The sequence below is a fragment of the Oceanisphaera marina genome (genome assembly GCF_014643915.1).
In the GTDB taxonomy this organism is placed as follows: Bacteria; Pseudomonadota; Gammaproteobacteria; order Enterobacterales; family Aeromonadaceae; genus Oceanimonas; species Oceanimonas marina.
The window spans coordinates 1-108,679 of the sequence record NZ_BMKE01000012.1; the positions used below are offsets into that span (position 1 = coordinate 1).

Below are 108,679 nucleotides of genomic sequence, written 5' to 3' on the forward strand. Positions count from 1 at the left end.
CCAAGCAAAAAAATACCCTCATACCATGTGGTGATGAGGGTATTCTGACGCCGTATAAGGATCGGTCAACCGATCGCCAAAATTCTTAACTGATCGGTGTTAGCCCATTGGCGGCCTTTTTTTATTACCAGATTGCATCACCAGACGTCATCGTCAGCGCTATACCGTTTCGTCTTTCAGCTCAATCACCATGTTGTCCCACCCCGCCTTCACGCCGTTCGGCAATGCATGCTGCTGCAACCAGACATGAAAATCGTGACCGATATGAGTCAGGATCATCTGCTTCGGTCGCAGGCTGTCACGCAGTTCCAGCACCTGCTCCAATGCATTGTGGTTACGGCCCTCGCTACGGGGAGGAAAGCTGCAGTCGATCACCACCGCATCCAGTGTTGGCTGAGCATGCAACCAACGACTGCTGTCCGCCGGCAACCCCAGTGTATCGGTCAGATAGGCCAACCGACGCTCGCCAAGACGAAACAGATACCCCAGGGTCGGGCGGGAATGCACCAGATCGAGCGGAGTGATACTCAACTCACCGAGCTGCCACTCCTGCCCATGCTGCAGCGGCGGTTGAAAATCCAGACAGCCGGGGTGCTTGAGTAGGTCGGCACAACCGGCTGAATCGTTCGGGCACCACACCGATATCGGTGCGCTGCGCCCCCAGCGCAGATGAAACAGCCCCTGCACATGATCCACATGAAAATGGGTCAGCAGAATGCCCTCCAGGCTGCCCGGCGCAAAGCGCCGGTGCAGATCCATCAGGCCGCCATCGATCAGCAGTCGCTTTCCCTGCCACTCCAGCAGGGCCGAACACGGCGCTCGGCCCAGTGCCGGCTCTCGCTCGATCTGCACACAACTGGCGCAGTCGCAGCCATACAGCGGCATGCCCCCAGCCGCCCCCGTGCCCAGCAGGGTCAGGCGCATCATGCCGGCAACGCCTGTTGATAGCGCCGAAACTGCCGCAGGGTGTCGCTCAGAGCGCCGCTGTTATCCAGCCGCCAGGCACCGGCCGGCAGGGCGAGAGTCAGGGCCGAGGCCCGTTCCAGCCGCCGAGTGATGTCCGCTTCGCTTTCCCGTCCCCGGGCCCGCAGTCGCCGGCCCAGGGTTTCGCTGTCCACGCAGATCATCACCGGCACCAACCGCTCGGCAAAGCGGGCTTGAGCCTGCGGTAGATATTCGCGCGAGCCGTTGACCATCACGTCCAGACCCGCGGCCAGCCAGCTTTCAATCTCTCGTCCCACTGCATAATGATGGCCGTTGGCAGCCCAGCTGAGAGCAAACAGTCCCAGAGCCTGACGCGTACTGAATTCCGGCTCGGACAACTCGATATGGTTTTCTCCCCCTGCCGAGGCGGCGCGGGTAATGTAACGGTGCGCCACCAGCAGGCGTGCGCCAAAGTGTTCACGCACCGCCTGCATAAAGCTGTCTTTGCCGGCGCCCGAGGGCCCCATCACATAAAACAGGCGTCCTGTTCCGCTGTTCATCCTTGCGCTCCTGTCAGTACGCCAGCTCACCCCGGCACCAGACCCGGGCAGGATACACCTGCCCCTGGTGGCGCTGTACCAGCACCAGATCGGCCCGCCGCCCTTCCGCCAGCACGCCCCTGTCGGTCAGACCCAGCGACCGGGCCGGGTTGGCGGTGGCCAGCCGGGTGGCAGCTGCCAGCCCCAGCGCGTTGCGTTCGTCATCGGCCAGCAGAAACACCGCCTCAAGCAGACTGCCCGGATAATAGTCGGACGACAGCACATCCAGCACGCCCAGCGCCGCCAGTTCGTGTGCAGCCACATTACCGGAATGGGAGCCTCCGCGCACCACGTTGGGCGCGCCCATCATCACCATAAGGCCATGCTGATGCGAGGCGGTGGCCGCCTCGACCGTGGTCGGAAATTCGGCAATCACCATGCCCAGCTGATGCGACTCCAGCACATGGGCCGAGGTGGCATCGTCATGACTGGCGAGGGAAATATTCCGCTCCCGGCACTGGCGGGCAATTTCCGCCCGGTTGGGAGCCGACCAGCGGGCCGACAACGCCAGCTGGCTTCGCTCGAATTCCTGCATCTGCTGATCGTTGAGCCGGTATTTACCCTGATAGTATTCCCTGTACTTCACCATGTTGACAAACTGGCGCTGGCCGGGGGAATGATCCATCAGCGACACCAGTCGAACCTCCGGCAGCTCCAGATAATGCTCGAACAGCGGCACCGTGGTTTCATGGGGCAGCTCGCAGCGCAGGTGCAGCAAATGCTGGGCCCGGTTCAGGCCCTGCCGTTCGCTGTTGATCACCGTATGAATCATCTTGTCGAGATTGTCCTGGCGGGTGCCGCCGTCCCGTTCGTCGCCGATGGCCACCGCATCCAGTACCGTGGTGATGCCCGACGCCACAACCTGGGCATCGTGGGCGCGCATGGCGCCAAAGGGCGGCCAGCTGACCTTGGGCCGCGGCGTAAAATGCTTGTCCAGGTTGTCGGTATGCAGCTCCACCAGACCGGGCAGCAGCCAGCCGCCGTTGCCGTCGATGGCACCCGGCTGCCGGCTCGGGCTGTCGGCCAGCGCGCGAATTTCGCCATCGATAACCTCGACCGAGCCTGGCACCACGTCGTTTTCCAGAACCAGGTTCACATTGGTAATAATCATGCGGAATGCTCCTCTTGCGGTGTGGCTGTCTGCTGTTTGGTCTGCTTACGGTCGCTGTCGGGCTGAATCTCGTAGAGCTGGTCGGCTACCTGTTCGCGTACGTCTTCATCATGAAAGATGCCGACAATGGCGGCGCCCCGGGCCTTGGCTTCCCGGATCAGTTCCACCACCACCGCTCGGTTGGTCGCATCGAGCGAGGCGGTCGGCTCGTCGAGCAGCAGAATCGGGTAGTCGGCAATAAAGCCCCGGGCAATGTTCACCCGCTGCTGCTCGCCGCCGGAAAAGGTTGCCGGCGCCAGCGCCCACAAATGCTCCGGCACGTTGAGCCGGGTCAGCAGCCGCTCGGCCCGGGCCTTAGCCTCGGCCCGGTTGCCGCCCTGCTCGATCATCGGCTGCATCACCACCTCCAGCGCGCTGATACGGGGGATCACTCGTAGAAACTGGCTGACCCAGCCAATGGTGTGGCGACGCACATTGACCAGGGTGCGCGGCGGCGCCTGGGTCATGTCCAGCAGCTGCCCCTGATGCTGCACCTCGATGCGGCCACTGTCGGTCAGGTAGTTACCGTACAGGGTGCGCAGCAAGGTAGACTTACCGGTGCCGGAGCGGCCATGCAGTACCACACACTCCCCCTGCCCGACCGAAAAGGAAGCCCCGGCCAATACCGGCAGCCGGATGCCATTCTGGTTGTGCAAGACAAAGGTCTTGCGAACATTCGAAACGTTTAATGCGAAGGTCATGACCGCTCCTAGCTTTGCAGTACAGAAGACACGAGTAACTGGGTATAAGGATGCTGCGGATCGTCCAGCACCTGATCGGTAAGCCCGGTTTCCACCACCCGGCTTTGTTTCATCACCATCAGCCGGTGCGCCAGCAGCCGGGCCACCGCCAGATCGTGGGTGACGATCACCACCGCCAGCCCCAGCTCGGACACCAGGCGGCGCAGCAAATCCAGCAGTCGTGCCTGTACCGACACATCCAGCCCGCCGGTGGGTTCGTCCATGAAAATCAGCTTGGGATGGGTCACCAGGTTGCGGGCAATCTGCAGCCGCTGCTGCATACCGCCGGAAAAGGTCACCGGCATATCGTCGATGCGGTCGACCGGAATTTCCACGTCCTGCAGCCACTGCAGCGCCTGTTCGCGAATGCTGCCGTAGTGGCGCTGGCCCACCGCCATCAGCCGTTCGCCGATGTTGCCACCGGCCGACACCCGTGGCCGCAGGCCGTCGAGCGGATGCTGATGCACCACACCCCAATCGGTGCGCAGCAATTGCCGGCGCTGGCTTTCGGCCATTCGATACAGGCTGACTACCTGCTGCAATTGACTGTCGGCACTGCCACGCAGATAGAGTACTTCGCCCTCATCCGGGGCCAGCCGGCCGGAAATGGCCTGCAGCAGGGTACTTTTTCCGGAACCGGACTCGCCAACGATACCCAGTACTTCGCCCGGATAAAGCTCGAACGACACCTCGCTGAAGCCCTTGCCCGGGGCGTAAAGTTTGCTGAGGTTCTGCACCGACAGCAGCGGCTGCTCTTTCACCTTAATGGTTGTTTCCGGCCGGGCTATGGTGTCGGCCAGTGTTGAAGTTGACACCTGCTGATTCATGACTGTTTCTCCTGCTGCTGGCGGCAATAATCGGTATCGGAGCAGATAAAAACCCGGCTGCCCTGATCGTCGGTCACCACTTCATCGAGGAAGCTGTCGGTGGAGCCGCAGATATCACAGGGCTCGTCCCACTGCTGGATCTCGAAAGGATGGTCTTCGAAGTCGAGGCTCTTTACCCGGGTATAGGGCGGAATGGCATAGATGCGTTTTTCACGACCGGCGCCAAACAGCTGCAGCGCCGGCATCATGTCCATTTTGGGGTTGTCGAACTTGGGAATCGGCGAGGGATCCATGATGTAGCGGCCATTGACCTGTACCGGATAGGCATAGGCGGTGGCGATATGGCCGTAGCGGGCAATGTCTTCGTACAGCTTGACATGCATGATGCCGTACTCTTCCAGCGCGTGCATTTTGCGGGTTTCGGTTTCGCGCGGCTCGATAAAGCGCAGCGGCTCCGGAATCGGCACCTGATAGACCAGAATCTGATCCGGCCCGAGATCGGTTTCCGGAATGCGATGGCGGGTCTGAATCAGAGTAGCCTCGGTGGTCACCTCGGTGGTGTTCACCTGGGCCACCTGCTGGAAGAAGGAACGGATGGACACCGCATTGGTGGTGTCGTCGGCGCCCTGGTCAATCACCTTGAGGATGTCGTCTCGGCCAATCACCGCCGCCGTCAGCTGTACGCCGCCGGTGCCCCAGCCGTAGGGCATGGGCATTTCCCGGCCGCCGAAGGGCACCTGATAGCCGGGGATGGCCACCGCTTTCAGCAGCGCCCGACGGATCATGCGCTTGGTCTGTTCGTCCAGATAGGCGTAATTGTAGCCGTGATGCTGTACATCTGTGGTGCTCTGGTGAGTCATCATGCCTGCTCTCCTGCCTGGCCGGCTGCCGGGCCATGCGTTTGTTTGTGTTCCCGCCGCATCTTGCGCAGCAGCTCCAGTTCGGCCTGAAAGTCCACGTAGTGCGGCAATTTCAGGTGTGACACAAAGCCCGAGGCTTCGACGTTGTCCGCATGGGCCAGCACAAATTCCTCGTCCTGGGCCGGTCCGGCCACCTGCTCACCGTATTCCGGCGCCTGCAGCGCCCGATCGACCAGTGCCATCGACATCGCCTTGCGCTCGCCAAAGCCGAAGGTCAGACCGTAACCGCGGGTAAAGGCCGGTTTTTGCTGCTTGTCGCCGACAAAACCGTTGATCATCTGGCACTCGGTCAGCTCGATGTCACCGATATCGATGGCAAAGCCCAACTCTTCCGGCACCAGCTCCAGGGTCACTTCACCACAGCGAATTTCGCCGGCAAAGGGGTGGTTGCGACCATAGCCACGCTGGGTGGAATAACCCAGCGCCAGCAAAAAGCCTTCGTCACCGCGCACCAGTTGCTGCAAACGGGCAGAGCGGTCGCAGGGGTAAGTAGCCGGTGCCATGGTGATATCAGCAGGGACCTCGCCGTTGTCGGTTTCCGTCACCATCAGTTCGAGCTGCTCAAGAATGCCGGCCACCTGGGGGCAGGCTTGTGGCTCGGTGGCCACCGGCTCCGGCCCCGGGTGCTCGCCCTCGGCCAGCAGGGTAAAATCCAGCAACCGGTGGGTATAGTCATAGGTCGGCCCCAGCAACTGACCACCGGGCAGGTCCTTGTAGGTCGCCGAAATCCGGCGCGCGATACGCATGGCAGCAGTATCGACCGGCTCGGTCGTCGCCAGTCGTGGCAGCGTGGTGCGATAGGCGCGCAGCAGAAAAATCGCCTCCACCAAATCACCTCCCGCCTGCTTGACCGCCAGCGCCGCCAGTTCCTTGTCGTAAACACCGCCTTCGGTCATCACTCTGTCTACCGCGCCGGCCAGCTGCTCTTCTACCTGGGCCACGCTGATTTCGGGTCTTTCGGTATTGCCCCGTCGTTTCTTAGCCTGCAGCTGGTGTGCCGCAGCAATGGCTTTTTCGCCCCCTTTCACTGCTACATACATGCTTATCCCTCCACTCGGGTGGTACGCGGAATGGCAACCAGTTCCCGGTCGCACACCAGCATCAGGTCGATACCCAGCGGGAAGGCTGCGTCCCGCTCGCTCAAAAAGTGCACCAGCGCCTCGGGTACCTGCCCCAGAAAAATACGGCGAGTATCCGGAATGCCCGGCCCCGACAGGGTGACTTCGACGCCCCGGTCCAGAGAATCGGTTTCGATCAGCAGAGTAGCCCCCTGATCCGGATATTCCTCGCTGCCCACCGGCAAACGGCTTAACAGCGCGCCGCAGTCGGCCAGGTCGGCACCGGCCAGCACCGCCATGTCGGCTTCGGCGGCATCGCTACTCAGCGGAGCCGCCACATGAAATTTAAGGTTGTCGAGCACGGCGTTATCCTTCTGCAACGCCGGGGATAACCAGAGCCGGGTGCCGCTGTCGGCCAGGGTCAGCAGCGTCTGCACGCAACCGGCGCTCAGGCTGCCGAAACGGCCGGCGCGGTCCAGCTCGACCCGCATGCCCGGCTCCGACATCGCTTTTAGCAGCCGGCGAAAGCAGGCCTGACTGTCGTGAATGGCATCCGAAAATGCCGTGGTGATCATGGTCATTCGTCTTCTCCCCGCACCATGGTAAAAAAGTCCACCTTGCTGGCCGCCACTTGCTGGCGGGCCGCGGTTTCCTGCTCTGCCTTCTGCGCCGCCAGCGGAGCAATCAGCCCCTTGTTAAGCACTTCATGCCCGCTGCGGGTTTGCATCAGCGCATCAATCAATGCCGCCAGCTCCGCATGGGGTTTGTTGCGACCGCGCAAGTAGCTGTAGCCCAGCTCACCGCTATTCAACTTGACCACCGCCCGGGTAATGGTGACATCGCCAAGGTTGAACAGTCGGCCGGTGGCGCCCATGCGGGCCCGAACCTGAGCCAGGCCAATTTCGGGGGCTCTAATCAACTGATACTCAGGCGCCAGCTGCAGGGCTTGCCAGCCACTTTGCAGCGCCGAAAACGATGTTCGGGACAATACCGACATCCATTGTTTGCGTTGTGGTGTATTCATTTAGTGCTCCACGACATATTCAATTAAATCGGCACGAGCCGAACTCACGGAAAACTCCGCTATCTGTTCCGTTCCTTTAAGCAGGTTCTGGGTTTTAATCCGCATCACCGGAATGGACTTGTTGATCTGCAATAAACGACTTTCTTCACCGGAGGGAATTCTGGCCCCCAGACGGGTCGACTTTCTTTTCAGCTCGATATCCAGCGTTCGTTTTAAAAACTCGTGCAGGGAACCGTACTGGAATTGTTTTAATACCGGCCACCATTCCGGGTTGCTCAAATAGTGATGAATCACCGAGCGGGGAATGTTTTCCGTTTTCCTGAGCGTCTGTATGTAAATAATCTTCTGCTGCTGACCCAGCTGTAACTCGTGCGCCAGCCGGGTGGTAACCGGTATCAGACGGGCGCCGATCACCTGGCAACTGGGCAGAGAGCCCTGCTCCAGAAAGTTGCCGGTGAAGTGGGCTCCATCGTGCAGTTTGTAGAGGTGTGGCTGGCGCAGAACCATGTTGCCCTTGCCCTGATGACGCTGAATCAGACCATTGGCTACCAGCTCGTCGATGGCTCGCCGTACCGTATGGCGATTGACCCCAAAGCGTTCCGCCAGCTGCATTTCGGGCGGAAGATAATCACCCGCCTTGAAATACTGCTGAATATCCGCTTCCAGTTGCCGGTAAATAGCCTGGTAGACGCGCATTCGTTCCCCCCTTTCTCTCTGGCCGGTTTATTCGCCGCGCTTGTCTAGACAAGTCGGGTCAAATAAATCAGATATAGCGTTTGCGAATGGTCTGCGAGGCCACATCGAGCAGGCTCACGGTCACGATCACCACCAGCATGATGGCCGCCGTCTGTTCGAACTGAAAACTGCGAATCGCTTCCCACAGCAAGACCCCGACCCCGCCGGCCCCCACCATGCCCACCACGGTGGCCGAGCGTACGTTGGACTCGAAACGGTAGAGCGAATAGGAGATCCACAGCGGAATCACCTGAGGCAGCACGCCGTAGAGAATTTCTTCCAGCTTGGTGGCGCCGGTGGCCCGCACCCCCTCGATGGGGCCCGGTTCAATGGCTTCCACCGCCTCGGAAAACAGCTTGGCCAGCACACCTGTGGTATGTACAAACAGCGCCAGTACCCCGGCAAAAGGCCCCAGCCCCACCGCCACCACAAACAACATGGCGAATACCATTTCATTGATGGCTCGAGTCGCATCCATCAGTCGGCGCATCGGCTGGCACACCCACTGGGGAAACAGGTTGTCGGCACACAGCAAACCGAAGGGAACCGCCAGCACTATCGCCAGCAGCGTGCCCCACAGTGCCACCTGCAGGGTGACCAGGGTTTCTTTCAGGTACAACTGCCAGTGGGTAAAGTCCGGCGGGAAAAAATCGGCGGCCAGCTCGGCCATGTTGCCGGCATCCTGTACCAGCACCGCCGGATTCATTTCGGCACCCTGCCAGGCCCAGGCCAGTACCAGTGCCAGCAGCACCCACTTGACCATTTGACCCAGGCGAGACCCCGATTCGAGCCGGGTAACGACATCAGTATTCATTTTTCAGTCTCCGCTGCCCCCGGAGCCGGCCAGGCCGGCTCCGGGTCGCTGTTAGTTGGTCATGGCTGCCAGGGCAGACATCTGACGGTTCAGCGCCGCCAGTTCCATTTTTATCTGGACGATGTCGGCCACATCGGCGTCGTTGTTTTCCAGTTCCTTCAGATCCTTGAACAACTGCAGCTGACGGATGGGCAGTAATTGCATGTCACTGGAAGGAGTGAACGAGTCCCACTGCAGCGCCGCCAGAATCTCTTTCTGTTGCGGGTCATCGGTCTGGCCGTATTGCATGAAGAAGTCGTACACCAGCTGCTTGGTCGCTTCCGGCAGGTTTTTACGCCAGACAATGGGGTCGGCCGGGATCAGCGGTGACTTCCACAACACCTTGATGTTTTTCACCTTCTCGGGGCTGTGCTGGGCGAAACGCTCCAGGCTTTCGGTGTTGTTGGTGGCCACGTCCACCTGCTTGTTGAGCACCGCAAACACATTTACCTCGTGGCTGGCATTGACGGTTCGCTTGAAGTCCTGAGCCGAGGCGTCGTTCTGGGCAAACACGTAATAGGACGGCACCAGAAAACCGGAGGTAGAATTGGGATCGCCGTTACCGAAGAGCAGCTCACGGCGTTGAGCCAGCACGTCTTCCAGGCTGTTGAGCGGGCTGTCCTTGTGGGTGATCAGCAGGCTCCAGTAACCGGGCTGGCCATCGGCACCCACCGTCTGGGCAAAGATTTCGCCACCGGCCCGGTCAACCGCTTCCATCGCCGATTTGTTACCCAGCCAGGCAATGTCGACCTTGTTGAAGCGCATGCCCTGAATGATGCCGGCGTAATCAGGCGCGAAGAAGGCTTCTACCTCCACGCCCAGCTGCTGCTCCATGTCGGCGAGGAAGGGTTCCCAGTGCTGCTTGAGATTCTGCTGGGATTCGGTGGAAATGATGCCGAAGTTGATGGTCGACAGCGGCGCATCTTCGGCCAGTACCGGGGTGGCGATCATGGCGGCCAGTAACGAGGCGCCACCGGCGAACTTTCTCAATGTACGTATCATGACAGTTGTCCTTGAATGGAACGGGATGCAAAAGCTGGGTTGTGTCGTAACGGTCGGATTGCCGGGATCGGCATGGTGTCGGTAGTGCTTGAAGCCTTGGTGTACAACGCAGTTAGCGCTTGTTCGCCAATATCGGCCGCTGCGCCCTGATAGAAGACTTCGCCTTCGCGCAGGGCAACCAGTTGCTGGCAGTATTTCAGCGCGTAATCCACCTGATGCAGAGTCACGACAACGGGGATACCTTCCCGCTCGTTGATGTCCTTGAGCAGTTCCATCACGGTGCGCGCCGACTCGGGGTCGAGCGAGGCAATGGGTTCGTCGGCAAAGATAATGCTCGCTTTCTGCATCAGCGAACGGGCAATGGCTACCCGCTGCTGCTGACCGCCGGACAGGGTAGATACACGCTGGTGGGCAAACGCCGCCATACCCACCCGTTCCAATGCGGCCATTGCCTGTTGACGCTGCTCCCGGGTAAAACAGCCGGTCAGGGTACGCCACCTCGCGGTGGAGCTCAGGGCTCCAATCAACACATTGGTCAGCACGCTCAGGCGGTTCACCAGATTGAACTGTTGAAAGATGTAACCCGCCCGAGCCCGACAGCGACGCACCTGTGGCGCCGCCTTGCCCCGGGATTGCACCAGCTCCCCCATCACCCGGACCTCGGCTCCTTCCCGATGATCGGAAAACACCAGCCCACTCAGATGACGCAACAGGGTGGACTTGCCCGAGCCGGATGGCCCCAGCAGCGCAGTGATCCCCGAGTGGGCGATCTCCAGATTGATCTCTTTCAGCGCTTTTTTATTGTCAAAGGTCTTGCTCAGACCTTTGACCTCAATGATCTTGTTCATTGCTAGCAGCCTCACGATAGGTTCGCGAGCCATACTGGTGGTCGAAGATGACGGTTTTATTGAGGAATTAAGTCAGCCAAATGTACGCCAGCAACTGTTGCAGTGAGCGATATCACTTCAAAATATTGATTTTAAAGGTTTTATTATGAAATGCGGCATTATGAGGTGCACTTGTATAGACAAGACTTTCAGAAAAGCTTCATCTTTCGGGCCGTACGGGAACACACCGCCGTCGGTTGCAGGAGAATGAGGCAGGCAGCAGTGCAAGCAGAAGGGAAAGGCCCGGAGCTGACGCCATGGTATAAAGAGGAGTGTTAGCGCTATGCCGAAAATAACCAGGCCGCCAATTGGCGGCCTGGTGTTATGTGGCTTTATATTATTTGGCCGTGTGAGGTGATCAGCCCTGCAGCACCTTGTCCAACGCCTGCTCGAGTCTGGCCAGGGTGCCGGCCACATCCTGCAGTTTCTCCAGGCCAAACAGGCCGATACGGAAGGTCTGAAAATCCTCGGGCTCATCACACATCAGGGGGACACCAGACGCAATTTGCAGCCCTTCGGCGGCAAACTTGCTGCCACTCTTGATGTCGGCATCCCTGGTGTAACACACTATGACACTGGGAGCGGCAAAACCGTCGGCAGCCACACTCTTGATGCCCCGCGCCGCCAGCAGGGCGCGCACCCGCTCGCCCAGCTGCTGCTGGCGAAGCTTCATTTCGGCAAAGCCAAGACCACCGGTTTCATTGATGGTGTCGCGAAACTGGGCCAGCGCATCGGTGGGCAAGGTGGTGTAATAGGCGTGCCCACCCTGCTCGTAGGTTTCCATAATTTTCAGCCACTGCTTCAAGTCACAGGCGAAGCTGGTGCTTTGCGTCTGGTCAATGCGCGCACGAGCTTGCTCGCTCATCATGACCAAACCGCAGCAAGGCGAGCTGCTCCAGCCTTTTTGCGGGGCACTGAGTAGAATATCGACGCCGCACGCCTTCATGTCGACCCAGGTGGCACCAGAGGCAATACAGTCGAGCACAAACAGACCGCCCACTTCATGTACTGCTGCGGCCACGGCTTTAAGGTAATCGTCGGGCAGTATCATGCCGGCCGCGGTTTCAACGTGCGCGGCGATCACCAGCCCGGGCTTATTGGCCTTGATGGTGGCGACCACTTCCTCGATAGGCGCAGGCGCCAGGGCAGCCTGTGGCCCATCTTCAATGGCGCGGGCTTTCAATACCGTTTCCGATGCGGGTATGTGTCCGGCAGCAAAGATCTGACTCCAGCGATAGCTGAACCAGCCATTACGAATGATGAGGCAGTCTTGATCGGTAGCAAACTGACGCGCCACGGCTTCCATGCCAAAGGTGCCACTACCGGGCACCACCACTACCGAGTGAGCTTGATAAAGATCTTTAAGACTGGCGGAAATATCGCGCATCACCTGCTGAAAGCGTTGCGACATATGGTTGAGAGCACGATCGGTATATACCACTGAATATTCCAGCAGGCCTTCGGGATCGACATGGGGTAGTAGTCCGGACATAAGTACCTCTTGATCTAATAACTAATATAACAATCACCTGGCTGATTATCGTGATTGGTTCCGCTAAACAGACCTTCTGTACCAAGGCCGAAATCAATCCCTGCCATTTCGCTATCCCAGGCTTCCATACGGGTTCGATAGCACAGCTACTTTACCGTCATACGAGATGGGAGGGGCGGCTTAGTGATGAGTCTGAACGACAACTGATCATTCTAGTATGAATCAGAACAATCAGCTAAACGTGAGTCCGTTAATAATGCCCAACATGCGGGTAAATAACAAAGATCTAATACACAAATCTTGTTCGTCTGCCTCTGCCAGCAGGCCCCCTGTCGGTGTTACCATAACCGCACTATTTTTCACTGAGGTAAATATCGATGCAGGAACAATTCAGTTTGGAAGGACATCCCTTTATTCCTCTGCATAATCTGTTGAAAGTACTGGGCTGGTGCGAATCGGGTGCCATGGCCAAGATGGTGATCGACGATGGTCTGGTCACTGTGGATGGTGTCGTGGAAGTACGTAAGCGCTGCAAAATCACGCTGGGCCAGCAGGTCGCCTTCAACGGCCAGCAGGTCGACGTAACGGAATAGGGCACTAGAATACACAACGGCGCCTCAGGCGCCGCTCTTTACTCCCTGCATCCAAATTCGTTACAAAACCTGCGCCGCTATCCAACCAAACAGGAGCAGCGGTATGTTGTAGTGCATGAAGGTGGGAATCACCGAATCTCGGATATGGTCATGCTGCCCATCTACGTTCAGCCCTGCGGTAGGTCCCAGAGTCGAGTCCGATGCGGGTGAACCCGCATCGCCCAGGGCGCCGGCAGTGCCCACCAGAGCGATAGTCGCCATGGGGGAAAATCCAAAATGCATCGCCATGGGTACGAAGATGGCCGCAATAATCGGCACGGTAGAAAACGACGAGCCGATCCCCATGGTAATAAAGAGTCCCACCAGCAGCATTACCAGCGCAGCCATGGCTGGGCTGTCACCGATCAGCGAACCCGCTCCCGCCACCAGTTCAGGAATAGCACCGGTTGCCTTCATTACACCGGCAAAACCGGCGGCGGCAATCATGACAAAGCCGATAAAGGCCATCAGTCGCATACCCTGGGTGAACACATCGTCCTGATCTTTCCACTTGAACAAGCAGTTCATTGATAACACGGTAAAGCCCAGCAGGCCCCCCAGCACCATGGAACCGGTCCATACCTGAACCAGCAAGGCACCACCCACGGCCACGCCAAGCATAGACAGCTGCAAAGCGGACAAGCGACGAGGCTCTTCTCTCTCCGTTTGACCCGCATTGTTACCGTTTACCGGCTGATGATATTCAACATGCTGATAGTCACGGGGCTTGCGGTAGCTGAAAAAAACGGCAACCAGCAGCCCGACTACCATACCCAAAGCCGGGATCAGCATGGCTTTGGGTGCCATGTCGTTGGTGACCGCAATCCCTAAGCTGGCACCCGCTTCGTTGACGTTCTGGGTAAGGATGTCATTGAGAAAGATGGCACCAAAGCCGACCGGTGCAATCATGTAGGGAATGACGATACTGAAAGTCAACACGCAGGCAATGATGCGTCGGTCCAGCTTCATCATGTTCATCAGGCCAAGCAAAGGCGGAATCAGCATAGGGATAAAGGCGATATGAATGGGCACTATGGTGTCGGCAGAAAAACCGATCACTACAAGAGCCGCATAAATTCCCCATTTGACATACCTCAGCCGGGTCGCATCCTGGCTGGCTCCGATCAGCCGCAGGGTTTTAGCGGCAATAACATCGGCAATACCGGTGCGCGACAGCGCCACCGCAAAGGCGCCCAGCGTCGCCGATGCCAGCGCGACCACGGCACCACTGCCCAGACCGCCATTAAAGGCCGAGGTGATATCTGCTATTGGCATTCCCGCATAAAGGCCGCCGATCACCGCCGACACCACCAGCGCAATCACCACCGGCACCCGAACCAGGCTAAGGCCAATCATTATCAATACCGCAAGTACAATCGTATTCATAGACAACTCCATGTCGTTGCAGGCACAGCAGCCCACAAGCCCCGAGATGGGGGAAAATCCAACCCTTGCGCCACCAGTACAGCGCACCTCAGGGCACGTCTAAACCAGATAGCACTAATCAAAAACAGAAGAGCCAAGCAACGGAACTCGTATTCCTGTGCCAGCCTGTTTGGCGTAAACAAGAACGATGAACGCCAAGCCAGCCGCTCATCGAATCAAGCTGTCAGTCGACCATAAAAAGTCAGGCGTGCGGTTTCCGACAACGCCACGTTGGCCTGATTGTTATAGGCCAGCACCACCAGCATGCGGGTAATATCCCCCTCGGTAGGGCTCACTCGATGAATGGCGTTGCGACCACGAAACAACACCAGAGCGCCCGGCTCCATGCTCAGCTGCTTGACTTCAACCTCGCCATTGAGCACCCGCTCCACGCCCTCGTAGTTCATCTCGCCCCGATCCGCGTCACGCATGTTTTCCACATACTCGAACACACCGCCCCCGGCCGGTTTCTGAATCAACAGTGTGGTAGCGAAGGAAGAGTTGTCGAAGTGCCAGCCCAGTTCCTGCCCTTCACTGGCATAGTGCAGGTTGATCGAAGACAGCGGATCGGCGTATTCATAGAGCTGTTCTTCATCCAGCACATCGCTCATGAATTCGCGAAAGCGCTGGGCGTTATAGAGGGTACGCAGGGGAGACTCTTCGGCTATGATGTCATCGGTAATACAGCCCTTGGAAGAAGTGACCTTGCGGTTACGCGCGTGCTCCTCCCCGAAGGCCGGATCCGATTCGGCCAGATAGACGTTGTGCTGCTTGGCGGTGTAATAGGCCAGGTGCTGCTTTTCAAGCCCCTCCTGCTTCACCTGCTCTACTGCTTCGGATTTCATGAAACCCGGCAACACCAGGGCACCGGTACGCTCCAGGGTATGACGACACTCGGCACGGAAGTCCGGGTCATCGATGGGATAAACAGATAAGTCGAGAATAGTGCTCAATGTGCTCATAACGCCTTGCTCCGCTCAATCGGTAAAAGATGCTGATTACCATATAAAAGCCCGACTGCCGGCAATAGCGATATTAAGTTAACGATATGTTAACTAATTTTAACCATATTGATACCCTCCCATACTTGACCCCATCACTGCTGCCCCGCATGATCAGGCCACCCGCCTGATGACGCAGGTTCAAGACGATAAAGAGAGACCGCTATGGAGCAGGCCAGTCACCACCGTTTACCCAAATTAAGTAACATATTGGCATTTGAGACCGCCGCTAAAACCGGCAGTCTGGCCAGTGCCGCCGACACTTTGTGCATTACTCCGGCTGCGGTCAGCCAGCAAATTCGGCAGCTGGAAGAGCATCTGGGAGTTAAACTGTTCGTGCGCTCCAAAAGCGGCGTCGAGCTGACCGAGCCGGGTATCAGCTATCTCGCCTTTACTCAGGAAGCGTTCGAAACCTTGCGTGTGGCACAGCAAAACATGGCCCAGTATCAAGGGGACCATACCCTGACCATTACCGCCCTGCCCGCCCTGGCCTCTCGCTGGCTAATGCCGCGTTTATATCAATGGATGGACCGGCACCCGGAAATTGATCTGCGCATTCAAGCCACCCACAGCCTGACCGACTTCAATACCACCCCCACCGACTTTTATCTGTCATTCGGGGACGAGCATTATCCTCAACAAGACAAAATAGAGCTGTTCCGCGACTCGGTAATCCCAGTGTGCAACCCCAACCTGCTCAAAACCTCACTGCCGCTGACCACCCCGGAACAACTGTTCGACTACCCCATGATTCATGTGGATTGGGGCCGAGACGGTCGTTTTCTGCCAGACTGGAGCGAATGGCTGCTGGCAGCCAATATCACTACTCGGCCACCCAATCGAGGCCCCTCGTTCAACCTGTCGGCGATGGCGATAGATGCCGCCGTTGCCAGTAGAGGCATACTGCTGGGCCAGCAATCGCTTATTCGAGAAGAACTTCAGCAAGGTAAACTGGTGCCGCTGTCGTCGTTGGCGCTACCACTCAACAAGTCCTATTTTCTGATTTATCCCAAACGCATTCTGAACAAACCGCGGGCCCAGGAGCTGCTGGACTGGTTAAAACAACAGGCCGATAGCGACCGGAAATAAATGTCGGAAAACAAAAAAAGGCCACACATTTGATGAGCCTTTTTTGTAACCCCCTCGGCACGAAAAATTTGAACCTATGCCTATTTCGGTCCCAGCAGACGTTGGCTCCAGTCGGTCACCTGTCCGGCAAACAGGTAATCATCCGCTTTTTGCCGCCAGCTGGGTGATAAACCGGCTAATGCGGCCAGCTCCTGCAAACCACCCCGATCAAAAGCCTGGTTGAATACAATATCTCCGGCCCGCTTAACGGACATCTGTGGATGCGGCCGCGCTTGCAAGATCAAGCGGGCCTCAGGGCCCACCTCTCCTGTTTCCAGCACCCGCAGCAACCAGCCCGTACGACCATTGCCCTGTACCAGTACCGAGAAAAAATCATAGCCAAAACGGGCGTTAAGCTTATAACAAGGCGAGCGGGGCTGGCTGATTTGAATCAAGGCGTCATCCAGCCGGTAAATATCACCGATGCAGGCATCCTGCTCTGCAAGGCCGACACCGGAAATGTTTTCGCCAAAAGCACCCGCCCCCAGTAGTGGCAAGGTGCTATGCAGCCCCATGCCCTGAAACCAGCTATGCCAGAAGTCATAATGCTCGCGGGGATAATAATGCAAGGCACGCTCTGCTCCGCCATGAAACTGCCTAGACACCTGAGCATCGCCACTGAGCCCGGTAAAGCCACAAAATTGTCGCCCGGAAATCAGTCGTTTATCGATGGCACTGCAGATTTGCTCATTCAACATGGCGGCTTTACCCGCCAGTATGCTCACTTGCATGGTGACCTCATAATGACAACTGGTATTGATTATTTATCACAGTAAGCCCAGCTCGCTCACACTACAATCAGGTTTAAGCGACGTGCCTTGAAAAAACAGCGTCAACTGTTCACTATTCTTAAAGACCTGCACGGATATCGTAGCGTGAAAAGATACGCAAGCCGGCATCTAATCCCAAAATAATGAAGGAGCCGTTATGAAAACAGCCATTATCACCGCCAGCGCCCTGTTGCTGGCCGCCTGCAGCAGTGGCCCCAAGGTCAGCGAGTCTGACTTGCAGCATCATCACTGGAACCTCGTCGCCATCAATGGCACCACCATCAATACCAACATCAAGTCGGACCTGGAAATTGCCGAGCATTTTTCGATTAATGGCATGGCTGGTTGCAACCGCTTCTTCGGCAGTGCCAGCCTGGAGCAAAATCGTCTCAAGGCCGACCCGCTGGCCAGCACCAAAATGGCGTGTTCTCCCGAAGAGCAAGCCGTGGAAACCGCCGTGCTGCACACCCTGGGTAACGGCGCTACCGTCAACAATCATGGCCAGAAAATGGAATTGGTAGGCGACCAATATACGCTGACCTATGCCCTGGCCGACTGGATGTGACCATGAGTGAACACATGTTGATTTGTCCGGCCTGCTTGACTAAAAATCGCGTCCCTGGTGCCCGACTGCAACAGGCGCCGCACTGCGGTAAATGCAAGGCAGAGTTGCTCACCTTTGAACCGTTAACCATGGACGGCCCCAAACTGGATCGACTACTGGCCAACGAAACACTGCCGTTAGTGGTCGATTTTTGGGCCCCCTGGTGTGGTCCTTGTCTGCAGATGGCACCGGTTTTTAATACCGCCGCCGGTGAAATGAAAGGCAAACTGAGGCTGGCCAAACTGGATACCGAGGCGCATCAAGCGGCGGCCGCCCGATTTGCCATTCGCTCCATCCCTACGCTCATCGCCTTTCATCAGGGTAAGGAAGTCGCACGCCAGTCGGGCGCGCTGTCGGCGGGACAACTACGCCAGTGGTTACAGACGATTCAGCGATAATTCAGCTCAATTGAAGCTGTTTATATTCGAAGGCCATGGCTGGCTCTCGACAGAGACATAAATTGCGTAGCCGATCATGGATTATCGGGTCGGCAAACTGCTATAACTGGGTTTTTATTCCTGTGGAAGGCATCATGGATCAACTCGAACAACAGCGCTTAACTCGCATCCTTAATCAAACGCGAAGCATTGCTCTTATTGGTGCCTCTAATCGCCCGGAACGGGCCAGCTATCAGGTGATGCAGTATTTGCTGGAACACGGTTATCGGGTGTTTCCGGTCAACCCGCAGCTGGCGGGTGCCGTGATTCTTGGCCAGACTTGCGTGGGGGAACTGGACGAGCTGGAGCAGCCCATAGAGCTGATTAACGTATTTCGTCGCGGCGAGTTTGCCGCCCGCATAGCGCAAGAGGCCATAGAGCAAAATGCCCAGTGTTTATGGCTGCAAGAAGGCGTGACCAGTCATGCGGCAGCCGAGTCTGCCGGTGAAGAGGAGCTGGAGTATGTTGAAGACTTGTGCATCAAGAAGGTACATCAGTCGCTGATAAAGGACGTGACTCAGTAACAGGAGATGAGAGGGGAATGCCCTCTCATCCCGCCCCTTTCATATTAATGGTTGTGCTGGTTATCTTGGTGCTGAGTCTGATGGTGCGCATCCGGTTCGGCATCAACGGCCACTTCAACCTCTACCGCACCGGCCTGTTTAAAGTGCAGAGTGACCGGAAAACGCTCACCTTCTACCGGCACCTGCTTTAGACCCATCAGCATCAAGTGGTGACCGCCTGGCGCCAGCGTCTGCTCGCCATGCGCGGGGATGACCAATTCTTCAAGTTGACGCATTTTCATCATGTCGCCGTCTTTAACATGGGTATGAATTTCCACTTTTTCGGCCACCGGGCTTTCGGCACTTAACAACACATCATCGGAATCACCCTTGTTGGTGACCTTCAGGTAGGCTACCCCCGTGGTGGCCACCGGCGGCAACGGACGGCTCCAGGGATGAGCAATATCCAGCTCTCCCGCATGATAATCATGGGCAGAAGCCGCAGTCGAGCCCAACAACAGGGCCGAGGCCAGTAACATTTTCAGTGGTGCCATGTTTCATTCCTTATCGGTGATTACTTATTTACACACAATGACCACAAGCTAAAAAGCGGTAAATCATTGAAATTACACACACTCCCCATCACGGCTCAAAACGATTTTCTACGCAGTGGTCAGCAGATCGAGAAAGTCATCTATCGGCATGGGCTTGTGGTATTTAAATCCCTGCAGATAATTACAGCCTTGTTGTTGCAACCAGGCTTCCTGGTCGCCGTTTTCCACTCCTTCGGCCACCACAGACACTCCCAGCCCCTTTGCCATGCCCAATATCGACAGGGTGAGAGCACAGTCATCGGCGTCTTTGGGCAAGTCCTGGATGAAAGAACGATCGATTTTAAGCTTGGTAAAAGGCAGATTTTTAAGGCGCAATAGTGACGAATAGCCGGTGCCGAAATCGTCAATGGACAGCTTGAGCCCCATGCGAACCAGTTGCTTCAAGGTGTGTTGCAGTACGTCCGAGTCGTCTTTAATGGCATCCTCAATCATTTCCAGTTCCAATTGAGATCCGTGCACCTGATATTGTTCGAGCAGGCTCCATATCTTGTCGGTCAGCGAGGGATCCATAATGGCATCAGCCGACAGATTGACGGCCACTGGCGGCATGGACAATCCCCGAGCCCGAGCCAGCTTGATATCCCGGCAGGCCCGCTCCAGCACCCACAGGTCGAGCTCGGCAATCAACCCCGCCTCGTAGGCCAGGGGCAGGAATTCGGCAGGAGATAAAAACCCCTGACTATGATGTTGCCAGCGTACCAGGGCTTCGCAACTGACCAGGGTGCGAGCATCGCCAGACATTATGGGTTGATACACCAGACTCAAACCATCATTGGCAATGGCCTCGATTAATTGATTTTCCATCAAAAAGCGCGCTTTGGCCGAGGCGGACACGCCCTGATTGAAATACTGAGCCTGTCGACGCCCACAGCCCTTGGCATGATACATGGCCGACTCGCTGCAACGCATCAAGGTCGCAACATCATCGGCATCATAAGGAAAAATCGAAATACCCACGCTGGTGCTGACGGTCAGCCTTTGCTGCCCGATTTGAATCGGTTGATTTACCGTATTCATGATGGTTTCCACTGCATCGCTCAGGGTGTTACTTCCCTCAGAAAAACGATACAGCATGGCAAATTCGTCTCCCCCCACCCGGGCAACCATATCTTTGCCGGGCAACAGCACACCTCGTAGACGCGTCGCCACTTCACTGACCACGGCATCACCAATCTGGCCACCCATACCGTTATTAATGGCATTAAGGCGGTCAATATCAAACCACAGCAGGGCAAAATGCCCAGGGGGTTGTTGACTCATCAATTGTTGAATTCGATGCTGTAGCGAACGCTGATTCAGCAGTCCGGTAAAATCATCATGATGGGTGATGTAGTCCAGCTCTTTACGGCTGTTCAACCAGGCTTCGTGGGTATTGATCATACTGATGGTATCGGCAAAGGCCGTGGCACAGGTAATATCCGCCAGAGTCCAATGCCGCTGCTCAAGGCTTTCCAGACACAAGACCCCACATAGCCGATTACCATCATAAATGGGCGCATCCAGCATGGCGACAACGGCTTGCGTTTGCGATAACTCGCATTGAGCAAAAGAACGGGTGCGAGGATCATTTTCCATATCATGGGTGGCAATGATTTCGGCCGCTTCCAGAGCCGAAAAGTAGGCCGAGTGCTCTACCCGGCCCAGTGTGTAGGGCTTGTAAACATGACCTGTTCGAGGGCTGTAACATTGATCTCGGTTCAGGCTGCTACTACAAAGACTCAAGCTCCAGACACTAATATCGTCGGTCTGCAGCAGCTCGCAACACAGCGCGATTAACGCCTCCAGCTTTTGACGCTTACTCAGCCCGATAAAACCCGCACTGTGCAGCAGCTGCATCAGTGTCTTGTGGTAGCCGAAAAACATCTGAATTTGTTCCACAGATCATCCATTAGCTGTTGGGGGCAGAATAATAATGGCAAACTCATTTGGCGCTGTCTATCGCTAGGATACTGTCAACGTTGAAATTGCGACGCGTCACAAAATTTAGCTGGCCTGATTATTGTCGCTCTCACGGCATGGTCGGCCGGCAGCAAGTCACTCTCTGCCGGCAGCGCAGGCTGTTGAGCGGTCGCTTATTCTTCGCGGATAATAGTCACATCGCTAAAGCCCAGTTTGCGAAAGTATTCTTCACGAAAATCCTTCATGGTCTTGCGATCGTTGCGGCTTACATTCGCCACCTGGCTTTCCATACGGTGAAATTCGGTCAAATCCACCCCTTCTGCCCTTGCCACCGCGTCATAAACACTGTGATGCTTGTCATTGGCATAACCAATTTCTTTGGGTTGTTTGCGGTACTGATAACGAATACGAAAAGCCATGATGATATTCCTGCATAAAACACCATTGTCGCCGCAATGACTACATCGACTCAAGCTTTCCCTGCAAAGACACATTCCCATCCGCCGCTCGACAGCGCATAATCGACTCATGAAACGAACGGATTCTTTTCAGACTTCTTCTGCAATTCGCCAGAGAAGCTCTCTCATACTGTTATTGTTAGTCGGCATGCTCATGCTCTCTGTCATGCTGTATCGCTCTGCACGAATGCAATCCATGACGCATATCCGCGAACAGGCCGATGCCAATCTCAGCCGCTATATCGTCAGCCTGCAATATCAACTCGACCGCCATCGGGATCTGCCTCGTCTGCTGGCCAATCAACATCAGCTGATTAACCTGCTCGAAAACCCCGAGGACACACAGAAAGTAGATACCGCCAACCGCTACCTGGCTTGGCTCAACACAACCATGGGGGCGACCGACAGTTATGTGATCGGGACCAACGGCATTACCCTGGCCGCCAGCAACTGGGATCAGCCCCGACCCTTTATTGGCAACGATTACAGTTTTCGCCCCTATTTTCAGCAAGCGATGGAGGGAGGTGCCGGTCGCTATTTCGCGCTGGGTAACACTTCCCGGGTGCGAGGTTATTTCTTTTCCTACCCGGTGTTACAGGCAGAGCAAATCATTGGGGTCGCCGTGGTCAAGGTGGATCTGGAAGATATAGAAGCAGACTGGAGCGATCCCTTGCTGGATATTCTGGTCATGGATGAAGACGGTGTTATCTTTATTTCCACTCGGGCCTCTTGGCGTTTTCGCACTCTCGGTTATCAATCTGAAGTTGACGGTCATGCCCTGCGGCAATCCTACGGCAATCATGACTCACCATCGACAAAGAGCCAGCTAGTAAGCAGACCTGCAACCAGCTTACTCACCAAGGAAGATATTGCCCGTATCAGCGCCAGCCGCCGCTACGGAGCAGCCCCACTGCTGCCGCTCAACATTATTCGCCAGGAAGTCTCCGAACAGGGCGATCTACTGTTAACGCTGGTTGATACTCCATCAGCCACATCCGCAGAACGAGCCGGTCACTATCTGCTACAAAGCCGTTTATTACCCGAAGTCGGCATGCGAGTTGCGGTCCTTGCCAACCTGAAACCGCTGCAGACCGGTATATTCAAGACCTTGAGCCTGGGGCTGACCTTCTACCTTGTTCTCGCGGCCTTGATCCTGTTTTTCAGCGCCCGCAATCGGATGAAGCTGCGCCACCAGAACGAATTGCAACAAGCCCACGGGGCCCTGGAACTGCGTGTAAAACAACGTACCCAGGAGCTGACCGATGCCAACCAGCGCCTGCAACAGGAAATAGAGCAACATCATCAGACCCAGAACCAGCTGATTCAAACTGCAAAGCTGGCCGTTCTCGGTCAGCTGTCTGCCGGCATCAATCATGAACTCAGCCAGCCGCTTACCGCCATCCGTCATTTTGCCGACAACGGCCGCAAGCTGCTTGTTCGCGGCAAGATCGAGACGGTGGGCACCAACCTGGAAGAAATAGCTGGGCTGGCCGATCGCATGGCTGCCATACTGCAGCCGCTCAGAGAGTTCGCCCGCCAGCATCAAGACGCCGGCCGGGGCGTCAATCTTCAGCACCTGCGCCAGGGATTCATGGTAATCATGGGTAGTCAGCTGGAACAGCAGCAAGCGCGCATTCTCTGGCCAGACGGGCTGGAAAAAATCTGGGTAGCAGGCGATATAGGCCGTCTTGAACAAGTACTGGTCAATCTTATCAACAACGCCCTGCAAGCCATGGCTGGCCGCTCTCTTCCCTGCATCAACATCACAGTGAAGAAGAAAAAAGACCGAGTACAGCTAAGCGTACGCGATCATGGCCCAGGATTAAGTGCCGATGCCCTTACTCAAATATTCGAGCCCTTCTATACCACCAAGTCGACCGGTATGGGTCTGGGGTTGTCCATTTCTCACCGCATCGTTCTGAGCCTGAATGGCCGACTCGAAGCCACCAATCACCCGGAAGGCGGCGCCCTGTTCACCCTGACGCTACCGTCGCTTTCACCCCAGGAGCACCATGAGCCATAACGTTAATGTCATACTGGTCGATGACGACCCCCATGTACGTCTGTCGGCCGGGCAGACTCTTGAGCTGGAAGACTATCGGGTGCTCACCCTCGCCGAGGGCCGCCAGGCTCTGGCACAGCTCACTCCCGACTTCCCCGGCGTGGTGGTGACCGATATCAACATGCCGGGCATGACTGGGCTGGAGCTACTGCAACAGATCAAACAACTGGATTCGGACATTCCGGTGATCCTGATCACCGGCTTCGGGGATATCTCGATGGCAGTCGGCGCCATTCGCAACGGCGCCTACGACTTTATCGAAAAACCCTTTTCCGCCGACCTGCTGCTCGACGTGGTACACAGGGCGCTAGAAAAACGCACCCTGACACTGGAAAACCGCAAGCTGCGCCAGGAGCTGCAGGCGCAGAGCGCCCCCGGGCCGCGCATCATCGGCACCTCTTCCGCCATACTGCAACTGCGCCAGCTGGTACTGACCGTGGCCGACACCCCGGCCGACGTGCTGCTGATGGGAGAAACCGGTACCGGCAAGGATTTGCTGGCCCGCTATATCCACGAGCACAGCCCTCGCCGGGAGCGCAACTTTGTGGCCATCAACTGTGGCGGCGTCCCAGAGACTCTGATCGAATCGGAGCTGTTCGGCCATGAAAAGGGCGCCTTTACCGATGCCAGAGAGCGACGCATCGGCAAGTTGGAGCACGCCAATGGCGGTACCCTGTTTCTGGATGAAATTGAAAGCATGCCGATGAGCCTGCAAATCAAGCTGCTGCGGGTACTGGAAGAAAGGGCCATAGAGCGATTGGGATCCAACACCCTGATCCCGCTCGATCTCAGGATCATCGCCGCCACCAAAGCCGATCTTCGTGCGCTGGCCGAGACCGGCGAGTTTCGCGAGGATCTCTATTACCGGCTCAACGTGGTGCGAATCGACATTCCTCCCCTGCGGGCCCGTCCCCAGGACATTCCGATGCTGTTCCAGCATTTCGCCCTGCTCGCCTCCTCTCTGTACGAGCGTGAAATTCCGCCGCTGTCGCCCGAGCGCGTCCACCGCCTGATGAGTCACGACTGGCCCGGCAACGTGCGTGAGCTGCGCAACCTGGCGGAGCGATATGTGTTGCTCGGTGAAGCCTGCACCTTCGACTTCGACGACCAGCCCATCACCGAGCAGGAGCCCATGGCGCCGGGTCTGGCGGCGCGGGTAGAGCATTTCGAAAAGACCCTGATTCAGGCCGAACTCGCCCGCCACGGCGGATCCATCAAGCACACGCTAGAAAGTCTCAAGCTGCCGCGCAAGACCTTGTACGACAAAATGAAAAAATACGATCTGGACAAGAAGGATTACAAGGACGGCACCGACTGAGCTGCCATTTGCCCCCGATGGGTAGATTTCCATCCATCGGCGGCGACGAGTTCGAGACCAACTTACCTGTCTCATCAGGGCCTCGGCCCTCATTACCACCCCTGAAAGCTCCAATGGGTGGAAATCCACCAAAGCCCTGCATGGAACCGGCGGATTCCTACCCATTTCTACCCAATACCAAACGACTGAATCACCTCGCCCAGCTTGCCAACCCTTTAACCACGCGCCTTTGCGCTGCTCTCGCCAAACCTGGCCTCGCTTTTGCAACAATAAATCAACAAACCGCCCATCGGTCTACCAGCCCGTAGTCGAAGGCAAGGAACGCCACCCGGCCACCGGTGCCGGAGCAAAAGCAGAGGTCAAGATGTCAAACACCGAACAATCGCTCGACGGCCTCAGCCCCGAAGAGCAGAAAAAGCTCAAGGAGCTGATGGAAAAAGATGCCAAGAGCGAGCGCAAGCTCACCGGGCCCTGGGCCTGGCTGGCCGCCGCTCTGGCCGCCATCATGGTCGCCATCTACTTTTACGGTGCCGGCGTCGCCGCCCTCAGCACCCAGTACCACCTTGGTATTTATGTGCTGATCACCTTCGTACTGGTCTTTCTGTTGTACCCGGCGGGCAGCCGCACCGCCTATGGCGGCATGTCGTTGATCAGCGCCACCCTGCTGTCGTTGTTGGTCAGCTGCTTTCTGGTGTACGACTCGCCTACCGTCTTCTACCAGCAATTGACCCTGTTCCAGGAAACCTGGAGCTACGACGGCCTCGGCATGGCGCTGGAGCAGGATCTGGACAAGCTGCACTACAGTCTGTGGCTGATTTTACCCTTCGCCGCCATCCTGCTGCCGCTGGATCAATGGCTGAACCGGCGTAGCCACAACAGCCCCACCGCCAGCGATGTGATCCTGGCACTGATGACGGCCGGCACCGTGCTGTACTGGATCAGCCAGTTCGAACAGCTCAATTACCGGGCCGGGGCAGAAAACGAGGTCGACATGCTGATCAGCATCGTCGGTCTGCTACTGTCACTGGAAATCTGCCGCCGAGTGCTGGGATGGTCCATCACCCTAATTGGGGTGGCCATGATCGCCTTCGCCCTGTTCGGCCCCTATCTTCCCGACCTGCTCGCGCACCGGGGCTTTCGGTTCGAACGCTTGGCCACCGCCCTGTTCCTGACCACCAACGGGGTGTTCGGGGTCATGGCCAGCGTGCTGGCGACCTATGTCATCCTGTTCATCTTCTTCGGGGCCTTTCTGCAGAAGTCCGGCGCCGGCAAGTTTTTTATCGATCTGCCGCTGGCCCTCGCCGGTCGCTCCACCGGCGGCCCGGCCAAGGTGGCCGTTATTTCGTCAGCGCTGTTCGGATCTGTGTCCGGCTCGGCCATTGCCAATACTGTTTCTTCCGGCGCCTTTACCATTCCCATGATGAAACGGGCCGGCTTCAAGCCCCATGTGGCCGGAGCCATAGAGCCCGCGGCCTCCATCGGCGGCATGTTTCTTCCCCCCATCATGGGTGCGGGCGGCTTTCTGATGGCAGAACTGACCGGCACGCCTTACTCCACCATCATGATGCTGTCCATCGGGCCGGCGCTGCTCTACTTCCTGGCGGTGTACTGCATGGTGCATTTCGAGGCCAAGAAACATGGTCTGGTGGGTGTACAGGGCGAAGAGATTCCGCACTGGAAAACCGTGTTCAAGAGCGGCTGGTATTACGCGTTGCCGCTGGTCATCATTACCGTGTTGTTGCTTACCGGCCGCTCTGCCGGCAACTCGGCGTTCTGGGCCACCCTCTCCTGTATCGCGGTAAGCTGGGTCGATAGAGAAACCCGCATGGGACCGCGGGAAATCTGGGATGCCATTCAGGTGGGGGCGCGCAACACCCTGATCGTGGGCGCCACCATAGGTGTGATCGGCATCATCGTCGGCACCATTTCACTGACCGGCATGGGCCTCAAATTCTCCGATCTGATCATCTCCATGGCCGGTAACAGCCTGTTGCTGGCACTGGTGCTGGTGGCCATTGCCTCGCTGGTGCTGGGCATGGGCGTGCCGGTGACTGCCGCCTACCTGATCGTCGCCGTGTTGGCGGTACCGGCGCTGGGCGAATTCGGGGTATCGGCCATTGCCGCCCACATGATCGTCTACTGGCTGTCCCAGGACTCCAACATCACGCCGCCGGTCTGCGTGGCCGCCTATGCGGGCGCCGCCATCGCCGGTTCGGATCCCTGGAAAACCGGCTGGACCTCATTCAAGTTCGCCAAGATGCTGTACGTGATGCCACTGCTGTTTGCCTATGTACCCGCCATGTTGCTCGACGGTAGCGTTCTGGAAATTATTTCTGCCTTCATGTCGGCCACCCTCGGCACCATCGCCTTTGGCGCCTTCTCCATGGGCTATCTGCGCCGCAAGACCCGGCTGTTTGAATGGCTGCTGCTGGGCGCCGGTACTCTGTTGCTGTACTGGCCGACCCTGGTTTCCGATGCTGCAGGTCTAGTTCTGGTCGCCCTGGTGTGGTGGCTGCAGCGGGAAAACAACGCCACGCCGATGGCCGACATTCACCATTCCAATGCCAATTAAGGACACCGCCATGGCTCAGATCAAGCTGATTGTATACGCAACCGACTTTTCCACCGGCGCCGCCAGGGCGGCGGAGCTGGCTGCTCATCTGGCCCAGGTTAACGGGGCTCGCCTGCACCTGTTGCACGTAGTGACCGAGCTGGGCGACCGGCATCGGCGCAGCATTCCTGCTGGAGTAATGGATTCCTTCGTCAAGGAAGTCAACACCCAGGCGATGACCGACATGCACGGCTTCAAACAACGGCTATTCGGCCAGTTTCAGGGCGAACTGACCACGGAAGTGGTGATTGGCACCGGCGCCGAAACCCTGCTGTCCCGGGCCGGCAGCCTGGGGGCCGACCTCATCATCATGGGCAGCCATGGCCGTCACGGCCTGGAAAAACTACTGCTGGGCTCCACCACCGAGCGCGTTATTCGTCAATCACCGATTCCGGTATTAACGGTACCCGAGCACGGCTGAAGTGCCGTCTCACCTTTCTCGAGGGAAGACAGCGAGAAATACAACCATAAAGAGGAAACAGCAATGATACTGAAAAAACTGTGCAAGCCTGCCAAGGCGCTGACGTCCATCACCCTCGTCGCCGTGGCCACTGCCGGCATGAGCATGGCTCACGCCCAGACCGAGCGACTGGCGTTTTCCGGTGGTCCGGACGGCGGAACCTTCCAGTATTTCTCCAATGGTATCGCTACCCGGCTGTCGCGGACCATGGATGGTGTGGAAGTGTCCAACATGGCTTCCGCCGGTTCGGTCGAGAACCTGCGTCGGGTCAACTCCCGCGACGCCGACTTCGGTATCGTCTACTCCGGCGACATGTATCTGGGCCTGAATGGCAAACTGACCAACGACACCCGCAAGTATCGTAATGTGCAGGCCGTGTCCTACCTGTACGGCGCCCCAGCTCACCTGATTGTGCTGGACGGCTCTGATATTACCGAAGTGGCTCAGCTCGATGGCAAGAATGTCGCCGTGGGTCCCGCCGGATCCGGTGCCGCCGCCTCCGCTCAACGCTTCTTTGAAGGCGTGGGGCTGTGGGACAAGATCACCCCCCAATACATCGGCTATAACCAGGGCGCCTCGGCGCTGGGCGATCGTCAGATTGATGCGCTCTGGGTCTTTGCCGGCTTCCCCAATGCTTCGGTAATCCAGGCCGCCTCCAGTAACAAGATCCGTCTGCTGCAGGTCAACGAGGCCGCCGAAAAAGGCACTCTATTCAATGATCACCCCTACTACGCCCCGGTTACCATACCGGCCAACACTTATGCGAATGTGGATTACGATGTAGTGACCATTCAGGACTCGGCTCTGTGGATTGCCGGCCGCCATTTATCCGAAGAGAAAGTGCGCGACAGCCTGAAAGAGATTTATTCACCAGAAGGCCTGACGTTCATGTCTTCCGTCTCCCAGGCGGCCAAGTCAATGACCATCGACAGCGGCATCATGGGTATCGTGACGCCGATGCATGACGGTGCCAAAGCATTCTGGACCGAACAGGGCAAGACGCTCACCGAAGTTCAGCAATAAGCCGTATACCACCTCGATATTTCGGCCCCGCCTTGTGCGGGGCTTTTTATCTCCATAACCGCACAGCTGGCCGCAAGCACCGAGCGCAGAAATACGTTAAGATATTGTCATCATTAATGTTTGTGGTGTAATTCCAACCCGTGATCAGTGTTGAGCGTAAAGACGGTTTTTCTCTCAAGATATCTCGCATTCTGCGGGAGGCCACCGAGCACCGATTGGATATTTATTTCTTCATACCCGGCGAGCTGGGACTCAACACCAAGGTGGTGCCGGAAGAAGAGTTCTATCACAGTGCCATTCATGTACAACGGACCTATTTCAGTGACCGCCCCTATCTCCCTCTAATCCACAGTCGTCTGGCCAAGCGGGGCGAACTTTCATCGGAACAATATCGCCTTAGCCTCAGCTTGTATGCTTACCAGTATGCCATTGGACTGGAGCAGTCTTGCCAAGAACTGCGCAACGAAAAAGACGGCGTGACTCAAGAAGCCATTGAAGAACTGATCGCCCTGGCGCAGGATATTTTACGCCGCTTGCGCCGCCATGTTCCCGATGATCAGACCCTGCATAAATATTACGTCAACATCGATAATTACCTTTCCTGGTTTACCGAGCAACGGCTGCTGTCGTTGGTGGCGCATTTACCACGCACCAAAGAATATAAAACCGCCAAGGTTTTGTTGCTGGATGTGTGTGATCTGGAACATAAGCATCGCGTTGCACAACAGTACAACTCCAGCCATACCACCGAAGCCTTGTCGAGAATCTCCAACAAAATGCGGCTGTTACGCCGTTTGATTGAATATCCGGTGACATTGAAAGAAAAAACCCGAGAGCTGGGAGGAGGCGAAGAAAAGCTGCTGAAAGCCGGCGTCACCGCCGTGGTAATGACCACGATGTCGCTGGCGGTCTTTGAGGTACGCGAGACACTGGGCAGCATTTCGCTGCTGGTTATCTTGTTGCTGGCACTCTTGTATGCGTTGCGTGAAATATTCAAAGACGACCTGCGCAACACCTTGTGGCGCTGGTTGCGTAAAGGTCGCCCCAAGTGGCGGCGGCAGTATTTTGATGTGCATAGCAATCAATTGGTGGGGCGCCAGCTTGAGTGGTTCGATTATCGTCGCCCGGCCAGATTAAAAGAAGACATTCTGAGCGCGCGCCATGCCAACGTAACCCAGAAAGAAGAAGTGGTGATGCATTACGGCAGTCACTCCCGTATGCTGCCGACCCGTTTTTTAAGCGGCTACGAACAAACACGCGAAACACTGCAGCTGGACTTGAGTTTGCTGTCCAAGCTAATGGAAAAAGGCACCCACCACGTCTATCAGCTAAAAGAAGGACAGGTTGCACGCCACCCGGTAGAAAAACGCTATCTCATCAACCTGGTCACCCGTGAAGTTCAGGGGCAGAATCCGCCGATTATCCAGCGCTGGAAGGTGGTGATGAGCCGTTCGAAGATTGTAGAGATAGAAGAAATCCCGCAAACAGGGCCTGCTACTTCAGACTCGCCCGCATAAAGTTTTACTTTTTTGTAACAATTCATCCAGTGCTTCCGACTAACCAGCAAGATGACGGCAATGTTGCCGCATTTTGTGGTCATTCCATTTCTGTTAGAAGGAAGCTCAACATGAACAAAGCAACCACAGCAACCGCCATTGCCTTTGCCCTGACCACCGCCCTCACCGCGGTGAGTATGCCGGTCGTCGCGACAGATGGTGCCAGCAGCGAAAAATGCTACGGCGTGGCGCTAAAAGGCAAGAATGATTGTGCCGCAGGCCCCGGTACGAGTTGCGCCGGTACCGCCAAAGTCGATTATCAGGGTAACGCCTGGAAACTGGTGCCTGCAGGCACCTGCCTGGAAACGGTCTCACCGACGTCACCAACCGGCCATGGTCAGCTGGAAGCCTTTAAAGAAGTGAAGGCATAATCTGGTGAATGAATGGGAGGCTTGAATGGCAACTTCATTACACAGCACCCCGGCAACTCACTCTCGCCCGGCCGGTTTACCGGCCGGTGTGGGTCTGGGTATAAAGCCTCAGCACTTTGAAGCTTTGCTGACCCAACAACCCGGGCTGGGCTTTGTTGAGGTGCATGCCGAAAATTACATGGTGGATGGCGGTCCTCTACTTCATTACCTGGAGCGTGTCCGCACCTTGTACCCGCTGTCTATTCATGGCGTTGGACTGTCTATCGGTGGCGCCGAGCCAATAGATGACAACCATTTGAATCGCTTGCGAACACTGGTGGATCGCTACCAGCCCAACGCCGTTTCCGAACATCTGGCATGGTCGGCCGTCGATGGCAGCTTTGCCAGCGATTTACTACCGCTGCCCTATACCCCAACAACACTGCAACGTGTTTGCGAGCATCTCGATCAGGTACAAACCACACTGGGGCGCACCATATTGCTGGAAAATCCCGCTACCTACCTGAGTTTTGCCGAGTCTTGTCTCGCTGAGGCCGACTTTATTCATCAAGTGGTGCAACGCAGTGGCTGCGGTCTATTACTGGATATCAACAATGTGTATGTGTCATCGGTCAATCATGACTACTCGGCCATCGACTACATAGAAGCACTACCGCTGGACACCGTTGGCGAATTACACCTGGCCGGTTTTGAGGAGCAGCAGGACAATCAGGGGGCCCGGTTGCTGATAGACAGTCATGGCGCGCCAATCGCCAAGCCTGTCTGGTCGCTCTATCAATACGCCCTGTCTCGCCTTGGCCCACAACCCACCTTGATTGAGCGGGACAATCATATTCCCCCCCTGGCGACCCTGTTGGCAGAAGTACATCAGGCGCAACACTGGTTGCAGCAAGCCACCACAAGGAGCCGCTCATGACGACTGATCGTCTTTTCATGAAGGCGCTGCTGGACCCCGAACAAGCATTGCCCACCAGCCTTAACCCCAATCCGGGCAATCAAGCGCGCTTTGCCGTCTATCGTAATAATGTACGGGCCTCCTTGAGCCAGGCCCTGGCAGATACCTTTCCCGTTTGCCAGCAGTTGGTAGGAGACGACTTCTTTCGTGCCATGAGCGGCTTGTATATCGAACATTCTCCGCCAAGCTCTCCTTTACTCGCCAAATATGGCGAACATTTTCCCGACTTTATCGCCTCCTTTGCGCCGGCCGCTGTCTTGCCTTATCTGGCGGATCTTGCCCGTATGGAGCTGGATTGGTTAAACGTGCTGCATGCCGCCGAGCCCATTCAGCTAGATGTTGACGCCCTCGGCTCGATATTGACCGACCCCCACCGCGTGGCGCGATTACGTCTGGTATTGCAGCCTTGCGCTCGACTGATTCGCTCACCTTATGCCGTGGTTTCTCTGTGGCAGACACACCAGGGGCAGCTTGATATCGCCACTGTCGACCCTTTACGGCCAGAGCAGGCTCTGTTGGTGCGCCCGGAACATCAGGTGCTGCTGCTCACGCTTAACGAAGCCAGCGCCCATTTCATTGCCCGGTTATCGCTGCAACCCCTGACTCAGGCACTGGAACACACCTTATTGCAATATCCCGACTTTACCCCCGAGTCCACATTGACACTCTTGCTGCAACAGAGAGCCATTGGCACTTTTTACCTTACCGGAGATGAGTCATGATGCCGATTCGCCTGATCAACCAGCTTAATTCATGGTTTAGCCGTATACCCTATTCACCCATCGCATTACTGGGGCGCTTTGCCATTGCCGCTACCTTCTGGAAGTCTGGCCAAACCAAGATCGATGGCCTGGCCATCGATCTCATTAACGGGGAATGGACACTCGGCTGGCCGACCCTGAGACCACTGGCCATCATACTGTTCAAGGAAGAATACCAACTGCCATGGCTGGCTCCCGAGTGGGCGGCTCTTTTGGCTGCGGTGGCCGAACACCTGTTTCCCCTGCTGCTACTGTTGGGGCTGGCCACGCGTTTATCGGCTTTTTCCTTATTGATCATGACTATGGTGATTCAGCTATGGGTCTACCCTCACGCCTACCCGTTGCATGGCGTCTGGGCCGCGGTGTTACTGTTATTAATGCAGCGCGGTGCGGGGATTATCTCTGTTGATCATTGGCTTGCCCATCGACGACCTCCTTCCCGCTAAGTCATGTTTCTCCAACGTGCGGAGTGCTGGCGCCCCGAATTCATCGGGGATAGCAACCGATTCATGATGAGAGATGGCCGGAGTTTTTGAAGCAGAAAACTTCACGCCAAACAAAAAAGCTGGCATTCTGTGCGCCGTTTTGCCATATCAGCCGGATTAGGCATGGCAAACTCGAGGTATGATACCTCACCACAGGGCATCTGCTGATGCCATCGTTTTTGCTCTTTTGTATCGGATAAGGAGATTCCACTCGATGACCACCGATAAGAAAAAAATGTCGTTGACCGCCAGAGTGCTGCTCGGTATGTGTCTTGGCATTTTAGCGGGATTTATTTTCCGCACCCTCTTGGGTGACGTAGCGCTAGTGCAGGAATATGTGGTCGACGGCCTGTTGCAGGTCGGCGGCCAGATCTTCATTGCCAGCCTGAAAATGTTGGTTGTACCACTGATCTTCGTGTCTTTGGTGTGTGGCACCAGCTCGTTGAAAGATCTCGCGACTCTGGGTCGCCTGGGTGGCAAGACCCTGGCTTTTTACATGGTCACCACCGCCATCGCCATCAGCCTGGCGCTGCTGATGGGTAACCTGTTCAAGCCTGGCGAAGGCGTCGACCTGACCAGTGCTGCCACCTTTGCCGCCAAAGAAGCACCTACCCTGGGTGAAGTCATAGTGGGCATGTTTCCCACCAACCCCATCAATTCGATGGCTGAAGGCAACACGCTGCAAATTATCGTGTTTGCCGTGCTGTTCGGTATCGCCATCAGCCTGGCGGGTAAACCGGGAGAACGCATTGCCGCCTTGTTCAGCGACTTCAACGAAGTGATCATGAAGCTGGTGTCACTGCTGATGAACATAGCGCCTTACGGCGTCTTCTGTCTGATGGCTCAGCTGTTCAGTGATTTGGGGCTCGATGCCATCGTCAACCTGATGGAATACTTTCTGGTACTGGCTGGTACCCTGCTGCTGCACGGCCTGGTGACCTACTCCATCATGTTCCGTGCCTTTACCGGCCTGAACCCGCTTATCTTCCTGAAAAAAATGGAAGATGCCATCATGTTTGCCTTTTCTACCGCTTCGTCCAACGCCACCATACCGGTGACCATGGAAACCGCCACCCGGCGCATGGGGGTAGACAACAAGGTAGCGGCCTTTACCGTGCCATTGGGCGCCACCATCAATATGGATGGCACCGCTATCATGCAGGGCGTAGCCACCGCCTTTATTGCGCAGGCCTTTAATATCGACCTGAGCTTTAACGATTACATGATGGTGATCATGACGGCCACCCTGGCTTCGGTAGGCACCGCGGGAGTGCCGGGCGTGGGGCTGGTTATGCTGGCCATGGTGCTTAATCAGGTGGGTCTGCCGGTAGAAGGTATCGCACTGATTATCGGTGTCGATCGTCTGCTCGACATGATACGCACGGCGGTCAATATCACCGGCGACTCCGTGGTCACCTGCATTGTGGGTAAAAGCGAAGGTGCCATGGATGTAGATCGATTCAACAATCCGCAGGCAGGCAAGAAAGAAGAGGAAATTCACTTTTCGTCCTCTTCATCCCGTCACCATTCATAATAACGTCGACACCCGAGCCAGGCTCGGGTGTCTTCTTTTATTATCTGTTATCTCAATCGGCATATTACTTCTAAGCTCTTTATTGACGATTGACAGTCATCTGATAACGGCGAGTCACTATTTCTGGCTCATTTAATGATTCAAGACGAATACCGCGCCATTGATGAGAATCAGCCTGCAAAGTTAAACATTCAATGATTGCTCTATTATAACCAAGGCGGCATGATGACTTGATAGTCATAGCGTGAGAGCAGAAATGGACTCAGCCTCTGTATTTGCCGACATACGGCGCGTCTTTACCTTATTTCGATTAACAGGCTATCGCTTGTGGTCAATACTGTTGTTGCTGTTACTTGGCAGTCTCCCGTTAAACGCCTACCCCCTTCAAGTTCCGCTAAGCGTAACCGAGCAGGTCTATGTCAGCGCACATCCTGTGGTACCTGTTTGTGTCGATCCCGACTGGCTACCCTTTGAGGCGATAGATAAACATCAAAAACATGTGGGTATTATTGCCGACCTGCTTGCCCTGGTGGGCAACAAAACCGGCTTGCAGATACAATTGCACCCCACCCACAGCTGGGATGAAAGTCTGATTGCCTCGCAGAGCGGACAGTGCCTGGTGTTAAGTGCTCTCAACCAGACACCGGAACGCGATGAATGGCTTATTTTTACCGACCCCTTGCTGGAAGATCCCAACGTATTGATTACCCGGGAAGATCATCCGTTTATTTCCGATCTCGCCAGCCTGACCAATAAAACCATAGCACTGCAGCGCGGTACAGCCATGGCAGAGCTGTTTGCCCGGGACTTTACCAACCTGACAATGATTGATACCGATACCGAGCCCGAGGCCATGCAGATGGTGTCGGATGGCAAGGCGGATATGACGCTGCGTTCTCTGGTTGTGGCGGCCCACACCATCAAGAGCGCCGGCTGGTACAACCTCAAAGTGTCGGGTCAGATCCCGGGATATGACAACCAGTTGCGTATCGGCGTAGTCAAGTCGGAACAAACGCTGCGCAATATACTTAATCGCGGCATCGCGGCTATCAGTGAGCAAGAACGACAACAGGTGATGGACCGCCACCTAAGCCTGAAAGTTGTATCGGAAACCATCACCGATTACACCTTTGCCTACGGACTCGGTATTTTACTGCTGGCCGTGATTGGCACCAGCCTGTTCTGGATGCGTCGCCTGAAGGCGGTAAACAAACAACTTAATATCACGGCGCAAACCGATGCACTCACCCAGTTAACCAATCGCCACGGCTTGAATCTAACGCTGGAGACGGATCTCGAACGCGCCCAGCGATATCAGCATCCACTGTCTGTCATCATGATGGATATTGATCATTTCAAGCAAATTAACGACCAGTATGGCCACCTGGCGGGAGACAAGGTACTGGTGGAATGCAGCCGGCTGTTAAAAGACAATCTGCGTAAATCCGATATTATTTGCCGCTGGGGCGGTGAAGAATTTCTGGTACTTTGCTTTGAAACCACGCAAGAGCAGGCCGCCTTGCTGGCTCAGTTATTACTGGAAAAGATACGTCACCACCCTTTTCCCGACATAGGGACCATTACCGTTAGCGCCGGCGTCGCTCAGGCGCTTGCGACCGATAACGCCGAAACCCTGACCCAGCGTGCTGACACCATGTTATACGAAGCCAAACACAATGGCAGAGACCGCGTCTGCGTGGCCAATATCATCCCGGATAAACCCGCCACCATGGAAGCCGCACCCAGTTAGGACCAAGATTATTCGCCTGAAAGCACAGAATTGACTTAAGTCGCTTAAGTCTTGGGGGGCATCTGTCATACAATGATGCCCGAGTATTTACTGCAGCGGCCCCAGTCAGCGTCACAGGCAAGCAAAGCTGGGTGTCATATCAAGCCGTTGCGTCCCAAATTATCAATCAGGGAAAGAACGAAATAATGACCACCAAAGAACCCACCATAGTTTATACCCTCACCGACGAAGCGCCCGCCCTGGCCACGTATTCCTTATTACCCATAGTGCGTACTTTTGTGAGCACAGCCGGCATCAAGGTGACGCTGAGCGATATTTCTCTTGCCGGTCGTATTCTGGCTGCATTTCCCGAGTGCCTGAGTGAAGAACAACGTGTCGCAGACGGCCTGAGCGAACTGGGCGAACTGACTCAGGACCCAAGTGCCAACATCATAAAGCTACCCAATATCAGTGCTTCCGTACCCCAGCTAAGAGCCTGCATTGCCGAGCTGCAAGCGCAGGGCTTTGCCATTCCCGACTTGCCGGAAGAAGCCACGACCGATGAAGAAAAATCGGCGGCCGAGCGCTACTCACGCATTCTGGGCAGTGCCGTTAACCCGGTATTGCGCCAGGGCAACTCCGATCGTCGCGCCCCGGCAGCCGTCAAGGCTTTCGTGCGCAAGTACCCGCATTCCATGGGTGAATGGAGCAAGGCTTCCCGCTCTCACGCCGATTACATGAATGGCGGCGACTTTTTCTCCAGCGAGCAGTCGGTCACCATGAGCACAGACCAGACCGTTCGTATTGAATTCGTCAACCAGGCCGGTCAGGTCGAGCTGAAAAAAGAACTGCCGCTGCAAGCTGGTGAAGTGCTGGACGGCATGTTCATGAGCGCAAACGCGCTGTCTGATTTTTTTGAGCAGACGCTGCAAGACTGTAAAGAAAGCGGCGTGATGTGGTCTTTGCACGTTAAAGCCACCATGATGAAGGTATCTCACCCCATAGTGTTTGGGCACGCGGTGAAAGTCTTCTATCGTGGCGTATTCGAGAAATATGGCGATCTGTTCGACGAACTGGGCGTTAACCCCAATAACGGCATGAACAGTGTGTTGGAGAAAATAAAAACGCTGCCGCAGTCGACCCAGGACGAAATTGAGCAGGCAATCCACGACTGCTACGAGAGCCGCCCGGAAATGGCCATGGTAGACTCGGTTAAAGGCATTACCAACCTGCACGTACCCAGCGACGTGATTGTTGATGCTTCCATGCCCGCCATGATCCGCAGCTCGGGCAAAATGTGGGCCCGTGACGGCAAGCTGAAAGACACCAAGGCCGTGATGCCTGAAAGTACTTATGCGCGCATCTATCAGGAAGTGATTAACTTCTGCAAGACTAACGGTGCCTTCGATCCGCGCACCATGGGAACCGTGCCCAACGTGGGCCTGATGGCGATGAAAGCCGAAGAGTACGGCTCTCATGACAAGACCTTTGAACTGTCGGAAGATGGTACCATGCGCGTAGTCGACGAAAACGGCACCGTGCTGATGCAGCATCCCGTCGAGAAAGGCGATATCTGGCGCGCCTGTCAAACCAAGGACGCCGCGGTACGCGACTGGGTCAAGCTGGCCGTTACCCGTGCCCGTCAGTCCAATACCCCGGCGGTATTCTGGCTGGATGCCGAACGCGCCCACGACAATGAGCTGCGTAAAAAAGTCACCGCCTATCTGCAAGAACATGATCTGAGCGGTCTGGATATTCAGATCATGTCTTACAACGAAGCCATTCGTTTCTCGATGGAACGCATTATCCGCGGACTGGATACCATTTCCGTCACCGGTAACGTGCTGCGCGACTACCTCACCGACTTGTTCCCCATCCTGGAGCTGGGTACCTCGGCCAAAATGCTGTCCATCGTGCCCATGCTGGCCGGTGGCGGCATGTACGAAACCGGTGCCGGTGGCTCTGCGCCCAAGCACGTACAGCAGTTGCTGGAAGAAAACCACTTGCGCTGGGATTCGTTGGGCGAGTTCCTGGCACTGGCGGTGTCGCTGGAAGAGCTGGGTATCAAAGAAGGGAATAGCAAGGCCAAGATACTGGCCAGCTGTCTGGACAAGGCCACCGAGCTGTTGCTGGATAATGGCAAGTCGCCTTCGCGCAAAGCCGGCGAGCTGGACAACCGCGGCAGCCATTTCTACCTGAGCCTGTACTGGGCCCAGCAACTGGCAGCCCAAAGCGAAGACGCCGAACTGGCCGCTCACTTTGCGCCACTGGCCGACACTCTGGCTAACAACGAAGACAAAATCCTGGCTGAACTTGAGTCCGTTCAAGGTCAGCATGCGGGTCTGGAAGGCTATTATCATATTGATACTGCCGCTCTGGATAAAGTTATGCGCCCCAGCGCGACACTGAACCAGGCCTTATCAACCAAGTAACCCTTCTTCGGTTTGCTCAAGATAGATACCAACCCAGCTTCGGCTGGGTTTTTATTGCCGTTAACCCAACATCGCCAGGTACTGGCGCAGCACCACCGCATTATTGTGTTGTTCGTCCTTGGCGGCGTACACCAGGGTTACTTTACCTTGTTCCGCTGTTTGCGCCAGATCGCGCAAGGCCAATCGGTGTTGTTTCAACTCACTTAAGTAACGACGGCGAAACTCACCCCACGCCAGTTGCTGTTCATGAAAAGCCGTACGCAAATCATCACTGGGGGCCACGTCTTTCAGCCAGTCATCAAGCCGGGCCTCCTCTTTGCTGACTCCCCTTGGCCATAATCGGTCAACCAGCACCCGATAGCCATCTTGCCGACTGACCGGCTCATAAGCTCGCTTCAGGGTTACTGACATATTGCTGCCTCCTTGTTCTCTGCACTCTCAATCTCAATTCTCAATATAGTCAACTTGTCTGCGCCCATAACGGGCGTTCGCAACCCCCTACACCATAGCAGGCATGCTAAGCTGCCTTCGATATGCATTCGTTTCACTCGAGAAACATCCGGCATTCAGTATTGCACCCATAACCACGCCCGCACCACATTGACAGGTGCGACCAGGGATAGGTTGAGGCTTATTAACGATTAAAAATAATGAGAGGATAGCCGTTTTATGTCGCGTTCATTTATCTATTCTTTGGCCGCACTGGCGCCCATGCTGGCCGCTCCGGCCATGGCGCAGTCTCCCTGGAGTGGCACCCTGGGAGCCGCCGTGATGGTCACGCCCGATTATCTGGGCAGTGATGATTACACAAGCCGAGTATTACCCGATCTCAATGTTAAATATGGCGAGCTGTTTTATCTGAATTTACGTGACGGCCTTGGCTGGAATTTATACCAGCAGCAAGACTGGAGTCTTTCTCCTTTTATCGGCTACCACCTGGGTCGCGATAACACAGGCGACTTGAGTGGCTTCGAAAAAATAGATGCCGGCCTGACCGGCGGCGTACGCCTGAGTTATCAACCAGGTGCCTGGAATTACAGCCTCAAAGCCGAAACTCCACTCGGCGGTGATGTAGAGGGCTATAAGGTCACCCTGCGAGCGGGATGGCGCAGCGAAATTGCACCAAACTGGTATGCCGGATTTGGCCCCAGCCTGATTTATAGCAGTAAGGAATGGACCCAGGATATGTTCGATGTTTCGGCACGCGATGCAGCCCGCAGTGGTTTATCTCGTTACCGGGCCGATCAGGGCTACTGGCGGTTGGGATTAACGGGCAGCATGACTTATCGCTTTGCTTCCGACTGGTCGGTGACCGGCCTGGCCGGTATCACGCAATTAAGTGGTGACGCCAAGGACAGCCCCATCGTCAGCCAGGTGGGTGATGCCACCCAGACCCTGACCGGTGTCGTACTGAGCTATCACTTTTAAGTCGTATTTTCGGATATTGTTCTGAACTGGCAAGCGACAGCCAGTCTCTTCGGGGGCAAGCCATTTGCCTCCGTCAATCCTGACGCCATTTACTCCAGTCAACAATCACACTCCAACGACCAGCACCAATAATCATTAGTGATGCAACGAGATCACTCTAATACTCGTCTTTCCCTCTCCGGTTTTGTTATTACTCTCGTCACCCGCAACACATATACATCACCACCAACCCGTTAAAAAACAAACAAAGCGAATAAAATACCACCAGTGGCGTATATTTCAAGAGCGATACATATCAATAAAACAGACTTAATGGCGCCAAATCCTTGCGTCACACTATTTCTTTTGCCAGTCTGTTACTAATTATGGAACGTTTGAACTCGAAACAATGGAGAGTGTTTAATGGACAAGCAATACAGATTAAAACGTACCTTGAAACAGCTGACAGGATTGTCGGCGCTGGCGTTGTTTACCTGCACCGCTGCCCAGGCCGCCAACTGGCGCTATGCTCATGAAGAATACGCAGGTGATGTACAAGATGTATATGCCTACAAATTCAAGGAATACATAGAAGAACACTCGGATCATACCCTGCAGGTCTATCGCTTTGGCGAATTGGGGGAATCCGATGACATCATGGAGCAAACCCAGGCCGGCATTCTCAACTTCGTTAACCAGTCTCCCGGCTTTACCGGTTCTCTTATTCCCGAAGCGCAAATCTTTTTCATTCCCTACCTGATGCCAACCGACATGAAGTCGGTCGTGAAATTCTTTCGGGAAAGCAAGGCCATCAATGAAGACTTTCCCAAGCTCTACGCAGAAAAAGGCCTGGAACTGCTGACCATGTATCCAGAAGGAGAAATGGTCATCACGCTGGATGAAAAGGCCACGACTCCACAAGAGCTCGACAACAAAAAAATCCGCGTCATGACCAATCCGCTGTTGTCGGAAACCTATTCCGCCTTTGGCGCGACTCCGACCCCTCTCCCCTGGGGCGAAGTGTATGGCGCACTGCAGACCAACATGATTCAGGGTCACGAAAATCCTATTTTCTGGATAGAATCCGGCAAATTATATGAAGTATCTCCCAACCTGATTTTTACCGGACACGGCTGGTTTACCACCGCAATGATGGCCAATCAGGACTTCTACAACGGTCTGTCCGATGATGATCAGCAACTGGTACACAAGGCAGCCGATTATGCTTTTGAGGAAATTCTGCAGCATATCGACGGACTGGCTGATCGCTCGCTGGCGAAAATTACCGACAGCAGCGACAAAGTCACCGTAACGCGCCTGAACGATGAGCAGATTAACGCCTTTAAAGAGCGAGCGCCTCAGGTAGAAAGCAAGTTCATTGAAATGACAGGTGACAGTGGCAAGGCGCTACTGAAGCAGTTCAAGCAAGATCTTAAAGACCTGTAATACTTGTTTTACCCTTGCCCCACCCAACAGGTGGGGCTTTATTTTAACTCCAGCCCTGTTGCTGTAATGGCTTTGGGGTTCGGAACTCGCGACAGGCCTCAGGTTATTGGTCGGCGAGCGTAGCCTTGGAGCATAACCATGTCTGAGCCTGCCCCTGAAACAGAAGACGATACCCCTGCTTACACCTCTGGCCTGCCCGGCTTTCTTGGCGTTATCGATGAATGGATTGCCCGTGGTGAAGCCGCAATGCTGGCCGTCGGCGTCTTGCTGATGGCCATTAATACCTGTGCCAATGTGATTGCGCGCTTTGTTTTTGGCGAGGGCTTCTTTTTCTCCGGCGAAATCAACCGGATTTTAATTATCTTTATCACCTTTGCCGGCCTGGGCTATGCCGCCCGTCATGGTCGCCATATACGTATGTCGGCGCTTTATGATGCTCTCCCTGCCAAAGCCAGAAAGGTGTTGATGATATTCATCGCTCTGTTCACTGCCAGCATGATGTTTTTTCTCAGCTATTACGCCTACGGCTACATAGAAACCCTGTACAGCCGTGGCCGTATTTTACCGGCGCTGGGGTTTGAAATCTGGTGGATTTACATCTGGGCACCCATTGGCTTTGCCATTACCGGTATCCAGTATTTGCTCACGGCCATAAAGAACATCACCAGCCCGGATGTATACCTGTCTACCGGCGTGGCCGATGGCTATGCAGATACCGAAACCGAAGTATAACTATTGATGCTCACCGTCAGTCTGATGTTAATAACGATAAAAAAGGCATAAACCATGGCAACTCTGTTAATGGCCATCATGATTGGGCTGCTGCTGCTGGGCTTTCCCATGATGATACCGCTGATCACCGCCTCTGTGGTTGGCTTTGTAATGATGTTTGATGGCTTTGGCCAGATGGGTACTTTCATTCAGCAAATGATGGCCGGCATTCGCCCCGCCTCGCTGATTGCCGTACCCATGTTTATTCTGGCCGCCGACATCATGACCCGCGGCCAATCAGCCGATCGCCTCATTAACATGGTGATGGCCTTTATCGGTCACATCAAAGGGGGGCTCGCCATCAGCACCGCAACCTCCTGCACCTTGTTTGGTGCTGTGTCCGGCTCGACTCAAGCCACAGTGGTGGCGATAGGCTCACCACTGCGTCCCAAAATGCTGAAGGCCGGTTACTCCGACTCCTTTACTCTGGCGCTGATCATTAACGCCAGTGACATTGCATTCCTGATCCCGCCCAGTATCGGTATGATCATCTATGGCGTCATTTCCAAAACCTCGATTGCCGAATTGTTTATTGCCGGCATAGGCCCAGGCTTGCTGATTCTGGTGATGTTTTCGTTCTACTGTTTATATTACGCCCATAAAAACCAGGTCCCTACCGAGCCAAAAGCCAGCTGGTCTGAGCGTTTCAGTGCAGCACGAATGGCGCTGTGGCCGTTATTCTTCCCGGTGATTATTGTCGGCGGTATTTATGGCGGTATTTTCAGCCCCACCGAAGCCGCCGCCGTCTGTGTGCTGTACGCCTTTTTGCTCGAATTTCTCGTGTTTCGCTCGCTCAAAATGCTCGATCTGTACCGCATTGCCAAATCTACCGGCCTGATCACCGCCGTGGTCTTTATTCTGGTGGCGGCCGGTAACGGTTTCTCCTGGATACTGTCGTTTGCCCAAGTGCCGCAAACCATTCTGGAAGCCGTAGGTGTGAACGATGCCGGTCCGGTCGGAGTCCTGGTCGCTATTTGCGTGGCCTTCTTTATCGCCTGTATGTTTGTCGATCCCATAGTGGTTATTCTGGTGTTAACCCCCATTTTTGCTCCGGCCATTCAGGCAACCGGCCTGGATCCGGTACTGGTGGGGGTATTAATCACTTTGCAGGTCGCCATCGGCTCGGCCACCCCGCCCTTTGGCTGCGATATATTCACCGCCATCGCCATCTTCAAACGGCCTTACATGGAGGTGATTCGCGGCACACCGCCTTTTATTTTCATGCTGGTGGTAGCGGCTGGGCTCATTATTGCTTTTCCGCAAATCGCACTCTTCTTGCGTGACGTGGCTTTTCCCGATTAACGGGAAACATAACGATAAACCCGCCGCCCCTGGAGGGGCGGGTATCACTTAGTGAATAAAGGGGAAAAGTGTGTTTAATAAGATAGTCGTGGCCGTCGATGGTTCACCTCTCTCACTCAAGGCAGTGGATAAAGCCGTTCAGCTGCAGGTATTGCTGCCGAGTGTAGAGATTTATCTGATTTGTGTTTACAAGCACCACAGCCTGTTTGAAGCCAGTTTATCTATCGGTCGGCCGGTAGAGATGGATATTCCCGATAAGGTGCTGTCTGACTATGCCAAAGGAGTCGTCACTTACGCCAAAGAGCATGCCTGGCAACAGGGAGCAACCCAGGTGCGTGGCTTTGTGAAAAGTGGCCGCCCTTCAAAAGTCATAGTGCGCTTTGCTCGCGAAAAAGAAGCCGACCTGATAGTGGTGGGCACCCGCGGCACTCACAGTGATAAGGACGGCATGTTTTTGGGCAGGGTTTCTCATCGTGTTACCAGTACCGCCAGATGCCCGGTGCTCGTGGTATAAAACACAGCGATCACAGCTGTAGTCAGGCCTGGAATGGACACTGAACCTAATCTGAGCAGACTGCTGGCGCTATGCCTGCTTCAAACCCAATCGCTTCGCCAGTTTATGCAGGTTACTGGCGTCTATCTCCAGCACGCGAGCGGCCTTGGCCCAATTGCCTTTGCTATGAGCCAAGGCCTGTTCCACCGCATGACGCTGAGCTTGATAGGTAACCAGCTGCAAGCTGGCCGGTACAGTGGATGGGGTGTTAGCCGTTACGAGCCCCCCTTTGGTTGTGTTTAATGCCGTATTCGAATCATTTCCCACCTCGCCGCAGACATTGACCAAACCTGCCGCCAAATCCAGCAGCTCAGGCTCCAGGGTAATAATGTCTTCACGAGCCGCCCCCTGACTGATCGCCTTAATTGCCGCACGGCTGATGACATGCTCCAGTTCTCGCACATTACCCGGCCATGAGTAACGACATAATGCCAGCTCGGACGCGGGAGATAATCGCAAGCTGCGCACCCCTAATCGAGTACGATTAAGCTCCAGAAAATGCCCAGCCAATACCAACACGTCACGACCTCGCTCACGCAATGGGGGGATCGGCACCGGATAAACCGACAGCCTATGATACAGATCCGCTCTGAAGTGACCGTCGCGTACGCTATCGTGCAGCTGGCGGTTTGTTGCGGCAATGATACGAACATCCACCTTGCGCGGCGCATCTTCCCCTAATCGCTGAATTTCACCATTTTGCAATGTCCGCAATAACTTGGCCTGAATACCCAGAGGTAATTCGCCTACTTCATCCAGAAACAGAGTGCCGCCATCTGCGGCCTCAAACCGACCTGCTCTGGCATGAAGAGCTCCCGAAAATGCCCCTTTGACATGCCCGAACAATTCACTCTCGGCCAGAGACTCGGGCAGGGCGGCACAGTTCACCTGTACCAGAGGCTGACGTCGGCGGCGCGACTGCTGATGCAAACGATGGGCAAACAAATCTTTGCCCACGCCGGTTTCTCCGGTAAGCAACACCGGTAATTCCGAGTCGGCCACCACATCCAGCTCTTGCAACAAGGCGTTGAGTCGAGCGCTTTGACCCAAAATATTCCCCTGGCGCTGTTCGCGCCCCTGAGTCGGTGCGTCTTGTCTCACTAATCGCAAACTGCGCACCTCCTGCTCCAGCCGTGTCATCCTTATGGCTGCCGCAATAGTCAGCGTCAATCGTTGCAAATGCGCCCTGGTTTCTTCATTGAAAGTATCGGCTTGCGGTGCGTCCAGGGTTAACAGCCCCCACAAATCACCCTCGACGTACAGACTAACTCCCATGCAATCATGCACGTGCAGTGGTTGGCCCACCTTATGCTCCAGGAGGCCATCGTAAGGATCGGGCAAGATAGAATCAGGCTCAAACGACACAACGTCCTGCTTGGCAAGAATAGCCGCCAACCGAGGGTGCCTGGCCACAATAAAACGTCGGCCCAACGCTTCCTGCACCAAGCCGTCTACCGCTACCGGATTTAACGCATCCCCTTCCAGCCGCAACAGACACACGGCGCCGGCACCAAAGTATTCACGCACAGCGCGCACCAGATTCTGCAAACGTACCGCACTGGGTAACTCGGCCGTCAAGTCGGCCTGTAATGTTTCGTATAACATAGGGTTTTATACACCTTGATAGGGTTTAAATTACCTTAATGCTGCCGGGTTATATTTACCATGTTTTTATTAAACACCTAATAATCAAACACTTAAAAAATGGCACAGGATTTGCTTTGTATGACATATACCCGTCATTGGGCTATTGCCAAAAGGAAGGCAGCAATGCAACACACCCGTTCAAACGAAAATACAGCGGTATGGGCCGCAGACAGGCAAGAGTGCAGCGCTTTAGAGACGCTTCGCGCGCTCATCCCACTCATAGGTGCAAACAGCAATCTCTTGTTTGAAAAAGACTTTCTTGCTGCTGTTAATTCACACCAGGAGGTGCGCCATGGCTAACTACCGTCGCCTGTGGACGATATTGCTCGTCGTTCTCGGCATTACCTTTTCCGTACTCGGCTATTTTGGCAGTGAAGTTTATCGTTCCGCGCCCCCTATTCCTGCCCGGGTGGTTACCGAGAGTGGTACCTTGCTCACCACCAAAGAGGGCATACTCGACGGTCAGACCGCCTGGCAATCGGTGGGAGGCATGCAATTAGGTTCAGTTTGGGGCCATGGCGCCTATCAAGCACCCGACTGGACCGCCGACTGGTTACATCGCGAGTTGATGGCCTGGCTGGAACTGGCCAGTATCGATGAATTCAATCAGCATTACGCCGACGTGAACGGTGAGCAGCAAGCCGTGCTGCAACACCGCCTGAAAACGGAGTATCGCAGCAACGGCTATAACAGCACCGACGATGTGCTGGTGGTGTCGGAGCGCCGCGCGGCGGCCATGGCCAACACTGCCGAGTACTACCATAGCCTGTTTGGTGACGACCCCAAGTATCAGAGCTCCCGCCAAAGCTTCGCCATGAAGGAGAACACCTTGCCGAGCGCCGAGCGGCGTACCGACATGACCCACTTCTTCTTCTGGACGGCCTGGGCCGCGGGTACCGAACGTACTCCGGGGGAAGCCACCTATACCAACAACTGGCCGCCCGAGCCGCTGATTGACAACAGACCCACCGCAGAAAACGTGGTCTGGTCTTTAGTCAGCGTGGTGTTGCTGGTTGCCGGTATCGGCGGCCTGGTGTGGGCCTGGGCCTTCTTGCGTAAAGAAGAAAAAGAGCCACAAGCACCCATCACAGATCCCTTGACCAGCTTCAAACTGACGCCGTCGCAGAAGTCATTAGGCAAGTATCTGTTTCTGGTGGTGGCGCTGTTCACCTTCCAGATCATGATGGGCGGTGCCACTGCACACTATACGGTGGAAGGTCAGCATTTTTACGGCTTCGAGCTGTCCAAATGGTTCCCCTACAGCTTGCTGCGCACCTGGCATTTGCAAAGCGCCTTGTTCTGGATAGCCACCGGCTTTTTAGCCGCCGGCCTGTTTCTTGCTCCCATCATCAATGGCGGTAAGGATCCCAAATATCAGAAGCTGGGTGTGGATATCCTGTTCTGGGCACTGATCGCCGTGGTGGTCGGCAGCTTTGCCGGTAACTACCTGGCCATCGCGCAAATCATGCCGCCTCAGCTTAACTTCTGGCTCGGTCACCAGGGTTATGAATACGTCGACCTGGGCAGAGCGTGGCAAATCGGCAAGTTTATCGGCCTGGTGCTGTGGCTGGTACTGATGTTGCGCGGTATCCTTCCTGCCTTACGTCAACCCGGAGACAAGCACTTGCTGGCGCTGTTAACCGCCTCCTGTGTGGCCATTGGTCTGTTCTACGGTGCCGGTTTCTTCTACGGCGAACGCACCCATCTCTCTGTAATGGAATACTGGCGCTGGTGGATAGTCCACTTGTGGGTGGAAGGCTTCTTTGAAGTGTTTGCGGCAACCGCCCTGGCTTTCATCTTCTGCAGCATGGGGCTGGTGTCCAAACGCATGGCCACCACCGCCAGCCTGGCGTCGGCTTCTCTGTTCATGCTGGGCGGTATACCCGGTACTTTCCATCACATGTACTTCTCGGGTACCACCACGCCTGTCATGGCCGTGGGGGCGACCTTTAGTGCACTGGAAGTGGTGCCACTGGTGGTGCTCGGCTATGAAGCCTGGGAAAACTGGCGCCTGAAAAACAGCGCACCCTGGATGGAAAAGGTGAAGTGGCCGCTGATGTTCTTTGTGGCGGTGGCTTTCTGGAACATGCTGGGTGCCGGCGTGCTGGGCTTTATGATCAACCCTCCGATTGCGCTCTATTACATCCAGGGACTGAACACCACGGCAACCCATGCTCACGCCGCTCTGTTTGGGGTATATGGCTTCCTGGCGCTGGGCTTCACGTTGATGGTATTGCGCTATATTCGCCCCAATCTGGTGTTTAACGAAACCCTGATGAAAACCGGTTTCTGGTGGTTGAACGCCGGCCTGGTGCTCATGTTGTTCACCAGTTTACTGCCTATCGGCATCATTCAATTTGTGGCCAGTGCCAGCGAGGGTCTGTGGTATGCCCGCAGCGAAAGCTTTATGCAACAAGGCTTGCTGCAAACCCTGCGCTGGATTCGCACCTTTGGTGATGTGGTATTTATCATAGGCGCATTGGCCATCACCTGGCAGGTTGTGATTGGTCTGTGGCCCCTTAGAAAACAACGAGATAGCAGCATGGCTGAGCTGGCAGCCAAATAAACACTAATACCGCGTATCGGTATTGCAGTAAAAAAGACCGCCTCGGCGGTCTTTTTATATGCTGGATACAGGCGATTCCAGCGGTTGTGCCATACCCAGTTGAGCTGGGCTGGGTGGCTCGTGATAAGAAACACCCCGCTTGCCGGAGCGTTTAACCTGATACATGGCCGCATCGGCTTGTGCCATCACGTCACCAAAGCAGTCCTGCGCTTGTACCCCTTCCACTCCCATGCTCATGCCGACATACGCATCACCATTATCCAGCTCGAAGGGCTGATCCAGGCAATGAATACACGCCGCGGTCAGCGGCCGGGTTCTGGCATCATGCAAAGGCCAGGGTAACAGCAAGACAAACTCATCGCCCCCCAAACGCGCCATAACCACTTCGGGCGGACATTGCTGCTGCAGACGCTCGGTAAACTGTATCAGCAAGCGATCTCCAGCTCGGTGTCCCAGGGTATCGTTCACCTGTTTGAAATCATCCAGATCGATAAAGCACAGGGTAAATTCGCCCGCTTGTTGCAGCTGCGAAAAGCGTTCGATCAAGCCCGTTCGATTAAGCAGCCCAGTCAGCGGATCCTTGTGGGCCAGCTGGGACAGTGCCTGCTCGTATTCTTTTTCTTGCGTGATATCAATGTGAGTACCCATCACTCGCAATGGCACACCCTGCTCGTCCCATTCAACCACCCGGCCTCGGTCTTGCACCCAGGTCACCTTGCCGGTTTTACTCAGCATGCGGTGTTGCACCTCATAAAAATGATTACGGCCTTGTAGATGATCATAAAAATTATTCAGTACTTCTTCTCGATCTTCCGGGTGCAGGTGGGCCTTCCAAACTTCAAAGTTGGCTTCCAGCTCTTTGGGTTGAAAGCCGAGCATGGAGCCCCAGCGCCGATTGAAAATAATCAGCTTGCCGGTGATGATATCGAGCTGCCAGACACACAGGCCGGTGCCATCCATGGCCGCGTCCAGTTTTTCTCTGGCGTCGGCAGCAATGCGTTTCAGGCGTTCGTTTTCGGCCTGTAGCCTCAGTAATTCTCGGGAAGGAGTCATATCCATATCAAGACTCTTGTCAGTCATCATTAATGCACTTCCGCCCCCCTGATCTGGATTGACGGCACGTTAGCCAAGCACTGGCTTGATGTGACGGCAATAATATCACGGTTCATTCCTTCACGAGATCAGCTTGTTCACTTTTTAGCCTGTTACATCGACATCACATGAGAGATCGAAAAACGCGACGGCCATTGAGACACTTCCGCCTTCCATGGCGGTCGGATTTATGCGAAACCCTATCGAGAATGTACCTGCAGCGGCTCGGGGAACCTCCCCTGGTTCGACCTTTATAGAGCAACAAAATAGACCGCTTGTTTAATCAGTTTGGAATTATTTAAAAACAAAGGCTTTTTTCATGAAAGTCTTGGATTAAAAGCACGGTCAGAATGGCGTAGGTGTGCCTCGAGGCAACTTGCTACCAGGCAGTTCGAAGAGAGTTTATTTATGTAAACGGGCGCAAAGATCGTCAGGTCGGGCGCCATAAGTGACGAAGAACAATAGCGGAGCCAGATAATGTTAACCGTGTTTTATGATAGTCGCTGTGGCCTGTGCAATCGGGAAATCGCCTTTTATCGTCACTATAGTCGGCCAGATTTGGTCCTGTGGCTGGATATCTGGCAACATGAAACACAACTGGCGGCACTCGGCTTAACGCCAGCACAATGTCTACAGCAACTGCATCTGCTGGATGAACATCATCAGCTGCATACCGGGGTGGATGCATTTATATTGATGTGGCAAACCGTTCCTCGTTTAAGCATCCTGGCCAAGCTTGCTACTCTGGCTCCCGTTCGTGGCCTGCTGCGTATGGGATATGCCCTTTTTCTGATCTGGTACAAACGCCAACCCCATGTACAACAATGCATACTCGCAGATAAGAAGGAATAACATGAAACCCAGCATTGCCATCATAGGTGCCGGTTTAGCCGGCTTGACTCTGGCCCGTGACCTGAGCCCACACGCAGATGTTACTTTGTTTGAAAAAGCGCGAGGTCTGGGGGGGCGCATGTCGACTCGCCGTAACGATACCCACCAATGGGATCACGGCGCTCAATTCTTTACCGCCCGCAGCTCGGCTTTCAAAACACTGCTGACTCCGTTTATTGCCGACGGTACTGTCGTGGAATGGCAGCCGAATATTACCACGTTGAGTCCCGACAAAGCGCCGTTCAAGCGGCCCTGGTTTGAACCTCATTATGTGGCAGCACCGGCCATGAACCGGCTGCTTAAAGCCATGGCAACAGACCTGGAGGTACGTCTCAGCACTCGAGTGGAAAAAGTAGAGCAACAGCAGGATAAATGGCGACTGCTGGATGAAAATGCTGCGTTGCTGGGGGAGTTCGATTGGGTGATAAGCTCGGCGCCCCTGCCACAAACCCGGGCACTACTGCCCGCTCGTTTATTAGGCGATACCCTGGCGCGCTATAGCATGCTGCCTTGTTATTCCCTGTTACTGGCGATAGATGACGCCGACTTACCGTGTTGGGACGCGGCCCAGGTCAACAATGCCCCCATTCGCTGGATTGCCTGTAATCACAGACTACCAGGCCGCAACCGCGAGGCGGGTGCCATTGTGGTTCACAGCACCTCTGATTGGGCCACTGCCCACCTGGAAGACGATCAGGAAGCGGTCAAGCAACAGCTAATCGAATCGTTTTGCGCCCTGAGTGGAGTCAATGCGAAGGCAATCACTCAGGCTCAACTGCATCGCTGGCGCTATGCCTTGAGTAGCGACGTCGCCGAACCCGATGCCGAATTTGTGTTAAATGCATCGGCTCGGCTGGCCGCCTGCGGCGACTGGTGTTTGGGTGGCCGCGTAGAAGCCGCCTTTACCAGTGCCCACCAGCTGGCAGCCGTATTGCTCAAGCAGCTTTAATCGGCCATTTTTCATAACGAATCATTATCTCTTCATGATTAAAAGCGATAGCCGTCTTTATAAAACAAGCCATCGCTTTTCATCGTCAACTGACTGCCTGGTTTCTTATTAACAACAAAAATACCATTATATTAAATTATGTTTATAATGATGAATAATTAGACAAGATGAATGGCGTTTACTCGGGAGGCGCGATAATGAATATTCAATCTGCCTTTTCTGCCGGTTTGCAGGGATATCAACGTTCGGCCGATAGCGTCACCGAAGCATCACTGAATATCAGCCGGCAAAATATCAATACGCTTGCCAATCAATCCAGCACAGGGGCCGAGGTCAATCCGGATCAGTTTGTGGATGCCAGCAAAAAATCCGCAACCAACAGCCTGATTCAGCTGCAACAGGCTGAATTGCACGCGCAGGCCAACGTGCACAGTATTAAAACGGCCGAAGGTATGCTCGGCACCTTGATCGATATTCGGGTGTAATATGCAGATCTCTCGTCCTACTCAGGATATCTCTTCCTTTGCCCAGCCAGCGGCTGCCAGCCTGATCCAGCAAGAGAACGAACGGCGCCCGCGTATTGAGCCGGTCGCACCCACGGATCAATCCGCCACCGGGCAAACGGCAACAGACAGTTTTACGTCATCACAACAGCCCGAGACTCCCGGGCTTTATAATCGCCAGGGTAAAACGGGTGCTGGACCAACCGCCGAGACCGATAAGCCAACAGAAACTGCGGTTGTCGCCGCTCAGAACGAAGACAAGACGACAGAGTCGGCCACTGAGGAAACCGACGAGGCCGGCTCGAGCAGCCGGCAGAAAAATGTAGCAGGTAAAGAACTGACTCTTGAGCAGCAAGACGAACTATTGCAACTGCAACAACGAGATCAGGAAGTGCGGGTACACGAACAGCAACATGCCAGTGTGGGTGGTCGACACACAGGTACACCCAGCTACGAGTATGAAACCGGCCCCGATGGCAAACAGTATGTGGTTGAAGGAGAAGTGTCGGTCGATCTCTCTCCTGTTGCCGGTGACCCCATGGCCACCATAGAGAAAATGCAGCAGGTAAAAGCCGCGGCGCTGGCCCCTGCCGAGCCGTCGCAGGCGGACAAAAATGCCGCTGCCCGTGCCGAGCAGTTGATTATGGAAGCCCGCGCAGAGCTGCAACAAAACGCCAAGCCTGCGAAAGATGATAACGCGATGGCAGACAAGACGACGACGGTTAAGTCACAAACGGATATTGCTACCGAGCCCCCTACGACTAAAGATGCCTATGGCCAGATGGAGCTGAGAAATCAGGTGATTGCCGGTGTATACGGCAAGGCGGCACAAACGCATTCGCAAAACCTGCTTAACCTCGCTTAACAGCATTCACCTTTAACCTTCACTCACCTGGCAGGTCTGCAGCCCCTGCCTTTAATAACGCAACATGATTATTCTTCCAGCTTAAACAGCGAGCGCATGTGACACCTCTTAAATACCTTGCCGGGTACCCGGCTTCCATTCAGACACAAGCCTCTGAACTCATCAGTAGTGGCAAGCTTGGGGGGTATCTTGAACGCAAATACCCCCAGACCCATCAAATACAAAGTGATAAAGCGCTTTATAGCTATGCGAATGAGCTCAAAAGTCAGTACCTGCGAAAAAGCGCTCCGCTGAGCCAGGTACGTTACGACAGTAAACTCAAGGTGCTCAAGCATGCACTGGGCGTACATACTTTTCAGTCTCGGGTACAGGGTAGTAAATTAAAGGCCCACAACAGCATCACAGTCGCGACCCTGTTCAAGGCCGCCCCGCCAGAATTTTTGCGCATGATAGTGGTACATGAACTGGCCCATTTTCGAGAGAAGGAACATAACAAAGCCTTCTATCAACTATGCTGCCATATGGAACCTGAGTATCATCAGTTTGAACTGGATACCCGCCTGTGGTTACAGTGGCGAGAACTATGATGTATTTAGCCTGAAATGTGATGTTTTTGTTACTAGAATGTATGTGTAGATCAAATCTACTAAGGTTATGTGGTATGTACGTATATCACCCTAGTCATCACACTTCTAGAATACGTTCGGAAGCATAACGTCAGGATAATAACCATGAAAAAACTCGTATTCCTAGCCAGTGCCCTGGCTATACATGCATTGCCGGCAGTCGCCGAGATGCCCCCGCAGGCAGCGGCCTGTGTCAGCTGTCATCAGCCAACAGGCCTGGGAATGGCAAATTTGGCCCCCTCTATTGCAGGCATGCCCGCCTCTTATCTGGCCGCTCAGCTGGAGCACTTTAAATCCGGTACACGCAACAATGCCATCATGAAACCCATGGCCATGATGCTGGACGACGCCGGCATCAAGGCGACCAGTGAGTGGTTTGCCAGCCTGCCGGTCGCACTCCCTGCCAACCCAGCTTTCCGTGGTGAAAAACAACCACAAGACCTGACAGAGCTTGGAGAAAAACTGGCTTACCTAGGCGATTGGGAGCGTGATCTGCCTAGCTGTGTGGCCTGTCATGGTCCGGAGGGCGTAGGTGTAGGCGAAACATTTCCTCACCTTGCTGGTCAGCATGCTGACTATATCGAAAGTCAGTTGAAGGCATGGCAAGACGGGGCACGCAGCGGCGACAGCAATGGCTTGATGGGTCATGTGGCCAAGAAACTGACCGCAGAAGAAATGACCGCCGTTGCCAACTATTTTGCCAACGTGGAGACCAAATAATGTTCAGACTCTCTTCTTCAACTCTGCTGCTTGGTTTGTCACTAGCCACCGTAAGTACTGCCTATGCTGCCGATGTGGGCAAGCTGGCGATACAGGACGAGCTGCCGGTAGGCCAGGCCGCCGGCGAATATCCGCGCCCCCCCAGCTGGGATCAACTACCCGAAGGTGAGCTGGGTGAGAAAGTACTGCGTGGCTATGAACATTTCGTCAACACCCAGTCACTGGCCCCCGAGTTTGTGGGTAACGGCCTGAACTGCGTCAACTGCCATATGGATTCGGGTAAAAAAGAAAATGCCGCTCCATTATGGGCCGCTTACATGAGTTATCCGGCGTTTCGTAAGAAAAACAACAAGATCAACGATTACCAGGAGCGTATTCAGGGCTGCTTCCTGTATTCCATGAACGGCACTCCGCCGCCAACGGATGATCCGGTATTGGTTGAGCTGTCTGCCTACGCCTACTGGCTGGCTCAAGGCACTCTCACCGGTGAAAGTTTCGATCCCGCCGATATGGCCGTCCCCAGTGACGCCGAACTACTCAAGGGCGGCAAGCGGGATGATTTTCCCTTTATGCAATCCTACCTGGATGCTGGCGGCAGCAAAGAACCAGCACTGCCTGGTCGTGGTTATCCCGTCATAGATGAACCCGAACAGGCTCCGGATATTGCCCGTGGCAAAACCGTATACGAGCAGGAATGTTCGGTATGCCATGGCGCCAACGGGGAAGGGCAGATGGTTAACGAACGTTATGTATTCCCGCCATTATGGGGTCCGGAAACCTATAACTGGGGGGCTGGTATGCAGCGTGTTAATACTGCCGCTTACTTCATCAAGCGCAACATGCCTCTGGGCCAGCCAGGCAAGCTGACCGATCAGCAAGCCTGGGATGTAGCCATGTACCTGGATACTCGAGAGAGACCACAGGATCCACGTCATCATGATGATATTGCCAAAACCCGCGAACAATTCCACGGTGGCAAGAGCTATTACGGTACTGAAGTAGAAGGCAAGATATTAGGTAGCGAAAGCTATCCCAATCATCCGAACAAGCCTCAGTAAACAAAACAGAAATCATAAATGACAAGGGCCGGTTATCCGGCCCTTTTTCGGTGTGCCCGCAAACCTTGTTGCGCAATCATGTCAAAACATGATCGGCATACCAAAGTTCAGCTGAACATCCGGCGCATCTTCAGTCAGACCCGCCTGCAAGCTCATGTTTACGGAAGTTCTATCACTCAGTACCAGCGAGAAGCCGGTAGTCAGGCTGTCCAGTTGCAACACTTCCCCGGATTGTCTGCCATTTATCGACGATTCAAATACAGTTCTGTGGTTGATCCCGAGACTGAAAGACAATCGGTCGTTAACAGCAAAGCCCATTCCCATCCCGAGGAAGAAGCTGTCGCCCAGATCTATTTTGTCATTAGCCAGCCTGTCATTATCCAGATCTATACCCGCATCGGCTTCCATATTCCAGGTATAACCACCGGTGGCAAATAAAACCGCAGGATCAAGTGGATAGATCATGGTCAGGTTGGGCTCAAGTGACCAGGATCCAGACCCCGTCGGTGGATCCTTGAATATGTTGTTTCTATCAAGCTCCTGATCGAAGGGCGACTTACCCGTATCAGACTTAACCCTGAGCCCGCCAATCCAGTAAGGAGCGGATTCCAGGTTAAATTGATAACGTATTGCGGCTTCAATATCTCCAAGCCCGCCGCCACTAGAAGTAAATTTGGTCGGGTTTTGAACCCCAGTATCCTGATTTCGCTTGGTAATACTGTCGTGACGGTATACCCAGGGCGCTCTTAGTTCCAGTTCGATACGATTGGTCAACCCATAGCGAGCGGCCAGGGCCCAGGTAAACGTCGTCAAGTCAGCATCTTCTGCTTCGATAATGCCCACAAGCAGCGCGGGAAGTTGGGTGAAACCCAAAATAGAAATGCGATTAGAGGTGTTTTGTGAGTAGCTGAAGGTAGGTTCAAGTTCAAATTTACCTTTGGGAGTCATTACCCCCTGGGTTTCAAGAGCATTGGCTACCGAATTAACGACTTGTCTATCTTGCGCCTGAGCAGTCCCTATTACAGAGAGCAGTAAGCCGGCTGATATTATCCTTGTTTTCATATTTACCTCCTGATTCCATATCTTGCTATCAACCGGTGTAACGAAGCTCTGGAAATACAAAGCAACTCGGCAGCCCTCCCCGGGCGCCCCGACACCAGATTAAGAACTCTCTTTATTGCAAGTGCTTCGGCCTCCTCTCTTGCCTTTCGTAAGCTCAAATTGGCATGTTCTTCTGGAGTCAACTTTTCTTTCAGCCCTATTAGCTCGGCCCTTAAATAGCTTTCCTCACAAGAAGAAATACCCACAGCGATCCTTTCTATAAGCTCAGTTACATTACCAGGCCAGTCATACTTGGCGATGGCCTGCTCTGCATCACTGGAAAAGCCCAGAATTCTTTTTTCTTTTTCGCGACATAATTTGTGAAGATAATATTCAGCTAAAACAAGTTTATCCTGCCCCCTATCCCTTAACGGTGGTATGCTCAACCAGTTGTTTTTCAGCAACATGAGAAAGCAGGGAGAAAACACACCCGCCGTACCCAGATCATCAAAATTAAAACGACTACAAAAAACAAACTCGCAGCGATTAAATGTCTGTTCTTTCACTGAAAATAAATCACATAATTGATGTTGAACATCCAGAGAGGAATGTTCAACATCACTGATAAAAAGGCAAACCTCATCATTGCTGTACTTGTTTAATATAAACTCAAACCTGGACTGATAATCATTAAAATCAATACAACCAGCACTTAGCTCTAGAAAATGAAGACCCTTAAAATTAGCCCAGGATTCAGCCAACAGTCGTCTTCCTGTGCCTTTTTCACCAGACAGAGTAATGCCACCACCTGAGTGCTGATGAAGATATTGCAAGACATTTTTAAAAGCATTATGCTTTCCTATTATTTCTCCTCGCTGAAACAATAAGTTCAAATTGCTTTTAAGATTCGTCATGCCATAGGCTCTACCTATGGTAATAAACAATTTATCCTCCGATATAGGGGTGGTGTGATAATCATAGCAATGTGTCACCACAAAAAGCTGCCATTCTTTTTGGGACAACTGACATTTAGAGAGCACGGCAATCCAGGACACGCCTTGGTAACTATTAAGCCAACATTCTAATTTAGCATCTGGTTTATCTACTCCGCTACAGTCAATGATGCCGATCGGTGCTTCGGTGCTATCAAGATACAGCGCTGCGGCTTCCAGGCTTTTGTATCTTATCAATGTCCAGTTAGAGTGCTGGTTACCCAGCACTCGCAGGCCTGAAGAATACTGAAGAACCAGAACCTCCCTCTCTAAGGTCATCTTGCACTCACCTTCATCATCCATGTCATATATCACTATAGAACAGAACGAAGCGGTCACGGGAAATGAAAGAAAAAACACCAAGCTGGCTGCCATACCTGCTGCCAGAAGAGGCTGTGAGAGGGAAGTAAATTAGCAAGCCATGATATTTATTACTGGCCGAAATACTTCCCAGTGATACAACAGCATAAAAATAATTAATTTAACTCTACAATGACTCTCAGTTCGATCAAGAGTCCGAATTAAGATATTATTCTTCAGCATTAATAACTTATATGCCTCATGGCATCTCTGACTCTGCTGGATACTCTCTGACTATTCAGGTAAGCATCAATCTTTATCGGAGTAACTACATCAACATGCAGAATTACGTCCGACCTGATACCGCTAGCCGCATTATCCACAACAAAGCCCAGCTGTCCTTTTCCGTTCAAAGCAGTAATATTAAAACCCTTGACACCTGCCACATCATTTATCATTACAGGATGCTTACTGTCCATATCCAGGTTAAACATATTACTGAAAAAGACTCTTTGACCATTAATCAACGCCTCCATCTTCAACCCGATAGAGTAGTTTATACCGGGTAAAGAAAAACCACCTCGTTGCTGTTCTAACATACTTTCTGACAGCACAGGTGCATTATCGAGAGAAAAGCCATCCGTTTTTGAAAAGGCCAACACTGGTATAGCAAGCATAAAAACCATTAGCCATTTCATCATGTTTACCTCTCTGGATTACAGGCGCTAATAATCGAACTCTGTGGGTAACATCAAATCCGTAAGATGTGGCATTCGTTGAATAAAAGCCATTCTTGATGGGGCTGCAGGTGCAGAGTGCTCCCAGTCTTCTCTTTGGTTGAAACTGGCTTTTGCAATATCAGTGTTATCTCTAATAAAAAGAAAAATACCGTTACTACTTTTATCAAACTTTTCTTCTTCTATTACATGCATTCCTATCGAAGGGTCTCCTACCAATACCTTGTTATCTTCCACACCCTTGACGACGACAAAGTGGTTATAACCATTATAGTTAACCAAAGCTATAGTGGGCATAGCCAGCTTGGCCACATCTTTTACCTTTAAAGTATAGCCATCAGAGTTGAGCCCCCTTCTGCTCAAGAATTTTTTCATATCCAACATGGAGAAGCCTTTTTTTTCTATTTTTTCTTTATCCCCATATTTAAACATTTCTTCAAAAACAGTAGCTTCGGTTATTGGCATGTTATAGTGATGAGTGAGTAAGGATGCCAAAGCCGCAGAGCCACAACTGAAATCATATTTTTGCTTAACCACCTCTCCAAATTTAATTTCACCAAAACTTTTCACCGGCACTCTAAGGTGCCCCCCTCCAGCGCCCGGCAAGTTCAGAGCGAAACTAGCCACTGGAAAAAAAAGTAATATCAATAATTTCTTCATATTATCTGGCCGAAATTATGTTGATGGATGTACTCATATTGGTAACATTATTATTACCAGATGAGAGGTTAATCATTATGATACCGTTAGATCCGGAGAATGAGTTTGGTGATATGGTATTCTTCCCCGTCAATACAAATGAATTAGACATGTTATTACCAGAAACCACACCGCCCTGGTCAGTGACATTGTTTTGACTGGAAATGTTGACCATCCCCCTGCTGTCATCTAGAAAATCATCATCGGCAACGGCTAAAGTATCTAACTCCAGTCCGGAAAACACACATGAGCTCCAGAATGCCAACAACAACACTAACTTCTTCATATATCCTCCTTGAAATATGCCGACCCAAAGGCCGGCATAATAAAGTTAGAACTGAACACTGGCGTTTACGTTGATGCTCTGATGACCAAGAGAACCGTGGCCAGAAATACCTTGCTGTATGCTCATACCATGAGACGTTCCCGAATTACCCAGACTATTATTACCGGACTGAATAATGGATACCGAACTCACATTATTTACTGCATTGGCAGTAGTCGCTTGATCAAGGTTTTGAGTCGGGGTCAAGTATGCAAAACCTGAACCTACACCTTCACCGGTGCCAACTGCATCGGCATAACCACCGCCACTACCGTCCCCTTCGCTGCTATTACCACCTGAGCTGTATAAACCTCCATTTTCGCCACCAACAGCGCCCGCACCGGCACCTTCACCCATGCTTGAACCAGAGCCGTTGCCGGTACCTGTACCATAGGAATCATTATTACCTGATTGATCCTGCCCTGCCCCATTGGTACTGGTAGCATTACTATTACCACTGGCAGTGGAGGATGAAGTGACTCCTGCGGTATTACCGTATTGATTATTTACGTTTTGCTGGTCAACTCGTTTGGTTTCAGTATGTGTCCAACTCCATGTCTTGGTTAAGTCGTAATCAATATTGTAATCTATACGTGTATCGGCACTTCTATTATTACTATCGTGACTACTGCTGTTGTTGTTACTGTCATTGGTACTACTGTTACTACTATTATCGTTATTGCTGTCATTCATACTATAGTTACCATTGTTACTTCTATCACTTTGGTCACTATTGTCACTGTTGTTGCTATTGTCACTATTATTGCTATGGTCACTACTATCATTATTACTATTGTTCATGCTGTTATTGGCACTATTGTCGCTACTGTCATTAAGGCTATCATTTACACTGCTGTTAGTACGACTGCTATTGTCATTTTGACTATCATTAGTGCTGTTGTTAGCTCGAGCGCTATTATCATTAAAACTGTCATTAGCACTGTCGTTGGTACGACTACTGTTATCACTGCTATTATTCTGGCTGTCGTTTGTACTATTGTTAGCACGACGACTATTATCGCTACTATCATTTAAACTGTCGTTGACACTGCTGTTAGCTCGACTACTGTTGTCACTATTATTTCTATTGCCGTCCAGGTTATAATCGTTTAAGTTACTGCTATCGCTGGCTTGATTACCTTGACCATTACTGTTCAAACCATCACCCATATCAAAATCATCAGCCATAGCACCAAAGGAAGCTCCTACGGATAGGGCCACCAATACCGCTAACGTTTTCTTTTGCATAGACATATAAAATCCCTCTTCTTTATCAACAAAAGTGCCTATCTAATTTCTTCTGCCCATGTCACCCGACAGAAGCAAAGGTTGTTCAGACAACCCTAGGTTAAAGACTAGCCGAGCCACAAAGTCGAGGTGTTTCAAAAAAAATTATTAACAAATCAAATCAATATATAGAAACGCGCCCGTCTCAACATAGAGAATATGTTGTCTCATCCTTAAGACATCTCTTGCTAATTTGAGTCCTTAAACAAACCAATACTTCATCATCCACGTTTTATCTACATTGGATGCCCAACAGCAAGCAATTGAACACTATCGATTTAATAAAATAAACAGTATCCAACAGCACCTTCAGGAGTCAATAAGATACCTTTGTTCCTTAAAATCGGTGTAGCAATAACACAGATAACAAATCGAGGTAACAATGAGTCTTTAAATACTTTGATGAGGAGGGAGTATAATAAAAAAGGGCCATTTGGCCCTTTTTGTGTCAGCCGATTTTTTGTCGCGGCGAAACTTGTTGCAAATCGAAGGACTGGCGAACCAGCGCTCGCATATCATATCCCGTCGGTGCCTGATGCGCCCTGAGACCGAACTCCGGCAGCACGGCAAAGATATGATCGAAAATATCCCCTTGTATGGATTCGTACTCTACCCAGCTGGTCGTATTGGTAAAGGCATAAATCTCAACGGGAATACCATTCGGCGTTTGTTCAAGCTGGCGCACCATCAGCGTCATCTGTTGGTGAATGCGTGGGTGGCTTTTCAGTAATCTTTCCAGATAAATCCGAAAGGTGCCGATATTGGTCAGGCGACGGCCATTGGCCAGAGAGGATAAATCCAGTTGCTGATTACTATTATATTGGGTGAGCTCCTGCACTTTTTCATCCAGATAAGGCGCCAGCATTTGGGCCCGTTGCAGCCGATGAATATCCTCTGTTTGCAAGAAATGCACGCTGCTGCTGTCGAGCAACAGGCTGCGTTTCAGCCGCCGGCCGCCCGACTCGCTCATGCCCCGCCAGTTTTTAAAGGAATCGGAAATCAGCGCGTAGGTAGGAATAGTAGTAATGGTGTTATCCCAGTTTTGTACCTTGACCGTGGTAAGCCCGATATCGATGACCGCACCATCAGCCCCGTATTTGGGCATTTCCAGCCAGTCTCCCACGGTCAGCATATTATTGGCCGACAGCTGAATACCGGCCACCAGCCCCAGAATCGGATCTTTGAATACCAGCATGAGTACCGCCGTCATGGCGCCCAGGCCACTGAGTAGCAGCAGCGGCGACTTGCCAATCAGCAGCGACACAATCAACAGGCCGATAAAAATACTGGCGATCAGCTTGATGCTCTGAAAAATACCGCGCAGCGGAAAATGCCGCATGGCCGGTTTGTGCCGGGAAATATCCAGCAAGGCATCCAGCAAAGAGAACAGCGACAGCATGCCATACAGCAAAATCCAGATATGTGCCGTCGACTGAATCAGGGGTAACAAGGTGGACTCGTTTTCCAGCCAGAGTCCCGCCTGAATATAGATGATGATGCCTTGCAGCGTCAGGGCCAGCCTGCTGAACAACTTGCGTTCAAAAAATGCCTTGCGCCAAATTTGCTGATTGCCCCGCGCTCGGCTGCCGACCCAGGAGATCACCACCCTGTGCAATAGAAAATGAATGCCCACCGAAATCAAGATAATCAGTACTATGGCACAAGCGGTATATGCCAAGTCCGAAAATTGCGGAATGTATTTGTCCAGCCAGGGCATGACCAGCCCTTCCAGATCGCTCACTTCATCCATTATGGTTTCCTACTTTTCAAAAATTAAATCGACATTCAGCATGCGCTGTCATTATCACTGGGTCGTCCTGGGCCCGTATAAATAGGTCCCGCCTTTTTTCAGTGCCCGCAAATAAGCCGGCCTCGTTTGTAACTGCGTGACATAGGATTTCAATCTGGGATAACTGTCGGCCAGCCTGGCTCTGTGCATGGCCGCTTCCAGAGGAAAGCTCATCTGAATATCGGCCGCACTGATATGTTCACCCAGAAACCATTCATGACAGGCTAGATGATCCGCGACAAAGTTCAGGTGGGTGTGAAGTTGTTGATTCAGGAAGGCGTTATCGACGCCGGCTACTATTTTTTTCACCAGCGGACGAATAAAAAACGGCATGGGTGCCTGCTGCATTTTGTCGAACACATGACGCATCAGCAATGGCGGCATCAAAGACCCTTCGGCATAATGCAACCAGTAAACATAATCCCACCAGGCTTGAGTATTGGCTTCGGGTAACAAGGTGCGGCTCCCGTAGCGCTGCGCCAGATAGTCGATAATGGCCCCCGATTCGGCCAGCCGGATATTCCCGTCAATTAATATCGGCGCCTTGCCCAACGGATGTACCCGTTTAAGGCTCTCGGGCGCCAGGCTGGTATTGACGTCGCGCTGGTAGAACTTAATCTCATAGTCCAGTTCCAACTCTTCCAGCATCCAGAGAATACGCTGTGAGCGAGAGTCATTAAGATAATGCAGCTGTATCATGCCGTCCCTTCCTTAATTAAGGTCGTCTCATCTGTACTGAGTGGGAAAACAGCACCATAGCATAAATTATCGTCTGCCAAGGTGCTCAATCCGGGCAGTTATTTATTGAACATTAAGACTTATGTCGAATACAACATTCTGATAACAACTCCTATTATCTGCTGTGAAATGACACCATTAAGATGGTCACCATCAAGGAGAATCCCGTGTCACAAACCAACAACAGCAGTTACCGCGCCAAGCACAAGCCCCGTCGCGACTTCGACAGCCGCGCCGCTTATCTCGAACATGAACTGACCATAATGGAGCCCAAACGCTGGCGTTTGAACCTGCCATTCAAGGACTACCGTTTTGAGCTGGAAGATCTGGTGCCAGCCCTTGCGGCGACCATAGGTAAAATCGTGATGGTGGCCGCCGTGGTGGCCGCCTTTGCCGGACCTCTGGGGCTGTCTGATGCTTTCGTGGTAGAAAACGTGCGTTTCGAAATGCTGATCGCCGCCGTGTTGTTCGTGATCCTGTTTTCGGGATTGATCAACCCGACCGCCAACCTGGCCGGTACCCACGGCCCCATGATCCCGCTGATCCCCCTGATCGTCGCCTCCGGCGGTCACCCCTTGGCACTGGGCCTGCTGGTCGGCCTGTTTGGCTTGCTGCTCAGTATTACCAAGGGCGGCAGCAAATTGATGGCACTCACCAGTGACGGGGTGCGAGGCGGCCTGCTGATTTATCTCGGCGCCGTGGGTCTGTTCAGCCAGCTCAAGGCGCTGACTGCCTGGGCCAATGGTATCGACATGGGCTATATCGCCTTTGCGGTCATTTTAAGCACCATCATCATGTATGCCCTGCTGGCAAGGCTGGAAATGCGCTGGTTGTCCATTCCGCTCGGCTCCGGCATTGCCTTCGTGATTGCCATCGCTCTGGGCGCACCGTTCGAGTTTGTTACCGAGCCCGGCATGCCTCATCTTTCTCCTTCCTACTGGTGGGGTGAAAATACCGGTTGGCAGATGGGGTGGCCCGAGCTGCATCACTTTGTCAGCGTGGCCCCTTTCGCCGTGTTGGCGGTAGCCATGTGGTCGCCCGACTTCATGGGACACCGGGTATTTCAGGAACTGAACTATCCGAAAAAAGCCACCAAGGTGCTGATGAACGTGGACGACACCATGGGTATCGCCTCGGTTCGCCAGGCGGTGGGCAGCGTACTCGGCGGCGGTAACCTCGCTTCCTCCTGGGGTACCTACATGATTCCCGCTGCTATCGCCAAGCGCCCCATTCCCGCTGGCGCCATACTGACCGGCATTATGTGTATTGCCGCCGCGATCTGGGGTTATCCCATGGATCTGGCGGTCTGGGCGCCGGTGTTGAGAGTGGCGTTGATAGTTGGGGTATTCATGCCCTTGCTGGAAGCAGGCATGCAGATGACGCGCAGCACCACCAGCAGCCAGTCTGCCGGCATAGTGGTATTCGCCTCCGCCTTCGTGAACCCGGTATTCGGTTGGTCGATGACCATGTTGCTCGACAACCTGGGCCTGATTGGTGACAAGGAGCGCGGAAAAACACTGCGCCGCACCGACCGCTGGGTGATCCCCGGCGTGACCTTTATCATACTGCTGGCCATCATGGCCGCCGTAGGCATGCTGCCCGGTATTCCGGCACTGATCACCGCCGAATAACGGGTGCGCAAAACCAGAGAAAAAGCCGGAGCCATGCTCCGGCTTTTTATTGGCCTTAATCCTTTCAGGCAACAAACCCGCCGCTTATAGCGCAAATTCCGCTGCCAGTCGGCTCAGCCCCAGCCCCTGGCTCTTGCTCAGCTTGATCTGCACCGGTACCCGCTCCTTCAAGGCATCTATGTGGCTGATCACCCCTATCATCTTGCCGCTGGCATTCAAGGCATCCAGAGCATCCAGCGCCACCTCCAGGGTTTCGGCATCCAGGGTACCGAAGCCTTCATCTAGGAACAATGAATCGATGCGGGTCTTGCTGCTGACCAGATCCGACAGCGCCAGCGCCAGCGCCAGACTGACCAGGAAGCTTTCTCCGCCGGACAGGGTCTGGGTATCCCGGGCCACATCCGCCTGCCAGGTATCAATCACCGACAATTCCAGCTCGCCGCCGCACTTGCGCGCCAGTTGATAGCGCCCATGCAAACGTACCAGTCGCTGATTGGCTAGGTGCACCAGATGCTCCAGGGTCAACCCTTGAGCAAAACGACGATACTTGGCGCCATCGGCGGAGCCAATCAGGTGATTGAGCTGCTCCCATAGTTGCAGCTGTTGCTGCTGGGTATCGATATTGTCGAATAATGCCTGCTGACGCTGACGACGCTCGGCATCGACGGTCAATTTGGCACGACAGCCACCAATGTGCTGCTGAATACGAGCTACTTCGGCTTGACCTTGCTGCAGTTGCTGCTGCAAGGTCGCCTGAGCCGCGGGATCCGTTTCTCCCAGTTGGAGGGTCGCTTGCTGCTGCTGGTGTTGGGCCTGTTCCAGCAGGGTGTTCGCTTTATACAATGCCTGCTCCAGCTGCTGCTGGTACTCGGATAACCGTGCTTGCTCATCGTCACTCAACCGGGCTGCCAAAAAGTCGCTGTCATCGGCAAAGGGGCTGGCGCTAAGTGCCTGCCGCCAGGCCTGATGCTGGGCTTCATAGTCCGCAGCCTGCTCCGAAGCATGCTGCTCCATGGCCTGCAAGCGAGCCGTTTTTTGCCGCAACTGCTCGGTTAGCGCTTGCCACTGTTCGGTCAGTTGAGCCAGGGCCGCAGCCGGATCTGCAACGGAGCTTAATAGCGACTTGTCGACCAGCACAAGCTGCTGCCATCGGGATTGCCATTGCGCCTGCTCGGCTTCTGCCTGCCGCTGCTGCTCCGTTAGCTGCCGTTGCTCAGCCAACAACGTCTGCACACGAGCGTGCTGCTGCTGCCACTGCTGCCATGCCTGTTCACGCTCTGCCAGCCAGCTTTGCCAGTTGCCGGGGGCCGGCCAGTTCAGCGCTTGCAGAGAGGCGGTCAATGCCGTTTCTTGCTGCTGCAATAACTGCTGTTGCTGATTAATCTGGCGCTGGCATTGCTCGGCCTGATCCATCAGCGACTGTCGCTGTTGCGCGTACAGGCTATCTTGATGCTGTAACCGGGCCAGGGCACCCTCTGCCTGCTGACGTTGTTGCTGTGCCTGCTGTAGCTGGGTTTGTTGTTGCTCTATGGCAGAGAGCTGCTGTTCCAGGGTGTGTAAATATTCTTGCCGCTGCGCCACTGCATCCTGCTGGGCCTGAGCGGTGTCGGCCTCGATCGCAAGCTGGGACAAACCACTTTGTATTTGCTTGGTGAGCGCCTCTATATCTTGCGCCAGCTGTTGCAGCTGCTGCTCGGCTTGCTGCACTTTGGCCTGCTGTCTGGCAAATGCCTGGTTAAGCTGCTGCCCTTGCTGCTCCAACGCCGCACGCTGGCGCTGTTTATCGGCCAGACTGTTCGCCGTGGCATCATCCAGTGCCTGATAGGCGGCAATGGCGGGGTGAGTTTCACTGCCACACAGTGGGCAGGCTTCATCTGGCTGCAGTCTCGCCCTGTGCTGTTCCAATGCGCGAATGCGCTGCTCCTGCTCCAGCAGCTTTTCTTTATCGCGGATCTGCTCTTGCAACACTTTATAATCACCGCGAGATTGCTGCAGCTGGTGCTCCAGCTGCAGCAATTCGGGTTGTTGCGCCGTTAGCTGCTGCTGAGCGGCTTGGTGCGCCGCTTGCAGCCTGGCTAATTGGGGCCAGCTGTACAATAGCTGGCTCCATACCGGTTGCTGCTGCCTGAGGTTGTGCACCTGCTGGCGAAGATTGACCAGCGATTGTCCCGCCAGTGTCTGTTCCAGCCGTTGTTGCTGTTGTACTTCGGCGGCGCTGATGGTTTCCAGCTCGCGCCGGGCCGCATCCGTTTGTTGTTGCGACTGCTGTTGCTCGCGGGTGACAGTGTCCACTTGAGTGTGCAGCTGGCTCAAATCCTGCTTCAAGATATCCAGAGTCCGTTGCTCTTTCTCCTGCCCGCGAATTTGCCCACGCCAGTCAGCCAGATATTCACCCAGCCGTTCGGCGACCGGATTGCCGGCCATGCTTTGCTCCAGCCGAGCCTGTTCTTCACCCAACTGCTGTTGCGCCTGATTTAGCTGCTGCACTCGCTGCCGGCTCAGCTGTGCGCCTTGCCAGCAACCCTCATGCTGCTGTTCGGTTAACTGCTGTTGCTCATGCTGCAACTGGCCAAGCTGCTGCTGCAGTTGTTGTTGTCGGGTTTGACTATGCTCTCGCTGGGCCCAGGCAGCTTGCAAACGGTTGGCGGGCAAGGCTCGCGCCAGTCGGGTACGTTGCGCCTCACCGCCCTGCCAGGCTTGCTCGGCTTCTTGCTGCTGTTGGCGGGCCGTAGTCACTTGCTCTGTTGTCTGCTTGTAGGCCGTAATCTGGGACAGGCTGGTGTTAATTTGCTGCAAGGCATGGCTTTTTTGCTGTTGCTCAAGCTCGGCGGCATCAATGTCGGCCTGCATCTGCTGGCGCTGCTCGTCACCGAGCAACTCCATGCCCTGGGCGCGGGCATTAAGCTCGGCCAGAGTGCTCTGCTGTTCGCGGGTTTGCTCAAACACCCGCCTCGACAACTGGGCATAAATATCGGTGCCGGTAAGCTCTTCCAGCAGCTCGGCTCGCTCGTTGGCATTGGCATGCAAAAAGGCGGCAAATCCCCCCTGCGCCAGCAACATGGACTTGGTAAAGCGACCAAAATCCAGGCCACTGAGCTCTTCCGTCAGGCGCAGCTTGTCGTTGATTTTGTTGGTCAGAATGGTGCCATCCAGGCTGGCCAGTTCCACCTTGGGCGCTTGCAGTTTGCCGTCCAGCTTGTCTCGTGAACGGCGCTGACTCCAGAAGGCACGATAACCCTGGCCCTTGATGTCGAATTCCACTTCCGCCAGACAGTCGGCGGTGTGGCGGGTCATCAGCTCGTTGCTGCTGGCCGATACCGACTTCATGCGCGGCGTTTCGTGATACAAGGCCAGGCAGATCGCATCGAGCAGCGTGGTTTTACCGGCACCGGTCGGCCCGACGATGGCAAACAGGCCGTTGTCGCAGAAAGGCGGCTGAGTGAAGTCGATTTTCCACTCCCCTTTAAGGGAGTTCAGGTTTTTTAACCGCAAGCTCAGGATTTTCATGACTCTTGCTCCATCTCTGCCAACACCCCTTGATACAGGTCGTTAAGCGCCTGCTCGCGATCTGCTGGCAAAGCCTCGGCTGCCAGCCGCTGGGCAAACACTTCGTGCGGCGTCATTTCACTCAAGGTGATCCGCGATTCAGCGGTCAACCCATCCAGCAGCGCCGTGCGCTGGCGGCGCACCAGCAATATCTCCAGCGCCAGTCCGTCGGCCAGTTGTTCGACCCTGGGTTGCAAGTCACTCAAATAGTCGTCTTCTGCCACCGTCACCTCTAGCCATACCGGCAGCGTGTGCTGGTGCGCCTCTTGCTCCGCCACCGCTCGCATGGCCTGGGCCAACTGCTGCAGATTGCCCTTCACCCTGGCCATGGGCTGAAATACCGGCACCGGCAACGGCGTGACCGCCGCCAAGCCCTCAGGGCCCACCTCCACCAATAACACTTCTTTTTGCTGGCCCACTTCATCGAAGCTCAAGGCAATGGGCGAGCCGCTGTAACGAATATGCTCATAACCACCGACTTTTTGCGGCCGATGAATATGGCCCAGCGCAATATAATCCGCAGGAGGGAAGGCACTGGCAGGAAAGGCATCCAGAGTGCCAATATAGATTTCGCGTACCGAATCGCTGCTGCTGGCGCCCACCGTGGTTAAATGACCGGTGGCAATAATAGGCAAGGGGCGACCATGAGCTTGCCGACGCTGTTCGGCCTGGGCAAATAATTGCTGGTAGTGACCGGCAATCGCCTGCTGCAAGGTATGTTGCTTGTCGGCGGCACTTTGTCCCGACTCACTGGCCATTACCTCACGGGCGCGAATAAACGGCACCGCGCACAACACAGCCCCCGGCTCACCGGCACTATTGTGCAGCGTGATCACCTGATGCTGCGCATCGGCCAGCACCCCCGGAATCACCTGCACATTCAGGCACTCCAACAGGCTGCGCGACTCGTTCAGCATGGCTACAGAGTCATGATTCCCACCCAGTATCACCAGCTGCGCACCGGTTTGCTGCAGTTCAACGATAAAGCCGTTATACAGCTCGCGGGCATAACTGGGCGGCGTGCCGGTATCAAACACATCACCCGCCACCAAAACCGCATCTATCTCGTGCGTATGCACCTGCTCCACCAGCCAACGCAAAAAGGCCTGATGTTCTTCAAAACGGGTTTTACCCATAAAGTGCTGGCCGAGATGCCAGTCGGAGGTGTGCAATATGCGCATAGTGACTCTTATGATTAACAGGGAATGGTTGCCGCGAGCCGTTATTAAACCCGCTAACCGCCGGAGTGGCAAATCTGGCTTTGCTCTGTTCCCAAACTTGCTAGACTGAGCCTTTCCCGCTGATTTGCAGTGATACATGTCCTTTTCATACGATTACCTCGCCTTGGCGGCGGCAGCCTGCTGGGCCGTGGCCAGTTTGTTATCCGCCAATGCCGCGCGCCATCTGGGGGCCTTTGCCTTTTCTCGCTGGCGCATGTTTTGTGTCAGCGTCATGCTGTGGGGCATGGCAGTGTTAACCGGTGGCTGGAGCAGCCTGAGCAGTCACAGCCTGGGGATCATGGCCATTTCCGGCCTTATCGGCATTTTTATCGGCGATACTGCCCTGTTTGCCGCCATGAATCGCCTTGGGCCGCGCCGCTCTGGAGTGCTGTTTGCCACTCATGCGCTGTTTTCTGCCCTATTGGCCTATTGGGTGTTTGGCGAAGTGATCGCCGGCTGGACACTGGTGGGGTGCCTGTTATTGGTGAGTGGCGTGATGACCGCCATTTTCATGGGCAAGCGCGCCAACGAAACCCATGCTTGGGAGCAGGACAACGGTTCCCCCTGGCCAGGCATTGCCCTGGGATTACTGGCCGCCCTGTGCCAATCGGTGGCCACCTTGATGGTAAAACCGGTGATGATGGATGAGCTGAGCGTCGTCGACCCTGTTTCTGCGTCGGCGGTACGCATGAGCACTGCCTTTCTGGCTCATCTGGGCTTGCTGTGGTGCGGTTGGTCGGTCGCTAAACCCCTGCAACGCATCAACTGGCCGATCTTTGGCATGGTGGCCATGAATGCCTTTCTGGCCATGGGGGTGGGAATGACATTGATTTTGCTGGCCTTGCGTTATGGGGAGGTGGGGATGGTGGCCATGCTGAGTTCGGTAAGCCCGGTACTGGTGTTACCCCTGTTGTGGCTGCTGATGAAACGGCGCCCCGCCAATGGTGCCTGGCTGGGTGCCGCCGTGACGGTGATGGGCACCATTTTAATCGTGGCCCGACATTAAAAATAACGTCATCAGCCGACTGTAAACGTTCAACCAGACCAGCTGATCGTGTACCGCTATTTCAATCCTTCTACTGCCATTACTTTCTGTACTGCCGGATCGGCTTTCATGTCCGCAAAGTGGCGTGCCACGTGTGGATAATCATCCAGGCCATTGGGCAGCACCTTGGTCGCCCAGTAGCAGTAGACAAAGGCGCAGGCATCGATAATGCCCCGCTCATCTTCCAGATAATAATCTCGACTAGCCAGATGGATGTCCATGCGCTTAAACAAGGGGATAACCTGGGCTGGCACGGCGGCCTTGATGGCCTTTTTCGCCTCGGCACTGGTGTCGGTGGTATATTTTTCCGGATTGAAATACGGCGCGAATGCCCGGTATACATCGGCGTTAAAGAAGCTCAGCCAGTAATCACACTGACAATTCATGACCGGATCCTGCCCCGGGCCCAAGTGGGCTCCTTCTGGCAAGCGAGACAAATAACGTAAAATGGCGCTGTTTTGATACAAGGCGCCCATTTCTTCGGTGAATAGCACCGGCACCGTGGCCAGGTAGTTAATTTTAATAAATTCCGGATCTCGCGTATCCGCCAGCTCCAGCTCATAGGGCAAGTCCAGCCAAGCCAACACTATGTGGGAAGCGAGTGAACAAGCACCAGGCCTGTAATATAACTTCATTCAATAACCTCCTAGATGGCCCTTGGGCCGCTCGGTCAATCTGCATTGATGTCGTCAACCGGCCCGAGCCTCCGAGTGCGACTCATTTGATTATCAGCAGAGAATCGATAATGCGCGATCTTATCACCCCAACTTTATTGCACGATCGCTATAAAATTGAAGCATGTCTCAGTCTTCTATCGCGATCAGCATCTTTTTCAGCAAGGCTGCGGCTTGCTGCTGCTCGTCTGGGGTCAGCGTATTGGCCAGCTCGGCCTCGGCCGCCAAATGATGCTTGACCGCTTCTTCCAGTACCTTGAACCCCTGTTCGGTAAGGGTCACGATAACACCACGCCTGTCATGATCCGCCTGGGCACGGCTGACCAGCCCCCGACTTTCAAGCCGATTAATGCGATTGGTCAAGGCGCCTGAAGAGATAAGCACCATGCTCTGCAGCTGATTGGGCGATAGCTGAAAGCTTGGCGGGTAACGACGCAACGCCGCCAGCACATCAAATTCACCCACGTTCAAATCATAATGTGCCAGGTCTTGCAGCACTCGACGGGTAATAAAGTATTCCAGACGCACTATGCGCCCAATTACTTCGGTACTGCCTAGCTCGAGGTCGGGACGAACCTGCTGCCAAAGACCAACAATGCGGTCTATTTGATCCATCACCTCGTCTTGGGTGGGGTTGTTAGAAGTGTTCTGCATGTAGTTATCGTCCATTATTATTCGACGCTCCAATATATTCGCGGCCATTTTCACGTCAAGAGACCTCAATAATAACATAAAGAATTCTGTTGCTGCCTAGCTGCAATGGTGTACGGAGCGAGAAAAAAACCCTTTTCTTTACTGGTTTACACCGTAAGCTGGCCGTTTAATGACCGTGATAGTTACGGTATACTCCGCTGGTTTAACAAGATTAATGGAAATGAATAAGCCAACTGGGAGAATAAAAAGGTGAGCCTGTTAAAAAACCTGTTGCTGGCCGGTGTTGCCGCTGCCGCGTTAAGTGGTATGGCTTATGCCGCCAATGAAATGTCGCCTGAAGCCATTGCCGAACGTACCAAACCGGTAGGTAGCGTTTATACCGCTGCCGATCTGGAAGGTATTGTCGACACTGCCGCCGCAGGCAGCAGCGACGAACCCGCGGAGCCACGCAGCGGAGATGCGGTCTTTAACGCCGCGTGTTCTGCCTGTCACGCTACCGGTGCAGCCGGTGCGCCCATTAAAGGCGACGCTGACGCATGGGGACCACGTATTGCCAAGGGTCGCGACACTCTGCTGAACCACGCGCTGAATGGCTTTAACGCCATGCCACCTCGTGGTGCGTGCGGCAATTGCTCGGATGAAGAAATTGCCCATGCCGTTGATTACATGATAGACGCCATCTAAGTAAAACAAGGGCGCTGAGCCATGTTGATAAAAAGCCGCAGCAATGCGGCTTTTTTGTGCCTGCCGCAAGAAGCAGCAGCGCGACTGCTTCGAGCAATATTTGCATGGTATGCAAGCACAACCGAAGTCTCCCTGCATAGTACGACTCTCGCCAGCATCCATGGTTTTACTGACAGCTGACCGCTGATAGCTATCCTTTCTTGAGCATGGCCCGCAGGTTGGCAACACTGCTCTGGCCTTTTTGCATGCGTTCCGCTTCACTGGGAGGCTTGCGATTATGTTCCCAGTCCAGATCCTGCTGCGGCAGTTCGAGTAAGAAACGACTCGGTTCGGGCCGTATCTGTTCGCCAAACTGGCGTCGCTCCCGGCACAGGGTAAAAGTCAGTGCTTGCTGGGCCCGGGTAATTCCCACGTAGGCCAGGCGCCGCTCTTCTTCGATATTGTCTTCGTCTATGCTGCTCTGATGAGGCAACAAGCCCTCTTCCATGCCCACCATGAATACATAGGGGAACTCCAGCCCCTTGGACGAATGCAGCGTCATCAGCTGAACCTGTTCGCCGTCATCTTCGTCTTCTCCCCGCTCCATCATGTCGCGCAGGGTCAGACGGATCACCACTTCGGGAAGCGTCATCGGCTCTTCCAGCTCGGAGCCTTCCAGCATCTGACTGACCCATTTGAATAGCGTCGACACGTTTTGCATGCGCATTTCGGCGGCTCTGGGGCTGGGCGAACTCTCGTACAGCCATTCTTCGTAGTTGATGTCTTTGATCATGTCGCGCACCGCTTCCACCGCGTTGCCCCGCGCCGCTTCCTCGCCGCGGCGCACCAGCCAGTTGCTGAAGGCGCGAACCGACAGCAGGCCGCGCCCGTCGAGGGTTTGTTCCAACCCCAGCTCGAAGCTGGCGGCAAACAGGCTTTTACCTCGACTATTGGCGTAGGTCCCCAGCTTTTCCAGGCTGGTGGGGCCAATTTCACGGCGCGGCGTATTCACGACACGCAAGAAGGCGTTATCGTCATCGGCGTTCACCAACAGGCGCAGATACGCCATTATGTCTTTGATTTCGGTGCGAGAGAAAAACGAGGTGCCGCCGCTGATCTTGTAGGGAATACGGTTGGTCATCAGCTGTTTTTCCAGCATCCGCGACTGATGATTGCCCCGATACAGAATCGCGTAATCACCAAAGCGGGTGCCGTTCATGAACTTGTGGCCCATGATCTCAGCGACCACCCGCTCCGCTTCATGCTCTTCATTTTTGGCAAACAGCACCCGCACCGGCGCCGCATAGTCCATTTCGGAAAATAGCTGCTTTTCAAACACATGGGGATTGTTGGCAATCAGAATATTGGCACACTGCAGAATTTGTCCGCGCGAGCGATAATTCTGCTCCAGCATGATTACCTTGAGCTGCGGGTAGTCTTCTTTTAACAACACCAGATTTTGCGGCCGCGCCCCGCGCCAGGAGTAAATCGACTGATCGTCGTCACCCACCACGGTAAAGCGTGCGCGCTCACCGGCCAGCAGCTTGACCAGCTCATACTGGCTGGTATTGGTGTCCTGATATTCATCCACCAGCAAGTAGCGGATCTTGTTTTGCCAGTACTGCCGCACTTCGTGATTGGTTTTCAGCAGCAAGGTGGGCATCAGGATCAGATCGTCAAAATCCAGCGCATTATAGGCCTTCATCTGGCGCTGATAACGGGCATAACACTCGGCAAACAGCACCAACTCGGGATCGTTCGCCAGTCGTGCCGCCCGCGCCGGTAATACCAGATCGTTTTTCCAGTTGGAAATGGTGCTGATCAAGCGGCCAAGGGCGTCTTTATCGCCGTCCAGCTCCTGCTCGGTCAGATCCTTTAACAGCGCCAGCTGATCCTGATCGTCAAACAGTGAAAAGCCGGCCTTTAAATTCAGCGTCTTGTGTTCGCGGCGAATAATATCCAGGCCCAGGGTATGAAAAGTCGATACCATCAAGCCCCGCGCTTCGCTTTTGCCCAGGGCTTGTGACACCCGCTCTTTCAATTCACGGGCCGCCTTGTTGGTGAAGGTTACGGCGGCGATATTTCGCGCTTTATAGTCACACTTTCGCACCAGATAGGCGATTTTATTGATGATTACCCGCGTCTTGCCACTGCCGGCGCCCGCCAGCACCAGGCAGGGGCCACCAATGTAGTGCACGGCATCGTCTTGGGCTGGATTCAGTTTCATGAGGGCATTCCGACAGTTGAACAGGGCACGTATTCTAACGGTTGCCACCGGCAGGCGAAAGGCCAAGCGTCCTTCTGGCAGCTTGTAAACTCGCTCTTACCAATAAAAACACTTTGGCACTTTTCGATCTTATCCCATGTTAATGTTTCCGTGTTCTTCCGTGGATTCCGTGGCGAAATAGGGTTTGATTTGGCTTATCTTGTCCTCTTTACCCTTTACACTTCATGCTTAACCGCACATGATCTTGCCAGCGCTTATTTACCTGAACTTATCATGGCATTCGATATACAGACTCTTAGACTCGACTTTCCTGCTCTGGCCCAATCCGTAAACGATCATCCGTTGGTGTATCTGGATAATGCCGCCACCACGCAGAAGCCGCAAATCGTGCTGGATGCGCTCAGTCACTATTATCAGCAGCAAAATGCCAACGTGCATCGCGCTGCCCACGCCCTGAGCGGACAGGCCACACAGGCATTTGAGGGCGCGCGCAGCAAGGTTGCCCGCTTTATTAATGCTCCCGAGGCCAAGCAAGTTATTTGGACCCGGGGCACCACCGAGGCTATCAACCTGGTGGCGTACAGCTTTGGTATGCACAGCCTCAAGGCCGGTGATGAAATCATACTGTCGACCCTGGAGCATCACGCCAATATCGTGCCCTGGCAGCAAGTCGCAGCGGCTACTGGCGCCATCATCAAGGTGATCCCGCTTACCGCGACTGCCGAGCTGGATCTTGCGGCCGCCGCCACGCTGTTTTCAACCCGCACCAAATTGCTGGCCATCGGTCAGGTCTCGAATGCGCTTGGGGTGATCAACCCGATTAAAGAACTGATTGCCATGGCTAAGGCGGTGAATGCCGTTACGCTGGTGGATGGTGCCCAGGCGGTGGGCCATATGCCGGTGGATGTGCAGGCGCTGGACTGTGACTTTTATGTGTTTTCTGGGCACAAGCTGTTTGGCCCCACCGGTATTGGCGTACTGTACGGCAAGCGTCACTTGCTGGAGCAAATGCCGCCCTGGCAAACCGGCGGCGAGATGATCAAACGGGTGAGCTTCGCGCGCACCAGTTTTGGCGAGCTGCCGTTCAAATTTGAAGCCGGCACCCCCAATATTGCCGGAGCCATCGGCCTGGGTGCGGCCATCGATTATGTGTCGGCACAAGATCGCACGGCTCTGGCTGAGCACGAACAGCAGTTAATGCAGCAACTGTTGACTGGCCTGGCTGCCATGCCAGATGTGCATGTTATTGGCCGCCCCGCCGTCGGAGCCGTGTCGTTCTTGGTGGATGACGTGCACCCGCAAGACCTGGCCACCTTGCTCGATATGCAGGGCATAGCGGTGCGCACTGGCCATCATTGCGCCATGCCACTGATGCAGGCTCTGGGATTGGAGCAAGGGACGATTCGTGCCTCGCTCGCCTTTTATAATACCGCCGACGACGTTGCCGCCCTGCTGGCCGGTATCGATAAAGCACGGGAGTTTTTTTAATGCAGCACGCTAGTCACAACCAAAGTCACCCCCTGGGCCACACCATTACCGACACCGATATTCGCGCTTTATTTCAAGCGGCCCACGGCTGGGAAGCGCGTTATAAAGAGTTGATCAAACTGGCCAAACAGTTGCCGCCATTGGATGAGGCAGATAAAACCGATGCCAACGCCATTCACGGCTGTGAAAGTCAGGCCTGGCTGGTGAGCAAGCAGGATGAAACAGGGCGTTGGCAGTTCCACAGCGACTCGAACGCCCGTATCGTCAAGGGGCTGATGGCGGTAGTATTGGCCGCGCTCAACAACAAGACCAGCGAGCAGATCCAGGCCTTCGATATGGAAGCCTACTTCAGCGAACTGCAGCTATTGCCACACCTGAGCCCCTCTCGGGGGAACGGCCTGCGGGCCGTGGTAGAAGCCATAAAACACAGCTGTAAGCCGTAAGCTTTCAGCTGTCAGTTAACGATAAACACCGGGCCCTGTAGCCCTGCGCTTTAGCTGCAGGTTCTGCGAAGCAGAATAATTTTAAAGAATCCCGCTGAGACGGGACTGCAGCTAAAGCGCAGACGACAGACACACTCATCGCTATTTTTATCATTTGATCTTGTTGTGCTGACGGCTTAAGGCTGATCGCTTACGGCTTTCTTTCCGCTGCTTGCGTAGCAAGCTTTGAAAGCACGCGGCTCACCATAAAGAAACCGAAGGTGGCGGTGATGTGGGTGATGGCGCCAAAGCCGGAGGCGCAGTCCATTTTCATGGTACCGTCCGACTCTTTCTTGGTATTGCAAATGCCGCCGCTGCCGTCCGGGTAACGGGGCTGTTCGGTGGAAAACACGCAATCGACGCCAAACTTGCGCTTGGGGTTCTTGCTGAAGTGGTGAAAACGGCGAAGATCGCCCCGTACCTTGGCGGCCAATGGATCTTGGATCGTCTTACTGAGATCACTGATCCGGATCTGGGTAGGATCGAGCTGGCCACCGGCACCGCCCGCCATGATCACCGGGATCTTGTTGCGTTTGCAGTAGGCGATCAACGCCACCTTGGACTTGACCGAGTCGATGGCATCCACCACATAGTCAAAATCATGCAACAGATGCTCCGCCAGATTGTCCGGGCTGATGAAGTCGTCCACCACAGTCACCCGGCATTCCGGGTTGATTAATCTGATCCGCTCGGCCATAGCCAGGGTTTTTTCCTGACCAATCTGGTTACTGAGCGCGTGGAGCTGACGGTTGGTATTGGTGATGCAGATGTCGTCCATGTCGATCAGGGTGATGGCACCAATACCGGAACGAGCCAGTGCTTCCGCCGCCCAGGATCCCACGCCGCCAATGCCGATCACACAGACGTGTGATGTGGCAAAGCGGGCCAGGGCATCGGCCCCGTACAGTCGGGCAATCCCCCCAAAACGCTCGTCAAAACTCATTGTTCACTCCCCTTGATTGAGCGGGCATTATATCAGACTGACGGGGAACAGGGATTGGGGACTCGGGATTGGGGATTGGGTTCCCTAATCCCCAAACCAAAAAGGGAGGCTTTCGCCTCCCTGTGTTTGCAGCTCTGTTTATTATTATCTATTAACCGCCAACGGCGATGTTTTTCATGTCGGTCATGTAAGAACGCAGTGTCTTGCCGATAGTCTCAACCGGGTGGTTACGAATCGCTTCGTTCACGTCAATCAGGCGACGGTTATCAACCGAGTTGGACTCAACCTCGAACGGCTTGCCGATCACGTTGGTGCTTACCTTGGGCATGAACTTCTCACGCAACAAAGGTACGGCGGCGTTGGCGAACAGGTAGTTACCGTACTCGGCAGTATCGGAGATAACCACGTTCATTTCATACAGACGCTTACGGGCAACTGTGTTGGCGATCAGCGGCAGTTCATGCAGAGACTCGTAGTAGGCAGACTCATCGATGATGCCAGACGCGGTCATGGCTTCGAAGGCCAGCTCAACACCGGCTTTAACCATGGCTACCAGCAGAATGGCGTTATCGAAGTACTCTTGTTCGTCGATCACTACGTCGCTAACCGGATACTGCTCAAAGCTGGTGTCGGCAGTGGCTTCACGCCAGGTCAGCAGATCTTTGTCGTCGTTTGCCCAGTCGGCCATCATGCCGGCAGAGAAGTTGCCCTGGATGATGTCATCCATGTGCTTGTTGAACAAAGGACGCATCAGCTCTTTCAGCTCTTCGGCCAGGTCGAACGCCTTGATCTTGGCCGGGTTGGACAGACGATCCATCATGTTGGTGATGCCGCCCTGCTTCAGCGCTTCGGTAATGGTTTCCCAACCGAACTGGATCAGCTTGCCTGCGTAACCGGCGTCGATACCGTCGGCAATCATTTTTTCGTGTGCCAGAATAGCACCGGCCTGCAGCATGCCACACAGAATGGTCTGCTCGCCCATCAGGTCAGACTTCACTTCGGCAACGAAAGAAGACTCGAGTACACCGGCACGGTCGCCACCGGTGGCAGATGCCCACGCCTTGGCGATGGCCAGACCTTCGCCCTTGGCGTCGTTTTCCGGGTGTACGGCAATCAGGGTCGGTACGCCGAAGCCACGCTTGTATTCTTCGCGTACTTCAGTGCCCGGGCACTTGGGGGCAACCATGACCACGGTAATGTCGTTACGGATCTGCATGCCTTCTTCAACGATGTTGAAGCCATGAGAGTAACCCAGAGCTGCGCCTTCTTTCATCAGTGGCATAACGGCGTTAACGGCAGAAGTGTGCTGCTTGTCTGGAGTCAGGTTCATGACCAGATCGGCAGTCGGGATCAACTCTTCATAGGTGCCCACTTTAAAGCCGTTTTCAGTCGCCTGCTTGAACGACTGACGCTTTTCGGCAATGGCTTCTGCACGCAGGGCATAGGCAACATCCAGGCCAGAATCACGCATGTTCAGGCCCTGGTTCAAACCCTGGGCGCCACAGCCAACGATAACCACTTTCTTGCCTTTCAGGTAGTTACAACCATCGGCAAATTCGTTGCGATGCATGAAGCGGCACTTGCCCAACTGGTCGAGCTGCTGACGCAGATTCAAGGTATTGAAGTAATTGTTAGCCATGATGTTCTTCCTGTTAATCCGTTTAATATAAATTCCTGCACCGCGAGCGGTGGCGACACAGTGACTATACCCCAAGCCGTTCATTGCTTAAAATGATATATTCGGAACAGAGTATTTCATTTTATGAAACGTCAACCAATGGAATCCCATGGACTTTCGCCACCTCGAACTCTTTATACATCTCAGCCAAAGCCTGCACTTTGGTCACACCGCCGATGCCATGGCGGTCAGCCCCTCTACCCTGAGTCGCGCCATTCAACGACTGGAACAGGACACGGGTTGCGAACTCCTGGTCCGCGACAATCGCAGCGTCACTTTGACCCCTGCCGGGGCCCAACTACAGCAATTTGCCCTGCGCTGGCTGGCCGACTGGCAACACCTTAAGCAAACCCTGAAACATGGGGATAATAACCTGCAGGGACGACTGCGGGTATTTTGCTCGGTCACCGCCAGTTATTTTCTGCTGCCCGGGATCCTGGAGCGCTTTCGCAGCCGTTATCCCCGCCTCGAAATCCGGCTCGAAACCGGCGATCCGGCGCTGGCCATCGACAAGATACTCGACGATGAAACCGAGCTGGCCATTGCCGCCCGGCCCGATGCCCTCCCCGCCAAGGTGCATTTTATCAACCTGCAAACCGTGCCCATGGTGTTTATTGCGCCGACGACTGCGGGTCCGGTCAGCGAGTTGCTGGAGCAGCGACCGCTGGATTGGCACCGCTTGCCGGTGATTGTATCCGAGCAAGGGGTGGCCAGAAAACGCGCCAATCAGTGGTTCAAGGCCAAGGGCATTAGCCCCAACATCTATGCCGAAGTGGCGGGGAACGAGGCGATTATTGGCATGGTGGCGCTGGGTTTTGGCATTGGCGTTGTGCCCAGGGTGGTCATCGATCACAGCCCCATGGGAGACAAGGTGCGCGTATTGGCGTCCAGCCCGGCACTCAAGTCGATTGAAGTGGGCGTGTGTCTGCTGAAGAAACGGCTGGACGACCCACTGATCCTGGCCTTCCAGCAAACTGCGCTGTCACCCGACTGAGTCATTCTGTTCGCACTTTTAACGCAAAATGACCACTCTGACCTGACGGTAGGCGATAATTAAGGCTAAAATGCCGCCATAGCCCAAGGAGATCATCATGTTAGACCCTAAAAAACTGGAAGACATCGCCAAACAGATTCAAAACAGCCTGCCCAGCGGCATCAAGAACATGGGCGAAGAGGCAGAAAAACGCATTCGTACCGTATTACAGGCACAGCTGGGCAAACTGGATATGGTGACGCGAGAAGAGTTTGATGTGCAAACCAAGGTACTGTTGCGTACCCGTGAAAAGCTCAATGATATGGAAGCAAAACTGGCACTGCTGGAACGCAAACTGACCGATGTTCAGGATGAACAAGGCTGAGTTAGCCGAGCAGGTTGCATTGGCTGGTTTAGCGCTAGCGCTGAGTAATATTCATGTACTTGATCGCTCTCTGGCGCCAGGAGCGAGGGATTCCAAGCAGTAAAAGCAGGGAAGCAAGCTTCCCTGTTCCTTGACGCGTCTAAATAAACTCGTAGGCGTCGCCAAATAACTGATCCGGCTCTATGCCCTTTTCTTTAAAGGCTTCGCGCGCCACACCCGCCATTTCGAAACGTCCGGCAATATAAACGTCATAACCGGACAGGCTGGGAAAATCTTCCATGATAGCTTCATGCACCAAACCGGTGCGGCCTTGCCAGTGCTCGCTATTCTGCAACACTGGTACATAAGTCAGCTCTTTATGCTCGGCAGCCCAGGCTTTCATTTCCTGGTCGGCATACAGGTGATCCTCATGGCGAACGCCCCAATACAAAAACACTGGCTGGCGCAAACCGTCGGCCAGCATCTGCTGCAAGATGGACCGGGTGTAGGCAAAGCCGGTACCGCCGGCCATCAGGATCACCGGATGGTGTGAGTCTTCACGCAAATGCGCCTTGCCCGCCGGCAGCTGCACCTCAATCTGTCCCTGATCCTGCATGCGCTTGAGCACCTGCATGGCATAAGTGTTGTCGGGAGTCGCACCAATATGCAGCTCCAACACACCTTCGTCATTCATGGTATTGGCAATAGAAAACGGACGTTTGTCATCTTCTGCCATTACCACCAGTAAATACTGGCCAGGAAGAAAATCCACGGGTACTTCCGGCTTTAACCGTACATACCACAGGGTATCGGCCATTTCTTCCAGGGCTTCCACACTACATGTTACTTTCTGCATGACTATCCTTTGATTTCATTCTGTTTGGCGCTCGAATCCAGGATTCCCAATTGATCCCATAAGCGGTCGACCTTTTGTTTTACTTCGTCTGTCATGACGATGGGTAAGCCCCATTCCCTGTCGGTTTCACCCGGCCACTTATTGGTCGCATCCATGCCCATCTTGGAGCCAAGGCCGGACACCGGTGAGGCAAAATCCAAATAGTCGATGGGAGTATGTTCGATCAGGGTGGTATCGCGTGCTGGATCCATTCGGGTGGTAATCGCCCAAATCACGTCATTCCAGTCTCTGGCGTTGATATCGTCATCACACACGATAACAAACTTGGTATACATAAATTGGCGTAAAAAAGACCAAACGCCGAGCATAACTCGTTTGGCATGGCCCGGATAGCGCTTTTTAATGGTCACCACCGCCATGCGATAAGAGCAACCTTCAGGCGGTAAATAGAAGTCGACTATCTCGGGAAACTGCTTTTGCAGAATGGGCACGAACACCTCATTCAATGCCACTCCCAGAATGGCCGGCTCATCCGGTGGTCGCCCGGTATAGGTGGAATGATAAATCGCATCACGGCGGCGCGTAATACGCTCTACGGTAAATACCGGAAATTCATCAATCTCGTTGTAGTAGCCGGTGTGATCCCCATAAGGCCCTTCCGGTGCCATTTCATCGGGATAAATGTAACCTTCCAGCACGATTTCGGCACTGGCCGGCACTTCCAGATCACTGCCGATACACTTGACCACTTCGGTACGACTGCCACGCAACAGACCGGCAAAGGCATATTCCGACAGCGTATCCGGCACCGGCGTCACCGCACCGAGAATGGTGGCCGGATCGGCGCCCAGCGCCACGGCCACCGGATAAGGCTGGCCGGGATTGGCTTCTTGCCACTCCCGGAAGTCCAGCGCACCACCGCGGTGGCTGAGCCAGCGCATAATGACCTTGTTCTTGCCCAGCAGCTGCTGGCGATAGATACCCAGGTTCTGCCGCTTTTTGTAAGGCCCGCGGGTAATGGTCAGCCCCCAGGTGATCAGCGGTGCCGCATCGCCCGGCCAACAATGCTGAATCGGCAACTGCGTGAGATCGACCTGATCCCCTTCCAGCACCATTTCCTGACAGGGCGCTTTTTTCAGCCGTTTGACCGGCATATTCAGCACCTGTTTGAAAATAGGCAGTTTTTCCATCAGTTCTTTAAGGCCTTTGGGCGGCTCCGGCTCTTTCAAATACGATAACCAGCGTCCCACTTCGCGTAACGAGCCCACATCCTGCTGGCCCATGCCCATGGCCACCCGCTTGGTCGTACCAAACAGGTTGCCCAGCACCGGCATATCAAAGCCCTTGGGGTTTTCAAACAGCAGAGCAGGACCGCCCGCCTTGAGGGTGCGATCGCAAATCTCGGTCATTTCCAGATAGGGGTCGATTTCATGCTGAATACGCTTGAGTTCGCCCTGAGCTTCAAGCTGCGTGATAAAGTCACGCAAGTCCTTATATTTCATAGGTTTATTCCAAGAGCATCGACAAGTGCCGTTGATTATACCCGATTCATTCAAGATCTGTTGACCAATAAAAAACCGCGGACCGGCCGCGGTTTTTTTTGTCAGATCAGGCTTATTTCTGCTGGCGTTTCATTGCATCAAAGAATTCGTCGTTGGTTTTGGTCATGGCCAATTTATCGATCAGGAATTCGATGGCATCGCTCTCACCCATGGGATGAACGATTTTACGCAAGATCCACATTTTCTGCAGTTCGTCCGACGTGGTCAGCAGCTCTTCGCGACGAGTACCGGAACGAGTAATATCAATTGCAGGATATACGCGTTTTTCGGCGATCTTGCGCGACAGGTGCAGTTCCATGTTACCGGTGCCCTTGAACTCTTCGTAGATAACATCGTCCATCTTGGAGCCGGTTTCTACCAGAGCAGTGGCGATAATGGTCAGGCTGCCGCCCTCTTCTACATTACGCGCCGCACCAAAGAAACGCTTGGGTCTGTGCAGGGCGTTGGCATCCACACCCCCGGTCAGTACCTTGCCAGAGGAAGGCACAACCGTGTTGTAGGCACGCGCCAGACGGGTAATGGAATCGAGCAAAATCACCACGTCTTTCTTGTGTTCGACCAGCCGCTTGGCCTTTTCGATAACCATATCGGCGACCTGCACGTGACGCTGGGCTGGCTCATCAAAGGTAGAAGCGATAACTTCACCTTTTACCATGCGCTGCATTTCGGTCACTTCTTCCGGACGTTCGTCGATCAGCAAGACAATCAGCACACACTCAGGGTGGTTGTAGGCAATGCTTTGCGCGATGTTCTGCAACAGCATGGTCTTACCAGCCTTGGGTGGTGCGACTATCAGGCCACGCTGGCCTTTACCGATCGGCGATGCCAAATCCAGTACCCGTGCGGTAATGTCTTCGGTAGAACCGTTGCCGCGTTCCATTTTCATGCGTTCGTCGGCATGCAGGGGCGTCAGGTTTTCAAACAGGATCTTGTTGCGCGCGTTTTCGGGTCTGTCGTAGTTGACCTCGTTGATTTTCAACAGCGCAAAGTAACGCTCACCCTCTTTGGGTGGGCGGATTTTTCCGGCAATGGTGTCGCCGGTGCGCAGGTTGAAACGGCGGATCTGGCTGGGCGAGACGTATATATCGTCCGGGCCGGCCAGATAGGAAGAGTCGGCGCTGCGCAAGAAGCCAAAGCCATCTTGCAGAATTTCCAGCACGCCATCGCCAAAGATATCTGCACCACTTTTAGCATGCGCTTTAAGGATGGCAAAAATGATGTCTTGCTTGCGTAAACGAGCCAGGTTTTCCAGGCCCATTGTTTCTCCAAGCTTTACTAGCTCAGAGACGGGGGTATTCTTGAGTTCGGTAAGATTCATAGTGGTGGGTTTCTATCAACCAGGATGTGTTAAATAGTAGGAAAAGTCTGCTGGGGTGAGACTTGAAATTGCAGGGCCCAAGGGCACAAAGTAGGTTAGCAAACGAACAATAAACTAGCACTAAAAAGATAGGCCGTCTAGCAAAAACAACAAGAGGTGCCTTGCGCACCTCTTGTTCTGGTATTACAGGTTGGCGTCCAAAAACTCTTTCAACTGAGTTTTAGACAGCGCGCCAACTTTGGTCGCCGCTACTTCGCCGTTTTTAAACAGCAGCAAAGTAGGGATACCGCGAATGCCAAACTTTGGCGGGGTGTCGGCGTTCTGATCGATATTCAGCTTGGCCACGGTGACCTTGCCTTCGTACTCTTCTGCCACTTCGGCCAGAATGGGGGCGATCATTTTACAAGGACCACACCATTCAGCCCAAAAATCTACCAGTACCGGGCCATTGGCCTTAACCACATCAGCGTCGAAGCTGGCATCGGTCAGCTGCACAATTTTGTCACTCATCTCCAACTCCAAATAGTTGTTTTATTGCTCAACACCGCACACGCGGTTATCAAGGGAATGTAGAATTTAGTTGGCCTATTTCAAATGATCCTGTTTATTATTGCAAGCCTAACCTGATATTCTGAACGTTATGAGCAAAACACACTTAACAGACGTAAAATTTGCCCAGTTGGGTCTGCAACCTCAGGTTGTCGCCGGACTGGAAGCAAAAGGATTTCACAACTGCACGCCGATACAGGCGTTGTCGTTACCCCATTTAATTGCTGGCAAGGATATCGCTGGGCAAGCCCAGACGGGAACGGGTAAAACCATTGCCTTTCTCGCCGCCACTTTTAACCACCTCCTGACCACGCCCATTCCAGAGAATCGCCAGCTTAATCAGCCCAGAGCCATTATCATGGCTCCGACCCGCGAGCTGGCGGTACAGATTTATAACGATGCCGACACCATCAGTGCCAGCACCGGCCTCAAACTGGGCCTGGCCTATGGCGGCGAAGGCTACGAGCAGCAAACCGAGGTGTTGAATGCCGGTGTCGATATCCTGATTGGTACCACAGGGCGCATCATCGATTTCCTGAAAAAACAGGTGATCGATATGGGCGCCATTCAAGTGGTGGTGCTGGATGAAGCCGATCGCATGTTTGATCTGGGCTTTATCAAGGATATTCGGTTCTTGTTCCGTCGAATGCCTCCCGCCGCACAGCGCATCAATATGCTGTTTTCTGCGACCCTGTCGTTAAGAGTGCAGGAGCTGGCCTACGAGCACATGAACAGCCCTGAGCAGGTAGCCATCGAGCCCGAGCGCAAAACCGGCATTCGCATCAAGGAAGAGCTGTTCTACCCGGCGCAAGAAGACAAGATGCTGCTGCTGCTGACCTTGATGGAAACCGAATGGCCAGACAAGGCCATCGTGTTCGCCAACACCAAGCACAGCTGTGAAAAAGTGCATGCCTGGCTGGCTGAAGATGGCCACAGGGTGGGTCTGTTGACCGGTGATGTACCGCAAAAGAAACGTTTGACCATTCTTGAGGACTTCACCAGCGGCGCCATTGATATTCTGGTAGCGACCGATGTGGCAGCTCGCGGCCTGCATATTCCTCACGTGACCCACGTATTCAACTACGATTTGCCCGACGATGCCGAAGATTACGTGCATCGCATTGGTCGTACCGGTCGCGCCGGTGCCAGCGGCTGCTCCATCAGCTTTGCCTGTGAAGAATATGTATTCAATCTGCCCGCGGTAGAAGCTTACATTGAGCATGAAATTCCGGTCAGCAAATACGACAATGACGCCCTGCTCACCGACGTAACGCCACCCGCCCGCATCCATCACCACAGATCCAATGCCAATCGCGGTAATCGGGATCGTCAAGGTGGCGGTCAGCGACGTCCTGGTGGCCATCATCGTCGCCGTCAACCGCAGGGCGGCCGGAGCTGATACAGGTGAAAAACAGCGACCTTTACGCCGCTATCGATCTTGGCTCAAACAGCTTTCACATGCTGGTGGTACACGAGGTGGCAGGAGCCTGCCGTACTCTGGCCAAGATCAAGCGCAAGGTGCGCCTTGCCGCCGGTTTGCAAGCCGACGGCAGCCTGGACTCTGCCTCACTGCAACGAGGCTGGGATTGCCTGCAGTTGTTCGCCGAGCAATTGCAGGATATTCCCGCCGACCATATTCGTATTGTGGGCACCGCAACTCTGCGCCTGGCCACCAATATCGACCTCTTCCTGAACCAGGCGCAAGCCATACTCGGGCACCCGGTTCATATTATTTCCGGCGAACAAGAAGCCGCCCTTATCTATGAAGGCGTGGCCTGGACTTCATCGGGCACCGGCCGCCGGCTGGCCATCGACATTGGTGGAGCCAGTACCGAGCTGATCGTCGGTGAAGGCACCTCGGCCCTGTTGCTGAACAGCCTGGACATGGGCTGCGTCACCTGGCTGAAACGCTACTTTGCCGATGATGTGTTAAGCGAAGCGAACTTCGAGCACGCCATTACCGCGGCGCGTCAGGTATTAACGCCCGTCGCCAGCGCTTATCTCAAGCTGGGCTGGCAGGGATGTATTGGTGCGTCGGGCACCATACAGGCCATTCAGGAAATCATGACAAGCCAGGGTGAAGATGAAGTGATCACCCTGAAAAAACTGTTGCAGCTCAAGCAGCAGGCCATTGCCTGTGGGCGACTCGACCAGCTTGCCCTGCCCGGTTTGCAGGCCGATCGCATCAGTGTGTTTCCGTCTGGGCTGGCGATTCTTATCGCCCTGTTCGACCTGCTGGCCATAGAAGACATGGTGCTGGCCGGTGGAGCGCTGCGTGAAGGCTTGATATACGGCATGCTGGGTCAGCGGCAAGACTGTGACGCCCAAGAGCGTACTGCCGACAGCCTGATCAGACGCTATCAGCTCGACAGAGATCAGGCCGAGCGGGTACGTAATACTGCCTTGGAGGCGTTACAGCAAGTTGCCGGCAGTTTGCAACTGGATGCCTCGGCCAACACCATGCTGGCCTGGTCGGCCCTGCTTTACGAGCTGGGGCTGAGCATAGAGTACAAACGCGCCCCCGAGCATGCGGCCTATATTATTCGCCACATCGACTTGCCGGGCTTTACCCCGGCGCAGAAACAGCTATTAGGCGCCTTGTTGCTGAACCAGCGCGATGAGTTTCAGCTGGCGGCATTGCAGCAGCAAAGTGCCATAGAAACCGAGCAGGCGATTTTATTGACCCGGCTGTTACGCCTGGCCATTATTCTTTGTCTGCGCCGCACCCGGGGTACGGTACCCGAGTTTCAATTGCTGGCAAACGAGCAACAGCTCACGCTGACGCTGCCGGCCAACTGGAGCAAAACCCATCATCTGCGCGCCAGCGAATTACAGCAAGAAGCCCAGCGTCAAACCGCACAAGGCTGGCCCTTGGTTATAAAACACCGTGAGGAGTGAGGGTAAAGAGAACGAAATAACACCCAGACAACAGAAAAGGCGCCACATCTGAAATCTGGGTTTTGTTCCCTGCACACTTTACGCTTCACCGCTCACAAAAATAAAAAGGCGCCATCAGGCGCCTTTTTTAATGATCGCAATTATGGCACAGATTACAGTGCTGCTGTCACGGTCACTTCAACCAGTACCACATCACGGGCCATGTGTGCCTGCACACAAGAGCGCGCCGGTGCACAGCCTTCCGGCAACCACTCGTTCCACAGTTCGTTGAAAGCGGCCACATCATCGGTGTCTTTGATGTGAATCAACGCCGACAGAATCTTGGAGTTGTCGGTGCCCGCTTCTGCCAGATGCTCGTCGATACGTGCCAGTACCTGTTTGGTTTGGCCAACGAAGTCTTCGGTCACGTCCTTGGCCACCTGTCCACACAGGTAAACGGTTTCGTTGTGGATAACCACACGGCTGACTTTCTGGCTTACGGATTTACGGATAATGGTCATGTCGTTACTGTCTCTTTGTCGTTATGAGGAATCTGATGTGAAAACGGCGGCGACAAACATCAGGGTGGCCGCCGTTCGGTGAAGGCCGTCCGTGCAGACGGATACCCTGTAAATTAATGCTTAACGCTCGTTCAACCACTGGGCCACGCGTTTGGCAAAATAAGTCAAAATGCCATCGGCACCAGCGCGCTTGAAGCACAGCAGCGACTCCATCACGGTTTCCCGCTCTTTCAGCCAGCCATTTTGAATGGCCGCCATGTGCATGGCATATTCACCACTCACCTGATAGGCAAAGGTGGGCACGCCAAACTGATCTTTCACCCGGCGTACCACATCCAGATAAGGCATGCCCGGCTTGACCATGACGCTGTCGGCCCCCTCTTCAATATCAAAAGCCACTTCCTGCAGCGCTTCGTTGCTGTTGGCCGGATCCATCTGATAGGTAGACTTGTTGCCGCCTTTAAGATTGCCCGCCGAGCCCACTGCATCGCGGAAGGGACCGTAATAGTTGGACGCATACTTGGCGGAATAGGCCATGATCTGGGTGTTGATAAAGCCAGCTTCTTCCAATGCCTGACGAATGGCGCCAATACGGCCATCCATCATATCGGACGGCGCCACTATGTCTGCTCCGGCCTGAGCCTGGCTTAGCGCCTGCTTGACCAATACTTCGGTAGTGACGTCGTTCAACACATAACCGTCCTCGTCCAGAATGCCGTCCTGACCGTGCACCGTAAAGGGGTCCAGCGCCACGTCTGTCATCACGCCCAGCTCGGGGAAGGCTGCTTTTAATGCCCGTACGGCCTCCTGGGCCAAACCTTCCGGGTTATAGGCCTCTTCTGCCATCAGGGTTTTCTGGTTGGCATTGACCACCGGAAATAGTGCAATCAGGGGCACCCCAAGTTGCACCAGCTCGGCGGCTTCTTCCAGCAGTAAATCAATGGATAACCGTTCTATGCCAGGCATGGACTCAACCGCTTCGCGGCGCTGGATACCCGGCAATACAAATACCGGATAAATCAGATCATCAACCGTGAGCGTGTTTTCTCGCACCAAACGACGGCTAAAGTCGTGTTTGCGGGTACGGCGCAGGCGTCGTGAATGAAAACCACCAAATATCTGTTGAGTCATAGCTACTCCAAAGTGAATCCTGAATCGTTCCTAAATACGGAAAAAGGCGCGGCTGGTCGCCGTAGTCTCGGCAATCAGCAGGTCGGGATGTTCGCCCCGGCAGGCGGCAATACGATGTGCAATATGAGGTAAGTAGGCCGGCTCATTGCGCCGACCATGGTGCTTGAATGGCAAATCACGGGGGAGCAGATAGGGGCTGTCGGTTTCGATCATTAAACGATTGCCCGGAATGAGCGACACCAGCTGCTGCAGCTCCTGGCCACGGCGTTCGTCACAAATCCAGCCGGTAATACCCATGTGTAAATCGAGGGCCAGACAATCGCGCAGTTCGGCTTCGCTGCCGGTAAAGCAATGCAGCACGGCCGCCGGCAATTTGTCTCGCCAGGGGGCAAGAATATCCATGAAGCGCTGGTGGGCATCGCGGCAATGCATGAATACCGGTAACTGCAATTCGGCAGCCAATGCCAGCTGGGCTTCAAATACCGTATCCTGCTGCGGACGCGGCGAAAAATCGCGATTGTAATCCAGGCCGCACTCGCCAATGGCCACCACTTCGGGGCGCAGTGCCAGCTCGCGCAGCCTGTTCAGGCTGTGTTCATCGAAGGTCTTGGCATCATGAGGATGAATGCCTGCGGTAGCATAGCAAAAGCCTGGCTGGCTGGCTGCATAGTCCGCCACTGCCAGACTTTCGGCCAGGTCGGTCCCCGTTAGCACCAGGGAAGACACGCCGGCCGCCTTGGCGCGCACCAAGACGTCGTCTCTGTCATCATCAAACTGACCGTTGGTCAGGTTCACTCCAATATCAATCATGACGCCTGGTCCTGCTCTTCCTCATCGTCGGTGTTACGGGTATAGAAGCGAGCGAAGAACACACCCACTTCAAACAGCATCCACATGGGAATGGCGAGCAGAGTCTGGGAAATAATATCCGGCGGCGTCAGCAGCATACCGACAATAAACACCACCACAATCACATAGGGACGTTTGCTGGCCAATTCCTTCGGCGTGGTCACCCCAGTCCAGCATAACAAAATGGTGGCGATGGGAATTTCAAAGGCAATGCCGAAGGCGATAAACAGGCCAAGTACAAAATCGAGATAACTGGCAATGTCGGTGGCAATGGTGACCCCTTCCGGGGCCATGTTGGTAAAAAATGCAAAGGCCAGCGGAAACACCACAAAGTAGGCAAAAGCAGCACCGGCATAAAACAACAAGGCGCTGGAAAACACCAGTGGCGCTATCAGCCGTTTTTCATGCTTGTAAAGCCCGGGCGCGATAAAGGCCCACACCTGATACAGCACATAGGGAATGGCCAGAAAGAACGCCACTATCAGGGTCAGTTTCATCGGCGTTAAAAACGGCGTCGCAACGCCGGTAGCAATCATGCTGGTGCCGGCGGGCAATTGTCGCAGCAGCGGCTCGGCTAAAATGCTGTAAATGTCGTTGGCAAAATAGACCAAGGCCAGAAAAACCAGCACTATAGCCGCGAATGCACGCAACAATCGGCCTCTCAGCTCCACCAGATGGCTGATCAGTGGCTGATGTATCTGGTTCATTTACGATTTATCCTGCGGTGCTTGAGAAGATGCTGCCTGATCGCCATCATCGTTTGGCGCGGCTTTTTTTTCATAGGGACGCGTGACGGAAGCCGCCGCATCCTTTAGCTGATCAACCGACTCCTGAAGCTCAGGACTCAGCTTGTTCATGTTGAGCTGCTCGGCTTTTTTCAAATCCCGATGCAGCTCTTCCATTTTCAGCTCTTGCGACAGCTCGGTTTTCACCGCATTGGCAGTATCGCGCACCGTTTTGAAGACTCGAGATACGGTTCTGATCGCCACCGGCAGTCGCTCCGGCCCCAAGACCAGAAGTCCAACCACGGCGATAACCACCAGCTCCCAGAAACCGATATCAAACATGATTATACTCGATCGTTGTCTTTGGTTTTTTCCTGATCTTTAGGCGTGAAAGCATCGGTTTGTTCTTTTTTATCAGCCAAAGACTCCTGTTTGAAGTCAGCATCTTGCTGATTTTTTTCGCTTTCTTTATCGTCATCGCTCATCGCTTTTTTAAAGCCTTTGACCGCAGAGCCCAAATCGCTGCCCATACCGCGTAATTTCTTGGTACCGAACAACAGCACCACAATCAAAACCACAATAAGCAGCTGCCAAACACTGATTCCACCCATGGCCATTTTTCCTATGCAAAAAGTAAAACAACATGATATCCGAGCTTGATGACAATACCTTGATATCAGATCACATTAACGCGCTATTTTCTGCCAGCCCAGCAACCATACAACCAAAGTCAGTACCAAGCCAGACATGGCCCACTCGGTTTTATCCATTCCCAGCAGCAAGGTACTGGCCAGCAGTATGCTCGCCCCCATGGCCAATAAAAAGCGCCCCTTGCCCTGGCTTTTATTCTGCTGGGAAAATTGATTGTATATCCCTTGTACCTGCCGTTGCTGCAACTTGGCTTGACGCAGGGCGTCATAAACCAATTCAGGCAATTCAGGCAACTTTTCAGCCCAGAACGGCGCTTTTTCCTTTACTGCATTGATTACGGCTTTGTAACCAACCTGATTCTGCATCCATTCTTCCAGAAACGGCTTGGCGGTTTTCCACAAGTCGAGCTGCGGATAGAGCTGGCGACCAACCCCTTCTACGTAAAGCAGGGTTTTTTGCAGCAATACCAGCTGCGGCTGCACCGCCATATTGAAGCGTCGGGCGGTATTGAACAGATTCAGCAGTACATGACCAAAGGAAATTTCCGACAGCGGTTTTTCAAAGATAGGCTCCAGCACGGTACGAATCGCCGACTCGAACTCTTCCAGCTTGGTGTCGGCGGGTACCCAGCCCGACTCCACATGCAGCTCGGCTACCTTGCGATAATCCCGGTTGAAGAAGGCCAGAAAGTTCTCTGCCAGATAACGCTTGTCGTCTTTGTTAAGGGTGCCGACGATGCCGCAGTCAATGCCAATCCACTGGGGATCTTCGGGATGCTCGTAAGAGACGAAAATATTACCCGGATGCATGTCCGCATGAAAAAAGCTGTCACGAAATACCTGGGTAAAAAAGACTTCAACACCCCGTTCGGCCAACAGTTTCATGTTGGTGCCATTGGCTTCCAGTGCTGCTATATCAGACACAGGAATACCGTAGATACGCTCCATCACCAACACATCTTCCTGGCAATAACTGGAGTAGATTTCGGGGACATACAGGGTGCCCGAGCCTTCAAAATTACGGCGCAGCTGAATGGCGTTGGCGGCTTCACGCAACAGGTTCAACTCGTCAAACAAGGTCTTGCGATATTCTTCCACCACCTCAACCGGTCGCAGGCGACTGCTGCGTACCGGCACCAGCCGCGCCACCAGGCTGGCCATGGAATGCATCAGGCTCACATCGGCTGCAATCACCTTCTCGATATCGGGCCGGATCACCTTGATCACGATTTCCTGGCCGGTTTTCAGCCGTGCGGTGTGCACCTGGGCAATAGAAGCCGATGCCAGCGGTTTCTCATCAAAGTCATCAAACAGCTCATTGATGGGGGCCCCCAGACTGGCTTCAATCTGCTGGCGAGCCAAGACACCGTCGAACGGCGGTACTCTGTCTTGCAGCAATGCCAATTCTTCGGCGATATCCGGTGGCAGCAAATCCCGGCGGGTGGACAGCATCTGGCCAAACTTGATAAAAACCGGCCCAAGGTGCTCCAGTGCCAGGCGAATACGCTTGCCGCGTGACAGGTCAGGGTGCCGGTTTTTCAGCCAGAACAGGCTTTTTCTCGCGATGCGCGCCGGCCAGACCTGTAGCCGTGCCGGAATCAGCTCATCCAGCCCATAGTCGAACAGGGTTTTCCCAATCTGATGGAGTCGGACCAACTCCCGCAGCTTTTTCATGAATGTCTGACCTTATCTGTTAGCGTCGCCAGCCGTCTCTGCAGCTGCAACATGTCTTTGTGCAGTTCGGTGACGTCATCATTAAAATCGGCCAACTCCAGCGGCCCCACCGCCAGACGCGCTTCTTCCCGTATATAATCGCCCAGCTGATCGCGCAACCCAAAGGCACGCCGCTCTATCGCCGTTTTAGCCTCACGGCCATGACGGCACAGCAGGTGTGCGACTATGTCTCCGGTGTAAGGAGCCAGCCAGCCTTCAATATCGATATTAGGGTCTTTAAGCAAGGCAGAAAAATCCTGCCAGGGCGCAGGATCGCCCTGCAAGTCGATGCGACCATCGCGGATATACTGCATCAGCAGGCCTTTGTCTTTCAGCAAGCCCAGTGCATCAAGCGACAAACTGAGATGACTGTCTACCTCGCCTTCATATTGCTGCAAAACCGCCACTCGATCGGCAGAAAACAGCAAATAGAGGCTGGCCACCTTGGTAATGGTCAACTGCAGCACCTTGCCCTGCAAGGGTGCCACCTTCTTCAGTCGCTCGCCGTCTTGACGTATGAAACGATTGAAGGCCGTTTCAAGGGTACCATTGAGCAGGGGCAGCAGCAGTGGAGCCATCAGAATTTAAATCCACGGTGCAGTGCCACTATACCGTCGGTCAGATTGAAATATTCCACCTGCTCCAGGCCGGCCTGCTCCATCATGCCCTTGAGGGTTTCCTGGTCCGGATGCATGCGGATAGATTCAGCCAGATACTGATAACTGTCGCTGTCTTTAGCCACTATGCTGCCCACTTTCGGCAAAATATTGAATGAATAAAAGTCATAGAGCTTGTTCATTACCTCGTGCTGGGGCTTGGAGAATTCCAGTACCAGCAAACGACCGCCCGGCTTCAACACGCGTTGCATGGAGGCCAGCGCCTTGTCCTTGTCGGTGACATTACGCAGACCAAAGGCGATGGTAATCAGATCGAAGTGATTATCAGGAAATGGCAGCGCCTCGGCATTGGCCTGTACATAGGCAATGTTATTGCCAAGGCCTTTGTTTCTCAGCTTGTCTCGCCCCACCTTGAGCATGGAGTCATTGATGTCGGCCAGTACGACCTGGCCGGTTTCGCCAACGATGCGGGAGAATTTGGCCGTCAAATCACCGGTGCCACCCGCCAGATCCAGCACCTTCTGACCCTTTCGCACGCCAGAACAATCAATGGTAAAACGCTTCCACAGCCGATGGATACCAAACGACATCAGATCATTCATGATATCGTATTTGGTAGCCACCGAATGAAATACGCCAGCCACCATCTGTTCTTTTTCGTTGGCTTCTATCGTCTTGTAACCGAAGTGAGTCGTCGACTTGTGCTGTTCTGACATGCTGAAGGCACCTATAAAATCAAAGTAAGTGAGTGTACTGCAAATATGCGGCCTGGACTAACGAGAAGCCATCAGGCTGCTCGTTATCTGCATGCCAAAGTAGGTCAGCATGATACAGCAAACTACATTCAGGCACACATTCAACATGGCTTTAAGCCATTGACCCTGCTCAAGTAATAATAAGCTATCAAGGGAAAAGGAAGAGAAGGTGGTCAATGCGCCCAACATGCCGACCATCACGAAAGGCCGCCAGCTGTGGGCACTCACCACTTGCTGTTGCACCAGTATAAAGATGCAGCCCATCATCAAGGATCCCAGCAGGTTCACCGTCAAGGTACCATAAGGAAACGCACGGCCCAGCAAACGCCCCATCAGATCCGTGATGCCAAAGCGTAATGTGGCTCCCAAGGCACCACCGAGTGCGATAAATAACAGGGTTTTCATGTCGTAGCCATGCCATGAATAATACAGAAAGTAAGAGAACAGTTTACGCCTGACGGCCGTAAAAACCCACCCGCATTACTCTGGTGAGAACAGGTAAACCACAGCTCGCACACTCGAAGCAGGAAGTGAACGCAACATCACCGCACTTAAAGACCGGCGCTTGTGGTGCCGGTCCGCTGCGTTATCGCTTGTTGATCAACAATGACAGCATGCCATCATTCCGAAAGAACGCTCTCTAAGAGCGCTGCAGCATGAAGGTCTGATACTCCAAATCGTTGAACTGCCTGTTTAGCATAACCAGCCCAACAAGCGTGGTGACCAGCATGGTGATAGCGAAACCATATCCATAAAAGGTTGGCCCCAGATCAATGCTGTAATTCGCCAGTGCAAAGTTGCTACACATCATGAGAAGGCTCAGGCACAGGGCGGCGTAGCGACGGTCTAGATAGTACATCACGTTCAAAATCGACATGACCAGAACCTGAAGGCTGACACCAACCAGCACCACATGGAACAGATGAAGGTAGGTGAGATCGATAGTCAGCAAGACAAGAATATCCTCGGACCATAACAACAGCAGTGCCAGCGCCATGCCCTGGATCTTGAAAATATCGTAAATACTCCGCTGACAAGACAGCACCATTTTATCTCGGAGTTGACTGATGGTGGCCAGGGTTGCCCCTTTTCTGACCGCAGCGTAAAACTTCAGGCAAGAATGGGCGAAGCTGGTTTCCATCCCCAGCATAAACACGGCCATGCCGGGAATAATCGCCAGATAGGCAATGAAGATAGGTAGATCATAAATGTAGGAGGCTCGAAATGGGCCAATGACGGCATGAGATGTCTCCTCTCGAAACCAGAACACGAACTTATCCAGCCAAACCCCGAGATTATAGAAGACGCCACATGCCATCAGAGAATAAAAAGCTTTGCCGCGGTGCAGAAACTCGAACGCCACCAGTTGCCTGGCCGGAAAATCCCGAAGTACAAACAGCAGAAAAGAGAAGGTCAGTAACGCTTGGCAAAAACAGAAAATCAACAAGAGACCCAGTAAATCCAGCCCGGGAATAGTCAGGCTCAAGACCATCATCAAACCATAGCTCAATGCCATGGTGACCAGAATACGATAGTACTTTTTCATTCCACTGAGGAAAATAATGATCAGCCACTGGTTGCACAACAGCACCAGAGAGGTAAAAACGGTCACTTTTATCGCCGGTGTCAGACTGTCTGTACTGGACATAACGGCAGCGCCGAGCAGACCGGCAATCACACTCGTAATCAACATGGAACCAAGAAGATTGGGTAATACCTTCTCCCCTTCTTCAGCATAGAGCCGATCTGAAATGAAACGGGTGAGTAACAGCTGGAACAGACCGCTGATGATAAGCGAGCTGGCCATGAGATAAGTCACGATAACCAGGAACTGAACCATGGCATCCTTCGGAAATACCGAACCGATACCGAGCAGGCCAATGGTCAGCAACGCCAGAATGGAAATAACCCAAGGTCCAGAACTGATAATACCCGCCAGGCTATAAGCTTCCAGCACGGAAAGTAGCGTGTTTTTCTTTAGTATTTTGCGAAGTTCAAAGCCGATGCCTGCCATTCATGGCCTCCTGATACAGTGTTCTATATGCGCCGTACATATCCGTTTCGTGGTAATAACGAGTGACGCGCTGCCTGCCTATATCACCGGTTTTTTGCCATTGGGAGGTATTGGTCAAGGTCTCTACAATAGCGTTTGCTGCCTGTACCGGACTGGCAATCTGAATCATGACTCCAGCCGCCCCCATACTGGCGTCTTCACCTGGCGCGCCATGGATGATTTCGCTGCAGGCTCCCACCTCGGTGGCGATACAGGGGATGCCAGAGGCCATGGCTTCAAGCAGTACCAATGGTTGGGCTTCGCTGATTGAGGTAAGCATGACCACCCCAAGCCTGGGCATTATTTCTGCCACGTTCTGGTTTCCCAACAATTTTACATGCTCGGTCAGCCCCAGGCTCGCAATCAGCAGCTCGCACTCACGCACATAGGCGGGGTCTTCCTCCGTTGGCCCGATAATCCAACCTTGCAGTGCTGGTAATATTTCGACCGCGCCACGGATGGCCCGGATGAAGGTCTTGATATCCTTGATGGGGACGACTCGGCCAATCAGACCAACCACCAGGGGAGGAGTTACCGGTCGTTGGCCATAGGCTTTTTCAAAACGGCCGACATCAATGCCGTTCACGATCACTCGCGTTTTGTGTTCAGGCGCCCCGTCGGAGTGCTGGCGTTGGCGGTTTCCTTCAAACAACGAGATGATAGTGTCAGCCTGATGATAGGCAGTGAGACCCAGTTGCTCGAAAAAACGGATCCAGGTTTTTCGGGTCTGCTCCATTTCTTTGTGCATGCTGATATCGATCAGGCTGTGACGATCTTTTATCCAGCTCGCCTGTGACAGATCGATTTTTCGCTCCTTGGTATAAATACCATGCTCGGTGATGATGAATGGTTGTTTTGTTTTCTGCCTGCACAGGGCACCAAGAAATCCGGCATAGCCGGTAGAAAGGCTGTGAAACACCTTGGCGTCGGGCAGATGTTCCGCAATGCGCGCCAGCGTGAAAAAGGGGCGATGGATATTACGATACGTCCAGAAATAATCGACAAAAGACTGGTCAGAAAAGCTATCCCGATAGCGCTTGCTCAGCACTTCCCAAGACGAACGGCTGTAGAGAAAATCAGCTTGAGACAGCCCATTGTGACTACCTAACTGTGAAAAAATGGCGTCCAGCAGCTCGGCGGGAATCGGCTCTTTGGCCTGTTCCAGGTAAGATACCAGCTGTCCCCATCTTTCGAATATGGCACTGTCACCGGTACGCGCAGCTGGAGTCAGCTTGTCTGGCGCGTGCAACAGGTAATGCGCTTCAAAGCCAATGACATTGTCCGGCAGCTGATACACGGGAGCGCCGTAAAATTCCGGCGTGCCGCCGAGGAAAACAATATGAAACCGATACTCCGGCAATCCGCTGATAATTTGATGCAGCCAGCTAGAGACGCCACCTCGCACATAGGGGTAAGTCCCCTCCAGCAGCAGACAAATATCGACGTCCCTGGTCATAGCCAATACTCCTTGACCTGGCTTAATCGGTTACCGCTTTTATCCGCCAAGCTGAAAATATATTCACGAGCCTGGTCGTAATCTTTTACCTGATAGGCCGCCTCAGCCAGATAGGGCACCACCTGCTCCGGCTGCCCTCCCTGCTGACGGGCATCCTTTAAATAAGCCATGGCTTCCTCTGGACGCTGCTGTTCAAGCAGTACCCTGCCCAGCAGCAGACTGTAGTCCGCATGGCCGGTATGCTGAAACGACCCTCTGAGATACTGCTCTGCCTGTGCCAGATAATGTTTCCTCAGGATACCTTCCGCCATGCCGAGGTAGCACAGCTCCCAGTAATGCTGGGCGATAACGTGGGCAAGGTCCGGATGCGGCTGCTGCTCATAACGCTGTTGATAGCAGGCTATCTGTTCGTTGATTTGGTTTTCAATGCTCTCCAGCGCCGCATACGCCAACAGACGAATATCATCGGATACATCCTTTAGCGCCAGCTGGAGCAAGGGGATGGACTGTTTGCGGGGAAGGTGACTGATGGTCGATACCGCCAGGGAACGTTGCTCCGGTGAGTCGTGGTGAACCAGAATGTCCCTGAGTGCTCCCGCCCCAAGCGGGGGATGGGCCATGATATCCACAGGCCCTGACGGCAGCCTCAGCACCTCGATGGACTGCCAATGGCTGCGGTGCTGTTGCTTGGGCAGAAACCAGACCAGCAACATTACACAAGTCGTGCCTGCAATTCCGACTACCGGAAGCAGCAGATGGAACAAGAACAGAGAGCACAAAGAGCCCAGCAGAGGATTGCAGTATTTTGCCGGCAGCATCAGCCAACACCAGCCGGTAAAGCAGGCACAGGCAACAGCATGGCCTGCTCCCAGCAATAACCAGCCAGACCTGTCCAGGCTGGAATTGGCCAACAAATAAATGCAAAAGCATTCAATGACGATGGCTTGAATGAATAGCAGGACTCTCATCGAAGGCTCCATATTGGTAGGTTAGACTCCTGATGTCCTCGAGATCTTTCTTGACTGAAAAAGGCCCCTGCATACCGAAATCCGAGAGCGTGGAGCTGGCACTGAGACCAAACAGGTGCTCGACGCGTTGCATATAGTCGCGGGCATCGGTTATCGACGAGAGTGGTAGCAGCACAAACAGCGAAGGTGCTCCGGTAGAAGATTGACAGACCCAGTAAATATCCGCACCACGGCGATGGTTGACGATAGCGTCCAGACGTTTTTTCTGAAGATGGTTGCTGGCCGTACACACCACCAGCTGGCTATCAATACCAAACTGGCGTTGATTCTGCTCAGCCTGATCCAGGTATTCAAGGAAGAGCCCACCTTGTTCCGGCATCAGTAACGGCGTCACCAGCGTGTCGCTGAGCAGGTTGGCGGCGTGATTGGCAACCAGAGAGAGCAAGGCATGATCCGCGAGTGTTTGCTGAAAGAATCTGGCGCTTTCCACCACCACTACCGCGCGCAGATTTTTTTGGATATCCAGCAGGGGGATGCAGAGCTGGTAACGGGACGGATGCGCCTGGTGAGCTTCCATCCTTGCAACCGACAACAAGGTGAGCTCACTCAACATGCTCTGCAACATAGGATCATCAAGGTCCAGTTCATGATAATCACCGAGCTTGGCTTTAGGTTCGGCATCCACTTTGCCATTGATGACCAAATAGATGCCTGCGACTTCCAGACCACCAATTTCTGCCAGCAGGTTCAGGATCGGCTGACCGAGCTTATCGAGGCGATTTGAGCTGAGCGAGGTGGCCATGTTATGCAGGGAGCTGATGCTGGCACGCAGACTGACGGTCTGACCGGCACTTCTTTGCTCCAGCTTATCATGGGAAAGCTTAAGCAAATGATAGCTTTGGGTGAAACTCTCTAGCTTGCGGCTCATCTCCTTGTACTCCCGCAAACGCTTGTTGTTCAACACCTGCCAGTGATCATGAAACTCACCAGCCAGCATGGCTACCAGCAAGATTCCTACCGCTATCGAGAACGGAAAAAGAGCCAGCTCACCCTGAGTGCTCATGATGCTCGCAAGTCCGGCCAGCATCAGTAGCGCACAGGTAAAACCCTTGGCAAAGCCATAGCGTAGTGCCACTAATAAAGGGCCGAGCAAAGGCCAGAAAAATGACTGTGTCGCTTCCGTAGAGACAGGGAGTCCGGATTGTAACCAGACATAAAGGGTAATGACTGAAACCACCAAGGTCTCCAACCAGGCAATGCTCTCTCGCTTAAAACCTGACGTCATTCGACTCTGTAAAGTGCTCATAAGCCATTCCCGCCTTCTACGTTATTGGCCTTGCTCGACATTCAGGCCATTCAACAGTTCATCAATGACCTTCTGGCCGGCACTACTGACACTTTCCCGTCCCCAGCCGCTGCGGGCGCCACTTGCCCGCCACTGGGTAACGTTATCGCCAGCGGATTGTACCTCCAGGGTAATTCCCACAGCTGGTTCACCATCCAGCCCACTCTTGTAATGCCATTCTTCAACCGATCCGGTGATGACGTAGTCGACGTTCTGACTGACAAGCCAGGCCTGTGCACTTTTCCGCCGGGCATTATTATCGAGAATACTCGCCAGGTCGCTGACGTCACTGGCAGGATAAAGTGTGGCATTAATGCCTCTCGCATAAAGGTGGGTACCGAGTATTTGCTCGGCCTTTTCCGCCGCCATCGGTGTGCTGGAGTTATTGACCATCGGCATGATGGCCCAGCGACTATTGGCCGGGAAGTTAGGGCTTTCGGGCACCTGATAGTGGCTACAGGCACTCAGCGCCAGGGTTGAAACGAGCATCCATATTTTTTTCATAGGTATATTCCCTTAAAAGCGATAGGTGTAGCCTAACGACAACTTAAAAGCGTCATCACCATTACGATCCTGGCTCTGCCAGTCAACTGACAACGAGACTTCATCATTACCAAGCACATCCCATCCCAGGCCTGCCGAAACAGCCACATCAGGTTGAGCAGCACTAACGTTGTAGCCCAAAGAGGTGTCCAGCCAGTAACGAGGAGCGGGTACCGTTGGCCCGGGCTGACCCGGCGCGCCGTGCCAGACACGCTGACCAATGGCAATACGCTGATATTCTTCGGCAATAAAGTCACCACTGGTGAGCGGAACCGCTCCCTGATGCTGCTTGTTAATGCCATCCAGCGGAGCATCGCTCAGATCGATATGCTGCATGGCCAAGCTGCCATAGATCTGCCAGGCAGGATCGTTGAAAAATAACTGCTCACTGGCCCGCAGATTAAGGTCCCACCCCTGACCTATGTCGTCACCGTACCGGGTTGTTATGTCATGCCAGTCAAACTGGAAAGAGACTGACTCTCGGCGTGTAGGCCGGTAATTGAAACCGAAGCCGGCGGTATGCTTTTTGCCTGCCAGGGTGAGTAATTGACTGCTTTCCACAGGGGCATCCAGTGCCACTTGCAGTGACACATCCAAGTAGTCATTCAAGATGCGCTGATAGTCGACAGACAATCCCAGGCGTTGATCTCCGAGGCCATCAGCCAAATCAACGCCAAACAACCACCGGCTATCATGGCTGCGATAGAGAACGTCACCACGAAGTCGAGCTTCATCTTGCATCTCAATCCCCGATAGTAACGCTGGCGTATCGGCCGTTTGCAGATCGGTACCCAGATGCCAGTTACCTAGCTGATGGGACGCATGATAATCGAGACTATAACGACTAATATCCCATCCGATATTATGGCTTGCCCGAGCACTGATACCATGAACCTGATCAGGGTGCTGGCCGACATGTACCTGACGCAGTTGGCGCTCTGCCTCAGGATCATTCAGCTTGCCGAGCAGCTCCTCCCCCTGCTGCCAGGCTTTGTCATGTTGTCCGGTTAATTGCAGAGCGGTATTTGTATCTGCCGCTGGCAGGTTCATGGACTGCTCCAGCAAAGCTTCCATTGCCGGGCGGTTTTTTGCCATGATGGCCAGCGCCAGTTGTTGCCAGTCGGGCAATACATAGCCGCTAAAGGCAGCATGTTGATGCCAGGCCTGCAGACTATCAGGCTGGCCAATAGCCAGGTAATAGCCAAACAGCTCCTGAGCGTGAGTCTGATCCGGCTGGCGAATAAGCGCTTGCTCCGTCAGTTGCAAGGCCGCCTCCTGACCTACCAACATGGCCACCAACGAACGATAGGAGATATCCCCTTCATCCAGTAACAGCAATTGTTCGGCCAGCTGGCTAGCGAGATAACGTCTTAGCCGGTACGCCTTTTCTGCTTCGCCACGTCTATCCAACAAAGTGGCGTAGCTCAGTAATACCGCAACCTGCTGCTCTTCAAAAGTGTCGCTCTGCAGTAATACTCGCTGATACCAAAGATCGGCTTCCTCAAGCCGCCCCAACTGCTGGGCAGCGGTAGCAAACACCAGCCAGAGTGCGCTATTGTCTTGTTGATCATGTCGGTATTGCTCATAGATGGAAGCAATGTCCCCCTGATCATTGGAGTCTATGGCAAGCCAGAGCAAACCATTAATCGCGGCCTCATCATGAGGAGCAAGCGTGAGGAGCTGACGATAAAGCGTGGCGGCTTCGTCGGTATGGCGGTTATTGATGGCCAACTGCGCCCGATACCGCAAGGTGGCGGCGCCTTCTGCCAGTATCGGATCCTGACTGGCAAGCCCGACCAGGCGGGCAAAGGTTTCTTGATCCTTGTTATCCAGACTGGCCTGAATGGCTGCAAGCAACGCATCGGTATTGCCGTAATCCTCATACAGCCTGCTCAGCCGCGCTACCTGCTCACGGGACATTATCGGATCACTGGTTCTTATATAACGATAGATATCCAGCTCACTACTGGCCCTGGCAATCAGTTGCTCATTGGCGTGCTGGGCAATTCCCCGCTCACTGGTCTTCCAGGCGAGGAATGACACTATGTTAAGGTAGTCATCGTCGGCCTCAAACCAGTTGCTGGCCGAGGTGAGCACCTGCAGCGCCCGTTCGGGCTGCCGAGTAATAATGTAGGCATCCGCAAAGCGCCGGGCCTCGCCGGGCGTCGGCTGGCGCAATGCCAATAATTTATTCCATTGCTTCATAACGCTGGAATAATCGCCAAGGTAACCATGGAGCCGAGACTGATGAACGATGAGCGCGGGATCATCCGGACGTAATGCCGCCAGTTCTCGAACACTATGCAGTGCCGCTATCGAGCCCTGCGCTTTTTCAATGGCATCTACTCCTGCATTATATTCCAGTTCATCAAGCTGATTCCTTTCTACAAGCTGCTGATAATAAAGACTTTCAAGATATATATCCCCCAAAGCTCGGGCTTCAATTATACCCTCGCGCAATTGGGGCAAGGTCGCTCCCTGCTCCAGCAGACGCCGGCTTATCAGTGACGCAGCGTCGACATTACCTTGCCAACGATGCAGCGCATGTAATTGTGCAAGATGTGTCGGGGTGCTGTCTGTCTCTGTCACTTCGGTAAGCAAAGCGGTGGCGAGTTCAAGCTCGCCGCTGGCGATGGCCAACTCTGCCGTTGACACTTTCAAGGCCTTATCAGGCGTGATGGCCAGCAGTTTTTTTGACTGGAGCAGCGCCGTATCCGTATTACCGACTCGCATTGAATGATCTATGGTGAGACGCAGATAATCGGGGTTCTGATTCAACTCTCCCTGATAGCTTGCTATAAATGCCCGACTTTGTTCGGTTTGCCCGGTAATCTGGTACAACTCCAGAGAGTGGCCTGCTGTTTCCAGAGTAGGCTGCCGCTGAAACGCCTCCTGCTGTAAACGCAAAGCCTGCTCGTAGTCGGAGCTCTGCAGCAACAACGCCACCAATTCTTGATAACTGGTTTGTCCGCTTTCCTGATGGGGTAACAACAACTCAACCGCTTTTTGTGTCATCGACATCGAGATAGCGATATCGGCCAGTGTTCTGGCCTCCGTCGCACCGGGAGGAGACTCTATTCGCTCAAGAAAATGGCGAAGCTTGCTCTCCACCTCAGCTGTCGCTCCTTGCTGAGCCTGGTTTTGTGCCACTACAGTTTGATGATATTTATCCTGCAACAACCTAGTGTAGGTCACGAGCAGGGGCCAGTCGGGTGACGCACTGTCTTCATCAATGACTGACTCGGCCAGTTCAATCGCCTTGTCTTGCTCCCCTATTTGAGCGTAATTATTCATCAGCAGCTTGCTGACCTCATTATTTTTGAGGTCTCGGGCATGCATTTGCTGTAACAAAATCAGGGATACCTGTGGCGAAGTTGTCTGGTTGAGCAACTGGAGCAGCGCACTCTGGCTGGGCACCAGTAGCCACAGCACCCAGATAATAATCAGCGCCAACATTATCAGGGTACGGCGACTCAACAGATGGAGTCTGCTGTCGACCTGGTCGTGTTCAGAAACGCACTTGGGAAATAATGCCATTTATGCTCTCGCCATCAGGTTGGTATCCTCTGCCTTGGCAGGCCAGTACCATGGACACTAGCAACGTAGAACACCGCTAAACAGGCCGGCTTTATTGCTGCTGTAACGTACGGTATTTTCCCCCATGCTTGTCTGATGAAGTGTTGCGCTACCACTTTGCTTGCACGTTTCAGCGTGTGTCAGCTCAAACTCCAGGGGAACATGGCTGTGAATGCTCCATTGGATGACATGATCAACTCGTTGCCATTTGAGTAGCTTCCCATTGGCATTTTTGAGGCGAACACTCTGATCATCGTGGCTCGATAGCACCAGGGGGGTCCTGGCCTCGGATAGAATCAAATATTTACCGTCTTCACTGTTTTCCCAGCCGGCAATGGTACTTTTTTCCATAACCGGAGTGCCAAGCCTATGGGGTAAACGCAGGCTTTTTATGCCCGAACTGGTGACCAGCCATTCGCCATCCAAAGTGCGAGCCAATCCTGTTTCATACAAGGTTCGGGCGCGCTTGGCGTATTCACTCAAATAAAGCGGGGTCACTTTTTGTTGAACAGCCCAGGCGTAAACATCCTTCACGGCTTGCAATGATGCCGGATAAGTACCCGAATACATGTGATAGTAAATACCAATGGTTTTTAATCTTCGCGGGCTGCCCAATAACTCGAAAGTCTCAATAACACGGCGATAACCGTCAAAAGATTCTGTCCACTCCCGAGTGTAAAAATTTTCGTTCAATATCGGAGCATAGACCTGAACGGCTGAGGGGTACCATGCGATAGTAGGAAAGATCTGAGCCAGACTGTTATCCCCACGTACCACATAAGTATTGCCACCATTGACGTTAAGCAGATTAGCCTGCTCAGCGATCTCTAGAATATTTTCATCTGGGTCAGCCGCTCCGCTCCAGAGAATGAGGCTCGCTTTTTTGTGTTTAGGGGCCAGTTGCCGATTGATGTAATCGACACTACCGGTGATTTCCTTGTGGAAGTCGACTTCGTAATCAGGGATAGGAAGATTATCGCCGTATTGTTTTTCTCTAATCGCACTCGTCTCTCCCCAGAAAAAAGGGTGACTGAAGGTATGGGATGCCACTTCAATATTTGGCAGAGCAAAAATATGGCGCGCGATGGCTTCAAGCTCGGCACTTTTTTCCGGATACAGACCCTGCTTGCTGATTTCACCTTCAATAACAGAGACGGTCTGCGGGATTTGGAAGGGTTTGAATACATGTTCCAGCAGCACTTCTGCAGTATAAGGCTTGCCGGGAAACCAGGCGATGGAAGGGAATCCATCACCATCAACGTGGCTGGTCAAAATACGCCGCCCGCTTTCGGTAGTGACATCCGCCGCAGGAATAGCGGGAAGATTGAGCGTAACATCAAGCAAACGAAACGGATCGACAAGCCATACTGCTTTGTCATTGCCCAGTGTGGCTTTCGGGAACGGCGACAAGGCGGCACCGCCCCAGGGAGCTCGGAACAGCAACCCGCTCGTATCTTGAGTTTCATCGGTAACACCCAGAAGTATTTCTACTTCCGACTTTGAGCTGACCCATTTGGAGTAGCTTTCAAACTCACTGAAGGCTATTGAATTAGCCGATTTCAGCCAATCATGGCCTTGGGCAAGCTTTACCCGTCCTTGAAGATCACCCGCTTCCTGTATACCCAGCTGAGCTCTAAAAGCAGGCAGCGTCGGTAATGCACCGAGAAAAAGCATAGGGCGAACATTAAGCTGCTGTGCCAGCCAGGCTTGTAACTGCGGCTGCTGGTTATAGATATGCTCTTCCAGCCAGACCACTATTGCCGCATACCGATTAATATCCAGGCGATTAAAATCAATGGTATTAATGTCCAGACATTCAGGCACATAGCCTTGATATTCGATGGGCATGGCAATCTGTCGATGACACCAGGATCGATTATAAGAATCTTGGGTACCGTCGTAGAATCCGAGCACCCGCCTGGCGATAGGCTCAATAGTGCTGACGCCAAACTGATAGAGCAGGCCATCGCTGATATAGGGTGTATAGCCTTCGCTCAGCAAACGTCGGGCAGCCCTTTTTTGGGCTGCTCGCTCGCTCCCGGGAATATAATCAATAACGATAACTTCCAGATCGAGTGCCTTGACCTTGTTCAGTTGATTGGTCAGCCATTCGCGATCGGTAGCACTGATGTCACGATAGCTGTCACTGACGGGATCATAGCCATGATAAAGCGATTCGGCTGCCACGGCGTCGACAAGCACACTGACCTGTTCCATCACCTCAAAGCCTCGATTCAGAATCAGTTTTGGCTCAGTATTCAACTCCGCCAAGGCTTTGACAATCTGTACTAGGGCCTGTTGCTGATTGCCCTGCTCCACTTCCTGCTCGGCAAACAAATAATAGCTGTCAAGCGTGTCTAGAAAGAGCCCATTAAACCCTTGGGATAAATATTGCGACGCCTGTTTGACAAGGTGCTCCTGCCAAGCTGATGCGGACAGGTCCATTACGTGGCTTTGCCAATTGGTGTTTTGTACGGGAGAAAGTAAGCTCAGCGAAGCCGGCAGGATTTTTCCGGCAAATTCACCGACACTGAGATAGGCAAAAACCTGGGTACCTGACTTGTGTAGGGTTTCAATCTGTCGTGGAGTGATCAATGTCGGTGTCACCACGACCCGATCATAGGACATCAGTTCTCGTACTGAGTCAATACTGTCGTAATAGAATGCAATAGAGTTGACCGAGCGCTCGGCGGCAATTACCTGAACAAACAGGCTTGGTAACAGTGCCCAGATAAAAAGTCGCATTACAACACTCCCTTGTTGATGCTCTTTAACGGCCGGTCCTCTTCCTGAGGTATACCTATATGCCTATCTCTACTCTAGATTTGATTGAGCGAAGTAGATATGCAAATGGATAAAAAATTTTGGTGGGCCATGTAATGGTAGTCATAAGGAGACTCTTGCAGCCTGTCGGGGAAATGACCTTCGGATGGCATTTCCCGTGCCTTTATGGGGCTGCTTGCTGCCGTGTATCTTTGTTGGGTAATGGACCGAACATCCAGTGAATATTCGCAGCCGTTACCCAGCAAAGATGTCTAGCTCAGTGGCGTGTAGTGGGAAGTGACTCTGTTATCTCGAGTATCCAGCTTTAAAATAGATCATATTTTTCGCTAGATTGGTATTAGGCAAGCCGTGTACGCTTGGCTTGTACCGACTCACCGGCCACACCGAAGTCCTGGGTGGCAATATCTTGTAGCAAGATTCTGACTGTTTCAGGCTTAACATCCAGCGCCTTCACACAGGCATCGGTTACTTCTTTGATCAATGCTTCTTTCTGCTCGTTACTACGACCTTCAATCAACGCGATATTAAGAATAGGCATTCTGGGTTCCTTTCAGATAAAAATGAGCAGCCATTACAGTAAAAAACGTGAGCCGAGTCAAATCAGTAACAGTGCCGACCTTCGTGCAATATGGCACAACAACGCTACACCCACATACAGCACGGATGTAGTCGCGCGCTTTAGCCGCGAAAACCTGCGTAGCAGGTTCTGGTGTAGCAAGCCTATCCGTTGCGATGAATTGATTATAAATTTGGCAATGCGGTGGTATATTAAGGACCGGAGCAAAGATATTGCTGCGCAATATTGCACAGCTAAAGCAGTGCCTACCTTCGTGCAGTATTCACCACTCACGGTTAACGTAGACGAAAAAAAGCCCGACGCTTTCGCATCGGGCTTTTTAAATTGGGTGCCTGGCAGTGACCTACTTTCACATGGCAGCTGCCACACTATCATCGGCGCGG

General features: G+C 53.9%; 102 protein-coding genes. 42 read left to right on the forward strand and 60 right to left on the reverse strand.

Annotated features, from left to right (window positions below; genetic code table 11):
- Positions 1-159 precede the first annotated feature (159 nt).
- From phnP to IEW52_RS08560, 14 genes are all read right to left on the reverse strand, one after another.
- A complete protein-coding gene (gene phnP, locus IEW52_RS08495) occupies positions 160-927 on the reverse strand; it encodes a phosphonate metabolism protein PhnP (protein ID WP_188629640.1) in 768 nt (255 codons plus the stop codon).
- Positions 924-1,484, reverse strand: coding sequence for a ribose 1,5-bisphosphokinase (gene phnN / locus IEW52_RS08500; protein WP_188629641.1), 561 nt, complete (start codon positions 1,482-1,484; stop codon positions 924-926). Before phnN ends, phnP begins: the two co-directional genes overlap by 4 nt.
- A gap of 13 nt (positions 1,485-1,497) precedes the next feature.
- The gene (phnM, locus tag IEW52_RS08505; RefSeq protein ID WP_188629642.1) at positions 1,498-2,634 is read right to left on the reverse strand and encodes an alpha-D-ribose 1-methylphosphonate 5-triphosphate diphosphatase; all 1,137 of its coding nucleotides are present in this window, start codon (positions 2,632-2,634) and stop codon (positions 1,498-1,500) included.
- On the reverse strand, positions 2,631-3,374 hold the full coding sequence (phnL, locus tag IEW52_RS08510) for a phosphonate C-P lyase system protein PhnL (protein ID WP_188629643.1): 744 nt from the start codon (positions 3,372-3,374) through the stop codon (positions 2,631-2,633). Before phnL ends, phnM begins: the two co-directional genes overlap by 4 nt.
- Before the next feature lie 8 nt (positions 3,375-3,382).
- Positions 3,383-4,240, reverse strand: coding sequence for a phosphonate C-P lyase system protein PhnK (gene phnK, locus IEW52_RS08515; RefSeq protein ID WP_188629644.1), 858 nt, complete (start codon positions 4,238-4,240; stop codon positions 3,383-3,385).
- Entirely contained in the window at positions 4,237-5,103 is an 867-nt protein-coding gene (locus tag IEW52_RS08520) for an alpha-D-ribose 1-methylphosphonate 5-phosphate C-P-lyase PhnJ (protein WP_308424526.1), read from the reverse strand. Before IEW52_RS08520 ends, phnK begins: the two co-directional genes overlap by 4 nt.
- Positions 5,100-6,200, reverse strand: a complete 1,101-nt coding sequence (locus IEW52_RS08525; protein ID WP_188629645.1) for a carbon-phosphorus lyase complex subunit — start codon at positions 6,198-6,200, stop codon at positions 5,100-5,102. The genes IEW52_RS08520 and IEW52_RS08525 overlap by 4 nt, the downstream gene beginning before the upstream one ends.
- A 2-nt stretch (positions 6,201-6,202) precedes the next feature.
- Complete coding sequence (gene phnH / locus IEW52_RS08530) at positions 6,203-6,799, reverse strand: phosphonate C-P lyase system protein PhnH (protein ID WP_188629646.1); 597 nt, start codon at positions 6,797-6,799, stop codon at positions 6,203-6,205.
- Entirely contained in the window at positions 6,796-7,242 is a 447-nt protein-coding gene (phnG, locus tag IEW52_RS08535) for a phosphonate C-P lyase system protein PhnG (RefSeq protein WP_188629647.1), read from the reverse strand. The genes phnH and phnG overlap by 4 nt, the downstream gene beginning before the upstream one ends.
- On the reverse strand, positions 7,243-7,938 hold the full coding sequence (gene phnF / locus IEW52_RS08540; protein WP_188629648.1) for a phosphonate metabolism transcriptional regulator PhnF: 696 nt from the start codon (positions 7,936-7,938) through the stop codon (positions 7,243-7,245).
- 67 nt (positions 7,939-8,005) lie between these two features.
- Positions 8,006-8,791 carry a phosphonate ABC transporter, permease protein PhnE gene (gene phnE / locus IEW52_RS08545; RefSeq protein WP_229667862.1) on the reverse strand — a complete coding sequence of 262 codons (786 nt, stop codon included), beginning with the start codon at positions 8,789-8,791 and terminating at the stop codon, positions 8,006-8,008.
- 51 nt (positions 8,792-8,842) lie between these two features.
- Positions 8,843-9,832: a phosphonate ABC transporter substrate-binding protein gene (gene phnD, locus IEW52_RS08550; RefSeq protein WP_188629649.1), complete on the reverse strand. Its 990-nt coding sequence runs from the start codon at positions 9,830-9,832 to the stop codon at positions 8,843-8,845.
- Positions 9,829-10,680: a phosphonate ABC transporter ATP-binding protein gene (phnC, locus tag IEW52_RS08555; protein ID WP_188629650.1), complete on the reverse strand. Its 852-nt coding sequence runs from the start codon at positions 10,678-10,680 to the stop codon at positions 9,829-9,831. The genes phnD and phnC overlap by 4 nt, the downstream gene beginning before the upstream one ends.
- A gap of 397 nt (positions 10,681-11,077) precedes the next feature.
- Positions 11,078-12,211, reverse strand: coding sequence for an aminotransferase class V-fold PLP-dependent enzyme (locus tag IEW52_RS08560; protein ID WP_188629651.1), 1,134 nt, complete (start codon positions 12,209-12,211; stop codon positions 11,078-11,080).
- A gap of 377 nt (positions 12,212-12,588) precedes the next feature.
- Here IEW52_RS08560 and ybcJ point away from each other — a divergent pair, with 377 nt between their 5' ends.
- A complete protein-coding gene (ybcJ, locus tag IEW52_RS08565) occupies positions 12,589-12,804 on the forward strand; it encodes a ribosome-associated protein YbcJ (protein ID WP_188629652.1) in 216 nt (71 codons plus the stop codon).
- Positions 12,805-12,864: 60 nt separating this feature from the next.
- Here ybcJ and IEW52_RS08570 read toward each other — a convergent pair whose 3' ends face one another.
- Positions 12,865-14,229: a Na+/H+ antiporter family protein gene (locus IEW52_RS08570; protein ID WP_188629653.1), complete on the reverse strand. Its 1,365-nt coding sequence runs from the start codon at positions 14,227-14,229 to the stop codon at positions 12,865-12,867.
- 215 nt (positions 14,230-14,444) lie between these two features.
- Positions 14,445-15,230, reverse strand: a complete 786-nt coding sequence (locus IEW52_RS08575; RefSeq protein WP_188629654.1) for a HalD/BesD family halogenase — start codon at positions 15,228-15,230, stop codon at positions 14,445-14,447.
- Positions 15,231-15,434: 204 nt separating this feature from the next.
- Here IEW52_RS08575 and IEW52_RS08580 point away from each other — a divergent pair, with 204 nt between their 5' ends.
- A complete protein-coding gene (locus IEW52_RS08580) occupies positions 15,435-16,358 on the forward strand; it encodes a LysR substrate-binding domain-containing protein (protein WP_188629655.1) in 924 nt (307 codons plus the stop codon).
- An 80-nt stretch (positions 16,359-16,438) separates the two neighbouring features.
- On the opposite strand, the gene IEW52_RS08585 is transcribed toward IEW52_RS08580, so the two are convergent.
- A complete protein-coding gene (locus IEW52_RS08585) occupies positions 16,439-17,128 on the reverse strand; it encodes an MOSC domain-containing protein (RefSeq protein ID WP_188629656.1) in 690 nt (229 codons plus the stop codon).
- A gap of 196 nt (positions 17,129-17,324) precedes the next feature.
- On the opposite strand from IEW52_RS08585, the gene IEW52_RS08590 reads away from it, so the two are divergent.
- The 3 genes from IEW52_RS08590 (at position 17,325) to IEW52_RS08600 (ending at position 18,732) form a co-directional block, all read left to right on the forward strand.
- Positions 17,325-17,732 (forward strand): META domain-containing protein, encoded by a 408-nt coding sequence (locus IEW52_RS08590; protein WP_188629657.1) that lies wholly within the window; start codon positions 17,325-17,327, stop codon positions 17,730-17,732.
- Positions 17,733-17,734: 2 nt separating this feature from the next.
- On the forward strand, positions 17,735-18,169 hold the full coding sequence (trxC, locus tag IEW52_RS08595) for a thioredoxin TrxC (protein ID WP_188629658.1): 435 nt from the start codon (positions 17,735-17,737) through the stop codon (positions 18,167-18,169).
- A 134-nt stretch (positions 18,170-18,303) separates the two neighbouring features.
- Positions 18,304-18,732 carry a CoA-binding protein gene (locus tag IEW52_RS08600; protein WP_188629659.1) on the forward strand — a complete coding sequence of 143 codons (429 nt, stop codon included), beginning with the start codon at positions 18,304-18,306 and terminating at the stop codon, positions 18,730-18,732.
- 44 nt (positions 18,733-18,776) lie between these two features.
- Here the strand turns inward: IEW52_RS08600 and IEW52_RS08605 are convergent, their stop codons facing one another.
- From IEW52_RS08605 to IEW52_RS08615, 3 genes are all read right to left on the reverse strand, one after another.
- On the reverse strand, positions 18,777-19,265 hold the full coding sequence (locus IEW52_RS08605; RefSeq protein ID WP_188629660.1) for a copper chaperone PCu(A)C: 489 nt from the start codon (positions 19,263-19,265) through the stop codon (positions 18,777-18,779).
- A 108-nt stretch (positions 19,266-19,373) separates the two neighbouring features.
- Complete coding sequence (locus IEW52_RS08610; protein WP_188629661.1) at positions 19,374-21,203, reverse strand: putative bifunctional diguanylate cyclase/phosphodiesterase; 1,830 nt, start codon at positions 21,201-21,203, stop codon at positions 19,374-19,376.
- A gap of 194 nt (positions 21,204-21,397) precedes the next feature.
- Positions 21,398-21,643: a DUF2960 domain-containing protein gene (locus tag IEW52_RS08615; protein WP_188629662.1), complete on the reverse strand. Its 246-nt coding sequence runs from the start codon at positions 21,641-21,643 to the stop codon at positions 21,398-21,400.
- A 235-nt stretch (positions 21,644-21,878) separates the two neighbouring features.
- Between IEW52_RS08615 and IEW52_RS08620 the strand changes: the two genes are divergently transcribed.
- The 13 genes from IEW52_RS08620 (at position 21,879) to IEW52_RS08680 (ending at position 38,979) form a co-directional block, all read left to right on the forward strand.
- The gene (locus IEW52_RS08620) at positions 21,879-23,705 is read left to right on the forward strand and encodes a sensor histidine kinase (protein ID WP_229667863.1); all 1,827 of its coding nucleotides are present in this window, start codon (positions 21,879-21,881) and stop codon (positions 23,703-23,705) included.
- Positions 23,695-25,062 (forward strand): sigma-54-dependent transcriptional regulator, encoded by a 1,368-nt coding sequence (locus IEW52_RS08625; RefSeq protein ID WP_188629664.1) that lies wholly within the window; start codon positions 23,695-23,697, stop codon positions 25,060-25,062. Before IEW52_RS08620 ends, IEW52_RS08625 begins: the two co-directional genes overlap by 11 nt.
- 364 nt (positions 25,063-25,426) lie before the next feature.
- Positions 25,427-27,634, forward strand: a complete 2,208-nt coding sequence (locus IEW52_RS08630) for a TRAP transporter permease (RefSeq protein WP_188629665.1) — start codon at positions 25,427-25,429, stop codon at positions 27,632-27,634.
- 10 nt (positions 27,635-27,644) lie between these two features.
- Positions 27,645-28,094 (forward strand): universal stress protein, encoded by a 450-nt coding sequence (locus tag IEW52_RS08635; RefSeq protein WP_188629666.1) that lies wholly within the window; start codon positions 27,645-27,647, stop codon positions 28,092-28,094.
- Positions 28,095-28,157: 63 nt separating this feature from the next.
- On the forward strand, positions 28,158-29,156 hold the full coding sequence (locus IEW52_RS08640; RefSeq protein WP_188629667.1) for a TAXI family TRAP transporter solute-binding subunit: 999 nt from the start codon (positions 28,158-28,160) through the stop codon (positions 29,154-29,156).
- 140 nt (positions 29,157-29,296) lie between these two features.
- Positions 29,297-30,673 carry a hypothetical protein gene (locus IEW52_RS08645; RefSeq protein WP_188629668.1) on the forward strand — a complete coding sequence of 459 codons (1,377 nt, stop codon included), beginning with the start codon at positions 29,297-29,299 and terminating at the stop codon, positions 30,671-30,673.
- Positions 30,674-30,783: 110 nt separating this feature from the next.
- Entirely contained in the window at positions 30,784-31,083 is a 300-nt protein-coding gene (locus IEW52_RS08650; RefSeq protein ID WP_188629669.1) for a BufA1 family periplasmic bufferin-type metallophore, read from the forward strand.
- 25 nt (positions 31,084-31,108) lie between these two features.
- Entirely contained in the window at positions 31,109-31,999 is an 891-nt protein-coding gene (gene bufB / locus IEW52_RS08655; protein ID WP_188629670.1) for an MNIO family bufferin maturase, read from the forward strand.
- On the forward strand, positions 31,996-32,760 hold the full coding sequence (locus IEW52_RS08660; protein WP_188629671.1) for an HvfC/BufC N-terminal domain-containing protein: 765 nt from the start codon (positions 31,996-31,998) through the stop codon (positions 32,758-32,760). Before bufB ends, IEW52_RS08660 begins: the two co-directional genes overlap by 4 nt.
- The gene (locus IEW52_RS08665; RefSeq protein WP_188629672.1) at positions 32,757-33,245 is read left to right on the forward strand and encodes a DoxX family protein; all 489 of its coding nucleotides are present in this window, start codon (positions 32,757-32,759) and stop codon (positions 33,243-33,245) included. Before IEW52_RS08660 ends, IEW52_RS08665 begins: the two co-directional genes overlap by 4 nt.
- Before the next feature lie 253 nt (positions 33,246-33,498).
- Positions 33,499-34,818, forward strand: coding sequence for a dicarboxylate/amino acid:cation symporter (locus IEW52_RS08670; protein ID WP_188629673.1), 1,320 nt, complete (start codon positions 33,499-33,501; stop codon positions 34,816-34,818).
- Between the two features lie 256 nt (positions 34,819-35,074).
- On the forward strand, positions 35,075-36,568 hold the full coding sequence (locus IEW52_RS08675) for a diguanylate cyclase (protein WP_188629674.1): 1,494 nt from the start codon (positions 35,075-35,077) through the stop codon (positions 36,566-36,568).
- Between the two features lie 185 nt (positions 36,569-36,753).
- The gene (locus tag IEW52_RS08680) at positions 36,754-38,979 is read left to right on the forward strand and encodes an NADP-dependent isocitrate dehydrogenase (protein WP_188629675.1); all 2,226 of its coding nucleotides are present in this window, start codon (positions 36,754-36,756) and stop codon (positions 38,977-38,979) included.
- Positions 38,980-39,039: 60 nt separating this feature from the next.
- Here the strand turns inward: IEW52_RS08680 and IEW52_RS08685 are convergent, their stop codons facing one another.
- On the reverse strand, positions 39,040-39,390 hold the full coding sequence (locus tag IEW52_RS08685; protein ID WP_188629676.1) for a DUF488 domain-containing protein: 351 nt from the start codon (positions 39,388-39,390) through the stop codon (positions 39,040-39,042).
- Positions 39,391-39,648: 258 nt separating this feature from the next.
- On the opposite strand from IEW52_RS08685, the gene IEW52_RS08690 reads away from it, so the two are divergent.
- The 5 genes from IEW52_RS08690 to IEW52_RS08710 all read left to right on the forward strand — a co-directional run bounded on the left by IEW52_RS08690 (position 39,649) and on the right by IEW52_RS08710 (position 44,419).
- Positions 39,649-40,407, forward strand: a complete 759-nt coding sequence (locus IEW52_RS08690; RefSeq protein WP_188629677.1) for a MipA/OmpV family protein — start codon at positions 39,649-39,651, stop codon at positions 40,405-40,407.
- 402 nt (positions 40,408-40,809) lie between these two features.
- Entirely contained in the window at positions 40,810-41,832 is a 1,023-nt protein-coding gene (locus IEW52_RS08695; protein WP_188629678.1) for a TRAP transporter substrate-binding protein, read from the forward strand.
- A 138-nt stretch (positions 41,833-41,970) separates the two neighbouring features.
- The gene (locus IEW52_RS08700; RefSeq protein WP_188629679.1) at positions 41,971-42,564 is read left to right on the forward strand and encodes a TRAP transporter small permease; all 594 of its coding nucleotides are present in this window, start codon (positions 41,971-41,973) and stop codon (positions 42,562-42,564) included.
- A gap of 54 nt (positions 42,565-42,618) precedes the next feature.
- Entirely contained in the window at positions 42,619-43,905 is a 1,287-nt protein-coding gene (locus tag IEW52_RS08705; RefSeq protein ID WP_188629680.1) for a TRAP transporter large permease, read from the forward strand.
- Positions 43,906-43,975: 70 nt separating this feature from the next.
- The gene (locus IEW52_RS08710) at positions 43,976-44,419 is read left to right on the forward strand and encodes a universal stress protein (protein WP_188629681.1); all 444 of its coding nucleotides are present in this window, start codon (positions 43,976-43,978) and stop codon (positions 44,417-44,419) included.
- Positions 44,420-44,488: 69 nt separating this feature from the next.
- Here the strand turns inward: IEW52_RS08710 and norR are convergent, their stop codons facing one another.
- Positions 44,489-46,063 (reverse strand): nitric oxide reductase transcriptional regulator NorR, encoded by a 1,575-nt coding sequence (norR, locus tag IEW52_RS08715; RefSeq protein WP_188629682.1) that lies wholly within the window; start codon positions 46,061-46,063, stop codon positions 44,489-44,491.
- 165 nt (positions 46,064-46,228) lie between these two features.
- On the opposite strand from norR, the gene IEW52_RS08720 reads away from it, so the two are divergent.
- On the forward strand, positions 46,229-46,405 hold the full coding sequence (locus IEW52_RS08720; protein WP_188629683.1) for a hypothetical protein: 177 nt from the start codon (positions 46,229-46,231) through the stop codon (positions 46,403-46,405).
- Positions 46,398-48,671: a nitric-oxide reductase large subunit gene (locus IEW52_RS08725; RefSeq protein ID WP_188629684.1), complete on the forward strand. Its 2,274-nt coding sequence runs from the start codon at positions 46,398-46,400 to the stop codon at positions 48,669-48,671. Before IEW52_RS08720 ends, IEW52_RS08725 begins: the two co-directional genes overlap by 8 nt.
- 54 nt (positions 48,672-48,725) lie before the next feature.
- Here the strand turns inward: IEW52_RS08725 and IEW52_RS08730 are convergent, their stop codons facing one another.
- Positions 48,726-49,724: a sensor domain-containing diguanylate cyclase gene (locus IEW52_RS08730; protein ID WP_188629739.1), complete on the reverse strand. Its 999-nt coding sequence runs from the start codon at positions 49,722-49,724 to the stop codon at positions 48,726-48,728.
- Positions 49,725-50,240: 516 nt separating this feature from the next.
- On the opposite strand from IEW52_RS08730, the gene IEW52_RS08735 reads away from it, so the two are divergent.
- From IEW52_RS08735 to IEW52_RS08765, 7 genes are all read left to right on the forward strand, one after another.
- Positions 50,241-50,615, forward strand: a complete 375-nt coding sequence (locus tag IEW52_RS08735) for a thiol-disulfide oxidoreductase DCC family protein (protein ID WP_188629685.1) — start codon at positions 50,241-50,243, stop codon at positions 50,613-50,615.
- Position 50,616: 1 nt separating this feature from the next.
- Positions 50,617-51,603 carry an NAD(P)/FAD-dependent oxidoreductase gene (locus IEW52_RS08740; protein ID WP_188629686.1) on the forward strand — a complete coding sequence of 329 codons (987 nt, stop codon included), beginning with the start codon at positions 50,617-50,619 and terminating at the stop codon, positions 51,601-51,603.
- A gap of 197 nt (positions 51,604-51,800) precedes the next feature.
- Positions 51,801-52,088 carry a hypothetical protein gene (locus tag IEW52_RS08745; RefSeq protein WP_188629687.1) on the forward strand — a complete coding sequence of 96 codons (288 nt, stop codon included), beginning with the start codon at positions 51,801-51,803 and terminating at the stop codon, positions 52,086-52,088.
- A gap of 1 nt (position 52,089) precedes the next feature.
- Positions 52,090-52,971 (forward strand): putative metalloprotease CJM1_0395 family protein, encoded by an 882-nt coding sequence (locus IEW52_RS08750; RefSeq protein WP_188629688.1) that lies wholly within the window; start codon positions 52,090-52,092, stop codon positions 52,969-52,971.
- 98 nt (positions 52,972-53,069) lie between these two features.
- Entirely contained in the window at positions 53,070-53,558 is a 489-nt protein-coding gene (locus IEW52_RS08755) for a M48 metallopeptidase family protein (RefSeq protein WP_188629689.1), read from the forward strand.
- A gap of 144 nt (positions 53,559-53,702) precedes the next feature.
- The gene (locus tag IEW52_RS08760) at positions 53,703-54,317 is read left to right on the forward strand and encodes a c-type cytochrome (protein ID WP_188629690.1); all 615 of its coding nucleotides are present in this window, start codon (positions 53,703-53,705) and stop codon (positions 54,315-54,317) included.
- The gene (locus tag IEW52_RS08765) at positions 54,317-55,375 is read left to right on the forward strand and encodes a c-type cytochrome (RefSeq protein WP_188629691.1); all 1,059 of its coding nucleotides are present in this window, start codon (positions 54,317-54,319) and stop codon (positions 55,373-55,375) included. The genes IEW52_RS08760 and IEW52_RS08765 overlap by 1 nt, the downstream gene beginning before the upstream one ends.
- Before the next feature lie 81 nt (positions 55,376-55,456).
- On the opposite strand, the gene IEW52_RS08770 is transcribed toward IEW52_RS08765, so the two are convergent.
- The 8 genes from IEW52_RS08770 to IEW52_RS08805 form a co-directional block, all read right to left on the reverse strand.
- Positions 55,457-56,437 carry a transporter family protein gene (locus IEW52_RS08770; protein ID WP_188629692.1) on the reverse strand — a complete coding sequence of 327 codons (981 nt, stop codon included), beginning with the start codon at positions 56,435-56,437 and terminating at the stop codon, positions 55,457-55,459.
- 2 nt (positions 56,438-56,439) lie between these two features.
- Complete coding sequence (locus IEW52_RS08775) at positions 56,440-57,711, reverse strand: VpsR-related response regulator (protein WP_188629693.1); 1,272 nt, start codon at positions 57,709-57,711, stop codon at positions 56,440-56,442.
- A gap of 239 nt (positions 57,712-57,950) precedes the next feature.
- Complete coding sequence (locus IEW52_RS08780) at positions 57,951-58,409, reverse strand: hypothetical protein (protein WP_188629694.1); 459 nt, start codon at positions 58,407-58,409, stop codon at positions 57,951-57,953.
- Between the two features lie 24 nt (positions 58,410-58,433).
- Entirely contained in the window at positions 58,434-59,105 is a 672-nt protein-coding gene (locus tag IEW52_RS08785; protein WP_188629695.1) for a C39 family peptidase, read from the reverse strand.
- Between the two features lies 1 nt (position 59,106).
- The gene (locus IEW52_RS08790) at positions 59,107-59,430 is read right to left on the reverse strand and encodes a hypothetical protein (RefSeq protein ID WP_188629696.1); all 324 of its coding nucleotides are present in this window, start codon (positions 59,428-59,430) and stop codon (positions 59,107-59,109) included.
- 45 nt (positions 59,431-59,475) lie between these two features.
- On the reverse strand, positions 59,476-60,723 hold the full coding sequence (locus tag IEW52_RS08795; RefSeq protein WP_188629697.1) for a hypothetical protein: 1,248 nt from the start codon (positions 60,721-60,723) through the stop codon (positions 59,476-59,478).
- Between the two features lie 481 nt (positions 60,724-61,204).
- Complete coding sequence (locus tag IEW52_RS08800) at positions 61,205-62,506, reverse strand: mechanosensitive ion channel family protein (RefSeq protein WP_188629698.1); 1,302 nt, start codon at positions 62,504-62,506, stop codon at positions 61,205-61,207.
- Positions 62,507-62,560: 54 nt separating this feature from the next.
- On the reverse strand, positions 62,561-63,244 hold the full coding sequence (locus IEW52_RS08805; protein WP_188629699.1) for a glutathione S-transferase: 684 nt from the start codon (positions 63,242-63,244) through the stop codon (positions 62,561-62,563).
- Between the two features lie 206 nt (positions 63,245-63,450).
- Between IEW52_RS08805 and IEW52_RS08810 the strand changes: the two genes are divergently transcribed.
- A complete protein-coding gene (locus tag IEW52_RS08810; protein ID WP_229667864.1) occupies positions 63,451-64,914 on the forward strand; it encodes a DUF3360 family protein in 1,464 nt (487 codons plus the stop codon).
- 84 nt (positions 64,915-64,998) lie between these two features.
- Here IEW52_RS08810 and IEW52_RS08815 read toward each other — a convergent pair whose 3' ends face one another.
- Together IEW52_RS08815 and sbcD are read right to left on the reverse strand one after the other, a co-directional pair.
- A complete protein-coding gene (locus IEW52_RS08815) occupies positions 64,999-68,421 on the reverse strand; it encodes an AAA family ATPase (protein WP_188629701.1) in 3,423 nt (1,140 codons plus the stop codon).
- Positions 68,418-69,641, reverse strand: coding sequence for an exonuclease subunit SbcD (gene sbcD, locus IEW52_RS08820; protein WP_188629702.1), 1,224 nt, complete (start codon positions 69,639-69,641; stop codon positions 68,418-68,420). The genes IEW52_RS08815 and sbcD overlap by 4 nt, the downstream gene beginning before the upstream one ends.
- A gap of 136 nt (positions 69,642-69,777) precedes the next feature.
- Between sbcD and IEW52_RS08825 the strand changes: the two genes are divergently transcribed.
- Positions 69,778-70,686, forward strand: coding sequence for a DMT family transporter (locus IEW52_RS08825; protein ID WP_188629703.1), 909 nt, complete (start codon positions 69,778-69,780; stop codon positions 70,684-70,686).
- A gap of 56 nt (positions 70,687-70,742) precedes the next feature.
- Here the strand turns inward: IEW52_RS08825 and IEW52_RS08830 are convergent, their stop codons facing one another.
- Together IEW52_RS08830 and IEW52_RS08835 are read right to left on the reverse strand one after the other, a co-directional pair.
- Positions 70,743-71,360, reverse strand: coding sequence for a glutathione S-transferase family protein (locus tag IEW52_RS08830; RefSeq protein ID WP_188629704.1), 618 nt, complete (start codon positions 71,358-71,360; stop codon positions 70,743-70,745).
- Between the two features lie 168 nt (positions 71,361-71,528).
- Positions 71,529-72,053: a MarR family winged helix-turn-helix transcriptional regulator gene (locus IEW52_RS08835; RefSeq protein ID WP_229667865.1), complete on the reverse strand. Its 525-nt coding sequence runs from the start codon at positions 72,051-72,053 to the stop codon at positions 71,529-71,531.
- Between the two features lie 306 nt (positions 72,054-72,359).
- On the opposite strand from IEW52_RS08835, the gene IEW52_RS08840 reads away from it, so the two are divergent.
- A complete protein-coding gene (locus IEW52_RS08840) occupies positions 72,360-72,737 on the forward strand; it encodes a c-type cytochrome (RefSeq protein ID WP_373286224.1) in 378 nt (125 codons plus the stop codon).
- Between the two features lie 190 nt (positions 72,738-72,927).
- On the opposite strand, the gene rep is transcribed toward IEW52_RS08840, so the two are convergent.
- On the reverse strand, positions 72,928-74,943 hold the full coding sequence (gene rep, locus IEW52_RS08845) for a DNA helicase Rep (RefSeq protein ID WP_188629706.1): 2,016 nt from the start codon (positions 74,941-74,943) through the stop codon (positions 72,928-72,930).
- A gap of 273 nt (positions 74,944-75,216) precedes the next feature.
- Here rep and IEW52_RS08850 point away from each other — a divergent pair, with 273 nt between their 5' ends.
- Positions 75,217-76,431 (forward strand): aminotransferase class V-fold PLP-dependent enzyme, encoded by a 1,215-nt coding sequence (locus tag IEW52_RS08850; RefSeq protein ID WP_188629707.1) that lies wholly within the window; start codon positions 75,217-75,219, stop codon positions 76,429-76,431.
- Positions 76,431-76,874 (forward strand): cysteine desulfurase sulfur acceptor subunit CsdE, encoded by a 444-nt coding sequence (gene csdE, locus IEW52_RS08855; RefSeq protein ID WP_188629708.1) that lies wholly within the window; start codon positions 76,431-76,433, stop codon positions 76,872-76,874. Before IEW52_RS08850 ends, csdE begins: the two co-directional genes overlap by 1 nt.
- A 190-nt stretch (positions 76,875-77,064) precedes the next feature.
- Here the strand turns inward: csdE and tcdA are convergent, their stop codons facing one another.
- Together tcdA and ilvC are read right to left on the reverse strand one after the other, a co-directional pair.
- On the reverse strand, positions 77,065-77,856 hold the full coding sequence (gene tcdA, locus IEW52_RS08860; RefSeq protein WP_188629709.1) for a tRNA cyclic N6-threonylcarbamoyladenosine(37) synthase TcdA: 792 nt from the start codon (positions 77,854-77,856) through the stop codon (positions 77,065-77,067).
- A gap of 151 nt (positions 77,857-78,007) precedes the next feature.
- Entirely contained in the window at positions 78,008-79,495 is a 1,488-nt protein-coding gene (ilvC, locus tag IEW52_RS08865; RefSeq protein WP_188629710.1) for a ketol-acid reductoisomerase, read from the reverse strand.
- A gap of 148 nt (positions 79,496-79,643) precedes the next feature.
- Between ilvC and ilvY the strand changes: the two genes are divergently transcribed.
- Both ilvY and ubiK read left to right on the forward strand, forming a co-directional pair.
- Positions 79,644-80,528, forward strand: coding sequence for an HTH-type transcriptional activator IlvY (gene ilvY, locus IEW52_RS08870; RefSeq protein WP_188629711.1), 885 nt, complete (start codon positions 79,644-79,646; stop codon positions 80,526-80,528).
- 97 nt (positions 80,529-80,625) lie between these two features.
- Positions 80,626-80,892, forward strand: a complete 267-nt coding sequence (gene ubiK, locus IEW52_RS08875; RefSeq protein WP_188629712.1) for a ubiquinone biosynthesis accessory factor UbiK — start codon at positions 80,626-80,628, stop codon at positions 80,890-80,892.
- 139 nt (positions 80,893-81,031) lie between these two features.
- On the opposite strand, the gene fre is transcribed toward ubiK, so the two are convergent.
- From fre to trxA, 4 genes are all read right to left on the reverse strand, one after another.
- Positions 81,032-81,727 (reverse strand): NAD(P)H-flavin reductase, encoded by a 696-nt coding sequence (fre, locus tag IEW52_RS08880; RefSeq protein ID WP_188629713.1) that lies wholly within the window; start codon positions 81,725-81,727, stop codon positions 81,032-81,034.
- Between the two features lie 2 nt (positions 81,728-81,729).
- Positions 81,730-83,229 carry a 4-hydroxy-3-polyprenylbenzoate decarboxylase gene (gene ubiD, locus IEW52_RS08885; protein WP_188629714.1) on the reverse strand — a complete coding sequence of 500 codons (1,500 nt, stop codon included), beginning with the start codon at positions 83,227-83,229 and terminating at the stop codon, positions 81,730-81,732.
- A gap of 112 nt (positions 83,230-83,341) precedes the next feature.
- On the reverse strand, positions 83,342-84,607 hold the full coding sequence (rho, locus tag IEW52_RS08890; RefSeq protein ID WP_188629715.1) for a transcription termination factor Rho: 1,266 nt from the start codon (positions 84,605-84,607) through the stop codon (positions 83,342-83,344).
- Between the two features lie 183 nt (positions 84,608-84,790).
- Entirely contained in the window at positions 84,791-85,117 is a 327-nt protein-coding gene (gene trxA / locus IEW52_RS08895; protein ID WP_188629716.1) for a thioredoxin TrxA, read from the reverse strand.
- 130 nt (positions 85,118-85,247) lie between these two features.
- On the opposite strand from trxA, the gene rhlB reads away from it, so the two are divergent.
- Positions 85,248-86,555: an ATP-dependent RNA helicase RhlB gene (gene rhlB / locus IEW52_RS08900; RefSeq protein WP_188629717.1), complete on the forward strand. Its 1,308-nt coding sequence runs from the start codon at positions 85,248-85,250 to the stop codon at positions 86,553-86,555.
- A 5-nt stretch (positions 86,556-86,560) separates the two neighbouring features.
- Positions 86,561-88,054, forward strand: coding sequence for a guanosine-5'-triphosphate,3'-diphosphate diphosphatase (gene gppA, locus IEW52_RS08905; protein WP_188629718.1), 1,494 nt, complete (start codon positions 86,561-86,563; stop codon positions 88,052-88,054).
- A 152-nt stretch (positions 88,055-88,206) separates the two neighbouring features.
- On the opposite strand, the gene IEW52_RS08910 is transcribed toward gppA, so the two are convergent.
- The 18 genes from IEW52_RS08910 to IEW52_RS08995 form a co-directional block, all read right to left on the reverse strand.
- Complete coding sequence (locus IEW52_RS08910; protein WP_188629719.1) at positions 88,207-88,554, reverse strand: RidA family protein; 348 nt, start codon at positions 88,552-88,554, stop codon at positions 88,207-88,209.
- Between the two features lie 120 nt (positions 88,555-88,674).
- Positions 88,675-89,685 carry a porphobilinogen synthase gene (gene hemB / locus IEW52_RS08915; protein ID WP_188629720.1) on the reverse strand — a complete coding sequence of 337 codons (1,011 nt, stop codon included), beginning with the start codon at positions 89,683-89,685 and terminating at the stop codon, positions 88,675-88,677.
- 30 nt (positions 89,686-89,715) lie between these two features.
- The gene (locus IEW52_RS08920; protein ID WP_188629721.1) at positions 89,716-90,495 is read right to left on the reverse strand and encodes a TatD family hydrolase; all 780 of its coding nucleotides are present in this window, start codon (positions 90,493-90,495) and stop codon (positions 89,716-89,718) included.
- Positions 90,492-91,241 carry a twin-arginine translocase subunit TatC gene (gene tatC / locus IEW52_RS08925; protein WP_188629722.1) on the reverse strand — a complete coding sequence of 250 codons (750 nt, stop codon included), beginning with the start codon at positions 91,239-91,241 and terminating at the stop codon, positions 90,492-90,494. Before tatC ends, IEW52_RS08920 begins: the two co-directional genes overlap by 4 nt.
- Positions 91,242-91,601: a Sec-independent protein translocase protein TatB gene (tatB, locus tag IEW52_RS08930; protein ID WP_188629723.1), complete on the reverse strand. Its 360-nt coding sequence runs from the start codon at positions 91,599-91,601 to the stop codon at positions 91,242-91,244.
- Between the two features lie 2 nt (positions 91,602-91,603).
- Positions 91,604-91,870: a Sec-independent protein translocase subunit TatA gene (gene tatA, locus IEW52_RS08935; protein WP_188629724.1), complete on the reverse strand. Its 267-nt coding sequence runs from the start codon at positions 91,868-91,870 to the stop codon at positions 91,604-91,606.
- Between the two features lie 75 nt (positions 91,871-91,945).
- On the reverse strand, positions 91,946-93,583 hold the full coding sequence (ubiB, locus tag IEW52_RS08940) for a ubiquinone biosynthesis regulatory protein kinase UbiB (RefSeq protein WP_188629725.1): 1,638 nt from the start codon (positions 93,581-93,583) through the stop codon (positions 91,946-91,948).
- A complete protein-coding gene (locus tag IEW52_RS08945) occupies positions 93,580-94,200 on the reverse strand; it encodes a ubiquinone biosynthesis accessory factor UbiJ (protein WP_188629726.1) in 621 nt (206 codons plus the stop codon). The genes ubiB and IEW52_RS08945 overlap by 4 nt, the downstream gene beginning before the upstream one ends.
- Positions 94,200-94,955, reverse strand: a complete 756-nt coding sequence (ubiE, locus tag IEW52_RS08950; RefSeq protein WP_188629727.1) for a bifunctional demethylmenaquinone methyltransferase/2-methoxy-6-polyprenyl-1,4-benzoquinol methylase UbiE — start codon at positions 94,953-94,955, stop codon at positions 94,200-94,202. Before ubiE ends, IEW52_RS08945 begins: the two co-directional genes overlap by 1 nt.
- 57 nt (positions 94,956-95,012) lie before the next feature.
- Complete coding sequence (gene crcB / locus IEW52_RS08955; protein WP_188629728.1) at positions 95,013-95,399, reverse strand: fluoride efflux transporter CrcB; 387 nt, start codon at positions 95,397-95,399, stop codon at positions 95,013-95,015.
- Between the two features lie 235 nt (positions 95,400-95,634).
- On the reverse strand, positions 95,635-97,008 hold the full coding sequence (gene pelG, locus IEW52_RS08960; RefSeq protein ID WP_188629729.1) for an exopolysaccharide Pel transporter PelG: 1,374 nt from the start codon (positions 97,006-97,008) through the stop codon (positions 95,635-95,637).
- The gene (gene pelF / locus IEW52_RS08965; RefSeq protein ID WP_188629730.1) at positions 96,989-98,503 is read right to left on the reverse strand and encodes a GT4 family glycosyltransferase PelF; all 1,515 of its coding nucleotides are present in this window, start codon (positions 98,501-98,503) and stop codon (positions 96,989-96,991) included. Before pelF ends, pelG begins: the two co-directional genes overlap by 20 nt.
- Positions 98,500-99,471 (reverse strand): HEAT repeat domain-containing protein, encoded by a 972-nt coding sequence (locus IEW52_RS08970; protein ID WP_188629731.1) that lies wholly within the window; start codon positions 99,469-99,471, stop codon positions 98,500-98,502. The genes pelF and IEW52_RS08970 overlap by 4 nt, the downstream gene beginning before the upstream one ends.
- On the reverse strand, positions 99,434-100,777 hold the full coding sequence (locus tag IEW52_RS08975) for a PelD GGDEF domain-containing protein (RefSeq protein ID WP_188629732.1): 1,344 nt from the start codon (positions 100,775-100,777) through the stop codon (positions 99,434-99,436). The genes IEW52_RS08970 and IEW52_RS08975 overlap by 38 nt, the downstream gene beginning before the upstream one ends.
- A gap of 21 nt (positions 100,778-100,798) precedes the next feature.
- On the reverse strand, positions 100,799-101,320 hold the full coding sequence (locus IEW52_RS08980; RefSeq protein ID WP_188629733.1) for a hypothetical protein: 522 nt from the start codon (positions 101,318-101,320) through the stop codon (positions 100,799-100,801).
- A gap of 12 nt (positions 101,321-101,332) precedes the next feature.
- Positions 101,333-104,896, reverse strand: a complete 3,564-nt coding sequence (locus IEW52_RS08985; RefSeq protein ID WP_188629734.1) for a tetratricopeptide repeat protein — start codon at positions 104,894-104,896, stop codon at positions 101,333-101,335.
- Positions 104,897-104,953: 57 nt separating this feature from the next.
- Complete coding sequence (locus IEW52_RS08990; protein ID WP_188629735.1) at positions 104,954-107,680, reverse strand: endo alpha-1,4 polygalactosaminidase; 2,727 nt, start codon at positions 107,678-107,680, stop codon at positions 104,954-104,956.
- A gap of 376 nt (positions 107,681-108,056) precedes the next feature.
- Positions 108,057-108,257 (reverse strand): tautomerase family protein, encoded by a 201-nt coding sequence (locus tag IEW52_RS08995; protein ID WP_188629736.1) that lies wholly within the window; start codon positions 108,255-108,257, stop codon positions 108,057-108,059.
- Positions 108,258-108,279: 22 nt separating this feature from the next.
- Here IEW52_RS08995 and IEW52_RS15730 point away from each other — a divergent pair.
- A partial coding sequence (locus IEW52_RS15730; protein WP_229667866.1) for a hypothetical protein occupies positions 108,280-108,679 on the forward strand: 400 nt, incomplete at its 3' end.

Excerpts from the sequence above, each read along its gene's own strand:
- phnP (WP_188629640.1), bottom strand. The coding sequence starts at position 927 with ATGATGCGCCTGACCCTGCTGGGCACGGGGGCGGCTGGGGGCATGCCG.
- phnN (WP_188629641.1), bottom strand. The coding sequence starts at position 1,484 with ATGAACAGCGGAACAGGACGCCTGTTTTATGTGATGGGGCCCTCGGGC.
- phnM (WP_188629642.1), bottom strand. The coding sequence starts at position 2,634 with ATGATTATTACCAATGTGAACCTGGTTCTGGAAAACGACGTGGTGCCA.
- phnL (WP_188629643.1), bottom strand. The coding sequence starts at position 3,374 with ATGACCTTCGCATTAAACGTTTCGAATGTTCGCAAGACCTTTGTCTTG.
- phnK (WP_188629644.1), bottom strand. The coding sequence starts at position 4,240 with ATGAATCAGCAGGTGTCAACTTCAACACTGGCCGACACCATAGCCCGG.
- IEW52_RS08520 (WP_308424526.1), bottom strand. The coding sequence starts at position 5,103 with ATGATGACTCACCAGAGCACCACAGATGTACAGCATCACGGCTACAAT.
- IEW52_RS08525 (WP_188629645.1), bottom strand. The coding sequence starts at position 6,200 with ATGTATGTAGCAGTGAAAGGGGGCGAAAAAGCCATTGCTGCGGCACAC.
- phnH (WP_188629646.1), bottom strand. The coding sequence starts at position 6,799 with ATGACCATGATCACCACGGCATTTTCGGATGCCATTCACGACAGTCAG.
- phnG (WP_188629647.1), bottom strand. The coding sequence starts at position 7,242 with ATGAATACACCACAACGCAAACAATGGATGTCGGTATTGTCCCGAACA.
- phnF (WP_188629648.1), bottom strand. The coding sequence starts at position 7,938 with ATGCGCGTCTACCAGGCTATTTACCGGCAACTGGAAGCGGATATTCAG.
- phnE (WP_229667862.1), bottom strand. The coding sequence starts at position 8,791 with ATGAATACTGATGTCGTTACCCGGCTCGAATCGGGGTCTCGCCTGGGT.
- phnD (WP_188629649.1), bottom strand. The coding sequence starts at position 9,832 with ATGATACGTACATTGAGAAAGTTCGCCGGTGGCGCCTCGTTACTGGCC.
- phnC (WP_188629650.1), bottom strand. The coding sequence starts at position 10,680 with ATGAACAAGATCATTGAGGTCAAAGGTCTGAGCAAGACCTTTGACAAT.
- IEW52_RS08560 (WP_188629651.1), bottom strand. The coding sequence starts at position 12,211 with ATGTCCGGACTACTACCCCATGTCGATCCCGAAGGCCTGCTGGAATAT.
- ybcJ (WP_188629652.1), top strand. The coding sequence starts at position 12,589 with ATGCAGGAACAATTCAGTTTGGAAGGACATCCCTTTATTCCTCTGCAT.
- IEW52_RS08570 (WP_188629653.1), bottom strand. The coding sequence starts at position 14,229 with ATGAATACGATTGTACTTGCGGTATTGATAATGATTGGCCTTAGCCTG.
- IEW52_RS08575 (WP_188629654.1), bottom strand. The coding sequence starts at position 15,230 with ATGAGCACATTGAGCACTATTCTCGACTTATCTGTTTATCCCATCGAT.
- IEW52_RS08580 (WP_188629655.1), top strand. The coding sequence starts at position 15,435 with ATGGAGCAGGCCAGTCACCACCGTTTACCCAAATTAAGTAACATATTG.
- IEW52_RS08585 (WP_188629656.1), bottom strand. The coding sequence starts at position 17,128 with ATGCAAGTGAGCATACTGGCGGGTAAAGCCGCCATGTTGAATGAGCAA.
- IEW52_RS08590 (WP_188629657.1), top strand. The coding sequence starts at position 17,325 with ATGAAAACAGCCATTATCACCGCCAGCGCCCTGTTGCTGGCCGCCTGC.
- trxC (WP_188629658.1), top strand. The coding sequence starts at position 17,735 with ATGAGTGAACACATGTTGATTTGTCCGGCCTGCTTGACTAAAAATCGC.
- IEW52_RS08600 (WP_188629659.1), top strand. The coding sequence starts at position 18,304 with ATGGATCAACTCGAACAACAGCGCTTAACTCGCATCCTTAATCAAACG.
- IEW52_RS08605 (WP_188629660.1), bottom strand. The coding sequence starts at position 19,265 with ATGGCACCACTGAAAATGTTACTGGCCTCGGCCCTGTTGTTGGGCTCG.
- IEW52_RS08615 (WP_188629662.1), bottom strand. The coding sequence starts at position 21,643 with ATGGCTTTTCGTATTCGTTATCAGTACCGCAAACAACCCAAAGAAATT.
- IEW52_RS08620 (WP_229667863.1), top strand. The coding sequence starts at position 21,879 with ATGACGCATATCCGCGAACAGGCCGATGCCAATCTCAGCCGCTATATC.
- IEW52_RS08625 (WP_188629664.1), top strand. The coding sequence starts at position 23,695 with ATGAGCCATAACGTTAATGTCATACTGGTCGATGACGACCCCCATGTA.
- IEW52_RS08630 (WP_188629665.1), top strand. The coding sequence starts at position 25,427 with ATGTCAAACACCGAACAATCGCTCGACGGCCTCAGCCCCGAAGAGCAG.
- IEW52_RS08635 (WP_188629666.1), top strand. The coding sequence starts at position 27,645 with ATGGCTCAGATCAAGCTGATTGTATACGCAACCGACTTTTCCACCGGC.
- IEW52_RS08640 (WP_188629667.1), top strand. The coding sequence starts at position 28,158 with ATGATACTGAAAAAACTGTGCAAGCCTGCCAAGGCGCTGACGTCCATC.
- IEW52_RS08650 (WP_188629669.1), top strand. The coding sequence starts at position 30,784 with ATGAACAAAGCAACCACAGCAACCGCCATTGCCTTTGCCCTGACCACC.
- bufB (WP_188629670.1), top strand. The coding sequence starts at position 31,109 with ATGGCAACTTCATTACACAGCACCCCGGCAACTCACTCTCGCCCGGCC.
- IEW52_RS08660 (WP_188629671.1), top strand. The coding sequence starts at position 31,996 with ATGACGACTGATCGTCTTTTCATGAAGGCGCTGCTGGACCCCGAACAA.
- IEW52_RS08665 (WP_188629672.1), top strand. The coding sequence starts at position 32,757 with ATGATGCCGATTCGCCTGATCAACCAGCTTAATTCATGGTTTAGCCGT.
- IEW52_RS08670 (WP_188629673.1), top strand. The coding sequence starts at position 33,499 with ATGACCACCGATAAGAAAAAAATGTCGTTGACCGCCAGAGTGCTGCTC.
- IEW52_RS08675 (WP_188629674.1), top strand. The coding sequence starts at position 35,075 with ATGGACTCAGCCTCTGTATTTGCCGACATACGGCGCGTCTTTACCTTA.
- IEW52_RS08680 (WP_188629675.1), top strand. The coding sequence starts at position 36,754 with ATGACCACCAAAGAACCCACCATAGTTTATACCCTCACCGACGAAGCG.
- IEW52_RS08685 (WP_188629676.1), bottom strand. The coding sequence starts at position 39,390 with ATGTCAGTAACCCTGAAGCGAGCTTATGAGCCGGTCAGTCGGCAAGAT.
- IEW52_RS08690 (WP_188629677.1), top strand. The coding sequence starts at position 39,649 with ATGTCGCGTTCATTTATCTATTCTTTGGCCGCACTGGCGCCCATGCTG.
- IEW52_RS08695 (WP_188629678.1), top strand. The coding sequence starts at position 40,810 with ATGGACAAGCAATACAGATTAAAACGTACCTTGAAACAGCTGACAGGA.
- IEW52_RS08700 (WP_188629679.1), top strand. The coding sequence starts at position 41,971 with ATGTCTGAGCCTGCCCCTGAAACAGAAGACGATACCCCTGCTTACACC.
- IEW52_RS08705 (WP_188629680.1), top strand. The coding sequence starts at position 42,619 with ATGGCAACTCTGTTAATGGCCATCATGATTGGGCTGCTGCTGCTGGGC.
- norR (WP_188629682.1), bottom strand. The coding sequence starts at position 46,063 with ATGTTATACGAAACATTACAGGCCGACTTGACGGCCGAGTTACCCAGT.
- IEW52_RS08720 (WP_188629683.1), top strand. The coding sequence starts at position 46,229 with ATGCAACACACCCGTTCAAACGAAAATACAGCGGTATGGGCCGCAGAC.
- IEW52_RS08725 (WP_188629684.1), top strand. The coding sequence starts at position 46,398 with ATGGCTAACTACCGTCGCCTGTGGACGATATTGCTCGTCGTTCTCGGC.
- IEW52_RS08730 (WP_188629739.1), bottom strand. The coding sequence starts at position 49,724 with ATGACTCCTTCCCGAGAATTACTGAGGCTACAGGCCGAAAACGAACGC.
- IEW52_RS08735 (WP_188629685.1), top strand. The coding sequence starts at position 50,241 with ATGTTAACCGTGTTTTATGATAGTCGCTGTGGCCTGTGCAATCGGGAA.
- IEW52_RS08740 (WP_188629686.1), top strand. The coding sequence starts at position 50,617 with ATGAAACCCAGCATTGCCATCATAGGTGCCGGTTTAGCCGGCTTGACT.
- IEW52_RS08745 (WP_188629687.1), top strand. The coding sequence starts at position 51,801 with ATGAATATTCAATCTGCCTTTTCTGCCGGTTTGCAGGGATATCAACGT.
- IEW52_RS08750 (WP_188629688.1), top strand. The coding sequence starts at position 52,090 with ATGCAGATCTCTCGTCCTACTCAGGATATCTCTTCCTTTGCCCAGCCA.
- IEW52_RS08760 (WP_188629690.1), top strand. The coding sequence starts at position 53,703 with ATGAAAAAACTCGTATTCCTAGCCAGTGCCCTGGCTATACATGCATTG.
- IEW52_RS08765 (WP_188629691.1), top strand. The coding sequence starts at position 54,317 with ATGTTCAGACTCTCTTCTTCAACTCTGCTGCTTGGTTTGTCACTAGCC.
- IEW52_RS08770 (WP_188629692.1), bottom strand. The coding sequence starts at position 56,437 with ATGAAAACAAGGATAATATCAGCCGGCTTACTGCTCTCTGTAATAGGG.
- IEW52_RS08775 (WP_188629693.1), bottom strand. The coding sequence starts at position 57,711 with ATGGATGATGAAGGTGAGTGCAAGATGACCTTAGAGAGGGAGGTTCTG.
- IEW52_RS08780 (WP_188629694.1), bottom strand. The coding sequence starts at position 58,409 with ATGATGAAATGGCTAATGGTTTTTATGCTTGCTATACCAGTGTTGGCC.
- IEW52_RS08785 (WP_188629695.1), bottom strand. The coding sequence starts at position 59,105 with ATGAAGAAATTATTGATATTACTTTTTTTTCCAGTGGCTAGTTTCGCT.
- IEW52_RS08790 (WP_188629696.1), bottom strand. The coding sequence starts at position 59,430 with ATGAAGAAGTTAGTGTTGTTGTTGGCATTCTGGAGCTCATGTGTGTTT.
- IEW52_RS08795 (WP_188629697.1), bottom strand. The coding sequence starts at position 60,723 with ATGTCTATGCAAAAGAAAACGTTAGCGGTATTGGTGGCCCTATCCGTA.
- IEW52_RS08800 (WP_188629698.1), bottom strand. The coding sequence starts at position 62,506 with ATGGATGAAGTGAGCGATCTGGAAGGGCTGGTCATGCCCTGGCTGGAC.
- IEW52_RS08805 (WP_188629699.1), bottom strand. The coding sequence starts at position 63,244 with ATGATACAGCTGCATTATCTTAATGACTCTCGCTCACAGCGTATTCTC.
- IEW52_RS08815 (WP_188629701.1), bottom strand. The coding sequence starts at position 68,421 with ATGAAAATCCTGAGCTTGCGGTTAAAAAACCTGAACTCCCTTAAAGGG.
- sbcD (WP_188629702.1), bottom strand. The coding sequence starts at position 69,641 with ATGCGCATATTGCACACCTCCGACTGGCATCTCGGCCAGCACTTTATG.
- IEW52_RS08825 (WP_188629703.1), top strand. The coding sequence starts at position 69,778 with ATGTCCTTTTCATACGATTACCTCGCCTTGGCGGCGGCAGCCTGCTGG.
- IEW52_RS08830 (WP_188629704.1), bottom strand. The coding sequence starts at position 71,360 with ATGAAGTTATATTACAGGCCTGGTGCTTGTTCACTCGCTTCCCACATA.
- IEW52_RS08835 (WP_229667865.1), bottom strand. The coding sequence starts at position 72,053 with ATGCAGAACACTTCTAACAACCCCACCCAAGACGAGGTGATGGATCAA.
- IEW52_RS08840 (WP_373286224.1), top strand. The coding sequence starts at position 72,360 with ATGGCTTATGCCGCCAATGAAATGTCGCCTGAAGCCATTGCCGAACGT.
- rep (WP_188629706.1), bottom strand. The coding sequence starts at position 74,943 with ATGAAACTGAATCCAGCCCAAGACGATGCCGTGCACTACATTGGTGGC.
- IEW52_RS08850 (WP_188629707.1), top strand. The coding sequence starts at position 75,217 with ATGGCATTCGATATACAGACTCTTAGACTCGACTTTCCTGCTCTGGCC.
- csdE (WP_188629708.1), top strand. The coding sequence starts at position 76,431 with ATGCAGCACGCTAGTCACAACCAAAGTCACCCCCTGGGCCACACCATT.
- tcdA (WP_188629709.1), bottom strand. The coding sequence starts at position 77,856 with ATGAGTTTTGACGAGCGTTTTGGGGGGATTGCCCGACTGTACGGGGCC.
- ilvC (WP_188629710.1), bottom strand. The coding sequence starts at position 79,495 with ATGGCTAACAATTACTTCAATACCTTGAATCTGCGTCAGCAGCTCGAC.
- ilvY (WP_188629711.1), top strand. The coding sequence starts at position 79,644 with ATGGACTTTCGCCACCTCGAACTCTTTATACATCTCAGCCAAAGCCTG.
- ubiK (WP_188629712.1), top strand. The coding sequence starts at position 80,626 with ATGTTAGACCCTAAAAAACTGGAAGACATCGCCAAACAGATTCAAAAC.
- fre (WP_188629713.1), bottom strand. The coding sequence starts at position 81,727 with ATGCAGAAAGTAACATGTAGTGTGGAAGCCCTGGAAGAAATGGCCGAT.
- ubiD (WP_188629714.1), bottom strand. The coding sequence starts at position 83,229 with ATGAAATATAAGGACTTGCGTGACTTTATCACGCAGCTTGAAGCTCAG.
- rho (WP_188629715.1), bottom strand. The coding sequence starts at position 84,607 with ATGAATCTTACCGAACTCAAGAATACCCCCGTCTCTGAGCTAGTAAAG.
- trxA (WP_188629716.1), bottom strand. The coding sequence starts at position 85,117 with ATGAGTGACAAAATTGTGCAGCTGACCGATGCCAGCTTCGACGCTGAT.
- rhlB (WP_188629717.1), top strand. The coding sequence starts at position 85,248 with ATGAGCAAAACACACTTAACAGACGTAAAATTTGCCCAGTTGGGTCTG.
- IEW52_RS08910 (WP_188629719.1), bottom strand. The coding sequence starts at position 88,554 with ATGACCATTATCCGTAAATCCGTAAGCCAGAAAGTCAGCCGTGTGGTT.
- hemB (WP_188629720.1), bottom strand. The coding sequence starts at position 89,685 with ATGACTCAACAGATATTTGGTGGTTTTCATTCACGACGCCTGCGCCGT.
- IEW52_RS08920 (WP_188629721.1), bottom strand. The coding sequence starts at position 90,495 with ATGATTGATATTGGAGTGAACCTGACCAACGGTCAGTTTGATGATGAC.
- tatC (WP_188629722.1), bottom strand. The coding sequence starts at position 91,241 with ATGAACCAGATACATCAGCCACTGATCAGCCATCTGGTGGAGCTGAGA.
- tatB (WP_188629723.1), bottom strand. The coding sequence starts at position 91,601 with ATGTTTGATATCGGTTTCTGGGAGCTGGTGGTTATCGCCGTGGTTGGA.
- tatA (WP_188629724.1), bottom strand. The coding sequence starts at position 91,870 with ATGGGTGGAATCAGTGTTTGGCAGCTGCTTATTGTGGTTTTGATTGTG.
- ubiB (WP_188629725.1), bottom strand. The coding sequence starts at position 93,583 with ATGAAAAAGCTGCGGGAGTTGGTCCGACTCCATCAGATTGGGAAAACC.
- IEW52_RS08945 (WP_188629726.1), bottom strand. The coding sequence starts at position 94,200 with ATGGCTCCACTGCTGCTGCCCCTGCTCAATGGTACCCTTGAAACGGCC.
- ubiE (WP_188629727.1), bottom strand. The coding sequence starts at position 94,955 with ATGTCAGAACAGCACAAGTCGACGACTCACTTCGGTTACAAGACGATA.
- crcB (WP_188629728.1), bottom strand. The coding sequence starts at position 95,399 with ATGAAAACCCTGTTATTTATCGCACTCGGTGGTGCCTTGGGAGCCACA.
- pelG (WP_188629729.1), bottom strand. The coding sequence starts at position 97,008 with ATGGCAGGCATCGGCTTTGAACTTCGCAAAATACTAAAGAAAAACACG.
- pelF (WP_188629730.1), bottom strand. The coding sequence starts at position 98,503 with ATGACCAGGGACGTCGATATTTGTCTGCTGCTGGAGGGGACTTACCCC.
- IEW52_RS08970 (WP_188629731.1), bottom strand. The coding sequence starts at position 99,471 with ATGAGAGTCCTGCTATTCATTCAAGCCATCGTCATTGAATGCTTTTGC.
- IEW52_RS08975 (WP_188629732.1), bottom strand. The coding sequence starts at position 100,777 with ATGAGCACTTTACAGAGTCGAATGACGTCAGGTTTTAAGCGAGAGAGC.
- IEW52_RS08980 (WP_188629733.1), bottom strand. The coding sequence starts at position 101,320 with ATGAAAAAAATATGGATGCTCGTTTCAACCCTGGCGCTGAGTGCCTGT.
- IEW52_RS08985 (WP_188629734.1), bottom strand. The coding sequence starts at position 104,896 with ATGGCATTATTTCCCAAGTGCGTTTCTGAACACGACCAGGTCGACAGC.
- IEW52_RS08990 (WP_188629735.1), bottom strand. The coding sequence starts at position 107,680 with ATGCGACTTTTTATCTGGGCACTGTTACCAAGCCTGTTTGTTCAGGTA.
- IEW52_RS08995 (WP_188629736.1), bottom strand. The coding sequence starts at position 108,257 with ATGCCTATTCTTAATATCGCGTTGATTGAAGGTCGTAGTAACGAGCAG.